Source organism: Streptomyces sp. NPDC042364 (genome assembly GCF_056437585.1).
The window spans coordinates 56,835-147,304 of sequence record NZ_JBWKAJ010000020.1 but is presented as its reverse complement, the minus strand read 5'-3'; the positions used below and the strand labels follow the sequence as shown (position 1 = coordinate 147,304).

Below are 90,470 nucleotides of genomic sequence, written 5' to 3'. Positions count from 1 at the left end.
CCCGCGAGATCTACCGCGCTCTCACCAGCACACCAACCGAACCAATCACGCAAACCGACCTCGCTCCTGCGGCTTGACATCCATAGGAGCATCCGCGGCCTTCCCGGTCGACCGGCCGGTCGGACGGCCACCTGTCGGCAGGTCGGTCGGCCAGGTCCGGGAGCGCGGGTGTCGCCCTCGGGGCGGTGCGGGCGGGGCGCCGATGGCCGATGGTGGTCGTATGGATGTGAAGGGCGTTCTCATCGACGCGTACGGCCGGATCAAGGAGGAGGTCCACGCCGCGGTGGACGGGCTGTCCCCGGAGGACCTCCACGCCCGCCCCGCCCCCGGCGCCAACTCCATCGCCTGGCTGGTCTGGCACCTCACCCGGATCCAGGACGACCATGTCGCCGATGCCTCCGGGCTCGACCAGGTCTGGGGGTCACAGGGCTGGGAGAAGCGCTTCGGGCTCGGTCTGCCGCGCCACGACACGGGATACGGGCACAGCTCGGCGCAGGTCGGGAAGGTGCGGGTCGACTCCGCCGACCTGCTGACCGGGTACTACGACGCCGTGCACGAGCAGACCCTCGGATATGTGCGCGGGCTGACCGGCCGGCACCTCGACCGCATCGTGGACGAGCGCTGGGATCCGCCGGTCAGCCTGGGCGTCCGCCTGGTGAGCGTCCTGGCCGACGATCTTCAGCATGCCGGCCAGGCCGCCTATGTGCGGGGGCTGCTTCAGCGCGCGGACGCGTAGCCCGGCAGCACGACGTCCCGGATCAGGGCATTGCGCTCGTCGAACGGGATGAACGCGCTCTTGAGGGCGTTGACGGTGACCGTGCGCAGGTCGTCCACGGTCCAGCCGGCCTCCTCGACGAGCAGGCCCATCTCCCGGGTCATGGTGGTGCCGGAGACCAGACGGTTGTCGGTGTTGAGGGTGACGCGGAAACCGAGGTCCTTCAGGGCGGTGATGGGGTGCTCGGCGATGGAGGTCGCCGCGCCGGTCTGGAGGTTGGAGGTGGGGCACATCTCCAGCGCCACACGGCGGTCGCGGACCCAGGAGGCGAGGCGGCCGAGCTTGCCGTCGACGATGTCCTCGGTGATGCGGACGCCGTGACCGATGCGCTGGGCGCCGCAGACCTGGAGGGCCTGGTGGATGCTGGGCAGGCCGTGGGCCTCACCGGCGTGGATGGTGAAGGGGACGCTCTCGCGGCGCAGGTGCTCGAACGCGGCCAGGTGGTCGGCGGGCGGGAAGCCGTCCTCGGCGCCCGCGATGTCGAAACCGACGACACCGGCGTCCCGGAAGGCGACGGCCAGGTCGGCGGCCTCGCGGACCCGGTCGAACATGCGCATCCCGCAGAGCAGCGTGCCGACGCGGACCGGGGTGCCCTGGGCCGCGGCCTTGGCCATGCCGGCGGCGAGGCCCTCCTGCACGGTCTCGACGACCTCGGCCAGGGCGAGCCCGCCCCTGGTGTTCAGCTCGGGGGCGTAGCGGACCTCGCCGTAGACGACACCGTCGGCGGCCAGGTCGAGCACGTACTCCTCGGCGGTGCGCAGCAGTCCCTCGCGGGTCTGCATCACGGCGAGGGTGTGCTCGAACGTGGCTATGTACCGCACCAGGTCGCCGGAGTTGGCGGCCTCGTAGAACCAGGCGGCGAGGCCCTCGGGGTCGGTCTCGGGAAGGGTGTGGCCGACCTCTGCCGCGAGTTCCACGAGGGTGGCGGGGCGCAGTCCGCCGTCGAGGTGGTCGTGCAGGACGACCTTGGGGAGGCGGCGGATGGTGTCGGCGTCGATGCGGGGCGCGGTCATGGCGTTCGTTCCTCGGCAGGTGGTGCGGTGGGTGTGAAGCGGGTTCGCCGGTCGGGCCGGGGGCGGCTCGGCCGGCGGCGGCTCAGTCGGCGGGCTGGAGGAGGTCCCAGCGGTTTCCGTACAGGTCCTCGAAGACGGCGACCGAGCCGTACGGCTCGTGGCGCGGCTCCTCCAGGAACCTGACGCCCGAGGCCAGCATCCGGGCGTGGTCGCGGGCGAAGTCGTCGGTGTGGAGGAAGAAGCCCACGCGCCCGCCGGTCTGGTCGCCGACCCGGCCGCGCTGGGCCTCGTCCCTGGCCCGGGCGAGCAGCAGTCCGCTGCCCGCGCCCGCGGTGCCGGGCTCGACGACGACCCAGCGGCTGCCGTCGGGCCTCGGGGCGTCCTCGGCGAGCCGGAAGCCGAGCGCCTCGGTGTAGAAGCGGATCGCCTCGTCGTAGTCGTCGACCACGAGGGCGACCAGGGCGATGCGTCTCATCGACGGGCCTCTCGGGTGGGGCGCGGTTCACGCGCGGGGTGGTGCGGTGATCTGCCGAGGTTCGCTCGGGGTTCCCGGGAGGTTATACGTAACACCCACGGTACGGCAACCGGCGATTCCCGGGAGCGGCGGGACGGGCCGTGACGACCGGCGTGACACGGGTGGCGGGGCACGACCAACGGGTCGTCTCACCTTGGGCGACCCGGGCGGCCATGGTGAAGGAACACCTGAGCTTGGCGTTTATCCTCGGCGGGCTTGGTGTTCTTTGATCGACTCGGCGCGTTCGACCGTCTTGCCGACGTCGTGGCGCTTGGCCCGGTGCTTGTTCTCGAGCCGGGAGGTTGTCCCGGGCCCGGCTTGGACGGTTTCGGTGCGGCTGCCGGACGGGCCGCCGTCGCGCGGACGTTGCGCACCCCCGGCGGACGCGGGCGGGAGTGAGGCGGCGGGGCTCGGCAGGTCGCTCCCAGGGGCGGCGCAGGTCCTCGACGAGGGGGCGGGCGAGGCGGAGCTGGGTGTGGGCGGCGATGATGAGCCAGGTCCACAGGTCGGCGCTGTCGGCGTGGCGGACCTTCGGGTCCGTCCAGCCGAGCGTCTGCTTCAGGAGCCTGAAGGTGTGCTCTGGATCGAATCTGCGAAGGAGGGACTGCTGCCGGCGGTCCACGTCCACCGGTGTCGCGGCGGTGGCTGAGCACCACAGCCAGACCGGTTTCGGGTCGCGGTCGCCCGGCAGGTGCTCGACCTGCAGCCGCACCAACGTGCCGTGCAGGACGGGTAGTTCTTCCTTGGCGTGGTCCAGCCATGGGCCGCGGTGGGTCAGTCTGGGGTGCATCCGGTCCCAGGCGATCGTCTCGGCCTTGCCGTAGCGGGTGATGTCCGTGCTGGTGGTGGCGTCGGGCTGGTGCCAGCTGTCGGGCTTGGCGAAGGTGAGGACGCCGCCGTGCCGGCGGGGCCGCCCGCCCTTCGGGCCGGAACGTGCGGGGCCTGGGTCGCGGAGCATGACCCGGTCCGAGCGCAGGCGCCCGACCAGCACGACCGGCAGGTCGGCCAGGGCGTCCGTGAGCTCGAAGAGCGCGTCCCGGCGAGCGTAGAGGCATTCGTAGCACTCGACCCGAAAGCGGGACAGGATGCCCAATGCGTCGCCTGCGGGCGCGTCGCCCCGGGAGACTCATACGCAGCGGCCGTTCTCTCATGCTTCGTGACTCGACATCTCGAAGCGTGGAGGACGGCCACCCCTGCTGTCCCGGGAAGATCCGCAGATCAGCAGGTCGGGTGACCTGTGAGGATAAACGCCAAGCTGAGAGTGAGGTGTACGAGTGGGAGTTCGGCGGGCGGCGGTGACGGCGGGACCGACACCGAGAAGGACGGCTGAGGCCAGGCGCCCCCGCGTCAGTTATTCGGCGGCGGTGATGTCACCGACGGGGATGCAACTGACATCCGAGATTCCCCGCTCGCACAGTGTGGCGCCCTCCAGGTTCGCCTTCTCCGACACGATCTGCCAGGCCCAGTGGTAGTACACGGTGTTCGGCTGGAGGGTGCCGAACACCGAGTCGATGCCCTTCGCTCCCTCGCCGCCGTAAAGCATCTGGTCCTCGGTCATGTACGGCGTTGCACCGTCGAGTACGCCCCCGATGTGCGAATCAAGCTCGTCCTTGAGGCTCGGATAGTCGATCGCCAGCGCCGCGTAGGGCGCGTGAATGCTGCGGTTGCGGGGCTCGGCCTCCACGCGCAGGAGCAGGGTGAGCGCCATCGTGCCGGCCGGCGGAGGAGTGCCTGGGACGTTCACCGCGGTCTCGGCTTTGAGGATCTGGACGGTGTACGTGTACTTGCCGTCCACGTGCAGCACGGGCTCGCGCGCCGAAGGCATCTTCTTCGGTTCGGGTTGGGCGGTCGCGTTCTTGCCCGGCGAGGGGGTCCCCGAGGCTGCCGGCGACTCGTCTCCTCCGGCTTCGGCCGTGTCCGCCGTGTCGCCGTTGCCGCACGCCGACAGTGCGGTCATGACGACGACAGCGGCACACGCCCACCGCCTGGGCGCGCGGATCCGTCGGCCATCCCTCATTGAGCTACTCCCCCGGTTCCCACACATGAGAAAATCCAGTAACTAGGCGATCACCTTAGGGGATGGCCATGACAACGCGGGCGCCCGGGCCTCAGTCCTTGCGGCCGGTCGCTGCGACGGTGACGCCCAGGCCGATCATGGTGATGCTGCCGACGCCGCCGACCGGGGAGAGCCGCCGGGGTGAGCGGGCGAACCAGTCCCGGGCGGTGGCCCCATCAGCAAGGCGCGGGCGGCCACGATGGAGTTCTTCGAGTGGGTGAACGGGGCGCCGCTCTGGAAAGCGGTGGAGACCAGAGGCGACGAGGGCCGGAGTCAGCCCGGGACCTTGATCGCAGCTGGCAGCACCCAGGACAACTATGGCGGCGCCATCTTCGCCGTCGTGACCTGTGCGGTCGTCTCGCTTGTCCTGCACGTCAGGTCCAGCCGTACCCAGGGGCGTTGAGCGCGGTACTTGTGCGTGAGGCAATCGCACGACACTGCGGGCGAGTTGAGGTCGCCGTGCTCGGGCACGTACAACAAGGACAACAGGGCCTCCGGGAACCACTCGGAATGGGATCGCACCCCCGAGCTACCAGGAGGCCCTGCTTTCACGCGCGGAAACCGCCGCAGTCACCCGATTAGACTCCCGTTCGATTGACAGCCTTCGAGGTCAGTACGTGCAACAACCACTTACGTGTCGGGATGCTCCGGCAGGGCGAGCCAGTCCGACCAGGCGATCTCGCGGCCGAGGAAGCGCGGCTGCTCGAACGGCCAGTCGGCGGCGATCCACTGAGGCACCAGCGCATCGAGGGCCTGCTCGACCTTGCTGCCCACCAGCTCGTCCACCACCCACCAGGAGATCTCGCCGTCCGCGCCGGCCCTCTCCGGTGGGTCGATGTAGACACAGCCGAGCAGAGCTGTCTCCGCCGCGTCGAACAGCGCGTAGTTGAATGACTGGTGTGCGGCGATCTCCTTCTCGTGCCGCAACAGGTCGGCCTGGTCGGCCTCGTAGGTCATGGTGGCCGCGGGCCAGCCCCAGGCCGGGCCGAAGATGGTCCACAGCCGCTCGCGTGAACCCATCACAGCCGGATAGTCGAGCGGGGTGTCCGCCTCCCGGATCGGCCGCAGGTGATGACCACCGCCCGGCAGCGGTACCAGGACGGGGTGGACGAAGTCATCGGGAAGCCAGCTCATGGCGCCCGACCGTAGCACCGCGCGGCCGTCCGCTCCCCTGGATTTCCCCGCATACCGCCAGGCCCTGCTCTCATGCTGAGCAGGGCCCAACGGCTTCTGAGACCCCCTGCGGGGGCAGAGTGCATCAGGGGGAGGTGAAGGGCGGGGGCCGTGGGATCAGTCGCCCGGCGACGCCTTCCGGAGGGCGGCGATACAGGTGCTGAGCGCCTCCTGGAGCTCCTCCAGACGCTGGAGCATGTCGTCCTCGTAGATCGCGTCGAGGTCCACGGCGTCGTCGAGGGTCAGCTCCTCGAAGACCTTCGTCGCCTTCTGGAGGCTGCTGTAGAACTTCGTGCGGCGTTCCTGGACCCGCAGCTCGGGGTTGGACTCGACGGTCTGGACGACGAGCTCCTTGACGGTGTCGTACGCCTCCGTCGCCCACTCGCCGGTGTCCTCGTCGTCGTCCAGCTCGTCGATGAGGGAGAGGTGCCGCTCGGCCTCGGCGCGCAGCTCGGCGGAGGCGTCGATGACCTGCCCGGCCGGGGTCTTGACCTGGCCGTTCTCCACGATCTGCCGGACGTACGCGATCCGGCCGGCCGCCTGGGTCTCGCTCGCGACCGCCTTCTTCAGCTCCTCCGTGCGGGCGATGTCACGGGCGAGTTCCGTCTGGAGGGACGGGTCCTCCTTGAGACGGTCGAGGAGAGCGGTGCGGGCCGCCTGCGCGGTGGAGGGGTCGGCGAGGATCGCGGCGCGCAGCGCGGTGGGGTTCTCGGCGACCTCCAGGGCCTTGGTGGGGCGGATGCCCTCGGCCTCGGCGGCCGCGGTGATGGCGGTGCCCCGGTCGGAGGTCGCGCTGGAGCGGGAGCTGTAGTACGACAGCCACACGTCCGAGTCGGGCAGGTCGATCTCGGCGCCGGGGGCGAGCGCCTCGAAGTGCGGGACCATGCCGTCGTCGGCCGCCTTGTCCCACGCCTTGTAGTACCGCATGACCCGCTCCGCCGAGCACCCGGCCAGCTCGGCGAACCGCTTCGCGGACACCTTCGCCGTCTCCCCGGGCAGCTCTCCGCCGGGCCGCACGCTCCGCGCCACCTTCAGCGCGAAGGCCCAGCCGCCGGTGCGCGCGTACACCCCGAAGTCACGTGCGTCGCGGGCGACCTGCTCGTCCACGACGCCCTCCGAGCCCTCCGAGCCCTCGGTGCCCCCGGTCTCGTCGGAGTCCGTCGCGGCGTCCGGGGCGGTGGTGGCCGCGGTGGCGTCGCCCGAGGCCTGAGCGGGCACCTGGCCGCCGGCCCCCTCGGATGGAGTCTCGGCGTCGACGGCGCCCGGCTCGACCCAGATCCCCTCGTCCTGCGCCGGCACTCCCCCGGTCGCCGGCGTCTCGTCGGCGGGCGGTAGGGCCGACGCGGAGTGGGCGGTGGCTACGCTCACGGATGACTCTCCCGAGTGGTGACGAACGACAGGGGCAGAACAGGCAGCCTATATGAACCGCTTGGGGCTGCTTTGCGCTCCGACCCCGTGCGTGTGTGTCGCCACTGGTCCCGCCCGGAGGTGTCCACCGGCCAGGAGTTCCAAGTCGGGGTGTACGACCTTACGGGTACGTGTACGTGTTCAGGGTCGTCACCGCCGACGCCGCGTTGCCCAGGTCGTAGTGGTCGACCGCCAGGAAGTTCGGCTTCTTGCGGGCGGCGGGCCGGCAGAAGCGCTGGGCCCGGTCGGCCAGTTTCGCGTTGTCGTTGCGGGCCGTGGCCGTGAGGCCGACGTCGCGGAAGTGGTTCATGACGAACAGCGGCTTGAAGGCGGACTCGGTGCGGGTGAGCGGGATGTTGGTGGTGGCGTCGTACCAGCGGCTGTAACAGGACCAGTCGGAGGCGCCGATGCCGCCGCCCATGGACCAGTAGTTCTCGACGGTCCACTCCTTTTGGTACATGACGCCGAAGGTGTCCCGCGTGAGGCCGGATGCCTGGTCGGAGGCGCGGCTGCGGTCGGTGAAGATCAGCAGGCGGTCATTGGCGGCGATCAGATCGGCCATTCTCGGCCAGCCGTTGGTGCGCACACCGGTCTGGTCCGGCCGGTACAGCACGTCGGACAGGCCGGTGACACGGGCGAGTTCGGAGCGGAGGACGGCCGGGTCGACGTAGTCCTCCAGGAAGACGGTGAGGAACTGGTCGGGGTTCTGCTTGAGGAAGTCGACCATCCGCTGGATGTCGACCCAGAGGGCGACGGGCCGGCTGACGAGGGTGCAGCTGTTGTGGCAGAGGATCGCGCCGTCGGGGGTCTGGTGGATGTCCAGCATGAATCCGCGTACGCCGTCGGCGAGTTGCTGGTTGATGCCGCGCGTCTGGTTCGGCACCAGGTTGACGAAGGGCGGTGCGAAGCCGCCGTCGACGCCGTTGGCGTAGGCGTTGTGGGCGGTGAGGAACGTGACCTGGTCCAGGGTGCGCTGCCCGGCCGGCGGCATGGGGCTGGTGGCGGGGTCGACCGGGGTGAGGTACCAGGCGGCCAGATCGCCCGCCCCGCCGGTGACCAGCCGGGCGGGGTAGTTGGCGCCGGAGGGCTTGGCGCCGACCGTGAGGTAGCGCTCGGCACCGGGCACCTTGAGCCGGTGGCGGCCGGACCCCAGGTCGGTGATGTCCCAGGCGGCGTCGCCGCTCGTGCAGGCGACCGTTCTGGCCTGGTCGCCGGAGCGGCCCAGGCAGCTGCCCGCTGCGTCCACGCTCTCCAGGACGTACGAGGATCCGCTCGCCCGCAGCGTCCACTGCTGGCGGTCCTCGTTGCCCTTGGGCCGGTGCTGTTCCACCGCTCCCCCGGCGTCGGCCGCGTTGAGTCCGGTGGTGGCACTCTGCACGTAGTAGGCGCCCGGAGCGGGGACCGCGGCCGAGGCCGTGGGCGCGGGGGCGGCCGCGACGGCGGCCAGCGCCACGGCGGTCGCGAGCGAGGCGGTACGGGGGCTCGGCATGGGGGTGCCCTTCGTCGGAACGGGGACGGGGACGGGGCCCGGCCACGAGGGGAGCCGGACCCCGATATCGAAGTCAGGTGCATGACATCATGACCGACGGGCCGCCGTCAGCAGTACAGGTTGCCGCCCGGCGAAGTCCCGAGGATCTGTACGAACCGCTGGTAGGCGTTCACGCGGCTCTGCACCTGCGCCGGGTTCTTGCCGTCGCACTCCAGCGAGCCGTTGATGCTGCGGATGGTGTGGCCGAAGCCCGCTCCGGTGACCATCGCGTTGTGGCCGGTCATACTGCCGGGGCCGGTCTGGGTGTTCCAGTACCACAGGGCGGTCTTCCAGGCGACGGCCGCGTCGTTCTGCACCAGCCAGGGGTTGCCCAGCAGGTTGAGGCCCAGCGCGTCACCGGCCGCCTTGTAGTTGAAGTTCCAGCTGAGCTGGATCGGGCCCCGGCCGTAGTAGGCAGCCTGGCCGGCGGGACAGCCGTAGGGCCTGCTCCAGTCGCAGTAGGTGGGGTAGTTGGCGGTGTTCTGCTCGACGATGTGGACCAGTCCGCCCGTCTCGTGGTTGACGTTGGCGAGGAAGGCGGCCGCCTCCTGCTTCTTGACGGTGTCGCTGCCGGTGGTGGCGAAGGCGGGGAAGGCGCTCATGGCCGCCCGCAGTCCGCTGTACGTGTAGAACGAGTTCCGGTTCGGGAACATCTGGTTGAACTGCGCCTCGCTCACCACGAACCCGGAAGGGTTGGCGGGGCCGTTCTCGCAGGCGTAGGGCTCCCAGTACCAGGTGCTGATGGTGGGGTCGTAGCCCGGGTTGGCGTGCTCGGCGATGTAGGCCCGGCCGTCGGTGTAGCGGACGATGTCACCGGCGGCGTAGGAGCGGCCGGCCACCCAGTTCGGGTAGCTGGAACAGGGAGCGGCGCTCGCGCTCTGGGCGGGCAGCAGCAGGGGCGTGGACCCGCCGATGACCAGCGCGGTCAGCAGGGCGGGGAGACGGCGCCTCGACACGGGATCAACTCCTTCGTGGAGCACGGCCGCACCTGGTCGAGGGCCCGAAGGGCATGACGGGGAGGGCCTCGCGCGCACATGCCGGCAGGGCCGGCCACGGCGCGGGGCAGCCGTGGTGGGGGTGTGGTGGCACACTCAACCGCGTTGGTCTGTACCAGTCAAGGGTGTAGACCAGTCAAGTCGCCTGCCTCCAGGTCAGGCCGGGTGTCCCGGGCGCGACGCCGCCCGGCCGGCCGCCGTGCTCAGGGATCTGCGGCCCACGGCGGAGGGCGTGCGGTCTCCCGGTCGGAGAAGGGGTGATCTTCCGGTGCGGAGACGGGGAGAATCCTCCTATGACCACGTCACCGCATCCTCTCGTCGTCCGGGCGCGCAGTCTCGCCGCCGACGTGCTGGCACCCCGGGCCGAGCGCGTCGATCAGGAGCAGGTGCCCGCGAGCAGCATCGAGGCGATCAAGAAGTCGGGGCTGCTCGGGGTGAACGCACCTCAGGCGTACGGCGGTTCGGGGGCGCCGAACTCCGTGGCGCGGGAGATCGCGGAGATCCTGGCGGGGGCGTGCTGTTCGACGTGGTTCGTGCAGGCACAGCACTACACGCCGGTACTGACCCTCATCAAGACCGAACTCCCGGCTCGGGAGAGGCTGTTGGCGAAGCTGGCCACGGGTGAGCTGCTGTCGGGGGTGGCGTACGCGCATCTGCGGCGGTATCCGCAGGTGCCGGTCCGGGCCGTGCCCAGGCGCGGAGGGTGGCGGTTCCACGGGACGGTTCCCTGGTACACGGGGTGGGGGTTGAACGATGTGATGCTGCTGGCCGGGGTGACGGACGCGGACGAGGTGGTGTTCGCGTTCACCGAGGCGAGGCAGCAGTCGGGGTTGAGAGCGTCGGCGCCGATGCGCCTGGCGGCGCTCACCGCCGCCCGTACGGTCTCGCTCGAGTTGGACGGGTTGTGGATCCCCGACGATGCGGTGGCGCTGCACGCCCCGTACGAGAGCTGGGCGGCGGGCGACCGGCCGAAGCCCGCGAACGCCTCACCCGCGGTGTTCGGTGTCGCCGAGTCGGCCCTGGCGCTGCTGGACCAGGACGACCCCACGACGAAGGGGCTGCGACTTCGCCTGGACAAGGTGCGGCGGCAGGCGTACGCCCTCGCCGACCATCCTGCGCCGCACGAGCACGTGGAGGAGCGGCTGGCACTCAAGACGAAGGCGTTCGACCTGATGCGCACGGCGACGACCGCCGCACTGGTCACCGGCGGCGGGCGTGCGCTGGCCCTGGACAACCGGGCGCAACGTCTCGCCCGGGAGGCGATGTTCCTGCTGGTGCAGGGGCAGACGGCGGAGGTGCGCCGGGCCCATCTGGGGGCACTGTCGGCCGCGTACTGAGTGGGCGACGTGTCTCGGAGGCCATCATCGTGCCATGACCGAGTCGGTCCGACGCGGCTCGAACGGCAGCGGAAAGGAGGCGCCGGGCATGTCACTCGCCCGCGTCCACAACTTCTCCATCTCGCTCGACGGTTTCGGTACCGGTGAGGGCCTGAGCCGTGACGCGCCGTTCGGTCACGCCGGGGAACGGCTGCACGAGTGGATGTTCGCGACTCGGTGGTGGCACGAGATGACCGGCGGGTCCGGCGGGCACGGCGGTCTCGACGACACCTTCGCGCGGCGGTTCGCGCCCGGGATCGGCGCGGAGATCATGGGGGCGGGGAAGTTCGGCCACCCCGGATGGCACGAGGACCCCGACTGGAAGGGGTGGTGGGGCCCCAACCCGCCCTTCCACACACCGGCCTTCGTGCTCACCCGTCACCCGCGCCCGTCGATCGGCATGGAGGGCGGCACGACGTTCCACTTCCTCGACGCCTCGCCCGCCGAAGCGCTGGAGCGGGCCCGTGAGGCGGCGGGCGGCCAGGACGTCCGTATCGGCGGGGGCCCCACCGTGGTCCGCGAGTTCCTCGCCGCCCGGCTCATCGACCATATGCACGTCGTGGTGGTCCCGGTCCTGCTCGGCCGGGGCGTACGCCTCTGGGACGGGCTGGAGGGGCTGGAGAAGGACTACGAGATCGAGGCGACGTCCTCGCCCAGCTCAGTCACCCATCTGACGTTCACCCGTAGGGGCCGGTGACCGACGGGCCCGCGACCCGCGGGCCCGTCGGCGTCGCGTCCACGAGGCCCCACCGGTTGCCCGGCTGCCGGGCGGACGAGGGGCCCCAGCCGGCTCAGGCAGCCGGGGTGAGTTCGGCTCGGCCGAACAGCAGCGCGTAGCCGGAGGGGAGCCGGCGCAGGATCCGGGTGAGGAGTTCGGGGCCGGCCGAGGCGGCGACGGCGGCGAGGACGGAGCCGGTGTCCCAGCGGGTGGTGGCCGGCGAGGCGCCGCTGCGGCCTGCGAGGTCCTTGACGAACGCCCATCCGGTCAACGGCTGGGTGTCGGGGATCTGTTCGGTGAGGATACGTGCGGCTTGGAGGGGCAGACGGGCGGCCAGATCGACGCGCTCCTCGCCCGTCAGCTGGCGTCCGAGTCCCGCGAGGACCAGGCGGACGGCTTCTTCGGCCCGTTCCCGGGTGGGGTAGGCGCCTTCGTAGCGGACCTTCTCCAGCATCTGCTCGTACGTCGTCGCGGGCAGGTGCTCAAGCGGCGCACGCCGGTCGGACATCACTGGGGTCATTGCCTTTCTGTCGCTGGTGCCGGCGCCTCGCGGGCGGGCACGTACGGGTCGGTCAGGCGGGCTGGGGGTGGCCGAAGAGCAGGTCGTACCCCGCGGGGAGCTGGAGCAGGACCTGGTCGAGTATGTCGGGGCCGGCAGCGTCGGCGACCGTGCTGAGGACGGCGCCGACATCCCAGGCCGCGGTCTGCTCGGTGGCCCCCTCGATCCACACCGCCGTCGCCCGCACGAACCTCTCCGGCGGCAGCGGCTCAGCGCTCTCAAGAGGGTTGAGCAGTATCAGTGCGAAGTCTTCGGGCAGACGCGCCGCCAGCCGGGCGCGCACCTCGCCGACCAGGTGCGCGCCCAGCAGGGCGACGACCACGCGGGCCGCGCGTTCCGCCTCGTGCTCGGTGTCGTACTCGCCGCGTTCCCTCACCTGGTCGAGGAACGCTTCACGTCGCAGGGCCACGTCCACCGCCACCCTTCTTCGGCTTCTTCTCTCCGTGGGGGCGGAGGGCGGTCGAGAGGCAGATCAGGTGCCCGTCCTCCGCCGCCGGCCGGCCCCGCCACCGCCGGTCAGCCGGAGGTCCCCTCGCGGGAGGACCCCACGCTGACGGCGATCTTGCGGGGCTTGCCGCGCTCGGTGATCGGGATGCGCAGGGTCAGCACCCCGTCGTCGTAGTCGGCCGTGATGTTCCCGGTGTCGAGCGTGTCGGCCAGCGCGATCCGGCGGGAGAAGACGCCCAGCCGCCGCTCGGACACTTCCATCCGCATGTCGTCGGCCGTTGCCACGGGCCGGCGTTCGGCCGTGACGGTCAGAACGCGCCCATCGACGTCGACGTCGATCGCCTCGGGGCTCACTCCCGGCAGGTCGAAGGCCACCACGTACGCGTCGCCCTGGCGGTAGACGTCCATCGGCATCGGGGACGGCCTCGACCATGTGCCCGTGCCCCTCACCTGCTGGCCCAGCCGGTCAAGCTCACGGAAGAGATCGGTTCGCATCAACACGGAAAGAACACCTCCAGCGGGGTCGGGCAGTGACGGCCGATACGCCTCACGCAACCCGTTGTAACATGTCATCCATTGGATGACAAACCCATGCTGTCATCGCATGGACGACAGCTAGGAGGTGCCTGTGACGGCAGCCGACCACCCGGCCTCCACCAGCGCCGATGCCCAGAACGCGGTGTCGTTTCTCGCCGCCGCGACAGCCCTGGAAACCATCGACAAGGCCGTGCAGACCGCCCAGGGAGAGAACTCCGGCACGCCGGACGCGGCAGGCCCGGGGCCGGAGCAGGCCCTTGCCTCCCTCCTTCTGCTGCGGCAGGTCCGCGAGCAGCTCGCCGGCTGGGAAACCGGCCTGATCGAAACGGCTCGCCGGGCGGGCGCCAGCTGGGCCGACCTCGCCCACCCGCTCGGCGTCGCCAGCCGGCAGGCCGCCGAACGCCGCTACCTGCGGGGGCGGCCCGGCCCGGCCGGAAGCACCGGCGAACAGCGCGTCCAGGCCACCCGCGGGCGCCGCGCCGCCGACCGCGCTCTGGCCACATGGGCCCGCCGCAACGCCGCCGACCTGCGCCGTATCGCCGGCCAGATCACCGCGCTCACCGACCTCCCGGCCGCTTCCCGCCTCCCCGTCAGCCAACTCGACCGAGCCCTCGCCCAGGACGACCCCGCCGCCCTCATCCACCCCCTGAACGCAGCCCGCCCCCATCTGGCGGCCGCCCATCCCGACCTCGCCGCCCGGCTCGACACCCTCACGAACACCGCGGAAGCCGCAGCCGCCCGGCCGACTCGGTGACGCCCGGCCGGCACCCTGGCGTACGACTCCCCGGCGAGCCGAGGCGTTCCCGAAGGCTGTCGGTGACGGAGGGCGGCCGGCTCGTCGTCCCCTGCGCCGACCGGGGCCGGGCGCGGGCAGTCGATCGGCGGTCATGTGTGAGCTGCGGCATTGCCGGCCACGACGGCCGGCCTTCACCATGACCGGACCAGCAACGCCAAGGGAAGCGGCTCCTCATGGGTGATCATGTGCACGTGCGGCTCAGCCAGGGGCTGAGCGTGTCGGACGAAGGCGAACTGATCGAGCACTCCCGCTGCCGGTGCGGGGCCAACTTCACCAAGGTGTTCGATGCCGACGGCGGGGAGCCGGAGAGCCCTCGCGGGTGAGTCCCGTCCGGTTCCGCGACTGAAGCCCTCTCCCCGCCGAAAAGGCCCCGGGCTGACGCCCGAGGCCGGAAGAGGTGGTGTCGCCGGGCGTCAGCCGCCCAGCTCCCTGCGGTCACCGCCGCCACTGACGGCGATCCTGCGCGGCTTGGCCTGTTCGGCGACCGGGATCCGCAACTTCAGGACACCGGCCTCGTAGGAGGCGTCGATCTTCTCGGTGTCGAGGGTCTCACCGAGGAACAACTGGCGGCTGAACGTCCCCACGGGCCGCTCCGTGATCACCGTGTCACTGTTCTCGCCGTACGCCGGCCTGCGTTCGGCCTTCACGGTCAGGACGTTGCGCTCGACATCGAGGTCGATGGACTCCGGGTTCACACCGGGCAGGTCCATCTCCACGAAGAACGTCTCACCCTCACGCCAGGCATCCATCGGCATGCCCGCCGGGTGCGCGGCCGTGCCCCAGACCCGCTCGACGAGCCGGTCGAGCTCGCGGAAGGGATCCGCACGCATCAGCATCTGTCATCCCTCCTTGACGTCGTTCCCACTTCCTTCGCCCTCCTTCCGATGTACCACCACCCCGGAAAGTTGACAAGCCTGGACTCAACTTTGCCGCCCCTGGCCCGTTCCGGCTCGACCACGACACCGCCGGCCGGCCACCATCGCCGCACCGAACCTGCTGGCGGCGGCGCGAAGGGCTTGCCGGACGTGTCGCAATTCGTATGGCTCAACAGCGGATGCCCGGGCCGAGCCCAGTCCATACGGTCGCAGTGACGACCACAGCCACCACCGGACTGGAGGGACGGCACATGGGCATACGCACCATGCTCACCGCGACAGCGATAGTTTTCGTCACCACGGCACCCATGACTGGACTCGCCTACGCCCAAGGCGATCTGGACTGCGCGGACTTCGCCTTTCAGGAAGACGCGCAGGCGGAACTGAACCGCGACCCCGGCGACCCGCACCGCCTCGATGAGGACCGGGGGCGGGACGACGGCATCGCGTGTGAGGTCCTGCCCCGAAAAGGGGACACCGGCACGGTGGTTCCCACGACGCCGACCCGGGGCGCCGATACCGTCACTCCGACACTCGGCGTCCAGGGCGGTACGGGCGGCAGTAAGCGAGCGGACGGCATCGACCAAGCGGTGGGCGCGGGCCTGGCAGTCGGCTCGCTCGGACTGGTCGCGGCATACGCAGTGCGCAGACACCGACGCTCGTCGGGAACGCACCAGTCGTGACCCCGGTCCGCCGGGCCGGCCGACCCCCCGTGCACACTCCGCCCTGAGAGGGTTCCGCCCCCGCCGACGGCAGCAACGGCAGGGTCCACTCGCCCGGCGGCCACCAGGCCCCCGCCGACGCTCGACCGCCATCCGACTACTCCCCGGCACCGAGCGCTCCGCCCCGCACCGTGAGCAGTACCATCTCGCCGGTCCATCCGTCGGCGAACGCCGCCCACACCTCCCCCTGAGCGAGACCGCCGCACGGCATGCCGCCGTGGTGCCCCGGGGTGGCGCGGGCCGCCTGCTCCCAGGGCTGTCGTCAGACAGCCGCGACGCCGCCTGGATCCATCAGAAGAGCCCTGGGTCGCACTGCATAAGGCGGGCAGGACGGGAGATGAGCGAGACGGCGGGGATGGGTGCCGCCGGCGGTACCGTGGCGGAACCGGTGACGAGGTGGGTGGTGGGTATGGAGTGGCGGGAGTACGCCGAGCAGATGGCTCTGCTCGCGCGGGATCTGCTGGCCCAGGACTCGGTCCAGGCGACGCTGGAAAAGATCGCGGCGTCGGCGGTGAAGCTGGTCGACGGCTGTGACGCGGCCGGGATCCTCGCTGTGCGCAAGGGCAAGGCAGTGACCCTGGCCGCTTGCGGGGATGTCGTGCAGGAGTGCGACCGACTGCAGGGCGAGCTGGGTGAGGGGCCGTGTTTCGACCTTGCCCGCCGCAAGGACGGCGAGCGCCTGTACCGGATACCGGACCTGACCCGGCCCGAGCCTGCCTGGGAGCGTTTCGCCGTCCCCGCCCGCGAACTGGGCATCGGCAGTATGGCCGGCGTGCTGCTTTACACCAGCGACGAGGACTTCGGCGCCCTGAATCTGTACGCCCGTCGGCCCGGCGCGTTCGGCAAGGACATCGAGACCGCCGGGTGGCTGCTGGCCTCGCATGCCGCCGTCGCCCTGGCCGACGCCCGCACCATCGACCAGCTCGAACACGCCCTGGCGACGCGGCACGCCATCGGTGAGGCCATGGGCATGCTCATGGAGCGCCACCGGCTGAGCCAGGACGAGGCGTTCGACGTGCTGCGCCGTATCTCCCAGCACCACAACATCAAACTGCGCGATGTCGCCCAGCGAGTGCGCGCCGAGCACCCCGAGCGGGAGTGACCATCCCCTCGGCGCAGCCGCTGTGCGCGCTCGCGCACGGCGGGGAAGGACGCGCCGGATCCACCGCCCGCCGTGTGAGAGCGGCGCGCCGCGTCCTGCCCAGCCGGGGTCCGGAGCGGATCGTCCGCTGGGCGCCCAAGGGAGACCAGCTCGTCGGGTGACTCTCCCGGGAACCGCCCCGGCCTCCGGTCAGCGGGTGGCGAGGAGATCCAGCGTGTCGATCACCCGGTTGGAGAAGCCCCACTCGTTGTCGTACCACGCGACCACCTTGACGTGGCGGCCGTCGACGCGGGTGAGGGCCGAGTCGAAGACCGACGAGGCGGGGTTGCCGGTGATGTCGGACGACACGAGCGGGTCCTCCGAGTACTCGAGGATGCCCGCGAGCGGCCCCTCCGCGGCGGCGCGGTACGCCGCCAGCACGTCGTCGCGCGTCACGTCGCGGGCGACGGTCGTGTTGAGTTCGACGATCGAGCCCACCGGTACCGGTACGCGGATCGAGTCGCCGGACAACTTGCCGTCGAGGCTGGGCAGCACCAGGCCGATCGCCTTGGCGGCGCCGGTCGTGGTCGGCACGATGTTGACGCCGGCGGCCCGGGCTCGGCGGGGGTCGCGGTGCGGACCGTCCTGAAGGTTCTGCTCCTGCGTGTAGGCATGCACCGTCGTCATGAACCCGTGCTCGATACCGGCGAGTTCGTCGAGGACCGCGGCCAGCGGCGCGAGCGCGTTTGTGGTGCAGGAGGCGTTCGAGACGATCGTGTGCACGTCCGGGTCGTAGGCGTCGGTGTTGACCCCGAACGCGAGCGTGACGTCCGCGCCGTCCGAGGGCGCGCTGACGAGTACCTTCTTCGCGCCGGCGTCGAGGTGGGCCCGGGCGGCCTTCGCCGAGGTGAAGCGGCCGGTGGCCTCCAGGACGATGTCGACACCGAGTTCGGCCCACGGCAGCCGCTCCGGTTCACGCTCGGCCAGCACCGTGATCCGCCGGCCGTCGACGACGAGGATGTTGCCGTCGACGGTCACCGGGCGCCCGAGACGGCCGGCCGTGCTGTCGTAGGCGAGCAGCCGGGCGAGGGTGGCGGGCTCGGTGAGGTCGTTGACGGCGACGATCTCGAGTGCGCTGTCGCGCTCCAGCAGTGCGCGGAGCGCATTGCGTCCGATGCGGCCGAATCCGTTGATGGCGATGCGAGTCATAGGTGATCCCCTTCCCTTCGCCACCAGGCTCGCCCGTGTCCGGCGCCACTGACAGTGGCGGTATCGCCATGCTCCAAAAGGATCCCGCCAGGGGTCCGGGCTCAGCGCGTCCCGCCCCCGGCCGGTCACTCGCCGCGGGTGAAGGTGCTCCGGTACTCGCTCGGTGTGGTGCCGAGAACGCGCTGGAAGTGCAGACGCAGGTTCGCGCCGGTGCCGAGCCCGACCTCGGCGGCGATCTGTTCGACGCTGCGCTGTGAGCGTTCGAGCAGTTCGCGGGCCAGGTCGACGCGGGCGCGCATCACCCACTGCATCGGTGTGCAGCCGGTCTCCTCGACGAAGCGGCGGGAGAACGTGCGCGGCGAGACCCCGGCCCGGCGGGCCAGTATGTCGAGGGTGAGGGGCTCGCCGAGCCGGTGCAGCGCCCACTCCCGGGTGGCGGCGAACCGCTCGCCGAGCGGCTCGGGGACGCTGCGCGGCACGTACTGGGCCTGGCCGCCGCTGCGGTAGGGGGCCGCGACCAGACGCCGGGCCGCGTGGTTGGAGGCGGCCACTCCGAGGTCGCCGCGCAGGATGTGCAGGCACAGGTCGATGCCCGAGGCTGCGCCCGCCGAGGTGAGCACGCTGCCCTCGTCGACGAACAGCACGTTCTCGTCGACCTGGACGAGTGGGTGCCTCGCCATGAGTGCCCGTGTGTAGTGCCAGTGCGTCGTGGCGCGTTTGCCGTCGAGCAGGCCCGTGGCGGCGAGCGCGAAGGCGCCCGTCGAGATGGCGGCGAGCCGCGCGCCCCTCTCATGGGCGGCGATCAGTGCCTCGACCACGGCCTGCGGCGGGTCGTCGCGGTCCGGGAACCGGTAGCCGGGGACGAAGACGATGTCGGCCCACGTCAAGGCGTCGAGGCCGTGGTCGACGTGGTACGCCAGGCCGTCGCCGCCGGTCACGAGACCAGGTGTCGCCCCGCACACCCGCACCTCGTACGGCATGCTCGCGCGCGTCGTGAAGACCTGCGCGGGGATTCCGACGTCGAGCGGCTTCGCGCCTTCGAGCACGAGGACGGCGACGCGATGCGGGCGGGAGGCTGGCACGTGAAGAGGTTACGTGGGGGCGTGGCGCCCATGGAGCCCGGAGACCCGCGACCGGGCGTCGTCGGTGTTGGCCCGCCCCCGTGGCGGTGCGAGAGCGGAGCCCTGCCGTGAACGGGCGCGTCCTCGGGCCGGCCCCCCGCACTCCCCCGGGTGACGTCTCGGTTGCCGGGACTTCGGCGAGGGGGTGCGCGACGAGGGCGTTCGCTCAGGACTCGGCCGGCCAGAACTGCACCAGATAGCGCTCGACGTGGTGTCCGGTGCCCTCGCTCTCCGACAGGGCCGCCGCGGCAGCCCGGCCCGCGCAGCTGACCCGCACCCGCCACGGCCCGCCGGAATCGGCCAGCGTGATGAGGTCGTCGTTGCGGCCGATGTGCATGGACCACACCGCCACCTCGCCGCTGGTGGATTCGTAGTCGGCCTCGGCTCGCTCGTCCCAGTCGGCGGGGTCATGCTCGGGCGGAGGTCCGTCCCAGACCTCGACACTGACGGCTGCGGTGTGGGTGTGGCCTCCGCTGGTGATGTCCAGCCGCCCCGGGTGGGTGCTGAGGAAGACGTCGAAGTCGAAGTCGTCCGGGAAGGGAACGGGCAAGTCGGCGTCATCGCTTTCCTGGAGCCCGAAGGCGTGGTACCCCACGAAGGCTTCCACGGACTGCCGCCGCACCACCTTCGCCATGGCCTCCCTCACTTCGTCCGACACGTCACCCTCCGTCATCGACGTCGTTCCATCGACCTCGCTCGCGGGCGGCGCGTGGCGTGGGCGTACCGGAGTGCCGGGCACCACCCCGTCGTGGACCGGCAGCTCCCGGGGCAGGGACGCCCCGGGCCGTCCGACAGGTTCCGACCCACGCGGCCGGGCCGCTTCCGACCGAGACCCGGCGCGGCACCCGGCACGGCCACCTCTGGGCTGAGCCGAGTTCGGGTGCGAAGGCCCCGCCCGCCCGGCGCCGAGCGGGGCGGGCGCGCACGTGTCAGCCGGCTTCCATCGGATAGGTCGAGATGACCTGGCCCTTGGTGTTGGCCTTGAGGTAGCCGCTGCCGTAGTCGTTGGCGAGGTAGACGCTCATGGTCGGTTCCTCGTCGAAGACTCCGGGAGGGGTGATGACGAGGTACCGGGAGGTGGGGTCGTCGACACCGAGGGTCTTCTCGGCCTTGCGGATCAGTCCCGGTACCGCGTCCCATGCGAAGTCGTCGAGGTCGGCGGGCCCGTCTCCGCTGATGATGGTGCCGCCGGGGCCGTCCTTCACGGCCACGTCGCCGCCGCGGTAGCTGAAGCTGTCGTACAGCTTCTCCTTGCCCTTCACGGGTGCCTCGGCCAGCGCGTACTCGGGGTAGACGACGAAGCGGGTGACCTTCGAACCGCCCATGACCGCCTTGAACTTGGCGACGGTGGTCCGCAGGCCGTCAGCGGTGAGCAGGTCGCCGGTCTTCTCCGACGTGCCGTCGTCCGCGGCGCCGGACTTGTCGTCGTCCCCGGCGGCGTCCGCCGACGCCGTGGCGCCGCTCCCCTTGGGGGTGGCGGTGGAGCTCGCCGACGTTCCGGGGTCCTTCGCCTCGCTTCCGGAGTCGGGCAGCTGCGTCCACACCAGGACACCCGTCAGCGCCGTCGCGGCGACCGAGGCGACGACGGTGAGGACGGGGCGTCGCCGCCGGGGACGGCTGCCCGTGACCTTGGTGCCTGGCTGGCCGACGACGCCCAGGTCGGGAGCGCCGGGCCCGCCCTGGTTCGCCGGGCTCCACGGCGAGGCGCCCCCGGCGGTCGGGGGTGTCCCGGCTCCGGGCGACCCGGCGCCGGGCGGTTGGGCGAGCCGGTACGACGTGGGGGAGGTGTCCGCGGGCGGCGGACCGTAGGACGGGGGCGGACCGAAGCCGGGGGCCGGACCGAAGCCCGGGACGGCGTCGGCCGGCGCCCCGCCGGTCGCGGGGGGCGTGGCCCCGGAGGTCGCCGGGGGCGTGGCCTGTCCCGCCGCGACGGCGAGCATGCGGTCCACCTCCTCCGCCCCGGGCCGCGCGAGCGGGTCCTTCACGAGCAGCGCGCTCAGCACCTCGGCCAGCGGGCCGGCCTGACGGGGCGGCGGGACGTCCTCGCTGAGCACGGCGGCGAGCGTGGCGAGCGTGCTGTCCCGGCGCAGGGGGTGGTGTGCCTCCACGGCCACGTAGAGCATCATCGCGAGGGACCACAGATCGGAGGCGGGTCCGCCCTCCTTGCCGCTGACCCGCTCCGGCGCCATGTAGTCGGGCGAGCCTATGACCGACCCGGTGGCGGTGAGGCTGGTGGCCTCACGGACGGCGGCGATCCCGAAGTCGGTGAGCACAGGGCGGCCGTCGGGGCGCAGCAGGACGTTCGCCGGCTTCACGTCCCGGTGCTCGATGCCGACCGCGTGGGCGGCGCGCAGCGCGTCGAGCACTTCCCGGCCCATGCGGGCCGCCTCGGACGGTTCCAGGCGGCCCCGGTCGAGGCGGTCCTGGAGCGAGCCGCCCGTGAGGAGCTCCATCACGATCCACGGGTAGGTGCCCTCGCCCCCGTCGACGATGTGGTGGATGGTGACGACGTTCGGGTGGTGGACGCGGGCCAGGGCCCGGGCCTCCCGGAGTACGCGTTCCCGCAGGGTCCGGGCGCCCTCCGGGTCGTACTCGGCGAGGTCGGGGTCCGGCGGGCGGACCTCCTTCACGGCGACCTCGCGGTGCAGCGCCAGGTCGCGGGCCCGCCAGACCCATCCCATTCCCCCGCCGCCAAGCCGCCCGACGAGTTCGAAGCGGCCGTCGATCACCCGTCTGCCGGGCTCCGTTGTGCTCATGCGGGGAGCCTAGACGGAGGCGGCGACAACAGGGACAGTGAGTCCCGGTTCGTGAGGAATCGGAGATCAATCACGGCACCCGAGCACCGTCGCCACGAGATCGGCAGCCCTGCCGGGGGAGCCGAGGGCGGCGGCAGCGGCCACTGGCTCGGCGTCCGTGCCGCGGACGGCCGCCGGGGGCACACGGGCATGCGTGTGTGCGGATCTCGGCGACGCCGCGCGGCGAGGGGGACACCGCCTACCGGAGAGAAACCGGCTGCGGCCACGACACCACCGTCACCGCTCCGCAGTCCGACCTGCGGCCGGGGTCCTGAGCCACCGGGCGCAGGCCGTGTAACGGGGCGGCCGTATCCGGGAGACCTCACCCGCTCCGGCCCGACGACGACCCTGCAGCCACAGGGATGTCATCGCCAACAGGCCGGTGAAGATCATCACGAAGAGCACCGACAGCCACATGGGCCGACTCCCCGGATGCTCCCATCCCTCCCACGCCGCGAGCACCGCCCACCCGCAGGCGGCCGCCGCGTAGAAAGCACGGATACGGCGCAGTTGACGTACGACCCGCAGGGGCATGGAGTGATCGCTGACCGGTGGCATACCGGCCGTGTACCCCCAACGCTCTCCGATTCACCGGGCATTGCGCCGAACCCGGCGTCAGGTCCGTCCACGAGCGGCGCGATCCGCCCGTCCGCCGCTCGACCAGCATGCAAGAGCCCCGAGCGGGCAGACGGTACCCCCCGGAATGTGGAGGATGCCATGGCCATGACCGAGCAGTCGGCCGAACCGGCGGAACAGGACACCGACCGCCGCGCGCCCAGTGACCAGCGCGGCCCGGCGGCCGGCACCAAAGGGCCGGAAGCAGCGCACGAGAGGGTCAACCGCCGCTGGAACGAGATCCTTCAGGAGACGCGGGTCACCCAGACCGGTGTGCAGATCCTCTTCGGGTTCCTGCTCAGCGTGGCCTTCACCCCGTCGTTCAAAGAGCTGGAGGCGCTGGATCGCGGTATCTACGTCACCACCGTGGTGCTCGGCGCGGCGGCCACCGGAGCGCTGATAGCGCCCGTCTCGATCCATCGTTTCCTGTCCGGGCAGCGCATGAAGGACGATCTGGTGGAGACCGCCGGGCGCCTGATGATGTGCGGCATGGTCCTCCTCGCGCTGACCATCGGCTGCACGCTTCTGCTGATCCTGCGTTTCGTGGTCCCGGGCGTCCTCGCGGAGGTGCTCGTCGGCGGGGTCATGCTGTGGTTCGGGCTGTGCTGGTACGTGCTGCCGCTGAGCCTGCGCCGCCGTGCCGCACGGCGCTCCCGCACCGGCTCGGACGTGTAGCCGCCTTCCATCTGCGGGCACCGTCCTCGGGCGGAGCCTCAGGCCTGCGGCTTCGGCGGGAGCGGGAACAGCATGCAGCTGCTGGTGGCGTGGGCGAGCAGGCGGTCCCTGTCGTCGATCAGCTTCGCCTCGGCCAGCGCGGTCTGGCGGCCGCCGTTGAGGACCGTGCCGACGGCGCGGACCCTGCCGGTGTCCACCGTGATGCGCCGCAGGAACTTCACGGTCAGGTCGAGGGAGGTGTACGCCATGCCGGCCGGCAGCGTGGACTGCACGGCGCAGCCCGCCGCCGAGTCGAGCAGGGTGGCGAAGACACCGCCGTGCACACTGCCGATCGGGTTGTAGTGCTCCTCCCCCGGAACGAGCGAGAACACGGCCCGGCCGAACTCCACCTCGTCGAGCGCCATGTCCAGCGTGGCCGAGACGGGCGGTGCCGGCAGCCGGCCTTCCCGCAGGTCGCGCAGGAACTCCAGGCCGGAGACGCGACCCACGGCAGCCGCCGTCAGCTCGGGGTCCTCCCACTCGTACGTACGCGTCCGCCCCACAGTGCCCTGCCTCCGCTTCCGTTCACCTCATCTGACTTCGCAGATCGAAGTTAGCCGTCGCACCTTCTGACTGTCAATGACGAAGCCAGAGTCCCTACCATGACGCCATGGAGTGGCTTGAGGTGAGTACGGAGAACTGCCCCGTGCAGCGCACGCTCGACGTGGTCGGTGAGAAGTGGAGCCTGCTGATCCTGCGGGACGCCGCCAACGGCGTACGCCGGTTCGACGACTTCCGCCGCCACATGGGGATGTCCGAGGCCGTCCTGAGCGACCGGCTCCGGAAGCTGACGGCGGCCGGCATCCTGACGACCGTCCCCTACCGGGAGCCGGGCAGCCGCGCGCGCAACGAGTACCGGCTCACGCCCAAGGGGTGGGATCTGTGGCCGGTCCTGATCGCGCTGCGCCAGTGGGGCGAGACACACGTCGCCGACCCGGAGGGTCCGGTACTCGACGTACGGCATTCCGACTGTGGGGCGCCGGTGCGCGTGGTCGTCGAGTGCTCCACGGAGCACACCGCGCTGACCCCCGGGGACGTCACGGCCAGGCCGGGACCGGGGGCTCGTCCGCGGTACGGCGCAAGCTGAACCGAGGACGGGAAAGCGGCAGGGGCCGGGGCGAGCCGAGCCCGGGGCCGGGCCCGAGACCGGGCCAGGCCGGGCCCGAGACCGGGGACCGGGCCCGCCGAGCCAGGCCGGGCCCGAGACCGGGGACCGGGCCAGCCGAGCCAGGCCGGGCCCGCCGAGCCGCGCCGAGCCGACCCGAGACCGGGGGCGAGCCGACCCGAGACCGGGGGCAAGCCCGAGACCGGGGGCCGAGCCGAGGCCAGGGGCCGAGTCCGGGGCCGGGGCCGAGGCCGGGGCCGAGGCCGAGCCGGGGCCGAGGCCGAGCCGAGGCCGAGGCCGAGCCGGGGCCGGGGCCAGGCCGGGGCCGGGGCCGAGCCCGGGCCCGGGGCCAGCCCGGGCCCGGGGCCAGGCCGAGCCCGGGGCCGGGCCCGGGGCCGGGCCCAGCCGGGCGGTGCGGCGGCGATCGGCCGCGGCGGCTGCCCGGCCGCCTCGCGGGGCGGGCGCGGGTGGGCGACGGTTCGGCGCGCCTCGCCGCGGCGGGCGGACACCCCCGCCGATGGCCGGGTGCGTGAAGCGGCGCCGACCGGGAATCCGCTTGTTCGGGCTCGCGCGGCACCCCGTGACGTTCTGGGCGTCACGGGCCAGTAGGAGGTGTGGCATGCTCTACGACCCGATATCGGCGGCTGCTTCGGCTTCCGGCGGAGCGCCCGACGCGGCGGCGCGCAAGCAGCGTCTGCGCCGGCGCCTGGAGCGGCTGATCGGCGTGGCGGCCACCGAAGGCAACGACCTGGTGCCGTTGCGCAACGGGGACGAGATCTTCCCCGCGATGCTCGGGGCGATCCGGTCGGCGCAACACACCATCGACATGATGACGTTCGTGTACTGGCGGGGGCAGATCGCCCGTGACTTCGCCGCCGCCCTGGCCGAACGGGCCCGTGCGGGGGTGCGTGTGCGACTGCTGCTCGACGGTTTCGGCGCCAAGGAGATAGAGGGTCGACTGCTGGACCTGATGAGCGACGCGGGAGTGCAAGTGGCCTGGTTCCGCAAGCCGGTGTGGCTGTCGCCGTTCAAGCAGAACCACCGCTGCCACCGCAAGGCTCTCGTCGTCGACGAGCACACCGCCTTCACCGGCGGCGTCGGCATCGCGGAGGAGTGGTGCGGCAACGCCCGCACTCCCTCCGAGTGGCGGGACACCCACGTCCAGGTGCGCGGTCCCGCCGTGGACGGGATCGCCGCCGCTTTCGCACAGAACTGGGCGGAGTGCCACGACGAACTCTTCGACCACCGTGACCGCTTCACCGAACACCCGCAGGCGGGCTCGTCCGTGGTGCAGGTCGTACGCGGCTCCGCGAGCATCGGCTGGCAGGACATGCAGACCCTCATCCGGGTGATGCTCACCTCCGCCGAGGAACGCTTCCGGCTGGCCACCGCCTACTTCGCTCCCGACTCCTACTTCATCGACCTGCTCTGCGACACCGCTCGCCGGGGTGTGCGTGTGGAGATCCTGCTGCCCGGCCCCCACACCGACCAGCGCGCCTGCCAGCTCGCCGGCCAGCATCACTACACCCGGCTGCTCCGGGCCGGTGTACGCATCCGCCAGTTCCAGCCGACCATGATGCACGCCAAGATCATCACCGTGGACTCGGTCGCCGCCCTCATCGGATCCACCAATTTCAACCGCCGGTCCATGGACCACGACGAGGAGGTCATGCTCGCCGTGCTGGACGAGGAGTTCACGGCCGCGCTCGACCACGACTACGACGCGGACCTCGAGAACAGCGTGGACATCGACCTCGCGCGGTGGAGACGGCGGGCATGGCTCCAACGTGCCAAGGAAGCCGCCGTCACCCCCATCCGCCGCTTCCTGTGAATCACGGGGCCGGAACAGCGGGCGCAAGCCCGTGAGGGGCGGGCGGCGGACCGGCTCGACCCGCCCGGCCCGTACGAGCCGCTCACGGCCGGGCAGATCAGGAGATGTTGTCAGCCAATGTGACGCTCCCTCGCCGTCACGGGGCAAGCGCCTTCACCACGGGGACGGCGGCCACACCGCGGCCACCCGCCGGGCCGCGCGTCGTGGACGCGGACGGCCCCGCTGTTTCGCGTCGCAACGGCCCCGCTCCGCACGCTTCGAGCGATGAGGCGGAGCCCATCCCCTCCCGATGCACGACCGCAACGCGTCAATCCGGCTGCGCGCGGGCGCGGCCGGTCGGCGGGGACGGCACAAGCGGAACGACGAGCGCCGCATTCCATGACTCAACGGGCGTCTAATTCCGGCCCGTTGGGCAGTACCCGATGCGCGTCCGGGCCCTTGTTCGGGTTCCGCGGGGATGACTAGGCTCCTGCTCGCTTTCGCACTTCCTGCACATATTCCACGCATCACGACCGATGTCGGCGAATCTCCCCCCGCTCTCTGGCATGCGCATGTTCGCCTGCCTGCTGCGCGGCCGGGGGGTGCGCGGCACAGCGCAGCAAGGGGGGTGGAGGACCATCGACGCGTTCCGCGCACGCCGTCCTGTCGACGGCGAGTCGTCCGTGCCGACCGCCGAGCCCTCCGCACCCGTCGCGGCTTCCGATGCCGTCCGCGATGCCGGCGCCGGTCGCCCGCGCGGAAGGCGCGACCTGGCCGTCTTCTGGTGTGTCAACGCCGTCGACGGGCTGGGGAGTCAGGCCTCGGGGCTGGTGTTCCCCCTGCTGCTCCTGGATCTGGGGCACGGGCCCGGAGTCGTCGGTGTGTTCGCCAGCGCCGCCGCTCTGGCCGGGGTCGCGCTCGGCCCGCTGGTCGCCCTGCCGGCGGACCGGGGGTACCGGCGCCGCATCATGACCGGAGCGGCTGTGATCGCCGCCGCGGCGATGGCGGGTCTGGCCCTGTCGTGTCTGCGACACCCACCCTTGTGGGTCCTGTTGGGCCTGGCGTTCACGGAGCGCCTGTGCGCGACGGCGTACGAGACGGCCGCGCGCGGTGCCCTGGCCCTGCTGGCGGCACCGGACGACATGCCGCGAGCCGTGGCGAACGTGCAGGCGGGCGATCAGGCCGCGCTGGTGGCGGGGCCCGCGCTGGGCGGCGTCCTGTTCGGATTCGGGCGCGCCCTGCCGTTCGTGGTCGACGCGGTCTCGTACGCGGCGGCGGCGCTCGGGATACTGGCCATCCGTACGCCTCTGAACGCGGCGGACGCCGGGACTTCACCGGCGGCACCGGACACCGGCACGGCTTCGCCGGACGCTCCCGCCGACAGCGCACGGTCGCGGCGCTCGCCGTTCGCGGGGACTCTGCGGGCCGGGCTGACCGTGGTGTTCCACTCCCCCGTGCTGCGGCTGGTGCTGTGGTGGACCTCCGTCGCGAGCGGTGGACTGACCCTGCTCTTCTACACGGCGGTGTTCGTCCTGGGTACGGATGCGGGCAGTGCCGCGACCGGCGGGGTGCTGGCCGTGTCCGGCGCGGCCGGTCTCGTCGGCTCGCTACTGGCCCCTCGTGTGGTGCGACGGCTCGGAGCCCGGCGGTCGCTGACGGCGGCCACCTGGGCGCTCCTGCCCCCGTGCGTCGCGCTGGGGATGGCCGGGGGTCCGTGGCTGTGGGGAGTGTGCTTCGCCGCCATCTGCCTGGTGCTGCCCGTGATCACCGTGGTCCTGGGCACCGCGGCCGTCCTCGCCGTACCGCGGGGGCTGCAGTCCCGAACGGGGGCCGTACTCGGCGCGGCCACCGCCGTGACGGCCGCCGGAGCGCCCGCGGTCGCGGCCGCCCTGGTGACCTGGGGCGGTTCGCGGCTGCCCGCCGCTGCCTGTGCCGTGGTCCTGGCGCTGCTCGCGGTCCGCACGCAGCGGATGGCGCCGGCGGTTCTGCTCTCCCTCGGGTCCGCGGGTGCGGGTGGGGCTTCCGGCGCGGTCGGCACACCCCCGGAGCGTCGCGCATGACCGGCCTCTACCACGTGTTCGTGACCGCGCTCCCCGACGTGTGTCCCACCGCCCCGCACCGCATGGTGTTCACCGCGGATGCCGACGGGCGCTGCGAGGTGTTCACCTGGGACGGTGCGGCGGGCCGGGCCCGGCAGGTCACCGACAGTCCCGGGGGCACGTTTCACCGGGCGATCGACGCCGACGGTCACGTGTGGTGGTTCGAGGAGGACGCGGCAGGGCGGGGCCGCTGGTGGTTCCAGCCCTTCGACGGCGGCCCCCGGTTACCGGGCCTGCCCGGCGCGCCGCCCGGACAGCCACGAGGGCTGGCCGTGACCGCGGACGGGGTGACCGCCGCGGCGTTCGGTCGGGGACGGGAGACGTCGGTGCTCGTCGGCCGGCGCGGGCGCGTCCCGCGGGAGGTGCTGCGCACGCGGCGGGCCTGCCGACTGGGCGGGATCAGCGCGGACGGCGCCCTGATCGCGCTGGCGTCGTCGGCCGACGACACGGCGGCCGTCACCGTCCTCACGCGTGGCGGACGGCTCGTCGCGGAGCTGCCCGGCCCCGGCCGCCCGGGCAGCGGACTGTGGTGCCAGGGCTTCTCACCCCTCCCCGGACACAGTGAACTTCTGCTGGTGCGGGATCTCGGCGACCGCTACGCCCCCGCCACATGGGCCCCGGACAGGGGCCTGCGCACGCACTCCTGGTGCACCTTCGACACGGAGATCACCGCCCGCTGGTATCCCGGGACACGGACGGTGCTGGTGCGGCAGGACCGGCACGGCCGCTCACTGCTGCACCGCGTGGACCTGGACACCCGGCGGCGGACCGTCGTACCGACACCGGCCGGCAGCCTGCTCGACGCGGCGCCCCGGCCCGGTGGGGCCGTCGACTACCTGTGGACCGACACCGCGCACCCGCCGGTCCTGCGCAGGACACCGGCGACGGCGGGCGCGTGGTCGCCGGACTCCTCGGCAGCGTACGGCGCGGCCGCCCACGCCTCGGCTCCGACCAGCGCGCCCGCCGCCGGCGCCGCACCGTACGTGCTGCCTCCCTCCAGCCCGTCGACCGTGGTTCCCGGGCGCCACTCCGAGCGCTGGACCCCCACCGGCCCGGGGCGCGTGCACAGTCTGCTGAGTCTCCCGGACACGGAGGGCGGGACGCCGCCCCCCGCCGTGTTCCTCGTCCACGGCGGGCCCGCCGACCACGACCGGGACGCCTACGACGCGACCGTGCACTCGCTGGTCGCCTCGGGCTACGCCGTGGTCCGCGTCAACTACCGCGGCTCCACCGGTTACGGGCCCCACTGGCGGCGGGCCTTCCCCGCCGGTGTCGGCCACACCCAGGTGGAGGACCTGACGGCCGTCCGCGCCGACCTCGTCTCCGCCGGCCTGATCGCCGGTGACGCGTGCGCGCTGTGGGGGGTGTCCTGGGGCGCGTACCTCGTGCTGCTCGCGCTCGGCACGCGTCCGGGGCTGTGGCAGGCCGGTGTCGCCGTGAAACCGGTCGCCGACTGGGTCGCCGCGCACCGCGCCACCACACCGGCCCTGCGTGCTCTGGACATCAAGCTGTTCGGGGGCGGCCCGGACGAGGTCCCGGAACGGTACGCCGCCAGCTCACCGATCACGTACGCGGCGAAGGTCTCGGCGCCCCTGCTCGTGGTCGGCGCCACCCACGACGCCAAATGCCCTCCGGACCAGATCCGCACCTACCTCGACGCCCTGACGGCCGCGGGTGTCACGTACGACGCCATGTGGCTCGACACCGGGCACGACGGCTACGACGGCGCCGCGCACGTCGCCGTTCTGCGTCGTTCCCTGCGCTTCCTGCGCGACAGGCTGCCCGACCCGGCGCATCGCGCCTTCGGACGTCCCCCCGCACCGACGGGGGGACACCGGTCCCGCTGAGCCACCAGCGGGACCGGACGCACAGCACCACTTCACCATCACCGAGGAGGCAACCGTGCAGAAGGACATCATCCACAACGACCCGCTCGCGGGCGACGAGGAGAACCGCAAGCCGGGCATCGGCATCACCATCACCATCCCGTTCCGCAACGCGGACGAGGGCGGCGACGAGGAGTGATCCTCGCCCGGCCGGCCCCGGGAACCAGGGGCCGGCCGGGTTCTTCCGCCGGCCCTTCTCCTGCCCCGTCGTCCCCCGAGGAGCCGACTGTGCGTGTCCTCCTGCTCAACATGCCCTGGTCCCCCATCGACCTGCCGTCCCTGGCGCTGGGCATCCTCAAGCGCAGTGTCGACGAACGCGTTCCGGGCGCGACGTGCGAGGTGCTGCACGCCAACCTGGAGTTCACCGACTGGATCACCAAGCGCACCGAGTTCTCCGCCGAGGACTACGAGTACTTCGCGCTGTCCTCGTACTTCCTCGGGTGCGGCGACTGGGTGTTCTCCAGCGCCCTGTACGACGATCCGGCGTGGAAGACGGCCGAGTTCACCGAGGTGATGACCGGCAAGCTGCGGGCGTCGCGTCTGCGCATGAGCAAGGACCTGCACGAGATCGTGCCGGAGTTCGTGGAGGAGATCGCCCGCCGGGTGGCCGACCTCGCACCCGATGTCGTGGGCCTGACGTCCACCTTCCAGCAGAACACGGCGGCCCTGGCCGCGGCCCGGCACATCAAACGGCTGTCCCCCGGCATCGTCACGGTCATGGGCGGCGCCAACTGCGACGCCGAACAGGGTGCGGCGGTACACCGCAACTTCCCCTTCGTCGACTTCGTGGTGCGCGGCGAGGGCGAGGAGGCGTTCCCCCGCCTGCTCCAGGCCCTGCAGCAGGAGCCCGACGCCCCCTCCGTAAAGATCGCGGACATCCCGGGGCTGTGCCACCGCGCCGACGGTGTCCCGGTCGCCAACCCGATGCCGACCGGCCCCCTGCCTCCCGCGGCGATCCTTCCGCCCGACTACAGCGGCTACTTCGAACGCATCGCCGCGTCCGTGGCCCGCAACTGGGTGGAGCCGAAGCTCGTGGTCGAAGGCGCCCGGGGCTGCTGGTGGGGCGAGAAGCACCACTGCACGTTCTGCGGTCTCAACGGCTCGTTCATGCAGTTCCGCAGCAAGAGCCCGGACACCTTCTACCAGGAGATCATGGATCTGGCGGAGCGTCACCGGGTCCTCGACATGTACGTCGTCGACAACATCCTGGACATGCGGTACCTGTCCACCGTGCTGCCCCGGATCATCGACAGCGGCTACGACCTGCGGATGCACATCGAGATCAAGGCCAACATGCGCCGCCCCCAGCTCCAGGTCCTCGCCGACGCCGGACTCATCTACGTCCAGCCCGGCATCGAGAGCCTCAACAGCCGGGTCCTCGACCTCATGGACAAGGGCGTCAGCGGCTGTCAGAACGTGCGGATGCTCCGCGACGCGGCCGAGACGGGGCTTTCCGTGTCCTGGAACTACCTGCACGGCTTCCCGGGCGAGACCGCGGAGGACTACGAGCCGGTGATCCGGCAGCTGCCCGCGCTCGAACACCTCAACCCCCCGGTCGACCTGTCCGCCCGGATCGCCATCGAACGGTTCAGCCCCTACTTCAACCGTCCCGAACTGGGCTTCACCGGTCTGCGCCCGGAAGAGCACTACCTGTTCACCTACGATCTGCCCGAAGCGGAACTGCACGACCTGGCCTATGTCTTCCAGGCACCCGAGCGCGGCATCGGCGCGGCCACGGTGAACCGGCTCAACGAGGCCCTCGGCACGTGGAAGAAGCACCACACCGACGCCCGGCTCACCCACACCGATCTGGGCGACGAGATCGTCCTCGTCAGCCGGCGGCACTCCTTCACCTGGCGGACCCTGCGGCTGACCGACCCGTTCGCCGTCGCCGCCTTCCGTCTCCTGGACCAGCCGCACTCCCCCAAGGCGCTGCTCCGCAAGCTCACCGCCGACCCGGCGTTCGGCGACCGCACCGCGCAGGAGGTGCGGGACCTGCTGGAGGAGTGGACCGCGCAGGGGGTGGCCTTCACCGACGCCGGCCAGTACGTCCATGTCGCGCCCGCCTCGGTCAACCAGGACCTGCTGCGCCTCGACTACATGCGCCACGTGCACACCGCGTCGGCCGCCGAGCCCGACGAGCCACTCGTGAGCGCGGCTCCCGCCGCCGCCCCCGCACTTCCCTGATCGCCACCGCCTCTCCTCCCCTCCCCTCCCCTCATCCGGCCCCGGACACCGAGAAGGACCGAGCATGCCCGCAAGCGCACCGACCCCGACCGTCCGAGCATGGCGAGACCACGACACGCAGGCCCGCGCGCTGCCGGGCATGTCCCTGGGCCGTGTTCCTCTCGCAGCCGGTCCCGACGACGCCCGGCACCTGTGGTCCCTCGGCGCGCGCCTCGTCGAACTCGACGTGCCCGTGGACCTCTCCGCGCCCGGACCGGACGCCGCGCGCGCGGCGATCGACCAGCTGAGCCTGGTCCGCGATCTGACGGCCCGTGCCGTCCAGGTCGACTGGGACCTGGTCCTGCCGCCGGACCGCGCGGACCACCTGTGGAAGGTTCTCTCGCACCTGCATCCGCCCCGCACGCTCGCCGGGCCCGCCGACCACGACGGCGCGCTCCACGCCTGGCGGACCCGCCACTACCTCTGCAAGCTCATCTGGCGTCAAGGGCCGGGGTTCCTGCAGATCCGGGACCGGCGCTGGGGGGATCTGCGGCGGTTCACCGCCGACGAGCCCCGCTACGCGGAGGCCGTCACCGGACTCGACCGCGGCCGGCACCATGCGGACGTCCCCGCGGACATCCTGGACGAGTTCTCCTCCGAGCACCTGGTCCTGCGGGTCGACGAGTTCGTGTGGTGGCTTCCGTACCGGGTGTCGCGATGGCTCCAGGAGGCGATGGCCGTCTGAGCGGTGGGGCGGCGGTGGCTCGTTTGTCGCCGTAGACGTCGTGTTCGGGGCCATGCCATCGTCGACGGCGCCCTGAGCCGGGCAGATCATCCGACGTGAGGAGAGGGTCGATGACAGCGAGCAGTGGGCGGGTCAGGCGCCGTGGCACGAGGGCCGCGGCGGTGTTGGTCACCGTGGTCGTCACGGCGGCCGTGGCGGCACCGAGCGCGTCCGCGGCCGGCGCTCCGGCCTCGTCGAGCGCCCACTCCGCCGTGGTCGCGGGTGCGCCGAGCGATCCGGCGCCCGATGAGCAGGAGCGTCTGCGGGAGGTGGCCGGGGCGATCTGGACGCCTGAGCTCGCGGCCGGATGGAACATGAACGCCGAAGTTGCCGATGTCCTTTCCACGGCCACGGGAGAGATCCTGCGGTGCAGCGAGAGGTTCGCCCTGGTGCCTCGCCCGCCGGGTTTCGTTCCCGGTGTCGGATACCTCGTCAGCTACTGGCAGAACATCCGGGACTACTTCCGAGCGGTCAGGACCGACCGGACGTACCGCGCCTGCGTCGTCACCGCCGCGGCCAACTACCGCTCCCCCATCGAGCTCGCCTCCATGGGCATCTGACCCGGTTCACCTGTGCCGCCGGAGCCCCGTCGGCGACGCAGGACATCACCCTCAGGACGGCGCTCCGTACTGGGCGGCGATCGCGGCGGCGCGGTCGCGGAGCGCGTCGCGCAACCCCCCGGGGGCCAGCGCTTCGGCGTGCGTGCCGAGGCGCCACAGCGCCCATTCGGCGTGCTGCGCGTCCTGGAAGGTGACCTCCAGCCGTAGCCGGCCGTCCCCGTCGGGTTCCTCGGCGCGGACGGCCAGCGCGGTGCCCACCAGTTCCTCCCGATGCGCGGGGTCCAGTCGCACCAGCACGGTGACCTGGTCGCCGCCGGAGCGGAACCGCGTGCTGCGGTCCTGCCAGACCCGGTCCAGATCGACCCGCTCCGGCCGCCGTGCCGGCTCGGCGAGTTCCTCCGCGGTCAGGATGCGCGACAGCCGGTAGGTGCGGTCCGCGCCGGAACGCGTGGCCAGCAGATAGCCCTGGCCGCGTACGGTGACCAGGCCGATCGGGTCCACCGTGCGCCAGTTCGGCGCCCGGTCCACGGCCGCGTAACGGATCCGCAGTCTGTGTCCCGCGAACACCGCGCGCCGGACCTCGGCCACGACGGTGTCCGGCACGTCCTCGGCGGCCGCCCTCCGCGACAGCAGATCGGTCTCCGGTTCGATGAGCAGACGCTGAGCAGCTCCGGCCGCCGTGGCCCGCTGGTCCTCCGGCAGCGCGTCCACCACCTTGCGCATCGCCGAGGCGAGCGCCGCACCGAGTCCGAACACCTGCGCGCCGCGCCGCGATCCGGCGACGAGCAGCGCCAGTGCCTCGTCGTGGCTCAGCCCGGTCAGCTCGGTCCGGAAACCGGGCAGCAGCGCGAAACCGCCGTGCCGGCCGCGTTCGGCGTAGACCGGGACCCCGGCCGCGGACAGGGCCTCGATGTCGCGCAGCACCGTGCGCGTGGACACCTCCAGCTCCCGGGCCAGCGCCGTCGCGGACAGCCGCCCGTGCTGCCGCAGCAGGAGCACCAGGGAGACCAGCCGGTCGGCGCGCATGCGGAGAACCTACAAGGGATACATGACACAGGGTGTCATGTATCCCTTGAGAGGCTCCTCCGCATGACTCAAGGAGAAGCCATGACACACAGGGACACCGCCGCGGAACCGAACGACCTGGGGCGGTTCTTCATCGAGCGCGCCAACGCCGGCGACGTCGACGGACTGGTGGCGCTGTACGAACCGGACGCCGTACTGGCCTTCCCGCCGGGCAGCCTCGCCACCGGGCACGCGCAGATCCGCAGGGTGTACGAGCGGTTCGTCGCGGCCGCCCCCCTCCTCACACCGGGCCGACAGCACCCGCCCCTGATCAGCGGCGACCTGGCGCTGACGGCATCCACCCTGACGGACGGCGAGATCACCGTCGAGATCGCCCGCCGTCAGTCCGACGGAACCTGGCTGTGGGTGGCCGATCAGCCCGCGATCACCTCCTGACACGGCCCGGCGACGGCGAGGGGGGCACCGGGGTGAACGGAGTCACTCCGGCCGTTCCCTTCGCCGCGCGGTCGGCGGTGGTCGGCGTGTGGAGCGGCGGGGGATCAGGACCGGCTGGACGAGCCGGTGGCGGGTCACTCCGCCGGGGGCGTTGATGAGGGCGATCAGCAGGTCCACCGCTTCGACGCCGACCCGGTCCGGGCGGAGACTGACCGTGGTGACGGAGGGGGTCGTCGTCGCGTAGTCCGGGTCCTCGCTGACGCAGGCGACGAGCAGATCCCGCGGCACCCGCAGGCCGTGCCGCCCGGCGGCGGCCAGGATGTTGTGGCCCGAGTCGGAGTAGACGCCGATGACGGCGTCCGGGCGGGGATCGCGGTCGAGGAGCCGGGCGACCGCTTCCCGTTCAGCCGTGAAGTAGTCGGGCAGCGCGGCGTACTCCTCCACGAGGGCGGGCATGTCGTGCGCCGCGCACCAGGACGCGTAGGCGCGTCCGATCAGGTGCGGGTACTCGCAGTCGTGGAGCGGCAGGCAGAGCTCGATCCGCCGGGCGCCGGAGGTGGCCAGGTGGTGGAGCAGGAGGCTCATGGCGGCTTCGTGGTCGGTGTCCACCCACGCGTCGGTCCAGTGCGGGCGGGGCGGCCGACCGTCGGTGACCATCGGGATGCCGCGCTCCCGCAGGAGGGCACGCACCGGGTCCTCGGCGCGCGGTTCGACGTGGATGACACCGTCCATCGGCGTGTTGAGCCACATCCACGGGGACAGGGAGTTCGGCATCACCATGAGCATGTAGCCGCGCTCGTGCGCGGCCGCCATCGCGCTCAGCGTCAACTGCGCGTAGTAGGGGATCTCGGTGTACGAGACGGGCAGGTCGCCGTACGCCGTGGTGGTGAGCCCGAGCACTCCGGTGCGGCCGCGGGCCAGGGCTCGGGCCGTGCTGGCCGGGGCGTGCCCGAGTTCGCGTGCCGCGGTGAGCACGCGCTGCCTGGTCGCCTCCGACAGCCGTCCGGTGCCGTTGAGGGCGTTCGACACCGTGGCCGTGGACACCCCGGCCCGTGCGGCCACGGCACCGAGTGTGGGACGCCGCCAGACCCGCGAGCTAGTCATCTCTACCTCAACAGCCCTGTCACGGCTTGTGGTTAAGACCTTAATCACTCAGCGTACCCGGCGACGGCGGCCGGGTCGGCCGCCGGGTGAGGAGTGATCCAGGTGTCTGCCCCCAGGGGACCGACCACCCACCCCGTGGGCGCTCCGGGAGCCCCGCGGGGGCGCGCTCGGGCCACGTAACGCTTTCGATTACGTCAAGTTCCGGATTGTGCCGGGGTCGCGGTTGTATCAGGTTAGGACGCTCGGGGTCCGCGGTTGCGTCGGGTGCCGGGCACGAGTACGTCACATGAGCAAAAGGGGAAGCGGTGGAGGCGACGATTTCACAGGTGCGGCAGAGCACCATACCTCCGGTCACAGCGGCGCGTTGGGCGCTGTGGACGTTCGTCATCGTCAACTTGGTGATCGTCGAGGTCTTGTTCCTCACCGCCGGGACCGGCAAGAACGGGGTGCTCACGGTCGCCAAGTTCTTCGGTCTGCACGCCGCCGTGCTGATGCTGTTCCAGCTGCTGCTGGTGGCCCGGTTGCCGTGGCTCGACCGTCGGATCGGCATGGACCGGCTGACGGTGTGGCACCGCTGGGTCGGCTTCACCCTGCTGTGGACCCTGCTCACCCACGCCGTGCTGGTGGTGCTGGGCTATGCGCGGCTCGATGACGCCTCGATGGCGAAGACGTTCTTCGCGCTGGCCGGAGTGCCGGCCTCGTTGCTCGGGATGCTGGCGGCGGCGATCGTCGTCGTGATCGCGGCGGTCTCCGCACGGCAGGTGAGGCGGCGGCTGCGGTACGAGACGTGGCACGGCCTGCACCTGTTGCTGTACGTGGCGTTGGGGCTGGCGTTCGTCCACCAGCTGCAGGAGACGACGACCTTCAGTTCCTCCGCGTTCGCGATGTTCTACTGGTGGGCCCTGTGGCTGTTCGCGTTCGGTGCCCTCATCACCGGGCGGATCGTGATGCCGGTGTGGCGCAACGCCTATCACCGGTTCGAGGTCGCGGCGGTGGTGCCGGAGTCGGACAACGTGGTGTCGGTGCATGTCACCGGCCGCCACCTCGACAAGCTGCCGGCCCGGGCCGGGCAGTTCTGCATCTGGCGGTTCCCCGGGCACAACCACTGGTGGCTGGCCAATCCGTTCTCGCTGTCGGCGGCGCCCGACGGCCGTACGCTGCGACTGACCGCCAAGGCGGTCGGCAGCGCCAGCGCCGGACTGCGGCACGTCCCCGTCGGGAGCCGCGCGTTCGTCGAGGGGCCGTACGGGGCGTTCACCTCGTTGCACCGGACGCGTCCCGGCGCGCTGTTGATCGCCGGCGGAGTGGGCATCACACCGGTGCGCGCCCTGCTGGAGGAGCGATCGGCCGGCGACGTCGTCGTGCTCTACCGGGTGCGCAGCGAGGACGACGCGGTGCTGGCCGACGAGGTACGGACGCTGCTGGGCGACCTCGGTGGGCGGCTGCATCTGCTCACGGGCCGTACCGGGGAGGGCAGTCCGCCGTTCGAGCCGGAGAACCTGCGGGCCCTGGTTCCCGACGTGGCCGAACGTGATGTGTACGTCTGTGGTCCGCCCGCGATGACCACGGCCGTGCTCGGCTCCCTGCGCGCGCTGAAGGTTCCCCGGAGGCAGGTGCACGCCGAGCGGTTCGGCCTGGCCTGACGGCCTCGGTGACGGGATGACGGAGCGCCGTGGCCCGCCTCTCCGGCGGCCACGGCGCTCCGTCATCCATCACTCGGGCGCGACGCCTGCGGGCCGCCGCGGGCCCAAGCGGAGGTCACGTCTTCCTCAGCCCCGCCACGAAGAGGCTGCTCATCATTGACGTGATCGCCGGGCCTATCGGCGGACGTCGTCACCCGTTGGCAAGTCGTGGGCAAGTTAATGCCCGAGTCGGACCGGCTCGGACTAGAATCCCGGCAAGTCAGCGCTTTGACTGCTCGCCGGGAGTCGCGGGGCGGTGGAGCCGAGCACCTGTTCACCGCGCGCGAAGTGATAGTGGGATTCACATGCTGGAACAGCCGGCCTTCGGGCGACGCCTCAGAGAGCTGCGAGTGGAGCGCGGTCTCTCGCAGGCCGTACTCGCGGGCGAAGAGATCTCCACCGGATATCTGTCACGTCTGGAGTCCGGCGCGCGGCAGCCCACAGAGCGGGTGGTGACCCATCTCGCCCAGGTCCTGGGCGTCGATCGCTCCGCCTTCGACACACCGCCGAGCGGCGGCTCGTTGGCGCAGGCCCTGTCGATCGCCATGTCCACGGACGGCGACGAGGACATCGAGAAGCTCGTCGCCGTGCTCGGCCAGGTCCGCGAGGAGGCGCCGTTCCTCCGCTGGCAGGCACTGTGGCTGATCTCCCGCTACCGGCAGCGCCGCGGCCGGCGGGACGAGGAACAGGCATGTCTGGAGGAACTGGCCCGGCTCGCCGACGAACTCGCCCTGCCCGAACTGCAGTGCAGGGCCGGCTTCCAGCTCGCCCGTTCACTGCGCTCGACCGGTGAGGTGACCCGCGCGCTCGGTATCGCCGTCGACGCATACCAGATCGCCAAGGACGCCGGACTGTCCGTCACCGACACCGGTGGGGCGCTGCTCACGCTCGTCTCGGTGGAAGCGGAGGCCGGACGGCTGCCCGACGCCAGGGCGCACGTCGACGAGCTGGTCCGGCTGGTGGAGGGGCGCTCCGATCCGCTCGCCGCCGAGGCACTGTGGTCGGCCGCCACCGTACGGTTCCGCCAGGGCGACCACGAGGCCGCACGGGACTGCCTCGAACGCGCCATGAAGGAGCTGGACAGCGGCGCCGATCTGACGTTGTGGGCGCGCCTGCGGCTGGCCGCGGCGTCCCTGCACCTGCAGAGCGCTCCCCCGCGGACCGAGCGCGGTCGCGCCTGCCTGGACGAGGCGGCCGGCGCCCTCGCGCTGGTCGGCACCCCGGTGCTGCGCCAGGAACTGCTCACCCTGCGGACGCATCTGGCCTTCGAGGAGGGCCGGTACGCGGACGCTCGCGCCCTGCACGACCGGCTCCACCGCGACGAGCTGCGCCTCAGCTATCGGGACCAGGTCAGGCTCCACGTCCTCGACGCCCGCCTGATGCTCCTGGAGGGCCGCGAGCGGGAGGGCGTCCTCCGGCTCAAGGAACTGGGCGAACAGGCCCGCCGGCAGTCCAACATCGACCTGGCCGCCGAGATCTGGCGCACCCTCGCCGAGTCGCTGGAACAGGCCGGCACCACGCGCGACGACGCCGGGGCCTGAGCCGCGCCGCCGGCTCAGGCACTCCTTTCCCTTTCCCGGTCTCTCCGGCGCCGCGGTCTCTCGGCGCCGGGAAGACCGGGGTCGTTCCCTCGCCGGGCGCGGGCGCCTTTGCGGCCCGCCGGATGTCGGTACGGTGCCCCGGCCGGCACCGGGGCCTGGGTCCGATAGCCGACCGCGGCGATAGCGCGCGATCGTGGCCCATCCGCCCCCCATCACCCTGCTCGGCAAGTGCAGGCAACTCCTTGCCATACAACTGGCACGGTCGATGAACGGAAGTGTCAAATCCGTTGCGTGTACATGTCTTTTCGAGCGATCATCGCCGTATGGTTCCGACACCCCCTGACGGCCGCGCAGGCATCGACGCCGCCCTCGTCTCACGGCTGATCGCCGGTCAGTTCCCGCAGTGGGCCGGCTTACCCCTGGTTCCGGTGGAGGTCGACGGCTGGGACAACCGCACCTACCGCCTCGGTGACGACATGTCGGTCCGGCTGCCCACCGCCGCCGGATACGTCCCTGCGGTCGCCAAGGAGAGCGAGTGGCTGCCGCGCCTGGCGCCCGCGCTGCCCGTGGCGATCCCGGCCATGCTCGGCGAGGGCGTTCCCGGCGAGGGATACCCCTTCCCCTGGTCGGTACGCGGATGGCTGGACGGCCAGACGTCCGCACCCGACCGCATCGACGACATGGCCCGGTTCGCCGTCGCCGTCGCGGGCTTCCTCCTCGCCCTCCAGCGCTGCGACGCCACCGGTGGCCCGCTCGCCGGGGAGCACAGCTGGTTCCGGGGTGCCTCACCGGCGCACTACGACCAGGAGACCCGTCGCTGCCTCGCCGCCCTCGAAGGGCGCGTCGACACGGAACGGGCCGCCGACGTCTGGCGGGCCGCGCTCGCCGCCGAGTGGCAGGGGACGCCCGTCTGGTTCCACGGGGACATCGCGAGCGGCAACCTGCTGGTCAGGGACGGCAGGTTGGCGGCCGTCATCGACTTCGGCACCTGTGGGGTCGGCGACCCGGCCTGCGATCTGGTGATCGCGTGGACGATGTTCTCCGGAGACAGCCGCGAGGCGTTCCGGCGTACGGTCGGCCAGGACGAGGGCATGTGGGCCCGGGCCCGGGGCTGGGCGCTGTGGAAGTCGCTGCTGATGCTCTCCGAGACCATCGGCACCGACGCGGACCTGGCCGCCGTCCATCGGCGGGTGATCGACGAAGTCCTCGCCGATCACGCCCACTTCGGCTCGCCGTGACCCCGCCTTCCAACCCTGCCGGGACCGACAGCGCGGTCATCGGGCGGATCGGCTGCGGCCGGGTGTTCCGGGTGTGCGCGCTCCTCGCGGGCGCCGTGACGGTGTTGCCGGTACTGGGGAAGAAACCGGCGGCAGTCCGGTCCGGCGGTCGCGCCCCCGGCGGCTCCTCACACACGTGAGCCGCGGGAGCCGGACGGCCCGACGAGACCGTACGGCTCCGGCAGGCGACGCGGCACGCGCCGAACTCCTCCGCTCCGGGGGCCTGTTCCGTGCCCACACCCGCCCCCCACTCCCCTCGCGATCTCTCCACACATCGGTGAACAAATAGTCGCAAAACGGACCCTGACCACGACTCGGCTCTCGCGCAACGGGCCTGTCTTTGGTCATGATGAGCCCGGGGAGAGTTCAGGGGGAAAATCGCCATGAGTGAGAAGCACCGACCCGGTCAGGAATCGGGTCAGGTCACTCCTTCGCCTCGCCGCGCCGAGGGTCAGGCCGCGCCGCCGCCACCCGTGAACGGCTGAAGTCACCCGTAGATGCGATGCGGCACCCACACAGAGGTGTGCCGACGATCCGCCGCGCCAACACCAGGGAGCTGGTATGTCAAGTACAGAACAAGGTCACCTCGACAGACGTCGGTTCCTGTCCAGGCTGGGGGCCGGCACGGTAGCGCTCGTAGCCGGTTTCGACCTGGTCGGACGGCAGTGGGTCGCCCAGGCCGAGACCGCCGACCGTGCCTCGTTCGCCGCGGTTCCCGCCCTCGACGGAACCCTCACCTTCGACCCGGACGTCCTCGCGGCGAACGCGCACGACCAGGGCAACATCATCGTCAGGACACCCTGTGCGGTGCTCCGGCCGGGTTCGGTGCAGGACATCCGGAAGATGCTGGCCTACTGCGGGGCCCACGGCATCAAGGCCGCACCCGCCGGCGCGCACCACGCGATGTTCGGCCAACCGCTCGTCAGCGGTGGGCTGGTCATCGAGATGGAGTCACTGCACACGATCCACTCGATCGGCACCGACAGCGCCGACGTGGACGCGGGCGTGCTGTGGAAGGACCTGATCGCGGCGGCGTTCCGGCGGGGCCTCAGGCCTGCGTCGATCACCAGCTACCTCGGGACGACCGTCGGAGGGACCCTCTCCATGGGCGGCATCGGGATGATGTCCGCCTACCGGGCGGGCGCCCAGGTCGACCACGCGCAACAGCTCCAGGTGGTCACGGGCGACGGCCGGCTGCTGCGGTGCTCCGGCACGCAGAACACCGACCTGTTCGAGGCGGCGCTCGCGGGGCTCGGCCAGTGCGGGGTGATCACACGGGCGACCGTCGGCCTGGTGCCCGCCAAGCAGCTGGCCCGTACGTACCGGATCGCGTACACGGACATCCCCACGTTCTTCCAGGACGTCCGGATCCTCGCGAACCGCGGCGAGTTCGACTCCCTCGGCAGCATTCCGCAGCCGGGCACGGCGCAGCCGCTGACGCTGTGGGCCACGGTCTTCCACGACGCCGGCGACGTGCCCGACACATCGCATCTGCTGCGCGGTCTGAGCCCCGCCGCGGGCTCCGCGGTTTTCGAGGACTACGGCTTCCTCGACTACATCTCCCTGGTCACCACCATGTACGACTCGTTCGCGGCGAACCTCGACTGGGACGCGAAGGTCAAGCCGTGGCTCGATCTGTTCCTGCCCGACGACGCCGTCGAGGACTTCGTCGGCTCGGTGTTCCCCTCGCTGACGCCGGAGGACCTGGGCCCCACCGGTTTCGGGCTGGTCTTCCCGATGCTGCGCTCGACCTACGGACGGCCGCTGCTGCGGCTCCCCGGCGACGCGGGCGGCCCCTGGGTGTGGCTGGTCAGCGTCCTGACCGACTCCGCCGGACCCGGCCCCGACCCCGACTTCGCGTCCCGGATGACGGACCGCAACTACCGGCTCTACCAGCGGGCGGCGGCCGTCGGCGGCACCCGCTACCCGCACGGCGCGTGCCCGGCCACCAAGGCCGACTGGCAGGCCCACTACGGTTCGATGTGGCCGCGACTGGTGTCGTGGAAGAACCGGTACGACCCGAAGGGCATCCTCACGCCCGGCCCGGGCATCTTCTGACCGTCCGGCCCCGGTAGGGCGGCCCGGGAACCGGGTCCCGACCGCACGGCTCCGATCACGACGCGCAGTCTCGCGCTGAGCGGTCTCGCGACCAGCGGTTTCAGGACACGGGGATCTCCGACGCAGGAGCCCCCGTGTCCACCGCTCCGGCGCCTCTTTCTCGCCACCGGTGGACCCCCGTCTCACCCGTCACCGGAGCCCCTCGCTCTTCACCTTTCAGTAACCGTTCCTGTTCACCCCGTTGACATCACACGTATCCCGTCCCTATGGTCACGCAAACATTCGACCGTGTGACGACATATCGAACGGTTTGAAAGGCAAGTGCCCTGCGCATCACCGGAATCAGCCCCCGCGTGGCCGGAACGCCGTGGCGCAGCCCGACGTACGTACCGGTGCGCATCGGCACAGGGAACACGGGAGCCGGCGGACCCCGCATGCCGGGTGGCCCGCGCCCCGATCACGCTTGCCGGAGTTCGGCCCCTACCGCGCGGCCGGCTCCGTCTCGCCCTGCCCTCCCCAGGCAGTGCCGTACCGGCCGCTGATACGCGGTCCTGCTCTCAACGACGAGAAGAACAAGGAACGATCACATGCACACCCGAAGAGCCGCCCTCTCCACGATCGCCGGAGCCGTCTCGCTCGCCCTCACCCTGACCGCGTGCGGCCAGCAGGACGGGGGGGCTTCCGCGGACGGCTCCGAGGGCGGCACCATCGGCGTCGCGATGCCGACCCGGGCCTCCGAACGCTGGCTGACCGACGGCAAGAGCGTCGTGGACGACCTGGCGGCCAAGGGTTACAAGACCACGCTGGTCTACGGCGACGACGACCCGAAGCGGCAGGTCTCCCAGATCGAGAAGCTGATCGAGCAGGGCGTCGACGCGCTGATCATCGCGGCGATCGACAACAAGTCGATGGACGCCGTGCTCAAGAAGGCCGCGGAGGCGGAGATACCGGTGATCTCCTACGACCGGCTCATCCTGGACACGAAGAACGTCGACTACTACGTCTCCTTCGACAACGAGCAGGTCGGCCGGCTCCAGGCCCGCTACATCATCGACAAGCTCGGTCTCGAGGACGGCAAGGGCCCGTTCAACATCGAGCTGTTCGCCGGTTCACCCGACGACAACAACACCCGGTACTTCTTCGACGGCGCGATGCACCTGCTGAAGCCGTACCTGGACACCAAGCAACTGGTCGTCCGGTCGGGGGAGACCGAACTGGACCAGATCACCACGCTGCGCTGGGACGGCCCCACCGCGCAGAAGCGCATGAACAGCGTGCTCACCAAGGCGTACCGCAGCGCCACGGTCGACGCGGTGCTGTCGCCGTACGACGGCATCTCGATCGGCGTCCTGAACTCGCTGAAGGCGCACGGATACGGCTCCTCCGCCAAGCCGCTGCCCGTCATCACCGGTCAGGACGCGGAACTGGCCTCGGTGAAGTCGATCATCGCGGGCGAGCAGTCGCAGACCGTCTACAAGGACCTCAGGCTGCTCGCCGAGATGGCGGCGAACATGGTCGACGACGTCCTCAACGGCAAGACGCCGAACCTCAACAGCAGGAGGGCCTACAACAACGGCTCCAAGCCCGTGCCCGCGTATCTGCTCCAGCCGACCAGCGTCGACAAGAGCAACTACAAGGACGTGCTGGTGGCCGGCGGGTACTACACGGCCGCCGAACTCGACTAAGGGTTGTCCCGTGATTGCCGGTGGATCAGCGCGCGGCGTCGGATGCGGCGCATCGCACGGCGGAGGAGCGTCCGCATACTGGATGTATGCGGACGTTCCGACAACGCGGCGAGGTGCCGTAGCCGGCGTCGCGCGCCCGCCGGGAATCACGGGACAACCCTTAGCAGCGCGGCGGCAGGCGGGACGGGCCCGTTCGCGCTTCGGGCGCGGTCCTGCCTCAGGGGCGTCGGGGGTGCGCCGGCACCAGCGCGTCCAGGAGGGCGGGGAGGCGCCGGGGGAAGTCCTCTGGAAAGCCGTGGGCGAGGCCGGACACGGTCTCCAGGGTCACGTCGGCGCCGACGCGGGTGAGCAACGCGTGGGCGTCGTGGATCTCCGGGGCGATGTCGTCGTCCCGCTCCCCCACCAGCATCCGCCCGCGCAGGCCCGCCCGCGCGGCCCTCGCGCACCGCTCCCGGTCGAGGTGCGCCGGGGTGAGTGCCGGGCCCACCGCGAGGAACGCCGAGGGGCGTACTGACGCGTCGGACAGGGCCCACAGCACGGCCGCGCGGGCACCCGCGGAGAAACCCGCCGCCAGCAGCGGCAGCCCACCGTCGGCCTCGTCCACCTCGGCGAGGGCGGCGGTGATGTCCCGTACGGCGAGGCCGGCGTCCGGCCAGCTGCGGTAGAGCGGGGTCGAGCGCTGGGAGGAGTCGACGGCGACGAGTACGAAACCCGCGTCCACCGCAGCCGCCCACTGCCGCGCGGCCAGCGTCGCGTCCTGGTCGGCCCCGTGGAGGGCGACCAGCACCCCTCGCGGGAAGCTCCGCGGCCGCCGTACGACAGGCGGCGACGGGACGGCGCCGACAGCCGCGTGGCGGGCGGCGGACTCCCGCAGCAGGCCGTCGAACCCCGGCAGCTCCCGTACGGTGGCGAGATCGTCGTCCTCGACGAGGATCGCCGGGCTCCACCAGGCGCCGTCGCCGAGGGCGGCACGCAGCTCCGCGAGCGCGTCCTCCGGGCGCCCGGTGAGGGCCAGCAGACAGGCGGTCAGATGGGCCAGGTCCGCGCGCCGACGGGGTATGCGTGGAGCCTCCTCGGTCACCGCCGTGAGCGCCTCGGCCGGCCGCCCTTCGCGGTGGAGCCGGGTCACCGTCTCGTCCAGCGCACGGTAACGCGCTTCCTGGTCCCTGCCGTCCTGATCGTCCATCGTCACATCGAAGCACGGCGACCGGCCGCGGAGGCGGGCCCAGGCGGATCCGGTGCCGCGGCGGCCACCGCGCCGTGCCCATATGCCGGCCAGGAGAACCGGTATCGTCAACTGGCGTGCGGGGCGCGGGTGTCGGGACGTAGGTTGTCTGTTGAAACATCAAACGCTTCGGTGGAAAGACGGACGCCACTCATGACCGAACACGCGAGCACGCCCGGATCGGCGGCGCACCAGAAGATCGACACCTCGGTGCCCCACTCGGCCCGCATCTGGAACTACTGGCTGGGCGGCAAGGACAACTACCCGGTCGACGAGCAGGCGGGCGACGCGTACACCGCGGTGTTCCCCGGCATCGTCACCATCGCCCGCAGCAGCCGGGCGTTCCTGCGGCGCAACATCACGTATCTGGTGGCGGAGGCGGGTATCCGCCAGTTCCTGGACGTCGGGACGGGGCTGCCCACCGCGAACAACACGCATGAGGTCGCGCAGCGGATCGCTCCCGAGTCGCGGATCGTCTACGTCGACAACGACCCGCTGGTCCTGGCGCACGCCCGCGCCCTGCTCTACTCCACGCCGGAGGGGGCGACCTCGTACGTCGACGCCGATGTGCTGGAGCCGGACCGCATCCTCGCGGCCGCCGCCGGGATACTGGACTTCGACCGGCCCATCGCCCTCATCCTCAGCAACATCCTCGGTCACGTCGCCGACTACGACCAGGCACGCTCGATCGTCGCCCGGCTGATGGCGGCCCTGCCGTCGGGCAGCTACCTCTCCGTCAACGACGGCTCCCTCGGTATCGATCCGGTCTTCGAGCAGGCCCAGGACGACTACAACAACAGCGGCGCCGCGCCGTACATCCTACGGACCCCCGACCAGATCACCGCGTACTTCGACGGTCTGGAACTCATGGACCCCGGTGTCGTCTCCGTCCCGCTCTGGCGCCCGGAGCCCGACGGTCCGGCTCCCGAGGTCATCGGCGAGCACGGAGGGCTGGCCCGCAAGCCATGACGGCCTGAGGTGACGCGCGCGGCCGGCGGCCCGCCCGGGTCGCGGGCGGGGCGGACAGGCCGTAGACCGGACGTATGGTGCTGCGACCGCCGGTGGAGCCGATGCTGGCCCGGGCCCGGGAGTGGGTGCCCCCGCCCGCGGCACTGCCCGGCGGTCTCGTCCTGCAGCCCAAGTTCGACGGATACCGGGCGTTGCTCTTCACACCCTGGCCGGCGCCCGGCCCCGTGCTGATCCAGTCCCGTCGGGGCAGCCTGATCCAGACCCGCTTCCCCGATCTGGCCGCCGCCGCGGGGCGGCTGCCGGACGGCTGGGTCCTCGACGGCGAGGTGGTGGTCTGGGCCGGCGAGGAGCTGTCCTTCGAGTCGCTGCAGCGCCGGGCCTCGTCCGGCGGGCGCACGGCCGCCCGGCTGGCGGCGGAGCTGCCCGCCCACTTCATCGCCTTCGACGTGCTCCAGGCCGACGGTGTGGAACTGCTCCGCGCGCCGTACGACGAGCGGCGCGCGAGGCTGGAGGAACTGTTCACCGGTCACTCGCTCGCGGCGCCGTGGACTCTCTGCCCGCAGACGCACGACCTGGCCACCGCGCAGGAGTGGCTGACGTCCTGGACGCGGGTACCGGGCGTGGAGGGGCTCGTGGTCAAGGGCCGGCGGCAGAGGTATCTGCCCGGGGCCCGCGGCTGGTACAAGATCCGCCGCCGGGACACCGCCGAGGGCATCGTCGGCGCCGTCACCGGCACCCTGCGCCGTCCGCAGACCGTTCTCCTCGGCCGCTACGACCAGGAAGGAGTGCTCCGGCTGGTCGCCCGCAGCACCCTGCTGCAGCCCGAGGCGGTCCGGGAGCTCGGCGCCCGGTTGTCCGCGGCTCGACCGGGTCACCCCTGGGAGGGGACGCGGTTCACGACGTCCTGGGGATCGCGCACACCCCTGGAGGTCGTCCTCGTCGCCCCGGAGCTGGTCGCCGAGATGGCCGTGGACACGGCCCAGGGGCACGGGGCCTGGCGGCATCCGGCCCGGTTCGTCCGCCTCAGGCAGGACATGGTGCCCGGAGATGTGGCGGGATTCGGCGAGGGTACGGAAGCCGGGTGACGGCCGGGTGACGCTCGGCCCGTGAGGCAGACCTCCGTACGGCAACCGTCCGTATCGCGCAGCCCGCCCAGCAGGTGCGTCCGCCGGATCAACGCCCGCTGAGGGCGCCGCCGGCCCCGCCCGTCCTCCGGGAGGACCGGCGGCACCCGGCGTGGCCCGCCGTCGGCGTCGACCGCCGCGGTCGGCGGCTGTGGCGTCGCCCCGGCGGGGGGCCGAACCGTACGGTCAGTCGCCCCCGCTCTCGGCGGTCGCGGCGTCCGCTGCCCGGCAGGCCGCGCACAGCACCCGGGCCCGCGCGCCATAGCGCCGGGTGAGCCCCTGGCACCGCGGGCAGGCCCCCACCTGTTCGGGGAGGCATCCGAGCAGGAGCGCGGCGGTCGCCCGGTCCGTCGCGGGGTCGATGCGCCGTGGCATCTCCTCCATGGCTCGAATGTATGGGCGCCACCACGTCGCGGCAGGTCGAGAGGCGCCCCGCCGCTCACCGGTGACCCCTGCGCGCACCCGGGTCCGGGGTTCGTGCGCCGGCGCGGCGGTCGGCAGATGGCGCAGAGTCCCGCCGCGCACGTCGGCGACGTCATCGAACGTGTGCGTCGCCGCCGTATCCCTCCCCCGCCGTCCTCCGAGGACGGGAGCCGGTTGCCTTGTGAATCAGCCGAGTTGGGGATGCGACGGGGGTGGCACGACCGATTATGATCTTGGTCATGACTGTGCAGCACCCCGAGAAGACCCCTTCCCGCAAGCAGAGGCTTCAGGAGAAGCAGCGCCGCCAGCTGGCGGTGGTCGACACCGTGGACAAGGCCGAGGCCAAGGTACGCAAGGCGGAGGTCGAGCTGGCCCTGGCCGTCACCGAGGCGGTCCAGATGTTCGGCACCGAGCAGTCCGCCTCGGAGGGGCTCGACATGCCGGTCGAGACGATCCGACGCTTCCTCGGCATCGCGAAGGCCGAGGCCGCAGCCGACAGGTCCGCAGCCGAGGCCGCCGCCGCCTCGTGAGGTGATCTGCGCCTCACGGGCAACCTCCTTGGCGTACATGACGTCTTGATCAGCAGCAGATGAGGCCCTGGCCCTCGGGCCAGGGTTCGTTTCAGCCCCTCTATACACGCCGCGTATACACAAAGTGTATAGATGACGCGCATACGCGCCAGGCGGGCTGCACCGCGCGCATACGGAACGAAAGGCAACCATGTACGGCAAGGCGTTCGCCCCGGAATACCAGGGCGCCCTGACCACCCTGTCCGTGAATTCCTCTCTCACCGAGGTACTGGACGCCGGCACACGGCAGTTGAGAGCGGCCGAGCGCTCCGGGGAGCACGGCGAGGCGGCGCGCTCCGGGCTGGCCGTGGCCGAGGCGCACCGGCGGCTGGGGCAGATCGGGGAGGCCGACCGGGCGTGGAAGGCCAGCTACCGGGCGGCCAGAACCGCGGGGGACAAGGGGGCCATGGCCTGGGCACTGTGGAGCGGCGGCACCCTGGCCCGGCAGCGGGGCTCGTTCGCGCTGGCCCGGCGGCTGCTTGGCCTCGCGGCCGAGATGGGCGAACAAGGAGGCGATGTGGTCGTACGCGGCTACTCCCTCGCGGGGCTGGCCGAGACGGGCAGGATCCAGGGCGACTACGACGCCGTGGCCCGGCTGCACGAGCAGCTGCTGGCCGAGGCCCGGCGGCGGGGTGAGGCCCGGCACACGGTATGGGCGCTGGAGGGCATCGCCCAGATCCACCGCCAGCGGGGCGAGTACGACACGGCGTACGCGCTGTTCGAGGAGGCGGCACAGATAGCCGGGGGTGCCGACGACCGGCGCGGCCACGCCTGGGCGCTGCGCGGGCTGGCCGACATCGTCTCCGCGCGGGACGGGGACGTCGAGCGGGCGCTCGCCCTGCTGTCGGAGGCGGAGACCACCTGCCGGGCGATGCGGCTCTCCAGCGCCCTGGCCTACAACCACAAGATGCGCGGCAACGTCCTCTACCGGGCAGGGCGTTACGCCGAGGCACGCGACACGTACGAGCTGGCGCTGGCGGAGTTCCGCGGGATGAGCGAACCGCGTGGGGAGGCGCTGGCCCGCCTGGGGCTGGCCAAGGCGCTCGCCCGGCTGGGCCGCGACCACGCCGAAACGGCGGCCGAACTAGCCGATCTCGCACGGGAGTTGGATCGAATCGGACTGCGGCACGCCAGGCAGATGGTGGCGCGGGCACACGACGAACTCGGTGTGCGGGCGCAGGGAGAACCCGGCGACGGGGCCCGGGAGGGAGCCGGTGGGCGGGTCCGGGAGGACCAGGGGGACCGCGCCGAGGCGGACGCCGCCGTACGGATCCGGGCGGCACACGGGGTCCGGGTGGAGGCCGCACGGTGACGCCGGTCTCCTCGGCACTGCGGGTGCCGGTCGACATCCCCCTCGTCCTGGAACGCTGCCGTGCGACGGTGCGGCCCGCACTGCGCGAGGCGATCGCGCGGACGCACCCGTGGGTGGGCGAGATGGCCGCGTACTCCTTCGGCTGGTGCGAGGTGGGGGGCGCTCCCGCCGCCGCGTCCGGCGGCAAGGGGGTACGGCAGGCGCTGGCCCTGCTCGGGGCCGAGGCGGTGGGCGCCCCCGGCCGGACCGGCGTGCCCGCGGCGGTCGCGGTGGAACTGGTGCACGCCTTCTCGCTGCTCCACGACGACATCATGGACGGCGACCAGGCTCGGCGACGCCGCCCCACGGTCTGGAAGGCGTACGGCACCGGGCCCGCGGTCCTCGCCGGCGACGCCCTGTTCGCGCTGGCCGTCGAGACGCTCGCCGCCACCGACGCGGGTCCGCAGGCGTTGCGGATGCTCTCGGCGGCGCTGGGCGATCTGGTGCGCGGCCAGGCGGACGACCTGCTGTTCGCCGAGCGTCCCTGGACGGGTCCGGAGCGGGTGCGGTCGGCGGAGTACCGGGCGATGGCCGAGCACAAGACCGGCTCGCTGCTCGGCTGCGCGGCCGCGCTCGGCGCACTGCTCGGCGGCGGTCCGCCGTCGGCGGTCGCCGCTCTCGACCGGGCCGGCCGCCGTCTCGGACTCGCCTTCCAGGTCGTCGACGACGTCCTGGGCATCTGGGGCGACCCCGAGGTCACGGGGAAACCCGTCCACAACGATCTCCGCGAGCGCAAGAAGACCTTCCCGGTGCTGGCCGCCCTCGACTCCCCGTCCCCCGAGGCGCGGCGTCTGGCCTCGCTGCTGGCGTCGGGAGGGGATCCCCGGGAGGCGGCCGTACTCGTCGAGGCCGCGGGCGGCCGGGCGGCGGCACTGGACGAGGCACGCGGTCACATCGCGGCGGCGGAGTCCGCCCTGGCGGACGTCTCGCTCCAGGGCACTGCGGGGGACGAACTGCGGGCGCTGTCGGCGTTCCTCGTACGGCGCGACCTCTGACAGCCGGGCGAGCCCCGTCTCGCTGCGGCTGCGCGCACGGCGGGCACTCCGGCGACGGGGTCCGGCGGGGGCGAGTGCCGGGGGCGGCTCGCAGCCGGACACGGCGGGGCGCGGACCATCCGGCGGGAGACGGTGGCGTCCCTGCCGACCGGAGGGTGCTACCCCGCCGTGTGGCTGGAGCTGTGGATCGGGGGGCCGCGGTGACTCATCGGGGATCTAAGGTCGAGGCGGCAGGAGCGGGCGGCAGGGCCGAAGGCAGGCGGAGGGCACGTGATCCGGGTGGTGGTGGACGACGAGGCTCTGGTCCGGTCGGGCTTCGGGCTCATCCTGGGCGCGTCCGAGGACATCGAGGTCGTCGCGACGGCGAGCGGCGGCGAGGCCGTCGAGACGGTCCGCCGGGAGCGGCCCGACGTGGTGCCGCTGGACATCCGGATGCCGGACGTCGACGGGCTCACCGTGCTGCGCGAGCTGCGGAAGACGCCGGGCGCGCCGGTCGTGGCGACGCCGACCACGTTCGACGCCGACGAGTACATCCTGACCGCGCTGCATTCCGGAGCGGCCTGGTTCCTGCTCAAGGACACCGAGCCGGAGCAACTCGCCCATCCGGTGCGGACCCTGGCCGCGGGCGGGGTCGTGCCGTCCCCCAAGGCGTCGGGGAGGCTCCTGCACGGCCACCCCGGCACCGGGGCCGCCGTAGACGAGGAGGCCGCCCGGGTCCGGCTGCTCACCTCGCGGGAGCGCGATGTCCTCGTCCTGGTGGCGGAGGGGTTGTCGAACGCCGACATCGGGGCGCGCGTCCACCTCGCGGCGGGCAGGGTGAGGGACCACGTCAGCGCCATCCTGACGAAGCTTCGCGTGGCCGGCCGCGTGCAGGCGGCGCTGCTGGCGCAGCGGGCCGGGCTGCTCGACGAGCGCCCTCGGGCGGCGGGGCGATGAACGCCGCACGCGCGCTGTGGAAGCGGGTGCCCGCACCGGTCGTCGACCTCGTCCTGGTGGTGGCGGCAGCCGTCGACGTATGGCTGAACCTGTGGGACGACACACCCCTCGGCGTCGGGCTGGCCGCTCTGGGCTGCGCCGCGCTGGCCCTCCGGCGCAGGTTCCCGCTCGTCGTCTTCCTGCTCACCCTGCCGGCCTCGCTGACGCAGGCTGTGGCCGTGGCTCCGCTCGTGGCGCTGTTCACCCTGGCCGAACGGACCCGCAACCGCCACCTTCTCGCCGGGTGCGTCGCCCTGGCCGCCATCGCGAACAGCCTCCCGTGGCCCTGGTCGAGCCTCATGGCCATAGGCCAGGCCATGACGCTCATCGCCCTGGTGTACGGTCTGGCGACCGCCGCCGCCCCGGTTCTCTTCGGGCAACTCCTCCAGGCCCACCGGGACTTGGCTCGGCGGCTGGTGGAGATCGAGGAGGTCCGGGAGTACGAGCGGGCGCTGCATGCCCAGGCCGTGCTCGCCCGGGAACGCGCCCGGCTGGCCCGGGAGATGCACGACGTGGTCTCCCACCAGGTGAGCCTGATCGCCGTACGGGCCGGGGCGTTGCAGGTCGCCGCGCGGGACGCGGACGCCAAGGAGGCGGCCCGCACGATCCGTTCGCTGAGCGTCACCACGCTCGACGAGCTGCGCACCATGGTCACGCTGCTGCGCGCCTCCGGCGGCGACGCCACCGAGCTGACCCCTCAGCCCACCCTTGCCGACCTGCGCCGACTCGTGGAGTCCAGCGGGACTCACGCGCGGCTGACGGGTGAACTACCGCCCACCGTGGGCTCGCCCGCCCAACGCGCCCTCTACCGCACGGTGCAGGAGGCGCTGACCAACGTGCGCAAGCACGCCCCCGGTGCCACGGCCGGCGTCGAGCTGTGGCAGGAGGGCGACGATGTCGGAGTGACCGTCACCAACACCCCGGCCACGCGTCCCTCCCTGTCCCTGCCCGGTTCGCAGCAGGGCCTGGTCGGCCTGCGGGAACGGGCCGACATCCTGCGCGGGTCCCTGGAGGCCGGACCGACCGAGGAGGGCGGCTATCGGCTGCGGCTGCGTATTCCTCTGAGCGCCGAGTGAGCGCCGGACCGGCGCGGCCCGGTGGGCGTCACGCGCCGGCCCGGTGGGCGTCTGACGAGCGTCCCGGTGGGAGTCTGACGCGGCCCGGTGGGCATCTGAGGAGTGTCGTCGCCCGCAGGACCGCCCGCTCCGTGGGGCCCCGTGGAACCCGGCCCGGGCGCAGCGTCAGGCGACGGTCCACCCCCGACGTCGGGGGGCCGTCACGGGCGAACCACCGAGGCAGTCGGCGGCCGAACCCCGCTGACGGATCGAGGGCGACGGCCGGTCATGTCGTGCCGCGGACTTGCAGGCTCGGTGTCAGGACGATGGGGGGTGGCATGTCGCCTGCGAGGAGTTGGTCGACCTGGTGGATGGCCAGTTCACCCAGCCGTCGCTTGTCCAGGTGGAGGGTGGTCAGCGGCGGGTCGACCAGATCGACGACGCTCAGCCCGTCGTAGCCGACCAGCGCGCAGTCGTCCGGTACCCGGACGCCGAGCCGGCGGGCGGCCCGGAGCGCGCCGATCGCCACCAGGTCGTTGAAGGCGACCACGGCGGTGAGGTCTGGGCGCGCGGCGTGCAGCGCCTCGAACGCGGCGGCGCCCCCGGCCGGGCTCTGCTCCCCCATGACAACCCAGCCCTCGTCGATGGGCAGCGCGTGTTCGCCGGCGACTTCGAGGAAGGTGTGGCGCCGGAGCGTCGGGGCGTTCACGCACTCGCAGTCGATCATGCCGATCCGGCGGTGCCCCCGGTCGATGAGGTGCCGCATCCCGGCCCGGATTCCGGCCGCGGTGTCGATGTGGACCAACGCGTGGTTCGACGAGTCCAGTCCGCGGTCGACCAGAACCAGCGGCACGGTGCCCACGTACGGCTCGAGCTGCGCATCGGGGTGGCTGATGTAGCCGACGAGAGCGTCGACCTGCCGGCCGAGTGAGCGGACCAGGGTCAGCTCTCTGGACCGATCGTTCTCGGTACTGGCCACGAGCACCTGCCAGTCGCGTTCGTCCGCGGCCGCGATCACTCCGGCCACGAACTCCGGGAAGAAGGGGTTGACCACGTCGGGGACGATGAGCCCGACGGATACGACGTCCGGGCGGACCAGCCCCCGGCCGAACCGGCTGGGCCGGTACCGCAGCCGCCTCGCGACGTCGAGCACGCGTTGCTGGGTCCCCGGGTCGATCTCCCCCTTGCCGTTGATCGCCCGGGAGACGGTCTGATGGGACACGCCTGCCGCCTGGGCGACATCGCGCAGTGTGACGCGCTTGACCGTTCTCCCGCCCCGCGCCCGCTGGTCTTCCGTTTCCCGCTGTCCGGCCACGCCGCCCACTCGCTTCTGTTCCTGTGCCGCCCTGTGTCCAAGTCAATCAGGTTCCCCGGCCGGCCGTGCCATCACCGGCCCGGCACTGCCACGAGGGCGGGGCTGCGCCGGAACGCCACCGGCGGGCCGTGAGCCGTCCGGCGGCGGGCGTTGACGGAATCCGCTCCCCTGGGCACAATCACGTTAACGGTAACGTGAACGGTAACGGACCAAGCGAAGGAGAGCACAGTGGCTTCCTCAAGGGGCCCCCTACCGCACGAGCCCCACCCGATGTTCCGCGGCGTGTTCCGCAGCTGGCACGCGAAGGCCGGCGTCCTTTCGGCGCTGCCGGACGCACCTGTGGAGCCGGATGATCCGCCGCCTTGGTGGCGCCGGCTGCGAGTTCGGCGGGAGAAGCCGAGCAGCGGGGCGTACGCGCCCAGTCGGCCCACGGCACGTGCCCGAGGCTGTCCCGCGCCGAGTGGTAATGGCCGGAGCTGACTGATGAGAAAACGTGCACCACCCCGCGACCGGCCTCCACGGCGGTCCGGGGTCGCCGGTCGGTCGCCGGTCGGCCGGGCCCGCGCCCGCACCCGCGCCCGCGCCCGTCGGAGAGCGGCAGGAAACGCCTGGGTGGGGCCGTCCCGGGATCGCCCCTAGGCCGGCAGGGGCTGCTCGGCCCAGATCGTCTTGCCGGCCGACGTCTGGCGGCTGCCCCAGCGCTCGGCGACCTGGGCGACGAGCAGCAGTCCGCGTCCGCCCTCGTCGAAGACCCTGGCCCGGCGCAGATGGGGAGCGGCGCTGCTGGAGTCGGACACCTCGCAGATGAGGGCGTCCGCGCGGATGAGCCGGAGGTGGATGGGGGCGTTGCCGTACCGCATCGCGTTGGTGACCAGCTCGCTGACGATCAGTTCGGTGGAGAAGTCGAGGTCGGCGAGCCCCCAGGCGTCGAGTTGCTCGGCCGCCATCCGGCGGGCGCGGCCGACGGCCGCGGGTTCCAGGGGCAGCTCCCAGGTCGTGACCCGGTCGGCGCCGAGCGTGGCGGTCCTGGCCAGGAGCAGCACGATGTCATCGGCAGGCGGGTCGGGCCGCACCTTGCGCAGCACCTCGTCGCAGGTCTCCTCTAGGTCGGCGGCCGGGCGGCGCAGCGCTTCGGTCAGCAGGTCGAGTCCGACGTCGACGTCGCGGCCGGGTGCCTCGATGAGGCCGTCGGTGTAGAGGGCGAGCGTGCTGCCTTCGGTCATGTCGATCCGTGCGGCCTCGAAGGGCAGCCCGCCCAGGCCGAGCGGTGGTCCGGCGGGCAGGTCCAGAACCTCCACGGTGCCGTCGGGCCGCAGCAGGACGGGAGGCGGGTGCCCGGCCCGTGCCAGGTCGCAGCGGCCGGCCACGGGATCGTAGACGGCGTAGAGGCAGGTGGCCCCGACCTCGCCCGAGGCGCCCTCCGCCGCACGCCGCGCATCCGGTCCCTCCTCCCGGTCGAGGCGGATGACCAGGTCGTCCAGCCGGGTGAGCAGCTCGTCGGGCGGGAAATCGGCGTCGGCGAGGGTCCGTACCGCCGAGCGCAGCCGGCCCATCGTGGCCGAGGCGTGCACGCCGTGGCCCACCACGTCGCCCACGACCAGCGCCACTCGTCCCCCGGACAGGGAGATGACGTCGAACCAGTCCCCGCCGATCTCGTCCCCGGGGCCGGCGGGGAGGTACCGGTAGGCGAGGTCGGCCGACTCGACCTCCGGGAGCCGCTCGGGCAGGAGACTGCGCTGGAGGGTGATCGCGGTGTGCCGCTCGCGGGTGTAGCGGCGGGCGTTGTCGATGCTCACCGCCGCCCGGGCGGCGATCTCCTCGGCGAGCACCAGGTCGTCGGGGCCGAAGGCCTCCTCGGTGCGGTGGCGCAGCAGGAGCATCACGCCCAGGGTGACGCCCCGGGCGCGAAGCGGCACCATCAGCACCGAATGGATCCTGAATCGCCGAATGTTCTCGGCGCGGCCCGGGGAGGCCGCAGCCCACTCGCGCAGCACCGGGTCACCGACCCTGTGGTAGCTGCCCCGGCCGGTGATCAGCGCCTGGGCCGCCGGGGAGCGGGGAGGGTGGATGTCGATGTCGCCCGTGGGCACCACCGATTCCGGGATTCCGCGGAGCACGGACCGCTGCGCGGTCCGACGGCAGACGACCGGCGTGTCGGGGGGTACGGGCTGCGGCTCGTGTCCCTGGACGACCGACTCCAGCAGGTCGACGGTGGCGAAGTCGGCGAACCCCGTCACCGCCACGTCGGCCAGTTCCTCGGCCGTCCGGGTCACGTCGAGGGTGCTGCCGATACGGACGCTGGCGTCGTTCAGCACGGCGAGGCGGCGGCGGGCCCAGTACTGCTCGGTGATGTCGATGACCAGGGCCGACAGTCCGAGCACGGCGCCCGCCCTGTCCTTCAGCGGGGAGAGGAACAGTGACCACGCGTGGTCCCGGACCTCGCCGGAGGCCCGGAAGGGCTGCTCCTCGCGGTAGATCATCTCTCCGGTGCGCACGACCTGGTGCTGGAGGCGGTCGATCTCGTCCACGGGGGGAGCGGGGTAGATCTCCCACAGCGTCCGCCCTCTCATCTCCTCCTGGTTCAGTCCCATGGCCCGGCTCATCGCCTGGTTGCAGGTGACGAACCGGGCCTCGCTGTCGTAGACGGCGACGGGCAGCGGCAGCTGCGCGAGCGTGAGGTCCCACAGCTCCGCGGGCCCCGTGTCCGTCGGCCCGGCGGAGTAGGTCACCACCGCCGGGGTGACGACCCAGTGGGTCCTGCCGCGCCCGTCGAGCAGGGGCGTGCCCCGGAGCCGCACGATGATCCGGTCACCGTCCCGTTTCCGCAGCCCCACGTCGCTCGTCCAGGGCTCACCGGCGGCCAGGTGGCGCCTCGCCGCGGAGGGCAGCCTCGCGGTCCGCAGGTGGTGGGCCGGCCGACCCACCACCTCGTCGGGCTCGTATCCGAGGAGCCGACCGGCCCCCGCACTCCACACCAGGACGACTCCGCGGGCGTCGACGACGACCGCGAAGTCGTCGGGTACGGCTGTTCCCTCTGCTCCGGTGGTCGGGTCGGGCTCGTGGTCCATGGGCGTATCCCGACGTCGTTCCTGCCGCTTTCCAGCGCGGCGCTGTGCGCCCGGCACGGGCGCTGACTCCAGCATCCCGCCGCGGCGCATGCCTCTCAACCGGTTGCGCGGCGTGCACCGGCCGCGGGGGGCGGGAGCGACGGGATCACAGGGGCGTCGACTCCGACGGCGCGAAGGGCGCCCCGTGTCCGGGGACTATCAGGGACGGGCCGAGAGCCAGGACCTTCTCCCTGGCAGCCCGCAGCTGATCGCGGTCGGGGGCGAACGGGTCGTCGGCCGGTCCCTCGGCGGTCCACCACAGATGGGTCAGGACCACGAGGCCCTCCTCCGCGGTCACCAGGGTGCTGACGTCCTCGGAGGTGTGTCCCGGCGTGGTCATCAGGGTGATCGACGGGGAGAGCCGGTATCCGTCGGCGTTCCGGTCCTCCCAGACGTCGTTCCGGTAGACGGCCATGTGGTCGTGGAAGCGGGCCTCGGGGAACAGGGCGGCGTTCAGCGTGTGGTCCGGGTGGTGGTGACTGAAGATCACATCGGTGACGTCCTGGGGTGCCAGGCCGTGCTCCCGGAGCGGGTCCAGGATCAGCCGGCGGTCGGCGACCATGCCGGGATCGACGACGGCGACGGTCGCGCCGTCGACGAGCAGGGTGACGGTGCCCGCCACGCGGGTGTCCGCGTAGCCGGTGGTCAGGACGTGGAACGAGGCGGTCATGACGGTACTCCTCCGGTGAGGCCTGAGATGGTGGCGATACGGTCGTGTGCGTGCGGGACTGTGGCATCCGGGTCCTGGCCGGCGGACGTGCGGGACGCGGGTGTGCGGGGCTCGGGTGTGCGGGGCTCGGGTGGGCTGGGCTCGGGTGGGCTGGGCTCGGGTGGGCTGGGCTCGGGTGGGCTGGGCTCGGGTGGGCTCGGGTCTGCGGGACGCGGGTGCGGGGAGTCTCCGCTTTCCGGTCACGCGGGCAGGAGCGCCCGGAAGCCGGTGATCAGGGCGCGCAGACCGGCGTCGAAGGCGAGTTCGGCGCGGCGGTGGTCGTCCGGGGTGTGGTCGAGTACGGCGACGAGGTGCGGGGCGGTGTCCCGGGGCACGTCGGAAGCCGGCTGCGGCGGGGCCACGAGGTCGAGCGCCGAGCCGAGGACGAAGCTCTCCATCGCGTTGATCAGGGGCATGACCTGACTCATGCCGAAGCCGGCGGTCAGCAGGAGTTCCGCGACCTTCTCGTACATCGCGTACAGGAAGGGCTCGGCGAGCGGGGCGGTGGCGAGCAGCGGCACGGCCCCGGCATGCCCGGCGAAGGCCCTGCGGTAGGAGCGGGCCCAGTCCTCCAGCGCCTGCTCCCAGGGCTGAGCCGGGTCCCAGTCGTCGGGGCTGGTCTCCAGGGCCAGTTCCTCCCGCATGAGCGAGATGATCTCGTCCCGGCCGGACACATGGTGGTAGAGCGCCGAGGGAGCCACGCCGAGTTCCCTGGCCAGCGCGGGGATGGTGAGGGCTCCCTTTTCGTCGGCGAGTCTCAGCGCGGCGGAGCCGATGCGCCGGCGGTCCAGCAGAGGCGTGCGCGGCCTGGGCACATGGGCTCCTTTTCGTCCGTCTCCCCGCTCGTGCGGGCGGCAACGCCCCCTCGCACACGGCCATCCGAACTTTACCGAATGACTTTCAGTAAAACTCTTCCCGATGGGTCCGAGCGGCCCCTAAATTACCGAAACCGAATCGGTTTCAGTTCCCCTCCCGTCCACACCGCGAGACGCTACGAGCACGGCATCGCCACCGCAGGCCCGCCGCCGGAGCAGCAACCCACCCGTCGACCCTCACGCAGCGCGCGGAGACCCCCATGACCGACCCCCACACCTTCACCGCTCCTCCACCTCCCCCGGCGGGCTCCGGGGCGGAACCGAGCGGCCATCTGCAGCGGGCCGCGCTCGGCGTCAGCGACATCGTCTTCTTCGTCGTGGCGGCCGCCGCGCCGCTCACCGTGATGGCGGGTATCGCTCCCCTCGCCATCCTCTTCGGCGGCATCGGGGCCCCGGTCGCCTATCTGACCGTCGGCGTCGTGCTGTGCCTGTTCGCGGTCGGCTTCACCGCGATGACCCCTCACATCCGCAACGCGGGAGCCTTCTACTCGTATGTCGCCCGGGGCCTCGGCCGTCCCGCCGGGCTGGGAGCGGCGCTCCTCGCGGTGTTCTCCTACAACGCGCTGCAGATCGGCACCTACGGGGCGTTCGGCTTCTTCGCCGCGGGAACCGCGAACGACCTCCTGGGCGTCGACCTGCCCTGGCCCGTCTACGCCTTCGCGGCGATCGCCGTGGTGTGGTTCCTCGGCTTCCGTTCCATCCACGTCGGCGCCAAGGTCCTCGCCGCCCTGCTGATCGCGGAGACCGCGATCCTGGTGCTGCTGGCCGGCGCGATCCTGCTCAAGGGCGGCGCGGACGGCCTGAGCACGGCCTCCTTCGCCCCCTCCAACGTCCTCACGTCGAAGATGAGCGCACCGCTCGGCCTCGCCGTCGCCGCCTTCATCGGGTTCGAGGCCACCGCCCTCTACCGTGAGGAGGCCCGCGACGCCGACCGCAGCGTGCCCCGCGCCACGTACCTCGCCGTGGGCTTCCTCGGCCTCTTCTACACCTTCGTCGTCTGGGTCATCGTCCAGGCGTTCGGCGACGACAAGGCCGTGGGGACCGCGGCGCGGAACCCGGCCGACATGTTCTTCACCGCGATGACCCGCTACGTCGGCGACTGGGCCACCGACCTCCAACGCGTCCTGATCGTCAGCAGCCTCCTGGCGTCCCTGCTCGCCTTCCACAACGCCATCACCCGCTACGGCTACGCCCTGTCCGTGGAGGGCGCCGCCCCCGCCCCGCTGGGCCGCGTCCACCCCCGGCACGGTTCTCCCTGGGTCTCCGGCATCGCGCAGACCGTGCTCGCGGCCGTCGTCACCGCCGTCTTCGCGGTGATCGGCGCGCACCCGTACAACGAGTTCCTGCTGTGGGTGAACACCCCCGGCGTGGTGGGCATCCTCGCGCTCCAGACCCTGGCGGCCTGTTCGGTGGTCGTCTTCTTCCGCCGCAACCCGGGCGCCGCCGGGGCCGGACGTCTGCGCACGGCCGCAGCGCCCGCCACCGCCGCGCTCCTGCTGGCCGTGATCACCGGGCTGGTCTGCACCCGCCTCAACCTGTTCACCGGCGCGTCCCCCGCCGTCAACTGGACGCTCGTGGCGCTCACCCCCGTCGTCTTCGCGACCGGCGCGGTGCTCGCGACGCGGATCCGCCGCAGGCGGCCGGAGGTCTACGCGAAGCTCGCCACCACCGACGTCGAGTCCGTGTGAGCCCTGGGGCAAGCACCGTCGCGGACCGGTCCGCCGCGAGGAGGGCCGCGAAGCGCTTCGGCCGGGGCACCCCCCGGTCCGGGCTTGCCGGGACGGACCCGGGCGGCCGAACGAGATCCAGGCCACCGCACCGGACGAGCGGAGCGCCGACAGACGGCACCGTCTCCGTTGCACCACGAATCCCGGGAGGATTCATCCCATCACTCCCTGCACGCATGAGGCTCACAAGCAGGGTATGGACAGGAGATGCGGGTGACCCCTTAGATTCATCCCATGTCCAAACGAGATCGCCGTGGCCTCACCAGGGCGGACGGCCCCCTCGGCCGTAGAACGTTCCTCGCCACCGCCGCCCTGACGACGGGGACCGCCGCCCTGCCCGGCGGTCTGTTCTCCGGCCGTGCGCACGCGGCCGTCCCACCGCAGATCACGCTGCCCGAGCGGGGCATCTACGACACCTCCCCCGCCGCCGCCTGGACCGACGGCTTCCTCACGGGCAACGGCGAGCACGGGGCGGTGCTGTACGGCGCGCCCGCCCTGGAGAAGGTGGTCCTCAACCACCACAGGCTGGTGCTGCCGAACGGGACCCGGGACGTGAGGCCGCCGGTGATCGCCGGCCGGCTGGAAGGCGCACGCGACAAGGCCCTCGCGGGCGACTACGCCGGGGCCAACCGGGACTTCGCCGCGGGCTGGGCCCTGCGCTGGACGCAGTCGTACCACCCGGCGTACGAACTGCGCATCGGCACGCCGGGCACGACGACGGTCCGCGACTACGGGCGGGTCACCGACTTCCGCACCGGGGAGGTGAGTTCGAGCTGGACCGACCAGCACGGCACCTGGACCCGACGGGCGTTCGTCTCACGCGCCGACGATGTGATCGTCCACGAGCTGACACCGGCCCCCGGCCGTACGGTCGACACGACACTGAGCGTCCACACCGCGCTCGACGGGCTGCCCGCGGGCCTGGGCTTCACCACACGCGCCACCGTCGCCCAGGGCTCCGGATACCTGAATCTGCGCGGCACCTATCCTTCGGGCCAGGGCGCGTACGGCTATGAGGGCGTCACCCGGGTCGTCGCCTCGGGTGCCGGCGCCGCGGTCACCGCCGTCGGCCCCACGATCGTGGTGGCCAAGGCGACCAGGGTGCTGCTGCTGACGAAGCTGGGCCGCTACGAGTCGTCCACCGGATGGGACCCGGAGCCGCTGCACACCCGGCTGGCCGCGCTCGGCACGGACTACGCGGCCCTGCGTGCGCGGCACACGGCCCTGCACACCGACCTCTACGACCGCTCCCGCCTCGACCTGGACGTCCCGGCCGCCGACCGACGGCTCTCCGTCAGCGAACTGATCGCTCGTCAGAACGCCGACCGCCGCGTCGTCGACACGGCGCTGCTCGAGCGGCTGTACGACTCGGGCCGCTACTTCTTCCTCAGCTCCAGCGGCACTCTGCCACCCCGCCTCACGGGGATCTGGGCGGGATCGTGGGGCGCCGCCTGGGCCGACGACTTCACCACCGACGCCAACGTCAACCTCCAGGTCGCCGGCGGCAACATCCTCGACCTCACCGAGGCGATGCGGGGCTACTTCGACCTGATCCTCGGGCAGCTCGACGACTGGCGGACCAACGCGAGGAACCTCTACGGAGCCCGCGGCTTCCTCGCCCCTTCCCGCACCGACGGCGAGTACGGCCACATGCTCCACTTCGACGGCGGCGACTTCCCGGGCCACACCTGGACCGGCGGCGCCGACTGGCTGCTGTACCCGCTGCTGGAGTACTGCGAGGTCACCGGCGACCAGGCGTTCCTGCGGGACCGACTCGGGCCCGCGCTGATGGAACTGGCCCTGTTCTACGAGGACTTCCTCACCCGTACCGACGCGAACGGCAGGGCGGTCTTCGTGCCGTCCTTCTCCATGGAGAACTCCCCCGCCAACACCGGCGTCTGCTTCTCGGTCAACGCCACCGGCGACATCATGGCCGGCCGGCACGCGCTGCGGGCCGCGATCGCCGCCGCCGACGCCCTCGGCGTCGAACAGGGCGCCGGCCAGGGCGTCGCGCGCTGGACGGCGCTGCTCGCGAAGATCCCGGACTACACCGTCAACGGCGACGGGGCACTGGCCGAATGGTCCTGGCCGGGCCTCACCGACCGCTACAACCACCGGCACGTCCAGCACCTCTACGGTGCCTGGCCGCTGCACGAGATCAACCCGGAGGAGGAGCCCGCGCTGGTCCGCCCGGCGAAACGGGCCCTCGAACTGCGCGGCGACCAGAACGTCTCCGCCCACGGCAGCCTCCACCGGGCCCTGGCCGGGGCCCGGTTGAAAGACGGCGGACAGGTCTACGGCAACCTGCGGAAGATCCTCGGCAACAACATGGTCTTCAGGTCGCTGATGACCTCCCACAACCCCGATCTCGACATCTACAACGCGGACGCGGCCAACGCCATCCCCGGAGTGCTGGCCGAGGCTCTGCTCTACAGCCGCCCCGGAGTGCTGGAGATCCTGCCCGCCCTTCCCGACCAGTTGCCCAAGGGCACGATCACCGGGGTCCGGGCCCGTGGCCGCATCCGGATCCACAGCCTGGCATGGGACCTGGGCGCACGGACCGCCAGGCTGTCCGTCACCTCCGCCGTCGACCAGGACGTCACCCTGATCAGCCGTCGCGGCATGACCACCGTGTCCACCACGGCGACCGTCGCACCGTCGTCCCTCGGCACACATGCCAGGAAGGTGTCGCTGGCCGCCGGGCAGCGCACGGAGATCACCGTGTCCCTGCTCAGCGGCTACTTCCGGCTGGTCAACCGGCGCAGCGGCCATGTGCTCGACGTTCCCGGAGCGAGCACCGCCGACGGCGCCGGGATCATCCAGTGGGGCTGGTCAGGCGCCGTCAACCAGCAGTGGCGGCTGCTGCCCGAGGCCGACGGCTCCTTCCGCCTGGCCGCCCGCCACAGCGGCCACCTGCTGGACAGCCCCGGCGGCTCGGGCCAGGGCGCCCGGCTGATCCAGTGGCGGGACGTCGGCAGCGACAACCAGCACTGGAGGCTCGTCGACGCGGACGACGGCCATCACCGGCTGGTCAACATCCGCAACGGCTGGTGCGTGGACGTCGACGGCGCCTCGACCGAGGCGGGTGCCCATGTCGTCCAACGGCCCGTCGGCACGGGCACCGGCCAGGAGTGGCGGCTCGTCGCGCTGTGACGGCCGACCACCAGCCCGGCGGCGGGCGCGCACAGCCATGCACGGCCCGCACCCGGGCGGGACCCGACCGGCGCCGGACGCTCGCACCGCGTCCGGTGCCGGCCTGTCGATGTCAGCGGATCACCTGCGGCAAGCCCGGGTGATCAGGGAGCGGTCGTCGAACGGAACTGGGTGAAGAAGTTCCAGATCTCGCCCGGCAGCCAGGTCCTGGAGCCGCTGTCACCACCACGGCCGTCCTGCGGCGCGGCGATGTGCCCTTCGTCGAAGGCGGCCCAGGCGACCGGGTAACCGGCCGCGCATCCCGAGTAGGTGGTGACCCGGTGCTGCAGGCTGCCCTGCGGCGGCTCAGCGGGGTTCTGGGCGGCGCAGCCGTTGTTCCGGACGAACCTGTCCCGCATCGCCCGCCCGCCGGCGATGTTCAGGACGCTGTCCCTGAGGCCGTGCACGCCGAGGTAGGCGATGCGCTGACCGCCGCCGCTGCATCCGCTGAGCACGCCGCCGCTCTGCACCGCGACCGCGCGGAAGACATGGGCGCGGGAGCACGCGAGCGAGTAGGACATGGCACCGCCGTAGCTGAAGCCCAGGGCGAAACGCTGCGTGGTCTCGACGCACAGGGCCGCCTCGATCCGCCTGAGCATGTCGTCGACGAAGGTCACGTCCTCGCCGCCGGAGTTCGCCCAGCCGTTGTTGAGGCCCTGCGGCGCGACGAAGATCGTGCTGTTGTTCGCCAGTCGCTGGAGGCCGTAGAAGGCCCACGTGCCCGTCTCCACGGTGCGGCCCGTGGCGACGTCGTTGGAGGTGCCGCCCAGCCAGTGGAAACCGAGGACCAGCCGGTAGGCGCGGTTGCGGTCGTAGCCGTCCGGAACCCGCAGGATGAAGTTCCGGTTCTTTCCGCCGCTCTGGATCGTGTGCGTGCCGCTGGCCAGGGCGGGCGCCTTGCCGCACCCGGCGCTCGCGGCGGCGGCTCGGGCGGGGCCGGCCGCCGGGTCGGAGGCCGCGAGCGCGGCGCCCCCGCCGGGGCCGCCGGCCAGGGCCGTGCCCGCCATGGTCAGGACGAGCAGGACCGCGACCAGGGCGGGCCGTAAGAGGATCTTTGTCCTGGTGATCATGCGACTTCCTTTGTCTTGATTACGGCTGTGCGGAGCAGCGGGCCGATGCGGGTGCCGCGCGCATGGGGACGTGCCGGGCCACGGGATCGGACTGAATGTCGTGCACCTGACATCACCAAGACGGGCGCAAGATTCGGCCTTGTTCGCGATCGAAGTACATCGGTCGCTGGGTGGTAGTCCCGGAGCATAGAGAGGCGACCGAACATGTCAACACCTCTCGACTTACACCTCGCGCGTTCACAGCGACCGAATTCGGCCCCACGATGAAGCGAAATATTTCGACGTCAATGTCGAATCATGCGAGAGGTATTGACTCGGTTCATCGTCCTCCTATCATCCAGAGTGCTCGATGAGTCGACTGGTGTCCGAAATGACGAACGGGATTGACCTCCCCGACCGACGCACACCGCGAGAAGAGACAGCGCACCCCCCACGCACAGCGCATCGATCCGGCAGCAGCCCTCCGCCGCCCCGCTCACGGCGGTCGCCCGCCGCCGCCCGCAACGGCCCGGCCACCCAAGGAGACCGAGATGGATATGTCATGCCCTCGTCACCCAATGAGCCGTCGTCGAGCGCTGACCACGGCCGCGGGCCTGGCGTCGGGTGCGTTCCTCCCCGTGCTCGGAGCGTCCCCCGGCGTCGCCGCCGAAGGACCCGAGGGCGCGGCGGCGGACTTCGCCAACCCGGTCGTCTGGCAGGACTTCGCGGACATCGACGTCATCCGCGTCGGCGGCACGTACTACGCCTCGGCCTCGACGATGCACTACTCGCCGGGCGCCCCCGTACTGCGCTCGTACGACCTGGTGAACTGGGAGATCGCCGGGCACTCGGTGCCGAGCCTCGACTTCGGCGCCAAGTACGACCTGAACGGTGGCCGCGGATACGTCCGGGGCATCTGGGCGTCGTCGCTGGCCCACCGGCCGAGCAACGGAACCTTCTACTGGCTGGGCCAGATCGACTTCGCCAGGACGTACATCTACACCGCCACCGCAGTCGAGGGACCGTGGAGCAGGCTCACCACGATCGGCACGCCGTACTACGACGCCGGGCTGCTCGTGGACACCGACGACACCCTGTACGTGGCGTACGGGAACACCACGATCAGCGTGGCGCAGCTCTCGCCCGACGGCCGCACCCAGGTCCGTAGCCAGCAGGTGTTCACGACACCGTCGAGCGTGGGCACTCTGGAGGGCGCCCGCTTCTACAAGATCAACGGGCAGTACTACATCTTTCTGACCCGCCCCGCGAACGGCCAGTACATCCTGAAGTCGTCGAGCGGTCCCTTCGGTCCGTACACCATGCGGCAGGTCCTGCTCGATCTGCGCGGGCCCATCCCCGGCGGGGGCGTCCCGCACCAGGGCGGGCTGGTGCGGACGCAGAACGGCGCCTGGTACTACCTGGCGTTCGTGGACGCCTACCCGGGCGGCAGGGTGCCGGCGCTGGCGCCGGTCACCTGGACCTCGGACGGCTGGCCCGTGGTGCAGTTGGTGAACGGCGCCTGGGGCGCCTCGTATCCCGCCCCCGTGGTGCCCGCTCCGCCCCGCCAGGTCACCCCGATGATCGGTGTGGACACCTTCGACGGGACGACCCTCAAGCCGAAGTGGGAGTGGAACCACAACCCCGACAACACCAAGTGGTCGGTGAACAACGGCCTGACCCTGCGCACGGCGACGGTCACCAACGACCTCTACTGGGCCCGCAACACCCTCACGCACCGCATCCAGGGTCCGACCTCCACCGCCACGATCCAGCTCGACCACTCGGCGATGCGCGACGGCGACCGGGCCGGACTCGCGCTGCTGCGGGACTCCTCCGCGTGGATCGGTCTCAAGCGGGACGGCGGCGTGACCCGGCTCGTGATGGTGGACGGGCTGACGATGGACGGCAGTTGGAACACCACCGGGACGGGCGTGGAGCGGGCGAGCGCGAACGCGCCCGGCGGTCGCGTCTGGCTGCGGGCGAACGCCGACATCCGTCCCGGAGCGCCCCGGCCCGCCACCTTCTCCTACAGCACCGACGGCGTCACCTTCACCCGCCTCGGGCCCGCCTTCTCCATGGGCAACGACTGGCGCTTCTTCATGGGCTACCGGTTCGCCCTCTTCAACCACGCCACCCAGGCTCTGGGCGGCTCGGTCCGCGTCGCACGGTTCGAACTGTCCACGCCGTGAGGCCACCGCACCCGCACCAGCACCAGCACCAGCACCAGCACCAGCACCAGCACCAGCACCAGCACCAGCACCAGCAGGACCATCACCCGCATGACCATCACCCGCACCCGACCGTACGAGGAGAACGATGAACCCGTCGAAACGGCTCGGCCGACGCCGCGCGTCGGTACTGGGCCTGGCAGCCGTCGTGGCCCTGGTGACACCCGGCATCGCGAACGGCGCGGACCGCGCCCCGGACGCGCCGGACGCGCCGAGGGCGAGCACACTGGGCGCCCAAGCGGCCCAGTCCGGACGGTACTTCGGAACAGCCGTGGCCGCGGGAAGGCTCGGTGACGGCCAGTACACCGGCATCCTGGACCGCGAGTTCAACCAGGTCACCCCCGAGAACGAGATGAAGTGGGACGCGACCGAGCGCAACCGCGGCCAGTTCACCTTCGGCTCCGCCGACCAGATCGTGAACCGTGCGGCGTCCCGAGGCCAGAAGGTCCGCGGCCACACGCTGGTGTGGCACTCCCAGCTCCCCGGCTGGGTCAACTCCATCAGGGACGCGAACACGCTGCGCAGCGTGATGAACAACCACATCACCACCGTGGCGGGCCGCTACAAGGGCCGCATCCACTCGTGGGACGTGGTCAACGAGGCCTTCGCGGACGGCGGCAGCGGTCAGATGCGCAGCTCCGTCTTCCGGGACGTGCTGGGCACCGGCTTCATCGAGGAGGCGTTCCGCACCGCCCGGGCCGCCGACCCGTCGGCCAAGCTCTGCTACAACGACTACAACATCGAGGACTGGAACGCCGCCAAGACGCAGGGCGTCTACCGCATGGTCCGCGACTTCAAGGCGCGCGGCGTACCCATCGACTGCGTGGGTCTCCAGGCCCACTTCGGCGCCGGCGGCCCTCCCGGCAGCTTCCAGACCACGCTGTCCAGCTTCGCCGCTCTCGGGGTGGACGTGCAGATCACCGAGCTGGACATCGCGCAGGCCCCGCCGAACGCGTACGCCAACACGGTCAGGGCCTGTCTGAACGTGGCGCGCTGCACCGGCATCACGGTGTGGGGCATCCGTGACAGCGACTCCTGGCGCAGCGGGGAGAACCCGCTGCTGTTCGACCGCGGTGGCAACAAGAAGCAGGCCTACGCGTCGACGCTCAGCACCATGGGCGGCACACCCACCGCATAGCGGGCCGACGCCGCTGCGCAGCGGACCGGCTCCCTGTGCGGCGGCCAGGCGGTCGCAGTGCCCGTACCAGGTGCCGGGGCACGAACCCCGGCGCGAGCGCCGACCGCACCCGGCTCCCCCGGGGCGGCTCGGCCTCCTCACCCGGACGAGCCCGAACCGCCGCCCTCCCGCCCCCGGGCCCCCGGCTCACCGCGCCGGGGGCCTGTCCGTCCTGGAGCCCGTGGCACAGGTGAGAGGCCACGCGGCGAGCAGGGATCTGCAGTACGGGACTCGATGCCGAACGGTGTTCACTTCCTCGGTGCGAGGTGGTGGCGTACCCACGGCACCGCCGCCGTGACCAGCGACACGGCTCCCGCCATCAGCACCCAGAACCACACGTGACCCGCGAAGACCTCGAACGCGGAGGCATTCGCCAGGGTGTCGGAACACGACCCCGACACGCGCATGTTGTACCCGTCGCTGTCCGGGTTCCTCGAGCACCAGCCGACCTCGGAGCCCGCCGCCTGCAGCAGGAATCCCAGCAGGACCGCGCTCAGACCGCCCAGCCCAAGCCACTCTGGCCGAGGCATCGAGACCACGGGCAGGGTCACGCACATCGCGGACATGCTCCGGTGTTCCCCGCTGGGCGGGCCCTCCGTCCGCGAGGGCGCCCGACGGCGCTGCTCCTCGGCCCGCAGCGCACGTTCCTCGGCCCTCTGTCGCTCCCGCTCGGCCTCAGTGCGCCAACGCTGCACCGCCCCCAAGGGCGACAGCCGACGCACACCCGCCTGATCGTGCCCTGCCTGCCGGGCGTGCGCCCGTACCGCGGCGGCCGTCGTCACCCCCTCGGTCTGTACCACAGGCCGGCCACATGCCTCACATGTCCACTCCACCCGTGCGCCCCCTCGTCCATGCCGTGGCCATGGCCGTCCTCCGCGAACGCCACGGTACGGCCCCGCCCGCCGCCGCGGTCGCCCTCCCCCTCAGCCGTCCCACTATCATCGACGTCACCCTGGGAATGAGGAACAGGTCGGGCGCGTCGTGGACCTGACTCCGGAGTCGGAAGGGGTGGGCGTTGTCTCTGACGGACAGGGCCATCGAGCAGATCCGTGAGCTGATCCGCACCGGTGCGCTGCCGCCGGGCTCGAAGCTGCCGCCGGAACCGGAGCTGGCGGCCCAGCTGGGCCTGTCCCGCAACCTGGCGCGCGAGGCCGTCAAGGCGCTCGCCGTCGCCCGTGTCCTGGAGGTGCGCCGGGGCGACGGCACCTATGTGACCAGCCTGCAGCCGAGCCTGCTGCTCGAAGGTCTCGGTGGCGCGGTGGAGCTGCTCCAGGGCGACTCGGTGGCGCTGCTGGACCTGATGGAGGTGCGCCGGCTCCTCGAACCGGTCGCCACCTCGCTCGCCGCCACCAGGATCACCGACGAACAGTTGGCGGAGGTGAAGCGGCATCTGGACGCGATGCGCGCGGCACGCGACGACGTCGAACGGCTGAACGCGCACGACGCGGCGTTCCACCGCGCCGTCGTCGCCGCCACGGGCAACGAAACGCTGCTCACCCTGCTGGAGGGCATCTCGGGCCGTACGCTGCGCGCCCGTATCTGGCGCGGTCTGGTCGACGACCAGGCCGCGGGGCGCACCCTCGCCGAACACCAGGCGATCTTCGACGCCCTGTCGGCCCGGGACGCCGTCCTCAGCAACGCCGCCGCCCTGATGCACGTGAACCACACCGAACAGTGGCTGCGCGACCATCTGTCGGACACCGCATCACTGTCACCGGAGGACGGCCCGCCGCCGCCCCCGACCGACGGCTGACAGCGGCGCCGCACTCGGGCTCCTCCCGAACGCTCCTCGGGCCGAGGGCGAGTCGGCTGCGGTCGGCCTGTCGTTGACCACTCAATGATCGAGTGGATTCCGGCCAAAGACTTGATATGCCCCTGACATAAGCAGCTCACGTCTGTCACTCTGTGCCCACTCCGTCTCACAACGGAGCACGCGCACCCGCATCGCAGCTCTTCCTGCACCACCCGGTGCCCCATCCGCGCGCCGGGTCCTTCGTACGGCCGCTCGACCACGTCGGCCGCAGCAAAGGAGTTCGCGTGAGATCCACCCCCCACAGACGTACAACGGCCATGGCCACCCTCGTCGTCGCGGCAGCGATGCTCGCGGTGGCGGTACCAGGCGCAAGTGCTCGCGACGACGGCGGCGAAGGCACCGCCCGTCCCGCGGCCGCGAAGCCCGACCGCGGATCGCTCCCCGCGAAACTGACTCCCGCTCAGCGCGAGACCCTCATCCGGAAGGCCGACAAGGCCACCGACAGCACCGCCGACCGCCTCGACCTGGGCGGCAAGGAGGAGCTGCGGGTCCGGGACGTCGTCAAGGACGCCGACGGCACCGTGCACACCCGCTACGAGCGCACCTACGCCGGTCTCCCCGTCCTCGGCGGCGATCTGATCGTCCACGCGTCGAAGTCCGGCGCGGTCGAGAGCGTGACCCGGTCCTACAAGCCCCGGCTGAAGGTCTCGGACCTCAGCGCCGAGGTCAGCAGGGCCGCGGCGGAGAAGCAGGCGCTCAAGGCGGCCAAGGAAGAGGGGTCCGCCAAGACCGAGGCGGACAGCGTCCGCAAGGTCGTCTGGGCCGCGAAGGGCACGCCGACCCTCGCCTACGAGACCGTCGTGAGCGGCTTCCAGCACGACGACACCCCGAGCGAGCTGCACGTCATCACCGACGCGCAGACCGGCAAGAAGCTGTTCGAGTACGAGGGCGTGCACACCGGCACGGGCAACACCCGCTACAGCGGCACGGTCACCCTCGGCACCAGCCAGTCGGGCTCGTCGTACACACTGACCGACGCCGACCGGGGCAACCACCGCACGTACAACCTGAACCGCGGCTCCTCCGGCACCGGCACCCTGTTCAGCGGCTCCGACGACATCTGGGGCGACGGAACCACCGGCAACCTGGAGACGGCGGGCGCGGACGCGCACTACGGCGCGGCGCTGACCTGGGACTACTACAAGAACGTGCACGGCAGGAACGGGCTGCGCAACGACGGTGTCGCCCCGTACAGCCGGGTCCACTACGGCAACAACTACGTCAACGCGTTCTGGCAGGACGCCTGCTTCTGCATGACGTACGGCGACGGGTCGGGCAACGCCAACCCGCTCACCTCGATCGACGTGGCCGCGCACGAGATGACGCACGGCCTCACCTCGGTCACCGCCAATCTCAACTACAGCGGTGAGTCCGGCGGGTTGAACGAGGCGACCTCCGACATCTTCGCCGCCGCCGTCGAGTTCGCCGCCGGCAACCCCGAGGACGTCGGGGACTACCTGGTCGGCGAGAAGATCGACATCAATGGCGACGGCACGCCGCTGCGCTACATGGACAAGCCCAGCAAGGACGGCGCCTCGCGCGACTACTGGTCGTCCTCGCTCGGCTCCGTCGACGTCCACTACTCCTCCGGTCCGGCCAACCACTGGTTCTACCTGGCCTCCGAGGGCAGCGGCGCCAAGGTCGTCAACGGGGTGTCCTACGACTCCCCGACGTACGACAACCTGCCGGTGACGCCGATCGGCCGCGAGGCCGCCGAGAAGATCTGGTTCCGGGCGCTCACCACGTACATGACGTCCACGACCAACTACGCGGGCGCCCGCACCGCCACTCTCCAGGCCGCCGCCGACCTGTACGGGCTCGGCTCGGTGACCTACAACAACACCGCCAATGCCTGGGCCGCGATCAACGTCGGCTCCCGGATCCTCGACGGTGTGACCGTCGTTCCGCCGGCGGCCCAGTACTCCCTGGTCGGCCAGGCCGTCACGCTGGACGTCCAGGCGTCCTCCACCAACGCCGGCGCCCTGTCGTACGCGGCCACCGGTCTGCCCGACGGGCTGTCCGTCGACGCCGCCGACGGCCGGATCTCGGGCACCCCGACCACGGCCGGTACCTGGACGCCGACGGTCACGGTGACGGACGCGGCCGGCGAGACCGGTACGGCGAGCTTCGCCTGGCGGGTGGACGAGGAGGGCAACCAGTCGGTCTTCGAGAACACCGCCGACTACCAGATCCCCGACAACTCCACCGTCGAGTCCCCGATCAACGTCAACCGGGCGGGGGCCGCGTCCAACCCGCTCACCGTGGACGTGAACATCGTCCACACCTGGCGCGGTGACCTGGTCATCGACCTCGTCGCCCCGGACGGCACCGCCTACCGGCTGAAGAACTCCTCGTCGTCCGACTCGGCCGACGACGTGATCGCGATGTACACGGTGGACGCGTCCTCCGAGACCGCCGCGGGCACCTGGAAGCTGCGCGTCCAGGACGTGGCCAGCCTCGACACCGGTTACATCAACAGCTGGAAGCTGACCTTCTGACGAGGCGTCAGTTCACTTCGTGAACGAATCGGCCGGGCGGTCGGTCCCCACCCGGTGGGGGCCGGCCGCTCCGGCGTCTCCCCCCTCCGCGTCGATGTGCGGGAGCACCCGGTCCAGCCGGCGCGGAGTCCACCAGGCGTGGCTGCCCAGCAGGGTCATCACCGCGGGGACCATCAGCAGGCGTACCACCGTCGCGTCGATCAGGACGCTCACGGCGAGGCCGAGACCGAGCATCTTCACCACGATGTTGTCGCTCACGATGAACGCGGCGAACACACTGACCATGATGAGGGCGGCGCAGGTGATGACGCGCGCGGTGATCTCCAGGGCGTGGGCGACCGCGCCGCGGGCGTCACCGGTGCGCTGCCAGGCCTCGTGGACGCGGGAGAGGAGGAAGATCTCGTAGTCCATGCTGAGGCCGAAGATGATGGCGAACATCATCATCGGGACGTAGCTCTCGATGGGCACCTTGCCGTTGACCCCGAGGGCCGGGCCGCCCCAGCCCCACTGGAAGACGGCGACGACCACGCCGTACGAGGCCCCGATGGAGAGGATGTTGAGGACCGCCGCCTTCAGTGCGACGAGCGGACCGCGGAAGACCGCGAGGATGATCAGGAAGGCGAGGGCGACGACCACGGCGATGATCACGGCCAGCCGGCTCGCCACGATGTCGCGGAAGTCGACCTGGGAGGCGGTGGTGCCGGTGACGTAGCCCTTGGCCTTGGTGCCGGAGACCGCGGCGGGCAGGGTGTCGTCGACGAGGCGGTTCACCAGGTCCGTGGTGTCGGCGCTCTGCGGGGACTGCGCGGAGTAGACCGTGCCGACCAGGACGTCCCCGTCCTGGGTGGGGGTCAGCGGCGTCACCGCGTAGGCGCCCTTCACGTCGTCGAGGTCCTTCTGCACGGTGCTCTGCAGGGACTGCCGGTCGGAGGACGGGACGGAGGTCTGGTCGACGACGACGGTCAGGGGCCCGTTGGAGCCCGGCCCGAAGGCGTCGGTCATCAGGTCGTAGGCCCGCCGGTCGGTGAAGGAGGTGGGGTCGGCGCCGTCCCCGATATGGCCCAGCTGCATGGAGAAGACGGGGATCGCCAGGATCGCCACGGTCACGACGCCGGCCGTCAGGAATCGCCAGGGGTGGTGTTCCACGCGCTGGGCGTAGCGGTGCCAGGTCCCCGTGACCTCCTCGCCCTCCCGGACGCCGGTCTCCGCGACGGGGCGGCGCAGATGGTACCGGTCGATGCGTCTGCCGATGAGGCCGAGCAGGGCCGGGAGCAGGGTGAGGGCGCCGGCGATCGCGGAGACGACGGTCGTCGCGGCCGCCAGCCCGAGTTTGCCGATGAAGCTCACGCCGGACGCGTACAGCCCGCCGAGGGCGACGATCACCGTGCAGCCGGAGACGAGGACGGCGTGGCCGCTGGTGGAGGCGGCCCGGCCGGCGGCGTGCACCGGGTCCGCGCCGTCCATGAGGGCCTGGCGGTGACGGGTGATCAGGAACAGGGCGTAGTCGATGCCGACGCCGATGCCGATCATGGTGGCCAGCGTCGGGGAGACGGTCGCGAAGGTGAAGGCAGCGGCCAGCAGACCGAGGCAGGCCAGGCCGCCGATCACGCTGAGCAGCGCGGTCACCAGGGGCAGGCCGGCCGCGATGACACTGCCGAAGCCGATCAGCAGGACGACGATCGCCACCCCGAAGCCGATCAGTTCGCTCATCCGGTCGTCGGCGGCGGGCCGGGCCAGTTCGCCGAGCGGGCCGCCGTACTCGACCTCGGCACCGGCCGACCGCAGCGGCTGCACGGAGTCGTCCACTCCGTCGAGGTAGCTGTCCTGGAGGGTCGACGGCTGTACGTCAAAGCGGATGGTGATGTACGCCGTCTTCTGGTCGGAGGACAGCGGACCGACGTCCGGCTGCTTCGCCTGATCGGACTGTCCCGACTGGTCGGACTGGTCGGACGACTGCGACGAGGCCGTGGTGAGCGGGTTCTGCACCGACAGCACATGCGGCAGTTTCTGCAGGTCGTCGACCGTCTCGGACATCTGGGAGCCGAGTTGGGTCAGCGGCTTGTCCTTGTCGTGCACGACGACCTGGCTGCTGTAGCCGCCGGCCGCGGGGTCGTGCTGCTGCAGAACGTCCAGGCCTTTCTGGGACTGCACCCCGGAGAGGGAGAAGTCGTCGGAGTAGTCGCCGCCGAAGGAGCGGTTGAGGACCTGGAGGGCGGCCAGCACCACCAGCCAGCCGACGATGACGATCACGAAGTGCCGGGCGCACCACTCGCCGAGTCTCCGCAGACCACTGGTTCTGCCCGTGCCCACGCCCTTGCCGTCGGAACGCCTTGCGCGCATCGCTCTCCCTGGGACGATCTCCGACCCTCATTAGACGGCCCTCACGTCACCCCGGCATCTCCTGCACCACCGGCCCCCGGATGGCGGCCCCGGCTTGACAGGCGGACGATGGGGAGGTGGGACGGAACGGAAGGAGCCGCCATGCTGGAGATCAAGACGGTCGAGAAGCCGGACGAACGGCGGGACTTCCCGCGGGGCCACCTCGAAGCGGTCCACCTCACGGGGCTCGACTTCGCCGTCGGTGTCTTCGAGCCGGGCTGGCGCTGGTCGGAGTCGGTCGCGCCGATCGCGGGCACGGACAGCTGCGAGATCCACCACAACGGCTACGTCGTCCAGGGGCGCATGCACCTCCGTATGGACGACGGCGGTGAGAGCGAGGTGGGACCGGGCGACGTCTTCGTCTGCCCGCCGGGCCATGACGCATGGGTCGTCGGCGACGAGCAGTGCGTGCTCTACGACTTCGCCGGGCAGATGGCGCAGGACTACGCCAAGGCCGCGGGCGACTGACCCGGGTGAGGGTGAGAGGGAAAGGAGGCGGGGGCGTCGGCGCCCCCGCCTCCACTCTGCCCGCGGCCCGGGCGTGATCCGAACGGCGGGCCCTACACGCCGTCGATCTCCCTGAGGTTCTCCAGCGTCGCGGTGGTGTCGGTCTTGAGCCAGTCCGTGACCTCGTCCACCTCCGGCAGGGTGACGTCGTCGTCGTAGGAGGAGGCGTACGCGCTCCAGCTCATCTCGTACGTCACCCAGCCGTCGCGTACCGCGAGCGTGGCCGAGCGGCTGCCGCTGCTGTCGTCGCCGGAGGTGGTGTCCTCCGTGACGAGGTACGCCTCGTCACCGAAGCCGCTGATCTTCTCGACCTCGTAGTCGTCGTAGCGCTGGTCGTACTCGGCCCAGCGGGCGGTGAACTCGGGGCCCGGGTCGGTCTTCTTGTGCAGTTCGAGCTCCACGGAGAAGTACGCGTCGGAGAGCGTGGACGCCGAGGACTTCTTCAGGGAGAGGCTGCAGTAGCTCTGGTCCAGGGCCTCGTGCTCCAGGGACTGGTTCACGGGGCTCGAGTCCTCCTCCGGGTACTCGTCGTCGAAGGAGGAGTGGTCCACCTCCCGGCACAGCTCGGACTTGACCTCGTATCCGCGCAGGTCCGCCTCGTCGTCGCGGCCGAGGAGGAAGACGCCCCCGGCCCACGCGGCGGAGGCGAGCACCGCGCCCAGCACGGCCCAGAGCACGGCGCGTCCGGCGCCGCCGGAGCCGGGGGCGGGGGGAGCCACGGGGTAGCCGGCGGGCGGGTAGCCGCCGGGCTGTGGCTGCCCGTAGGGGTTGTGCTGCGTGGGGACGGAGGCGGCCGGGGGGCCGAATCCGGCGGGCGACTGGGGGTTGGGGTACGGGTAGGCGCCCGGCGAGGCCGGGAGCTGCGCCTGGGTCGGTGTCTGCTGCGCGGCCGGCTGGGGCGGGGCCTGGTGCTCCGGGCCGGGCTGTCCGGGCGGTCCGGGCGGAGTCGCGGACGGCTGATCCTGCGGCTGGGGCTGGGCCGGGGCACCCTCGGGGCGGTCGGTCATCGGCTTCTCCTCATTTCGGGGGTTGCTCCGGTTCGGGGGCGCCGGTCGTCGTCCTGGGGCGGTTGTCGGGGCCCGGTGCTTTCATGGGAGTCATGACCAGCGGCAGTGTCGTCGTGGAGCGGCGGGTGGCCGCCTCTCGGGGGCGGGTGTGGGAGGCCCTCACGGACCTCGCCGGAATGGAGCGGATGCTGAGCGGCGTCGTCGGGGTGGAGGTCCTCACCGGCGGGGCGTTCGGTGTGGGCACGCGGTGGCGGGAGACCCGCCGCATGTTCGGCAGGGACGCCACCGAGGAGATGGGGGTGACCGTGAGCGAGCCGCCCGAGCGCTATGTGGTGGAGGCCCGGTCCCATGGCTCCCACTACGTCTCCACGTGGGAGCTGCGGGCCGACGGGCCCGCGGCGACGACCGTCCGGATGACGTTCACGGCGGTGCCGGCCGGTGCCGTGGCCGGTCTGCTGGCGAAGGTGCTGGGCGGGGTCGGTGCCCGTGCGGTGCGCAGGGCCGTCGTGAAGGACCTCGACGACGTGGCCGCGTGGGTGGAGGGCCGCAGGGGCTGAGTCCGCCCCTGCCGGCCGTCCCGTCGCGGTCACCCGGCCGACCTGGTCGCGTCACGAGTTGGCGCCGAGGCCCGTGGTCACGTAGGCGCACTCGGTGTAGATGTAGCCCGACTGCAGCTTGGCGGTGTCCGAGGCGGGGCTGGAGGACGTGCCGCCCTTCGGCTTGTGCAGGAAGTACGTGGTGCCGACCGGGAGGGTGATCGTGCGCTGCGGGTAGTTCTTGCCGCCGCTGCACGGCTTGAAGTTGGGGTCGATCGTGCGGGTCCAGTCGTAGCTGGTGCAGCCGCCGCAGCCCTTCAGGGTGAAGGTGCCGGTCACCGGGCCGGTGTACATGACCTGGATCTCGTCGGGGCTGTCGTTCTTGACCGTGACGGTGATGCTGCCGCCGGTACGGGTCGTGGGCAGCTTCTTGCCCGCCGCCGGCACCTCCTGCGCGATCTCGGCGGCGATCGCGATCTTCTTCGCGCGCGGCGCGTTCCTGTGCTTCTTGTTGGCCTTGACGAAGTCGTTCATCGACGTCACCGCGTCGGCGAACTCGCCGTCCTTGTACTGGGCCACGCCGCAGGTGTACACGCCGGTGGAGGCGGACCGGTCGGCCCGGGCGGCGTCGTCGGCGAGGGCCTTGTCGATGCCCGCCTTCTCCCCGGGCAGGCCCTTGACCTGGAGGCTGAGGGATTCCAGCTGCTGTACGGCGGTGCACGGGTCGTCGCCGCCCACGGCCTTGATCGCCTTGTCCACGGCCGCCTTGACGTCGGGCCCGACCTTCGCCGCCTGCTCCGAGTCGGGGAACTCGTCCAGCAGGTCGCGGAAGTGGTCGGTCCAGTCGCCGGCGCCGCTCGCGAGGGTAGCCGAGGCGCACTCGTACAGGGATGTGGCGAGCCGGTCGTCGGGCCAGGTGGACAGGGAGCCGAGGTCCTTCTTGCCCACGGTCTGCGGGACCGTGCGCAGATACTCAAGCGGCGCGATCGCGTCGCAGTACTCCTGCTCCTCGTAGGGCGCGCCGACCGTCGTGTAGAACGTCTTCAGCCGGTCCGGGACCTTCTCGGCCGCCCGCGAGTCGGGGTGGTCGGTGCTGAGGTCGTCGTAGGCGCTCAAGGCCCTGCGGTACTCGGACTGGGTGGTGCCGAAGGACTCGCCCGAGGCCTTGCGCACGAGGTCGTCGGCGGTGTCCAGGCGGTCCAGGAGCATCTGCTCGGTGGCCTCGTCACGTGCGCTCTCGTACAGCAGCGAGCCGGCGACGGGTACGCCGAGGAGCAGCACGCCCAGCGCGATCGCGAGCGGGGACTGCGCGGGCCACACCAGGCGGTTGCGCAGGCCGGCCATGGCCCCGTGGACGGCCGTGAGGACCAGGAACAGGCCGTAGACGGCCAGGGTCGCGCCGGAGACGCCGTCGGGGTCGGCCGGCAGCACCGTGAAGAGCAGGATGCCGGTGGCCACCCAGCACAGCAGCGTCAGCAGGGGGCGGCGGACGAGGGCGTAGCCGAGGCCGAGACCGCTGAGGTTGAGCAGGCCCACGCCGACGGCGCGCCAAGGGTCCGCCGGGCCGGGCGGCGGCGCGGACGGCATCGGCGGGACGACGTAGCTGTGACTCCAGCCGTCCTGGTCTCTCGTTCCGTATGGCCCGTACTGGTCTCCGGACATGTCGGATCCCCCCGTCAACTACACCCGCATGCATACGAATTGTCAGTGTACGGCTGAAAGCAGAGGGTGCGACAGCCGATTCCGGTCGCGCGGGGAAGATCGATGACCTTTCGTGACCATGGGCGCGGCGACGGCCCGGGGGGAACGCTCCCGTGCCCGGTCGCTGTGCGACGGGCCCCCGGAGAGCCTCGGGAGGGCCCGTCGCACAGCGCGCCCCTCCGCCGTGATCCGCCTCGTCCGGTGTCCGGTGCGGGATGAACTCCCGGCCGTACGAGCGAGGTTGACGGAAGCACCGGACCGGGTCCGGATGGCGGAGGGGTGCCGGTTCAACGGCTCCGCGGTTTCATCGGATCGCGCCGCGCCGGACGCGGCGGAGCAGGACGACACCGGCGAGCGCGAGAACGCCGCCGAGCGCGGCGGGCCACATCTGGGCGCCGGTGTCGGCGAGGTCACCGGTGGCCGACTGGGAGCCCGTGGATTGCTGCGACCCCTGGGAACCGTCCTGGCCGGCGCCCGCGGCGGAGGGGATGTTCCCCGCCGGGGTCTGGTCGGCGGCGGCCTCGTCGCCCTTGTCGTCGCCCTTGTCGTCGCTCTTCCCGGCCGCCTTCTCCCGCTGGGTCGCCTTCGGAGAGGCGAGAGGCTTGGGCGCGTCGGCGTCGTCCGTGGGCTGGCCCGCTTCAGCGTCCTCGCCCTGGTCCTGGTCTTGGCCCTGGTCCTGGTTCTGGTCTTGGCCCTGGTCCTGGTTCTGGTCTTGGCCCTGGTCCTGGTTCTGGTCGTCCTGGTTGCCGGGCTGGTCCTGGCCCTGGTCCTGACCCTGGCCCTGGCCCTGGTCGCCGCCGTTGCCCTGGTCGTCGCCGGGCTGCTCCTCGTCCTGGCCCTGGCCCTGGTCGCCGCCGGCGTCGCCACCCTGATCGCCGCCGTCGCCGTTGTCCTGGCCGCCGTCATTACCCTGGCCGCCACCGTCGCCCTGGCCGCCGCCGAGGTCCGCCGCGTCGCACTCGCGGTTCTCGTTGATGCAGTCGACCATCGCGCGCATCAGGCCCTCGTCGAAGACGTTGATGAAGTCGCCGTGGTCCGTGACCGGCTTGTGGACCTGCTCGGGGAAGGAGTCGACCGCGAACAGCGGAGTCGTACGGCCGCCGTCCTCGAGGCTCGGCGCGTCGACGTCGTAGACGATGCGCTGGACGAGCTGCGGAATGGCCCGGAAGCCGCCCGGGCAGCTGCCGTCGGCGGCGGCGAAGGCCACGTGCGTGCGGTGGTTGGCGCTGTCGATGTTGCGGCCGTCCCAGCAGCTCTGGAACTTGAAGGTGCGGACGACGTCGCTGCCGTCGGGGCACAGCGGGTACTTGTCCTTCAGCTGCCGGTCCTCGAACCCGGTGCAGCTCCACGAGGCGTTGGCGTTGGCCGGGCCGTTCACGAACGCCTTGGCGTCACCGGTGATGATGCGCAGCAGGCGCGGCATCTCGGTGACCTCGCCCTGCGGGCTGCCCACGAAGGTCATGGTGACCTCCTTGGGCGTCACGATCTCACCGACGTTGCCCTCGATGCCGCCGCCCGGCGAGTTGGCGTCCTGCTCGACCGTGCCGTTCTGCAGACGGAGCACGGGCCAGAAGTAGGAGGACTTGTCGTCCTGGTTCTCGCAGCTGGTCTCGGCGGCCGCGAGGTCCTCGTCGCCGGCGAAGGCGTTGTTGGCCTGGTTGCCGACGTAGTCGTGGAAGTGGTGGGCGCCGTTGCTGACACCGGGGGCGACGATGACGTTGTCCGAGTTGAACACGCCGTTCGCGTTCACTCCGCAGGCGGTGGTGAAGGAGCCGCGGGAGGCGTTCTGTCCCTCGGCCGGGCCCTGGGCGCCCGGCTGGACGGAGGTGATGTCCTGGAAGTCCGCGGCCACCGGACCGTTGCCCGCCTGACCGCCGTTGCCCTGCCCGCCCTGCCGGCCCTCCCCGCCTTGCTCGTCGCCCTGGTCCTGGCCCTGGCCCTCGCCGTTCTGGTCGCCCCCGTTCTCGTTGCCTGTCTCGCGCAGTGTGCAGGCGGCGAGGGAGTCGAGCCCCTCGGGGCGGTCCCCGACACGGTCGATGGCGATCGCGATGCGCTCGATCGTCGCGGCCCGCTTCTCCTTGAGCGGGTTCACGATCGCGTTCTCGACGAAGCCGCCGTCCTGCTGCTGGGCCTGCGCGGAGTTCTGCAGCCGCTGATAGGCCTCGGCTATCTGCCGGTCGAGCGTGGCGAGTTCGTTGTCGACCTCCCCGCGCGCCCCCTCGGGCACGTCCGTCAGCTCGCTGCCGACGTCCGGGCAGTCGATCGTCGCGGCGGCGGAGTTGGCCCACTGGCCCGACTCCTCGGTACCGCCGTCCTCGGTGGCCGACGCGTAGACGTTCGCGGCCACGAGCCCGCCTCCGCCCAAGATCAGCGCTATCGCGGCGGAGGTCGCGCGCCGTGCTCCTGTCGGGCGTCTGCGCCTGGTGGTGCGTCCCACGGTGACTCCTACAACGTCGCGGTCGGTCCGGGCATATAAAACCCCCGCCCTATACGGAGCCGGACCGCGGGGTGTTCAAGCGACTCGCGGATTCACAGGAAACTCATGGGAATCGGCATGTCGAAGGCGCTCGGGACGGCGTCGGAACCCTTCTCGGTCGTACGGCCGGGGGCAAGGCTGTCACAGGGTGTGACCCCCTCTCGCCTCCGGACGCGGGGCAGTGTAGACATGGGCACATGGTCCGTCTCCCGGGTCGATCCCGTGCTCAGTCGACCCGCCGCCCCCGTGGTCAGCGCGAGCAGGGCCGGGACGACGGCGCCCGGCGGGTACCGCACGGATCGGCCGCCGCTGACCAGGAACCGGGCTGGTGGTCTCTCAAGGGGCTGTGGTCGGCGCTGAGCGGGCGCAGTGTCGCCGGGCAGGTGTTCCTGCTGCAGGTGGTGATCGTGCTGGTGCTGGTGGTGTCGGCCGTGGTGGCGCTGGTCCTCCAGGTCCGCCACGACAGCACCAGGGAAGCGCGCAACCGTTCGCTCGCCGTCGCCGAGACCTTCGCCAACGCCCCGGGCACCAGGGAGGCGCTGAGCGCCGGAGATCCGACGGCAGTGCTCCAGCCGAGGGCGGAGGCGGCCCGGGCCCAGTCCGGGGTGGACTTCATCGTCGTGATGAGCACCGACGGGATCCGCTACACCCACCCGAAGCCGGACCGCATCGGCAAGCGGTTCGTCGGCTCCCTCGAACCGGCGCTGCAGGGCGAATCCTTCACCGAGGAGATCACCGGGACCCTCGGGCCGCTCGTCCAGGCCGTGGTGCCGGTCGAGGACCCGGGCGGAAAGGTCGTGGGGCTGGTCTCGGCCGGGATCACGACCGAGAAGGTGGGCGGGGTCGCCAAGGAGCAGCTACCGCTCGTCCTGGCCGCCGCGGCCGCCGCCCTCGCCCTCGCCACGGCGGGCACGGCCCTGGTCAGCAAGCGGCTCCTGCGGCAGACCCATGGCCTCGGCCCGTCCGAGATGACGCGCATGTACGAGCACCATGACGCCGTGCTGCACGCCGTACGGGAGGGCGTGATGATCGTCGGCGGCGGAGGCCGGCTGCTTCTCGCCAACGACGAGGCCCACCGCCTGCTGGACCTGCCCGCCGACGCCGAGGGCCAGGACGTCTCCTCCCTGGGGCTCGAGGCGCACATGGCGGATCTGCTGGCCTCCGGCCGGATCGCCAACGACGAGGTGCACCTGGTGGGCGACCGGCTGCTCGCGGTCAACCAACGGCCCACCGACCTCCAGGGCGAGCCGTCCGGCAGTGTCGCCACGCTCCGTGACTCCACCGACCTGCGTGCCCTGTCCGGCCGGGCGGAGTCCGCGCGGGGACGCCTGAAGCTGCTGTACGACGCCGGGGTGGGCGTCGGCACCACCCTGGACGTGACCCGTACCGCCGAGGAGCTGGCCGAGGTGGCCGTCCCCCGGTTCGCGGACTTCGTGACGGTGGACCTGGCTCCCGCGGCCCTCAGCGGAGAGGAACCCGAGGCGGTCACCACCTTGCGCCGCACGGCGTTCAGCGGGATCCGCAAGGACGCCCCCCTGTACAAGGTGGGCGAGAGGATCGAGCTGGTCCCCTCCTCCCCGCAGGCCCTCAGCATCGAGCGCGGCCACTCGATCCTGGAGACCGACCTCAGCAGGTCACAGGGCTGGCAGGCCCAGGATCTGGAACGGTCGGCGCAGGTGGTCGAGTACGGCATCCACTCGCTCATCGCCGTGCCGCTGCGGGTGGGCCCCCTGGTGATGGGCGTCGCCAGCTTCTGGCGCTCGGAGAAGCCGGAGCCGTTCGACCGGGAGGAGCTGGCCCTCGCCGAGGAGCTCGTCGCCCGGGCGGCGGTCTCCATCGACAACGCGCGGCGCTACACGCGCGAGCACACCATGGCCGTGACGTTGCAGCGGAGTCTGCTGCCGCGCAGCCTGCCCGAGCAGAGCGCGCTGGAGGTCGCCTACCGGTACCTGCCCGCGCAGGCCGGGGTGGGCGGCGACTGGTTCGACGTGCTGCCGCTGTCGGGCAGCCGGGTCGCGGTCGTGGTGGGCGACGTCGTCGGTCACGGCCTGCACGCGGCGGCCACCATGGGGCGGCTGCGGACGGCCGTGCACAACTTCTCCGCGCTGGACCTGCCGCCCGACGAAATCCTCGGGCTGCTCGACGAGATGGTCAGCCGGATCGACCAGGACGAGGCGGACGACGGTTCCGCCCCGATCACGGGGGCCACCTGTCTGTACGCGATCTACGACCCGGTGTCGCGGGGCTGCACCGTCGCCCGGGCCGGTCACCCGCCGCTCGCGGTGGCCGGGCCCGACGGCCGGGTCGACTTCCCCGACGTACCGGCCGGTCCGCCGCTCGGGCTCGGCGGTCTGCCGTTCGAGACGGCCGAACTGGACCTGGCCGAGGGCAGCCGGCTGGTGCTGTACACCGACGGGCTCGTCGAGGACCGGGGCCGGGACATCGACGACGGTCTGGAGCTGCTGCGTTCCGCGCTGGCCGGGGCCGACACCTCGCCGCAGGGCACGTGCCGGGCCGTGCTCGACGCGCTGCCGCCCAGCCGGGCGAGCGACGACATCGCGCTGATCGTCGCCCGTACGCGGGCGCTGGACGCCGGCCGTGTCGTCGAGTGGGAGGTGCCCGCCGACCCGGTGGCCGTCGGCCGGTGCCGCGCGGACGCCACCCGGACGCTGTCCGAGTGGGGCCTGGACGATCTGGTGTTCACCACGGAGCTGATCCTCAGTGAACTGGTCACCAACGCCATCCGCTACGGCAGCGGGCCCATCCGCGTACGACTGATCCACGACCGCCATCTGATCTGCGAGGTCACGGACGGCAGCCACACCTCCCCGCATCTGCGGTACGCGGCGACCACCGACGAGGGCGGACGCGGCCTCTTCCTGATCGCCCAGCTCACCCAGCGCTGGGGCACCCGCTACTCCCCCACCGGCAAGACCATCTGGACCGAACAGGCCCTGTCCTGAGGAAGCGAGGCCCCCCCGGGGGCACGCATCACATCGCGTCGAGGAGAGACAACGGCATGCGCATCGGACTGCTCGGAACAGGACCCTGGGCGGAGCTGGCCTACGCCCCCGCGCTGAGCGCGCACGGAGGGCTGGACCTCTCCGGGGTGTGGGGCCGGCGTCCGGAGGCGGCGAAGGCGCTCGCGGACCGGCACGGCGGGCTGCCGGTGTACGAGGACGTGGACGCGTTGTTCGCCGATGTGGACGCGGTCGCCGTCGCCCTGCCGCCGTCCGTCCAGGCGCCGCTCGCGGTGCGGGCCGCCAGGGCGGGCTGTCATCTGCTGCTCGACAAGCCGCTCGCCACCGATGTCGCGGAGGGGCGGGCCGTCGTCGAGGCGGTCGAGCGGGCGGGGGTGGCCACGGTGGTCTTCTTCACCGCCCGCTTCCAGTCGGCGACCGAGAGGTGGATCACCGAACAGGCGGCCGTCGGCGGCTGGTTCACGGCCCGTGCGGAGTGGCTGGGATCGCTGTTCGACGGAGACAGCGACAGCCCGTTCGCGGCGTCGCCGTGGCGGCGGGAGAAGGGTGCCCTGTGGGATGTCGGCCCGCACGCCCTGTCGGTGCTGCTGCCGGTGCTCGGGGACGTCGAGGAGGTCACCGCCGTGCGCGGCGCCGAGGACACGGTGCATCTGGTGCTCGTCCACACCGGTGGGGCGTCGAGCACGGTGACGCTCAGCCTCTCCGCGCCGCCCGCCGCCTCGGGGGCGGCCGCCGAGTTCCGGGGCCGGACCGGTACGTCCGTCCTGCCCCCGTCGGGCGAGGAGGGTGCCGTACCGGCACTGGTGCGGGCCGGTGACGCCCTGCTGGCCGCGGCCCGCGGTGGCAGGCCGCATCCGTGCGACGCGGCGTTCGGTCTGCGCGTGACGGAGGTACTCGCCGCCGCCGAACGGCAGTTGGCCCACTGAGCAATCCCGCCCACCGACCACGTTCGCGTTCACGTGCGCGGACGGGGCCGTGGCCGGTGCCGTACCGGGGTGGCGGTCGCTCGGCGGTCTGCCGGGGCGTGGGCGCTCGCGGTCGCGTCCGGCGGTGTGAGCCCGGCCGCTCACGGGGTGCGCCTCGCCGTCCGCGGGTGCGGGCGGCGAGGCGGGGCGTCAGACGCGGCTGCCGGTGAGGAAGCGGTCGAGGGTGGCGGTCAGTTCGGCCGGCTTCTCGACGGGCAGCTCGTGGCCGGCGTCCAGGATGCGCACTTCGGCGTCCGGGTAGGCCTTGGCCATGCGCAGCATCTGGGAGACCGGCAGCTGGATGTCGTGGTAGCCGTGCACGAGGAGGGTGGGGATGCGGATCTCGCCGAGCCGGTCCAGGACGTCGAAGGCGCGCATGGCGCCGTACAGGGTCATGACGACCTCGCGCGGGGTGGCCGATGAGGCACGGATGTACTCGCGGATCTCCTCGCGCGGGTAGCCCGGGGCGAAGGCGCGCTGGATGTTGGCGGCGACGAAGAGCTTGAACGGGACACGGGTCGAGGCGGCCATGAGCAGGCCCCGGCCGCGGCTGAAGGTCATCCGGCCGATGGAGTTGACCAGCACCATGCGCTCCACCCGGTCGGGGTGGGCGAGGGCGATGGTCTGGGAGATCATGCCGCCCATGGAGTGGCCGACCAGGACGAACCGCTCGATCTCCAGGTGGTCGACGAGCGCGAGGACGTCGTCGGCCAGTTCCGCGATGGTGCGCACCCCCGCGCCGGTGCTCTCCCCGTGCCCGCGCAGGTCGAGCCGGACCACCCGGCGCTTCTCGGAGAAGTGGGCGAGCTGGTGGTCCCAGCGGTGCCGGTTCGCCGTCCAGCCGTGGATGAGGACCAGAGGTACCCCGTCGCCGTCGCGGGGGCCCTCGTCGTCGTACGTCAGGCTCGCTCCGGCGACTTCGAGCTGCGGCATGGGGGCCTCCTGGAAACGGTCCGGTTACTGCCCGGTACGGTAACCGGCCGCGTGGCCCCTCGTCACGGTCGTGCGGGGGAAAATCCGAGGTCGAGTCGTCCGGGGGGAAACCGCGGTCCAGTGGATCCGTGGTGCCGGCCGGCCGGCGGTCGTGATGTGCGGCCGCCGTCCCGGCGACAGGACTCGCTCCCGCTCAGCCCTCGGGACCGCCGTGGATGACAGACTGACCGCATGGAAGAACGCGCATTCGGTAGGTCGGGTCAGCACGCGTCCGTGGTCGGGCTCGGCACATGGCAGCTGGGCGCCGACTGGGGAGACGTCGACGACAAGGAAGCCCTGACGGTGCTGGAGGCGGCGGCCGAGTCGGGGGTGACCTTCTTCGACACCGCCGACGTCTACGGCGACGGGCGCAGCGAGCAGACGATCGCCACGTTCCTGCGCAGCCGGCAGGACCTCCATGTGCTGGTCGCGACGAAGATGGGCCGTCGTGTCGCCCAGATCCCGGAGAACTACGTCCTCGACAACTTCCGCGCCTGGAACGACCGTTCCCGCCGCAACCTCGGCGTGGACCGTCTGGACCTGGTGCAGCTGCACTGCCCGCCCACGCCGGTCTACTCGTCCGACGAGGTGTTCGACGCGCTCGACACCCTCGTCGAGGAGGAGCGCGTCGCCGCGTACGGCGTCAGTGTGGAGACCTGCGCGGAGGCGCTGACGGCCATCGCCCGGCCGAACGTGGCGAGCGTGCAGATCATCCTCAACCCGTTCCGGATGAAGCCGCTCCTGGAGGTCCTCCCGGCGGCCGAGAAGGCGGGCGTCGGCATCATCGCCCGGGTGCCGCTGGCGTCGGGGCTGCTGTCGGGCAGGTACACCAAGGACACGGTCTTCGCCGAGAACGACCACCGCACGTACAACCGGCACGGCGAGTCCTTCGACCAGGGCGAGACGTTCTCGGGTGTCGACTACGAGAGGGGGGTCGAGGCCGCGGTGGAGTTCGCCGGGCTGACGCCCGAGGGATTCACCCCGGCCCAGCTCGCGCTGCGCTGGATCATCCAGTTGCCGGGGGTCACCACCGTGATCCCGGGCGCTCGCACTCCCGCGCAGGCGCGGGCCAACGCGGCCGCCGCCGCGCTGCCGGCGCTCTCCGAGGAGACGCTCACCGCGATCCGGGACCTGTACGACCGTCGTATCAAGGACCAGGTCGAGGCCCGCTGGTAGGTCGCCCGGCCGGGGCCGCAGCGGAGTTCCGCGGCGCTCGGGAGGCAGCGGCCCACGCCGCTGCCTCCCGAGCGCCGTACCGCGTCGGCGTGCGGCCGGAGGGTCAGATGCGTCCGCCGGTGAGCCGGGTCAGCGGGCCGTGCACATGGCGTTCCGACCGGCGTCCGGCCAGGTAGGAGGCGGCGGTCAGCGCGGTCAGGCCCGCGCCGACGCCCGCGGCGACGAGCTTGCGGTGGGCGAGGACGGTCACCGCCGTCCTGGCGGTGGCGGCCACCTGCCCGGAGGCCTGCACGACCGCCTGGCGGCCCGCCTCCACGCCCTTGACCGCGCTCTGCACCGCGCTGCCAGCGGAGTCGGCCGCGCGTCCGGCCCCGTTCTTCGCGGCTGACGCCGTGTCACCCGCCTTGTCCGCGGCCTTCTTGGCCGTGCTGGTGGCCGGGGCGGTCGCCTTGCCGGCCGTGCGGCGCGCCTTGGCGGCGGTCGTCTCGCGGGACGCGGTGGTGTCGTTGGAGTCCTTGTTCGTTCGATTCATGGAATCCGCGTTGCCGTTCACCGCCCGCGCAAACACATGACGTCCACACCCGTGGCCGATGCCTCGCTCCCTCCGCCGCCCCGGCCTCCTGACGAAGGCCCCCCATGCCATAAGATCGCCTTATGAGGTCATAGACCCGACCCGCGTACCAGGTAAGGGTTGCCTTAGCTTAGGGTTGCCGTCGAGTCGCTTGTCTCCGCTCGAAGGGAATTTCACCATGCCCCGCCCTCTGCGGGTAGCCATTGTCGGAGCCGGCCCGGCCGGTATCTACGCCGCCGACGCGCTGCTGAAGTCCGGCGTTGCCGCCGAGCCCGGTGTCTCCATCGACCTCTTCGAGCGGATGCCCGCCCCGTTCGGACTGATCCGCTACGGCGTGGCCCCCGACCACCCCCGCATCAAGGGCATCATCACCGCCTTGCACCAGGTGCTCGACAAGCCGCAGATCCGCCTCTTCGGCAACGTCGACTACCCGTCGGACATCAACCTCGACGACCTGCGTGCCTTCTACGACGCCGTGATCTTCTCCACGGGCGCCACGGCCGACCGGGCGCTCGACATCCCCGGCATCGACCTCGACGGCTCCTACGGCGCGGCCGACTTCGTCTCCTGGTACGACGGCCACCCGGACGTCCCGCGCACCTGGCCGCTGGAGGCCGAGAAGGTCGCCGTCCTCGGCGTCGGCAACGTCGCGCTCGACGTCGCCCGCATCCTCGCCAAGACGGCCGACGAGCTGCTGCCGACGGAGATCCCGCCGAACGTCTACGAGGGTCTGAAGGCCAACAAGGCACTGGAGATCCACGTCTTCGGCCGCCGCGGCCCGGCGCAGGCGAAGTTCTCCCCCATGGAGCTGCGGGAGCTGGACCACTCCCCCACCATCGAGGTCATCGTCGACCCCGAGGACATCGACTACGACGAGGGGTCCATCGCGACCCGGCGCGGCAACAAGCAGGCCGACATGGTCGCCAAGACCCTGGAGAACTGGGCGATCCGCGACATCGGCGAGCGCCCGCACAAGCTGTTCCTGCACTTCTTCGAGTCCCCCACCGAGATCCTCGGCGAGGACGGCAAGGTCGCCGGCCTGCGTACCGAGCGCACCGCCCTCGACGGCACCGGCAACGTCAAGGGCACCGGCGAGTTCAAGGACTGGGACGTCACCGCGGTCTACCGCGCCGTCGGCTACCTCTCCGACAAGCTGCCCAAGCTGCCCTGGGACCTCGAGTCGGGCACCGTCCCCGACGAGGGCGGGCGGGTCATCCAGGAGACCGGCGAGCACCTTCAGTCGACGTATGTCACCGGCTGGATCCGGCGCGGCCCCGTCGGCCTCATCGGCCACACCAAGGGTGACGCCAACGAGACGGTCGCCAACCTGCTGGACGACTTCGCGAACGGCCGTCTGCACGAGCCCGCCGCCCCGGCCCCGGAGGCCGTGGACGCCTTCCTCGCGGAGCGCGAGGTGCGCTACACGACCTGGGAGGGCTGGTACCGGCTGGACGCCGCCGAGAAGGCGCTGGGCGAACCGCAGGGCCGCGAGCGCGTGAAGATCGTCGAGCGTGAGGACATGCTGCGGGAGAGCGGCGCGTAGGGCTCCGCCGGGCAGCAGGGGGACTGTGCGTCGTGGGTCGGCTGCGGGTGTTCCGTGGCTGGTCGCGCAGTTCCCCGCGCCCCCGGGAGCGGTCGGCGGCCCTTGGCGGAAACGGTGCGCGGCGGTGGAGCGGGAGTGTCTGGTGCCGCAACAGGCAACGTTCGCCCCGTCGCGACGCCCGGCACGCACTCTCGCCGCACCGGGCACAAGCCCGAGTACGGTCCGGTACGAGAGCTTGCGCCCGGCACGCCGAGAGCACGCACCAGACGCCGCTCCTTGACGGGCGAACGTTGCCTGCCGCCACTAGGCTTCTGCCGCGTGGACGACTTGACTGGGGCACTGCGGATACGGCCGGGCGCCCTCACCGACGCAACGGCCGTGCTGGACCTGCTCGACGGGGCCGTGACCTGGATGAACGCCCGGGGCAACACCGAGCAGTGGGGCACGATCCCCTACTCGCGGCGGCCTGACGGGGCGGAGCGGATCGAGCGGTACCTGACGGAGAACGCCCCGCACATCGCGGAGCTGGACGGCACACCCGTCGGTGCGCTGGTCCTGGACTCCGGGCCCAGCCCGCAGATGCCGATCCCGCCGGCCGACGAGCCCGAGGTGTACGTCCGGCTGCTGGTCTCCGACCGGCGCCGGGCCGGACGGGGCATCGGGGCGGCCCTGCTCGCCCATGCCGTAGCGGAGACGCGGCGGGCCGGTGTGGAACTGCTGCGGGTCGACTGCTGGGCGGGCGGCGGGGGCGAACTGGTCGCGTTCTACGAGCGCAACGGCTTCACGCCCACCGACCGCTTCCTGTCCGGAACCTGGCCGGGACAGGTACTGGCCCGGCGGGTCCGCTGACAGGCCCCGCGGAGGCATAAGCTCGGCGGATGGCCAAGTACATCGACGTGCACCCCGACAACCCCCAGCCGCGCGCCATCGGTCAGGTGGCCGAGATCATCCGTCAGGACGGGCTCATCGTCTATCCGACGGACTCGTGTTTCGCGCTGGGCTGCCAGTTGGGCAGTCGCGACGGCATCGAGCGGAT

The 90,470-nt window shown here is 71.8% G+C and carries 74 protein-coding genes and 4 pseudogenes (1 of these 78 only partly in view); 43 read left to right on the top strand and 35 right to left on the bottom strand.

The window, feature by feature from the left end; all coding sequences use genetic code 11:
* The first annotated feature begins 220 nt into the window (after nucleotides 1–220).
* Nucleotides 221–736 carry a mycothiol transferase gene (locus AC067N_RS31140; protein ID WP_478682235.1) on the top strand — a complete coding sequence of 172 codons (516 nt, stop codon included), beginning with the start codon at nucleotides 221–223 and terminating at the stop codon, nucleotides 734–736.
* Here AC067N_RS31140 and AC067N_RS31135 read toward each other — a convergent pair.
* The 9 genes and pseudogenes from AC067N_RS31135 to AC067N_RS31095 form a co-directional block, all read right to left on the bottom strand.
* Nucleotides 718–1,788, bottom strand: a complete 1,071-nt coding sequence (locus AC067N_RS31135; protein WP_478682234.1) for an adenosine deaminase — start codon at nucleotides 1,786–1,788, stop codon at nucleotides 718–720. The two genes, AC067N_RS31140 and AC067N_RS31135, sit on opposite strands and share 19 nt — an antisense overlap.
* A gap of 82 nt (nucleotides 1,789–1,870) precedes the next feature.
* On the bottom strand, nucleotides 1,871–2,263 hold the full coding sequence (locus AC067N_RS31130; RefSeq protein WP_478682233.1) for a VOC family protein: 393 nt from the start codon (nucleotides 2,261–2,263) through the stop codon (nucleotides 1,871–1,873).
* Nucleotides 2,264–2,503: 240 nt separating this feature from the next.
* A pseudogene (locus tag AC067N_RS31125) lies at nucleotides 2,504–3,323 on the bottom strand (NF041680 family putative transposase); the annotation flags it as partial.
* A gap of 330 nt (nucleotides 3,324–3,653) precedes the next feature.
* Nucleotides 3,654–4,259 carry a hypothetical protein gene (locus AC067N_RS31120; RefSeq protein WP_478682232.1) on the bottom strand — a complete coding sequence of 202 codons (606 nt, stop codon included), beginning with the start codon at nucleotides 4,257–4,259 and terminating at the stop codon, nucleotides 3,654–3,656.
* Nucleotides 4,260–4,410: 151 nt separating this feature from the next.
* Nucleotides 4,411–4,530 (bottom strand): annotated as a pseudogene (locus AC067N_RS31115) (lysine transporter LysE); the annotation flags it as partial.
* Between the two features lie 458 nt (nucleotides 4,531–4,988).
* Nucleotides 4,989–5,492 (bottom strand): GNAT family N-acetyltransferase, encoded by a 504-nt coding sequence (locus tag AC067N_RS31110; RefSeq protein ID WP_478682231.1) that lies wholly within the window; start codon nucleotides 5,490–5,492, stop codon nucleotides 4,989–4,991.
* A gap of 156 nt (nucleotides 5,493–5,648) precedes the next feature.
* Nucleotides 5,649–6,899: a hypothetical protein gene (locus tag AC067N_RS31105; RefSeq protein ID WP_478682230.1), complete on the bottom strand. Its 1,251-nt coding sequence runs from the start codon at nucleotides 6,897–6,899 to the stop codon at nucleotides 5,649–5,651.
* A gap of 160 nt (nucleotides 6,900–7,059) precedes the next feature.
* A complete protein-coding gene (locus AC067N_RS31100; protein WP_478682229.1) occupies nucleotides 7,060–8,427 on the bottom strand; it encodes a phosphoinositide-specific phospholipase C-related protein in 1,368 nt (455 codons plus the stop codon).
* A 107-nt stretch (nucleotides 8,428–8,534) separates the two neighbouring features.
* Entirely contained in the window at nucleotides 8,535–9,422 is an 888-nt protein-coding gene (locus tag AC067N_RS31095; RefSeq protein WP_478682228.1) for a glycoside hydrolase family 19 protein, read from the bottom strand.
* Between the two features lie 332 nt (nucleotides 9,423–9,754).
* On the opposite strand from AC067N_RS31095, the gene AC067N_RS31090 reads away from it, so the two are divergent.
* Both AC067N_RS31090 and AC067N_RS31085 read left to right on the top strand, forming a co-directional pair.
* Nucleotides 9,755–10,798, top strand: a complete 1,044-nt coding sequence (locus AC067N_RS31090) for an acyl-CoA dehydrogenase family protein (protein ID WP_478682227.1) — start codon at nucleotides 9,755–9,757, stop codon at nucleotides 10,796–10,798.
* An 88-nt stretch (nucleotides 10,799–10,886) separates the two neighbouring features.
* On the top strand, nucleotides 10,887–11,534 hold the full coding sequence (locus tag AC067N_RS31085) for a dihydrofolate reductase family protein (RefSeq protein ID WP_478682241.1): 648 nt from the start codon (nucleotides 10,887–10,889) through the stop codon (nucleotides 11,532–11,534).
* Between the two features lie 94 nt (nucleotides 11,535–11,628).
* On the opposite strand, the gene AC067N_RS31080 is transcribed toward AC067N_RS31085, so the two are convergent.
* The 3 genes from AC067N_RS31080 to AC067N_RS31070 all read right to left on the bottom strand — a co-directional run bounded on the left by AC067N_RS31080 (nucleotide 11,629) and on the right by AC067N_RS31070 (nucleotide 13,062).
* Nucleotides 11,629–12,075 carry a DUF2267 domain-containing protein gene (locus AC067N_RS31080; protein WP_478682226.1) on the bottom strand — a complete coding sequence of 149 codons (447 nt, stop codon included), beginning with the start codon at nucleotides 12,073–12,075 and terminating at the stop codon, nucleotides 11,629–11,631.
* Nucleotides 12,076–12,127: 52 nt separating this feature from the next.
* Nucleotides 12,128–12,523, bottom strand: coding sequence for a DUF2267 domain-containing protein (locus AC067N_RS31075; protein WP_478682225.1), 396 nt, complete (start codon nucleotides 12,521–12,523; stop codon nucleotides 12,128–12,130).
* A 107-nt stretch (nucleotides 12,524–12,630) separates the two neighbouring features.
* A complete protein-coding gene (locus AC067N_RS31070; protein ID WP_478682224.1) occupies nucleotides 12,631–13,062 on the bottom strand; it encodes an Hsp20/alpha crystallin family protein in 432 nt (143 codons plus the stop codon).
* Nucleotides 13,063–13,189: 127 nt separating this feature from the next.
* Between AC067N_RS31070 and AC067N_RS31065 the strand changes: the two genes are divergently transcribed.
* Together AC067N_RS31065 and AC067N_RS31060 are read left to right on the top strand one after the other, a co-directional pair.
* Nucleotides 13,190–13,852, top strand: coding sequence for a type III effector protein (locus AC067N_RS31065; RefSeq protein ID WP_478682223.1), 663 nt, complete (start codon nucleotides 13,190–13,192; stop codon nucleotides 13,850–13,852).
* Nucleotides 13,853–14,067: 215 nt separating this feature from the next.
* Nucleotides 14,068–14,217, top strand: a complete 150-nt coding sequence (locus AC067N_RS31060) for a hypothetical protein (RefSeq protein WP_478682222.1) — start codon at nucleotides 14,068–14,070, stop codon at nucleotides 14,215–14,217.
* 90 nt (nucleotides 14,218–14,307) lie between these two features.
* On the opposite strand, the gene AC067N_RS31055 is transcribed toward AC067N_RS31060, so the two are convergent.
* A complete protein-coding gene (locus tag AC067N_RS31055; protein ID WP_478682221.1) occupies nucleotides 14,308–14,730 on the bottom strand; it encodes an Hsp20/alpha crystallin family protein in 423 nt (140 codons plus the stop codon).
* A gap of 251 nt (nucleotides 14,731–14,981) precedes the next feature.
* Here AC067N_RS31055 and AC067N_RS31050 point away from each other — a divergent pair, with 251 nt between their 5' ends.
* A complete protein-coding gene (locus AC067N_RS31050) occupies nucleotides 14,982–15,452 on the top strand; it encodes a hypothetical protein (protein ID WP_478682220.1) in 471 nt (156 codons plus the stop codon).
* A gap of 448 nt (nucleotides 15,453–15,900) precedes the next feature.
* On the top strand, nucleotides 15,901–16,593 hold the full coding sequence (locus AC067N_RS31045; RefSeq protein ID WP_478682240.1) for an ANTAR domain-containing protein: 693 nt from the start codon (nucleotides 15,901–15,903) through the stop codon (nucleotides 16,591–16,593).
* Nucleotides 16,594–16,782: 189 nt separating this feature from the next.
* On the opposite strand, the gene gap is transcribed toward AC067N_RS31045, so the two are convergent.
* The 5 genes from gap to AC067N_RS31020 all read right to left on the bottom strand — a co-directional run bounded on the left by gap (nucleotide 16,783) and on the right by AC067N_RS31020 (nucleotide 22,255).
* The gene (gap, locus tag AC067N_RS31040; RefSeq protein ID WP_478682219.1) at nucleotides 16,783–17,781 is read right to left on the bottom strand and encodes a type I glyceraldehyde-3-phosphate dehydrogenase; all 999 of its coding nucleotides are present in this window, start codon (nucleotides 17,779–17,781) and stop codon (nucleotides 16,783–16,785) included.
* A 125-nt stretch (nucleotides 17,782–17,906) separates the two neighbouring features.
* Complete coding sequence (locus tag AC067N_RS31035; protein ID WP_478682218.1) at nucleotides 17,907–18,863, bottom strand: GlxA family transcriptional regulator; 957 nt, start codon at nucleotides 18,861–18,863, stop codon at nucleotides 17,907–17,909.
* Nucleotides 18,864–19,068: 205 nt separating this feature from the next.
* Complete coding sequence (locus AC067N_RS31030) at nucleotides 19,069–19,560, bottom strand: hypothetical protein (protein ID WP_478682217.1); 492 nt, start codon at nucleotides 19,558–19,560, stop codon at nucleotides 19,069–19,071.
* A 271-nt stretch (nucleotides 19,561–19,831) separates the two neighbouring features.
* On the bottom strand, nucleotides 19,832–21,658 hold the full coding sequence (locus AC067N_RS31025) for a serine/threonine-protein kinase (protein WP_478682216.1): 1,827 nt from the start codon (nucleotides 21,656–21,658) through the stop codon (nucleotides 19,832–19,834).
* A gap of 276 nt (nucleotides 21,659–21,934) precedes the next feature.
* Nucleotides 21,935–22,255 (bottom strand): hypothetical protein, encoded by a 321-nt coding sequence (locus tag AC067N_RS31020; protein WP_478682215.1) that lies wholly within the window; start codon nucleotides 22,253–22,255, stop codon nucleotides 21,935–21,937.
* A gap of 159 nt (nucleotides 22,256–22,414) precedes the next feature.
* On the opposite strand from AC067N_RS31020, the gene AC067N_RS31015 reads away from it, so the two are divergent.
* On the top strand, nucleotides 22,415–22,987 hold the full coding sequence (locus AC067N_RS31015; protein WP_478682214.1) for a DUF6328 family protein: 573 nt from the start codon (nucleotides 22,415–22,417) through the stop codon (nucleotides 22,985–22,987).
* Nucleotides 22,988–23,025: 38 nt separating this feature from the next.
* On the opposite strand, the gene AC067N_RS31010 is transcribed toward AC067N_RS31015, so the two are convergent.
* Nucleotides 23,026–23,529, bottom strand: coding sequence for a PaaI family thioesterase (locus AC067N_RS31010; protein WP_478682213.1), 504 nt, complete (start codon nucleotides 23,527–23,529; stop codon nucleotides 23,026–23,028).
* A gap of 107 nt (nucleotides 23,530–23,636) precedes the next feature.
* Between AC067N_RS31010 and AC067N_RS31005 the strand changes: the two genes are divergently transcribed.
* The 8 genes from AC067N_RS31005 to AC067N_RS30970 all read left to right on the top strand — a co-directional run bounded on the left by AC067N_RS31005 (nucleotide 23,637) and on the right by AC067N_RS30970 (nucleotide 33,436).
* The gene (locus tag AC067N_RS31005) at nucleotides 23,637–24,113 is read left to right on the top strand and encodes a winged helix-turn-helix transcriptional regulator (protein ID WP_478682212.1); all 477 of its coding nucleotides are present in this window, start codon (nucleotides 23,637–23,639) and stop codon (nucleotides 24,111–24,113) included.
* Nucleotides 24,114–24,750: 637 nt separating this feature from the next.
* Nucleotides 24,751–25,962, top strand: coding sequence for a phospholipase D-like domain-containing protein (locus tag AC067N_RS31000; RefSeq protein WP_478682211.1), 1,212 nt, complete (start codon nucleotides 24,751–24,753; stop codon nucleotides 25,960–25,962).
* 545 nt (nucleotides 25,963–26,507) lie between these two features.
* Nucleotides 26,508–28,001 (top strand): MFS transporter, encoded by a 1,494-nt coding sequence (locus AC067N_RS30995; protein ID WP_478682210.1) that lies wholly within the window; start codon nucleotides 26,508–26,510, stop codon nucleotides 27,999–28,001.
* The gene (locus AC067N_RS30990; RefSeq protein WP_478682209.1) at nucleotides 27,998–29,887 is read left to right on the top strand and encodes a S9 family peptidase; all 1,890 of its coding nucleotides are present in this window, start codon (nucleotides 27,998–28,000) and stop codon (nucleotides 29,885–29,887) included. Before AC067N_RS30995 ends, AC067N_RS30990 begins: the two co-directional genes overlap by 4 nt.
* 55 nt (nucleotides 29,888–29,942) lie before the next feature.
* Complete coding sequence (locus AC067N_RS30985) at nucleotides 29,943–30,065, top strand: hypothetical protein (RefSeq protein ID WP_257234620.1); 123 nt, start codon at nucleotides 29,943–29,945, stop codon at nucleotides 30,063–30,065.
* An 89-nt stretch (nucleotides 30,066–30,154) separates the two neighbouring features.
* A complete protein-coding gene (locus AC067N_RS30980) occupies nucleotides 30,155–32,113 on the top strand; it encodes a RiPP maturation radical SAM C-methyltransferase (RefSeq protein WP_478682208.1) in 1,959 nt (652 codons plus the stop codon).
* Between the two features lie 64 nt (nucleotides 32,114–32,177).
* Nucleotides 32,178–32,837: a DUF5825 family protein gene (locus AC067N_RS30975; protein ID WP_478682207.1), complete on the top strand. Its 660-nt coding sequence runs from the start codon at nucleotides 32,178–32,180 to the stop codon at nucleotides 32,835–32,837.
* 110 nt (nucleotides 32,838–32,947) lie between these two features.
* Nucleotides 32,948–33,436 carry a hypothetical protein gene (locus AC067N_RS30970; RefSeq protein ID WP_478682206.1) on the top strand — a complete coding sequence of 163 codons (489 nt, stop codon included), beginning with the start codon at nucleotides 32,948–32,950 and terminating at the stop codon, nucleotides 33,434–33,436.
* Nucleotides 33,437–33,487: 51 nt separating this feature from the next.
* Here the strand turns inward: AC067N_RS30970 and AC067N_RS30965 are convergent, their stop codons facing one another.
* Entirely contained in the window at nucleotides 33,488–34,462 is a 975-nt protein-coding gene (locus AC067N_RS30965; RefSeq protein ID WP_478682205.1) for a helix-turn-helix transcriptional regulator, read from the bottom strand.
* An 81-nt stretch (nucleotides 34,463–34,543) separates the two neighbouring features.
* Between AC067N_RS30965 and AC067N_RS30960 the strand changes: the two genes are divergently transcribed.
* Nucleotides 34,544–34,897 carry a YybH family protein gene (locus AC067N_RS30960; protein WP_478682204.1) on the top strand — a complete coding sequence of 118 codons (354 nt, stop codon included), beginning with the start codon at nucleotides 34,544–34,546 and terminating at the stop codon, nucleotides 34,895–34,897.
* 42 nt (nucleotides 34,898–34,939) lie between these two features.
* Here AC067N_RS30960 and AC067N_RS30955 read toward each other — a convergent pair whose 3' ends face one another.
* Nucleotides 34,940–35,959 carry a LacI family DNA-binding transcriptional regulator gene (locus AC067N_RS30955; RefSeq protein WP_478682203.1) on the bottom strand — a complete coding sequence of 340 codons (1,020 nt, stop codon included), beginning with the start codon at nucleotides 35,957–35,959 and terminating at the stop codon, nucleotides 34,940–34,942.
* A gap of 368 nt (nucleotides 35,960–36,327) precedes the next feature.
* Here AC067N_RS30955 and AC067N_RS30950 point away from each other — a divergent pair, with 368 nt between their 5' ends.
* From AC067N_RS30950 to chvE, 5 genes are all read left to right on the top strand, one after another.
* A complete protein-coding gene (locus tag AC067N_RS30950) occupies nucleotides 36,328–37,644 on the top strand; it encodes a ferredoxin reductase family protein (RefSeq protein ID WP_478682202.1) in 1,317 nt (438 codons plus the stop codon).
* A 344-nt stretch (nucleotides 37,645–37,988) separates the two neighbouring features.
* Nucleotides 37,989–39,224: a helix-turn-helix domain-containing protein gene (locus AC067N_RS30945; protein ID WP_478682201.1), complete on the top strand. Its 1,236-nt coding sequence runs from the start codon at nucleotides 37,989–37,991 to the stop codon at nucleotides 39,222–39,224.
* A 323-nt stretch (nucleotides 39,225–39,547) separates the two neighbouring features.
* A complete protein-coding gene (locus AC067N_RS30940) occupies nucleotides 39,548–40,462 on the top strand; it encodes an aminoglycoside phosphotransferase family protein (protein WP_478682200.1) in 915 nt (304 codons plus the stop codon).
* Nucleotides 40,463–41,062: 600 nt separating this feature from the next.
* Entirely contained in the window at nucleotides 41,063–42,559 is a 1,497-nt protein-coding gene (locus AC067N_RS30935; RefSeq protein ID WP_478682199.1) for an FAD-binding protein, read from the top strand.
* Between the two features lie 587 nt (nucleotides 42,560–43,146).
* Entirely contained in the window at nucleotides 43,147–44,244 is a 1,098-nt protein-coding gene (gene chvE, locus AC067N_RS30930; RefSeq protein ID WP_478682198.1) for a multiple monosaccharide ABC transporter substrate-binding protein, read from the top strand.
* 217 nt (nucleotides 44,245–44,461) lie between these two features.
* Here chvE and AC067N_RS30925 read toward each other — a convergent pair whose 3' ends face one another.
* Nucleotides 44,462–45,430 carry an alpha/beta fold hydrolase gene (locus AC067N_RS30925; RefSeq protein WP_478682197.1) on the bottom strand — a complete coding sequence of 323 codons (969 nt, stop codon included), beginning with the start codon at nucleotides 45,428–45,430 and terminating at the stop codon, nucleotides 44,462–44,464.
* Between the two features lie 192 nt (nucleotides 45,431–45,622).
* Between AC067N_RS30925 and AC067N_RS30920 the strand changes: the two genes are divergently transcribed.
* Nucleotides 45,623–46,438: an SAM-dependent methyltransferase gene (locus AC067N_RS30920; RefSeq protein ID WP_478682196.1), complete on the top strand. Its 816-nt coding sequence runs from the start codon at nucleotides 45,623–45,625 to the stop codon at nucleotides 46,436–46,438.
* A 74-nt stretch (nucleotides 46,439–46,512) separates the two neighbouring features.
* Entirely contained in the window at nucleotides 46,513–47,523 is a 1,011-nt protein-coding gene (locus AC067N_RS30915) for an ATP-dependent DNA ligase (protein WP_478682195.1), read from the top strand.
* Nucleotides 47,524–47,748: 225 nt separating this feature from the next.
* Here AC067N_RS30915 and AC067N_RS30910 read toward each other — a convergent pair whose 3' ends face one another.
* Entirely contained in the window at nucleotides 47,749–47,946 is a 198-nt protein-coding gene (locus AC067N_RS30910; RefSeq protein WP_478682194.1) for a hypothetical protein, read from the bottom strand.
* Between the two features lie 278 nt (nucleotides 47,947–48,224).
* Here AC067N_RS30910 and AC067N_RS30905 point away from each other — a divergent pair, with 278 nt between their 5' ends.
* From AC067N_RS30905 to AC067N_RS30885, 5 genes are all read left to right on the top strand, one after another.
* On the top strand, nucleotides 48,225–48,515 hold the full coding sequence (locus tag AC067N_RS30905; RefSeq protein WP_478682193.1) for a hypothetical protein: 291 nt from the start codon (nucleotides 48,225–48,227) through the stop codon (nucleotides 48,513–48,515).
* 190 nt (nucleotides 48,516–48,705) lie between these two features.
* Nucleotides 48,706–49,866 (top strand): tetratricopeptide repeat protein, encoded by a 1,161-nt coding sequence (locus AC067N_RS30900; RefSeq protein ID WP_478682192.1) that lies wholly within the window; start codon nucleotides 48,706–48,708, stop codon nucleotides 49,864–49,866.
* Complete coding sequence (locus AC067N_RS30895) at nucleotides 49,863–50,900, top strand: polyprenyl synthetase family protein (protein ID WP_478682191.1); 1,038 nt, start codon at nucleotides 49,863–49,865, stop codon at nucleotides 50,898–50,900. The genes AC067N_RS30900 and AC067N_RS30895 overlap by 4 nt, the downstream gene beginning before the upstream one ends.
* Before the next feature lie 279 nt (nucleotides 50,901–51,179).
* A complete protein-coding gene (locus tag AC067N_RS30890) occupies nucleotides 51,180–51,836 on the top strand; it encodes a response regulator (protein WP_478682239.1) in 657 nt (218 codons plus the stop codon).
* Entirely contained in the window at nucleotides 51,833–52,951 is a 1,119-nt protein-coding gene (locus tag AC067N_RS30885) for a sensor histidine kinase (protein ID WP_478682190.1), read from the top strand. The genes AC067N_RS30890 and AC067N_RS30885 overlap by 4 nt, the downstream gene beginning before the upstream one ends.
* Before the next feature lie 265 nt (nucleotides 52,952–53,216).
* On the opposite strand, the gene AC067N_RS30880 is transcribed toward AC067N_RS30885, so the two are convergent.
* The 4 genes from AC067N_RS30880 to AC067N_RS30865 all read right to left on the bottom strand — a co-directional run bounded on the left by AC067N_RS30880 (nucleotide 53,217) and on the right by AC067N_RS30865 (nucleotide 58,876).
* Nucleotides 53,217–54,245 (bottom strand): LacI family DNA-binding transcriptional regulator, encoded by a 1,029-nt coding sequence (locus AC067N_RS30880; protein ID WP_478682189.1) that lies wholly within the window; start codon nucleotides 54,243–54,245, stop codon nucleotides 53,217–53,219.
* Nucleotides 54,246–54,880: 635 nt separating this feature from the next.
* The gene (locus tag AC067N_RS30875) at nucleotides 54,881–57,313 is read right to left on the bottom strand and encodes a SpoIIE family protein phosphatase (protein ID WP_478682188.1); all 2,433 of its coding nucleotides are present in this window, start codon (nucleotides 57,311–57,313) and stop codon (nucleotides 54,881–54,883) included.
* Between the two features lie 145 nt (nucleotides 57,314–57,458).
* Nucleotides 57,459–58,022, bottom strand: a complete 564-nt coding sequence (locus tag AC067N_RS30870) for an MBL fold metallo-hydrolase (RefSeq protein ID WP_478682187.1) — start codon at nucleotides 58,020–58,022, stop codon at nucleotides 57,459–57,461.
* Between the two features lie 239 nt (nucleotides 58,023–58,261).
* Nucleotides 58,262–58,876 (bottom strand): TetR/AcrR family transcriptional regulator C-terminal domain-containing protein, encoded by a 615-nt coding sequence (locus AC067N_RS30865; protein WP_478682186.1) that lies wholly within the window; start codon nucleotides 58,874–58,876, stop codon nucleotides 58,262–58,264.
* Nucleotides 58,877–59,136: 260 nt separating this feature from the next.
* Between AC067N_RS30865 and AC067N_RS30860 the strand changes: the two genes are divergently transcribed.
* Entirely contained in the window at nucleotides 59,137–60,624 is a 1,488-nt protein-coding gene (locus tag AC067N_RS30860) for an APC family permease (RefSeq protein WP_478682185.1), read from the top strand.
* 273 nt (nucleotides 60,625–60,897) lie between these two features.
* Nucleotides 60,898–63,816 carry a glycosyl hydrolase family 95 catalytic domain-containing protein gene (locus AC067N_RS30855; RefSeq protein ID WP_478682184.1) on the top strand — a complete coding sequence of 973 codons (2,919 nt, stop codon included), beginning with the start codon at nucleotides 60,898–60,900 and terminating at the stop codon, nucleotides 63,814–63,816.
* Between the two features lie 146 nt (nucleotides 63,817–63,962).
* Here AC067N_RS30855 and AC067N_RS30850 read toward each other — a convergent pair.
* Nucleotides 63,963–64,862 (bottom strand): annotated as a pseudogene (locus AC067N_RS30850) (CE1 family esterase); the annotation flags it as partial.
* Nucleotides 64,863–65,482: 620 nt separating this feature from the next.
* On the opposite strand from AC067N_RS30850, the gene AC067N_RS30845 reads away from it, so the two are divergent.
* Together AC067N_RS30845 and AC067N_RS30840 are read left to right on the top strand one after the other, a co-directional pair.
* Nucleotides 65,483–67,093 (top strand): glycoside hydrolase family 43 protein, encoded by a 1,611-nt coding sequence (locus tag AC067N_RS30845; protein WP_478682183.1) that lies wholly within the window; start codon nucleotides 65,483–65,485, stop codon nucleotides 67,091–67,093.
* A gap of 127 nt (nucleotides 67,094–67,220) precedes the next feature.
* Nucleotides 67,221–68,267, top strand: a pseudogene (locus AC067N_RS30840) (glycoside hydrolase family 10 protein); the annotation flags it as partial.
* 290 nt (nucleotides 68,268–68,557) lie between these two features.
* On the opposite strand, the gene AC067N_RS30835 reads toward AC067N_RS30840, so the two are convergent.
* Entirely contained in the window at nucleotides 68,558–68,875 is a 318-nt protein-coding gene (locus AC067N_RS30835) for a hypothetical protein (RefSeq protein WP_478682182.1), read from the bottom strand.
* Between the two features lie 449 nt (nucleotides 68,876–69,324).
* On the opposite strand from AC067N_RS30835, the gene AC067N_RS30830 reads away from it, so the two are divergent.
* Together AC067N_RS30830 and AC067N_RS30825 are read left to right on the top strand one after the other, a co-directional pair.
* On the top strand, nucleotides 69,325–70,062 hold the full coding sequence (locus tag AC067N_RS30830; RefSeq protein ID WP_478682181.1) for a FadR/GntR family transcriptional regulator: 738 nt from the start codon (nucleotides 69,325–69,327) through the stop codon (nucleotides 70,060–70,062).
* A gap of 284 nt (nucleotides 70,063–70,346) precedes the next feature.
* On the top strand, nucleotides 70,347–72,620 hold the full coding sequence (locus AC067N_RS30825; RefSeq protein WP_478682180.1) for a M4 family metallopeptidase: 2,274 nt from the start codon (nucleotides 70,347–70,349) through the stop codon (nucleotides 72,618–72,620).
* Between the two features lie 12 nt (nucleotides 72,621–72,632).
* Here AC067N_RS30825 and AC067N_RS30820 read toward each other — a convergent pair whose 3' ends face one another.
* Nucleotides 72,633–74,960 (bottom strand): MMPL family transporter, encoded by a 2,328-nt coding sequence (locus AC067N_RS30820; protein ID WP_478682179.1) that lies wholly within the window; start codon nucleotides 74,958–74,960, stop codon nucleotides 72,633–72,635.
* 141 nt (nucleotides 74,961–75,101) lie between these two features.
* Between AC067N_RS30820 and AC067N_RS30815 the strand changes: the two genes are divergently transcribed.
* Entirely contained in the window at nucleotides 75,102–75,467 is a 366-nt protein-coding gene (locus AC067N_RS30815) for a cupin domain-containing protein (protein ID WP_478682178.1), read from the top strand.
* A 92-nt stretch (nucleotides 75,468–75,559) separates the two neighbouring features.
* Here the strand turns inward: AC067N_RS30815 and AC067N_RS30810 are convergent, their stop codons facing one another.
* Nucleotides 75,560–76,513, bottom strand: coding sequence for a hypothetical protein (locus AC067N_RS30810; RefSeq protein ID WP_478682177.1), 954 nt, complete (start codon nucleotides 76,511–76,513; stop codon nucleotides 75,560–75,562).
* Nucleotides 76,514–76,605: 92 nt separating this feature from the next.
* Between AC067N_RS30810 and AC067N_RS30805 the strand changes: the two genes are divergently transcribed.
* The gene (locus AC067N_RS30805; protein ID WP_478682176.1) at nucleotides 76,606–77,070 is read left to right on the top strand and encodes an SRPBCC family protein; all 465 of its coding nucleotides are present in this window, start codon (nucleotides 76,606–76,608) and stop codon (nucleotides 77,068–77,070) included.
* Between the two features lie 51 nt (nucleotides 77,071–77,121).
* Here AC067N_RS30805 and AC067N_RS30800 read toward each other — a convergent pair whose 3' ends face one another.
* Together AC067N_RS30800 and AC067N_RS30795 are read right to left on the bottom strand one after the other, a co-directional pair.
* Nucleotides 77,122–78,711 (bottom strand): hypothetical protein, encoded by a 1,590-nt coding sequence (locus AC067N_RS30800; protein ID WP_478682175.1) that lies wholly within the window; start codon nucleotides 78,709–78,711, stop codon nucleotides 77,122–77,124.
* A gap of 343 nt (nucleotides 78,712–79,054) precedes the next feature.
* Nucleotides 79,055–81,097 carry a DUF1996 domain-containing protein gene (locus AC067N_RS30795; RefSeq protein WP_478682174.1) on the bottom strand — a complete coding sequence of 681 codons (2,043 nt, stop codon included), beginning with the start codon at nucleotides 81,095–81,097 and terminating at the stop codon, nucleotides 79,055–79,057.
* Between the two features lie 326 nt (nucleotides 81,098–81,423).
* Here AC067N_RS30795 and AC067N_RS30790 point away from each other — a divergent pair, with 326 nt between their 5' ends.
* Both AC067N_RS30790 and AC067N_RS30785 read left to right on the top strand, forming a co-directional pair.
* A complete protein-coding gene (locus AC067N_RS30790; protein ID WP_478682173.1) occupies nucleotides 81,424–84,189 on the top strand; it encodes a SpoIIE family protein phosphatase in 2,766 nt (921 codons plus the stop codon).
* Between the two features lie 56 nt (nucleotides 84,190–84,245).
* On the top strand, nucleotides 84,246–85,133 hold the full coding sequence (locus tag AC067N_RS30785; RefSeq protein ID WP_478682172.1) for a Gfo/Idh/MocA family protein: 888 nt from the start codon (nucleotides 84,246–84,248) through the stop codon (nucleotides 85,131–85,133).
* Nucleotides 85,134–85,322: 189 nt separating this feature from the next.
* On the opposite strand, the gene AC067N_RS30780 is transcribed toward AC067N_RS30785, so the two are convergent.
* Complete coding sequence (locus AC067N_RS30780) at nucleotides 85,323–86,105, bottom strand: alpha/beta fold hydrolase (protein WP_478682171.1); 783 nt, start codon at nucleotides 86,103–86,105, stop codon at nucleotides 85,323–85,325.
* Between the two features lie 231 nt (nucleotides 86,106–86,336).
* Between AC067N_RS30780 and AC067N_RS30775 the strand changes: the two genes are divergently transcribed.
* Nucleotides 86,337–87,320, top strand: a complete 984-nt coding sequence (locus tag AC067N_RS30775) for an aldo/keto reductase (RefSeq protein WP_478682170.1) — start codon at nucleotides 86,337–86,339, stop codon at nucleotides 87,318–87,320.
* 103 nt (nucleotides 87,321–87,423) lie between these two features.
* On the opposite strand, the gene AC067N_RS30770 is transcribed toward AC067N_RS30775, so the two are convergent.
* Nucleotides 87,424–87,888 (bottom strand): hypothetical protein, encoded by a 465-nt coding sequence (locus tag AC067N_RS30770; protein ID WP_478682169.1) that lies wholly within the window; start codon nucleotides 87,886–87,888, stop codon nucleotides 87,424–87,426.
* A gap of 181 nt (nucleotides 87,889–88,069) precedes the next feature.
* Here AC067N_RS30770 and AC067N_RS30765 point away from each other — a divergent pair, with 181 nt between their 5' ends.
* The 3 genes from AC067N_RS30765 to AC067N_RS30755 form a co-directional block, all read left to right on the top strand.
* On the top strand, nucleotides 88,070–89,434 hold the full coding sequence (locus tag AC067N_RS30765) for an FAD-dependent oxidoreductase (RefSeq protein ID WP_478682168.1): 1,365 nt from the start codon (nucleotides 88,070–88,072) through the stop codon (nucleotides 89,432–89,434).
* 318 nt (nucleotides 89,435–89,752) lie between these two features.
* Nucleotides 89,753–90,283 carry an N-acetyltransferase family protein gene (locus AC067N_RS30760; RefSeq protein WP_478682167.1) on the top strand — a complete coding sequence of 177 codons (531 nt, stop codon included), beginning with the start codon at nucleotides 89,753–89,755 and terminating at the stop codon, nucleotides 90,281–90,283.
* A gap of 29 nt (nucleotides 90,284–90,312) precedes the next feature.
* Nucleotides 90,313–90,470, top strand: partial view of an L-threonylcarbamoyladenylate synthase gene (locus AC067N_RS30755; RefSeq protein WP_478682166.1) — the 5' end (the start) only. 463 nt of this gene lie beyond the right edge of the window; only the first 158 of its 621 coding nucleotides appear in the window; it begins with the start codon at nucleotides 90,313–90,315; the stop codon falls past the right edge of the window.

Excerpts from the sequence above, each read along its gene's own strand:
- AC067N_RS31140 (WP_478682235.1), top strand. The coding sequence starts at position 221 with ATGGATGTGAAGGGCGTTCTCATCGACGCGTACGGCCGGATCAAGGAG.
- AC067N_RS31135 (WP_478682234.1), bottom strand. The coding sequence starts at position 1,788 with ATGACCGCGCCCCGCATCGACGCCGACACCATCCGCCGCCTCCCCAAG.
- AC067N_RS31130 (WP_478682233.1), bottom strand. The coding sequence starts at position 2,263 with ATGAGACGCATCGCCCTGGTCGCCCTCGTGGTCGACGACTACGACGAG.
- AC067N_RS31120 (WP_478682232.1), bottom strand. The coding sequence starts at position 4,259 with ATGACCGCACTGTCGGCGTGCGGCAACGGCGACACGGCGGACACGGCC.
- AC067N_RS31110 (WP_478682231.1), bottom strand. The coding sequence starts at position 5,492 with ATGAGCTGGCTTCCCGATGACTTCGTCCACCCCGTCCTGGTACCGCTG.
- AC067N_RS31100 (WP_478682229.1), bottom strand. The coding sequence starts at position 8,427 with ATGCCGAGCCCCCGTACCGCCTCGCTCGCGACCGCCGTGGCGCTGGCC.
- AC067N_RS31090 (WP_478682227.1), top strand. The coding sequence starts at position 9,755 with ATGACCACGTCACCGCATCCTCTCGTCGTCCGGGCGCGCAGTCTCGCC.
- AC067N_RS31085 (WP_478682241.1), top strand. The coding sequence starts at position 10,887 with ATGTCACTCGCCCGCGTCCACAACTTCTCCATCTCGCTCGACGGTTTC.
- AC067N_RS31080 (WP_478682226.1), bottom strand. The coding sequence starts at position 12,075 with ATGACCCCAGTGATGTCCGACCGGCGTGCGCCGCTTGAGCACCTGCCC.
- AC067N_RS31060 (WP_478682222.1), top strand. The coding sequence starts at position 14,068 with ATGGGTGATCATGTGCACGTGCGGCTCAGCCAGGGGCTGAGCGTGTCG.
- AC067N_RS31055 (WP_478682221.1), bottom strand. The coding sequence starts at position 14,730 with ATGCTGATGCGTGCGGATCCCTTCCGCGAGCTCGACCGGCTCGTCGAG.
- AC067N_RS31045 (WP_478682240.1), top strand. The coding sequence starts at position 15,901 with ATGGAGTGGCGGGAGTACGCCGAGCAGATGGCTCTGCTCGCGCGGGAT.
- gap (WP_478682219.1), bottom strand. The coding sequence starts at position 17,781 with ATGACTCGCATCGCCATCAACGGATTCGGCCGCATCGGACGCAATGCG.
- AC067N_RS31025 (WP_478682216.1), bottom strand. The coding sequence starts at position 21,658 with ATGAGCACAACGGAGCCCGGCAGACGGGTGATCGACGGCCGCTTCGAA.
- AC067N_RS31020 (WP_478682215.1), bottom strand. The coding sequence starts at position 22,255 with ATGCCACCGGTCAGCGATCACTCCATGCCCCTGCGGGTCGTACGTCAA.
- AC067N_RS31015 (WP_478682214.1), top strand. The coding sequence starts at position 22,415 with ATGGCCATGACCGAGCAGTCGGCCGAACCGGCGGAACAGGACACCGAC.
- AC067N_RS31005 (WP_478682212.1), top strand. The coding sequence starts at position 23,637 with ATGGAGTGGCTTGAGGTGAGTACGGAGAACTGCCCCGTGCAGCGCACG.
- AC067N_RS31000 (WP_478682211.1), top strand. The coding sequence starts at position 24,751 with ATGCTCTACGACCCGATATCGGCGGCTGCTTCGGCTTCCGGCGGAGCG.
- AC067N_RS30995 (WP_478682210.1), top strand. The coding sequence starts at position 26,508 with ATGCGCATGTTCGCCTGCCTGCTGCGCGGCCGGGGGGTGCGCGGCACA.
- AC067N_RS30990 (WP_478682209.1), top strand. The coding sequence starts at position 27,998 with ATGACCGGCCTCTACCACGTGTTCGTGACCGCGCTCCCCGACGTGTGT.
- AC067N_RS30975 (WP_478682207.1), top strand. The coding sequence starts at position 32,178 with ATGCCCGCAAGCGCACCGACCCCGACCGTCCGAGCATGGCGAGACCAC.
- AC067N_RS30970 (WP_478682206.1), top strand. The coding sequence starts at position 32,948 with ATGACAGCGAGCAGTGGGCGGGTCAGGCGCCGTGGCACGAGGGCCGCG.
- AC067N_RS30965 (WP_478682205.1), bottom strand. The coding sequence starts at position 34,462 with ATGCGCGCCGACCGGCTGGTCTCCCTGGTGCTCCTGCTGCGGCAGCAC.
- AC067N_RS30960 (WP_478682204.1), top strand. The coding sequence starts at position 34,544 with ATGACACACAGGGACACCGCCGCGGAACCGAACGACCTGGGGCGGTTC.
- AC067N_RS30945 (WP_478682201.1), top strand. The coding sequence starts at position 37,989 with ATGCTGGAACAGCCGGCCTTCGGGCGACGCCTCAGAGAGCTGCGAGTG.
- AC067N_RS30940 (WP_478682200.1), top strand. The coding sequence starts at position 39,548 with ATGGTTCCGACACCCCCTGACGGCCGCGCAGGCATCGACGCCGCCCTC.
- AC067N_RS30935 (WP_478682199.1), top strand. The coding sequence starts at position 41,063 with ATGTCAAGTACAGAACAAGGTCACCTCGACAGACGTCGGTTCCTGTCC.
- chvE (WP_478682198.1), top strand. The coding sequence starts at position 43,147 with ATGCACACCCGAAGAGCCGCCCTCTCCACGATCGCCGGAGCCGTCTCG.
- AC067N_RS30925 (WP_478682197.1), bottom strand. The coding sequence starts at position 45,430 with ATGGACGATCAGGACGGCAGGGACCAGGAAGCGCGTTACCGTGCGCTG.
- AC067N_RS30920 (WP_478682196.1), top strand. The coding sequence starts at position 45,623 with ATGACCGAACACGCGAGCACGCCCGGATCGGCGGCGCACCAGAAGATC.
- AC067N_RS30915 (WP_478682195.1), top strand. The coding sequence starts at position 46,513 with ATGGTGCTGCGACCGCCGGTGGAGCCGATGCTGGCCCGGGCCCGGGAG.
- AC067N_RS30910 (WP_478682194.1), bottom strand. The coding sequence starts at position 47,946 with ATGGAGGAGATGCCACGGCGCATCGACCCCGCGACGGACCGGGCGACC.
- AC067N_RS30905 (WP_478682193.1), top strand. The coding sequence starts at position 48,225 with ATGACTGTGCAGCACCCCGAGAAGACCCCTTCCCGCAAGCAGAGGCTT.
- AC067N_RS30900 (WP_478682192.1), top strand. The coding sequence starts at position 48,706 with ATGTACGGCAAGGCGTTCGCCCCGGAATACCAGGGCGCCCTGACCACC.
- AC067N_RS30885 (WP_478682190.1), top strand. The coding sequence starts at position 51,833 with ATGAACGCCGCACGCGCGCTGTGGAAGCGGGTGCCCGCACCGGTCGTC.
- AC067N_RS30875 (WP_478682188.1), bottom strand. The coding sequence starts at position 57,313 with ATGGACCACGAGCCCGACCCGACCACCGGAGCAGAGGGAACAGCCGTA.
- AC067N_RS30870 (WP_478682187.1), bottom strand. The coding sequence starts at position 58,022 with ATGACCGCCTCGTTCCACGTCCTGACCACCGGCTACGCGGACACCCGC.
- AC067N_RS30860 (WP_478682185.1), top strand. The coding sequence starts at position 59,137 with ATGACCGACCCCCACACCTTCACCGCTCCTCCACCTCCCCCGGCGGGC.
- AC067N_RS30855 (WP_478682184.1), top strand. The coding sequence starts at position 60,898 with ATGTCCAAACGAGATCGCCGTGGCCTCACCAGGGCGGACGGCCCCCTC.
- AC067N_RS30845 (WP_478682183.1), top strand. The coding sequence starts at position 65,483 with ATGAGCCGTCGTCGAGCGCTGACCACGGCCGCGGGCCTGGCGTCGGGT.
- AC067N_RS30835 (WP_478682182.1), bottom strand. The coding sequence starts at position 68,875 with ATGTCCGCGATGTGCGTGACCCTGCCCGTGGTCTCGATGCCTCGGCCA.
- AC067N_RS30820 (WP_478682179.1), bottom strand. The coding sequence starts at position 74,960 with ATGCGCGCAAGGCGTTCCGACGGCAAGGGCGTGGGCACGGGCAGAACC.
- AC067N_RS30815 (WP_478682178.1), top strand. The coding sequence starts at position 75,102 with ATGCTGGAGATCAAGACGGTCGAGAAGCCGGACGAACGGCGGGACTTC.
- AC067N_RS30810 (WP_478682177.1), bottom strand. The coding sequence starts at position 76,513 with ATGACCGACCGCCCCGAGGGTGCCCCGGCCCAGCCCCAGCCGCAGGAT.
- AC067N_RS30805 (WP_478682176.1), top strand. The coding sequence starts at position 76,606 with ATGACCAGCGGCAGTGTCGTCGTGGAGCGGCGGGTGGCCGCCTCTCGG.
- AC067N_RS30800 (WP_478682175.1), bottom strand. The coding sequence starts at position 78,711 with ATGTCCGGAGACCAGTACGGGCCATACGGAACGAGAGACCAGGACGGC.
- AC067N_RS30790 (WP_478682173.1), top strand. The coding sequence starts at position 81,424 with ATGGTCCGTCTCCCGGGTCGATCCCGTGCTCAGTCGACCCGCCGCCCC.
- AC067N_RS30785 (WP_478682172.1), top strand. The coding sequence starts at position 84,246 with ATGCGCATCGGACTGCTCGGAACAGGACCCTGGGCGGAGCTGGCCTAC.
- AC067N_RS30780 (WP_478682171.1), bottom strand. The coding sequence starts at position 86,105 with ATGCCGCAGCTCGAAGTCGCCGGAGCGAGCCTGACGTACGACGACGAG.
- AC067N_RS30775 (WP_478682170.1), top strand. The coding sequence starts at position 86,337 with ATGGAAGAACGCGCATTCGGTAGGTCGGGTCAGCACGCGTCCGTGGTC.
- AC067N_RS30765 (WP_478682168.1), top strand. The coding sequence starts at position 88,070 with ATGCCCCGCCCTCTGCGGGTAGCCATTGTCGGAGCCGGCCCGGCCGGT.